Source organism: Ralstonia sp. UNC404CL21Col (genome assembly GCF_000620465.1).
Taxonomy (GTDB): Bacteria; Pseudomonadota; Gammaproteobacteria; order Burkholderiales; family Burkholderiaceae; genus Ralstonia; species Ralstonia flatus.
Genome location: NZ_JIBE01000003.1, coordinates 341869 through 454684, shown reverse-complemented (window position 1 = coordinate 454684; position 112816 = coordinate 341869). Strand labels below are relative to the sequence as shown.

Here is a 112816-nt window from a genome sequence, read left to right as displayed (position 1 = left end):
TTGGGTGGCTCAGGCTTAGGCGACCGCCTTGATGCGCGGTGTGCTTTCTTCGTAGCGGCGGATGAAATCGCGCAACTGCGGATACACCTGCTCGCGCCAGCGGCGGCCGGAGAAGATGCCGTAGTGGCCGCACTTCGGTGCCGTCAGGTGCTGCTTGCGCGCATTGGGAATGCCGGTGCAGAGGCCATGTGCGGCTTCGGTCTGGCCGCTGCCCGAGATGTCGTCCAATTCGCCTTCGATGGTGAAGAGCGCGGTGCTCTTGATGTCCTGCGGGCGCACCGGCTTGCCTTCCACCACCCACGTACCGTTGGCCAGGTGGAATTCCTGGAACACGTCGCGGATGGTCTCGAGGTAATACTCGGCGGCCATGTCCAGGACGGCGTTGTACTCGTCGTAGAAACGCACGTGGGCTTCGGCGTCTTCCGTGTCGCCTTCGACCAGGTTCAGGTAGTAATCGTAGTGCGATGACAGGTGGCGGTCCGGGTTCATCGCCACAAAGCCGGCGTGTTGCAGGAAGCCCGGATAGACCTTGCGGCCGTGGCCCGGATAGTTGGCCGGCACCGTGTAGATCACGTTGTTCTCGAACCAGCTGTGCGACTTGTTCGTCGCCAGGGAGTTGACGGCGGTCGGGCTCTTGCGGGCGTCGATGGGGCCGCCCATCATGGTCATCGTGCGCGGCGTCTTCTCGCCGTCCGAGGCCATCAACGAGATGGCGGCCAGCACCGGCACCGTCGGCTGGCACACCGAAATCACGTGCAGCTTGTCGGCGCCAATGTAGTTGATGAACTCGCGGATGTAGTTGATGTAGTCCGACAGGTGGAACGCACCTTCTTCGACCGGCACCATGCGGGCGTCGATCCAGTCGGTCACGTAGACCTTGTGATCCTGCAACAGCGTGCGCACGGTGTCGCGCAGCAGCGTGGAGTGGTGGCCCGACAGCGGTGCGCACACCAGCACGACCGGCTCATCCTTGAGCAGCTTGATGGTCTCGGCGTCGTCAGCGTAGCGCTTGAAGCGGATCAGGCGGCAGAACGGCTTCTCGATGATGGTCTGCTCGACGATCGGAATGTCGCGGCCATTGGACTTGACGGAGCGGATGCCGAATTCCGGCTTCTCGTACTCCTTGCCCAGGCGATACAGCAGCTCGTAGCCCGCAGCGTAGCGTTGCGCGCCGGGCATCAGGGACAGCGGACTCAGGGGGTTGGTGAAGGTCTTGGCAGTTGCCTGCGCCCAAGCCGTCATGGGGCTGAGCAGGGCGCGCTGGAATTCGTGAAGCTGGTAAAGCATGGCTGGAGCGGTCTCTGGTGGCGAAGGCGACGCAAACGATTATGCACCTGGGTGCAGGTTACTGCGATGCAGCATAAACCCTGATAACGGAGTGTTGCGCTGCTTCTATGATGCGCCCGTGTCAGTCTAGTCCGATGCAGCAAAAAAGCGGCCGAAGCCGCTTTTCTTTTTGCAATTGCCGGTGGGGCGTGACGCCTACAGCACCTTACAGAACATCAGCAATGGCATTCACCACGGCGTCGATGTTGTGCGTATTCAGCGCGGCCACGCAAATGCGGCCGGTCGACACGGCGTAGATGCCGTGCTCGGTACGCAGGCGATCCACTTGCGCCGAGGTCAGGCCCGAGTACGAGAACATGCCGCGCTGGGCCTTCACGAACGAGAAGTCGGTCTTCACGCCCTTGGCGGCCAGCTTGTCGACCAGCGCGTTGCGCATCGACTTGATGCGATCGCGCATTTCGCCCAGTTCCTGTTCCCACATCGCGCGCAGCTCGGGGCTCGTCAGCACGCTGGCGACGATGGTGCCGCCGTGCGTCGGCGGGTTCGAGTAGTTCGTGCGGATCACGCGCTTGACTTGCGACAGCACGCGCGTGGCTTCGTCCTTGCTGGTCGTCACGATCGACAGCGCGCCGACGCGCTCGCCGTACAGCGAGAACGACTTCGAGAACGAGCTGGAGACGAAGAACGGCAGGCCCGATTCAGCAAACAGACGCACGGCCAGGCCGTCTTGCTGGATGCCGTCGGCAAAGCCCTGGTAGGCCATGTCGAGGAACGGGATCAGGTTCTTGGCCTTGATGACTTCCACGACCTGCTTCCACTGCTCGGTGGTCATGTCCACGCCGGTCGGGTTGTGGCAGCAGGCGTGCAGCACCACGATCGTGTTCGGCGCGTAGCTGTTCAGCGAATCCATCATGCCGGCGAAGTTCAGGCCGTGCGACGGGGCATCGTAGTAGGCATAGTTGACGACTTCGAAACCGGCCGACTCGAACAGGGCGCGGTGGTTTTCCCAGCTCGGGTCGGAAATCGCGACCTTGGCGTTCGGGTACAGACGCTTGAGGAAGTCGGCGCCGATCTTCAGCGCGCCGGTGCCGCCCAAGGCTTGCGCGGTGACCACGCGGCCTTCGGCGATCAGCGGCGATTCTGCGCCGAACAGCAGCTTCTGCACGGCCTGGTCATAAGCGGCGATGCCTTCGATCGGCAGGTAGCCGCGCGGGGCAGCGGCGGCCAGGCGGGCCTTTTCGGCTTCCTGCACGGCGCGCAGCACCGGAATTTTCCCTTCGTCGGTGAAGTACACGCCCACGCCCAGATTCACTTTGGTGCTGCGGGTATCGGCGTTGAAAGCTTCATTCAGGCCCAGGATGGGGTCGCGCGGGGCCAGTTCGACGGCAGAGAAAAGCGACATGAGATGTCTCGATCGGTTGGTTCGGAATTCGGTGGGATCTTGCAGGCGGTGCGGCGCAGACTCCGGGGCGGCTCGCCCGGCGCCGGATGTACAACGAGGCGCGCACGAAGATGGATTGTACCGAATACACGCTCTAATCGCCCGAAAAATCCTTGCAGAACAGGTGCCTAAAGCGTTTTGACGGGCGGTACAGATGCGTCCCGCCGCGGTGTCCAAACGATTGCCCGGGCCGCACGCTACACTAGACGATTGGTTGCAATTGCCGCTGCCGCCCTCATTTGCTGAGGACGTGCAAGTCACTTTGTCGACTTCCTGCGCTGCCATCCCACCCGCCGCCATGACCGATCTGAGCCAAGTCCCCAGCCCGCACGACGAGTCGAAGTTCGTGACTTTCGAGGGTTCGCCGTTCCAGTTGTACCAGCCGTATCCGCCGGCCGGCGACCAGCCGGAGGCGATCCGCCAGCTCGTCGAGAACATCGAAGACGGCCTGTCGTACCAGACACTGCTGGGCGTGACGGGCTCGGGCAAGACCTTCACCATGGCCAATGTGATCGCGCAGGTGGGGCGTCCGGCGATTGTCTTTGCGCCGAACAAGACCCTGGCCGCGCAGCTGTATTCGGAATTCCGCGAGTTCTTCCCGCGCAATGCTGTCGAATACTTCGTCTCGTACTACGACTACTACCAGCCTGAGGCCTATGTGCCGCAGCGCGACCTGTTCATCGAGAAGGATTCGTCGATCAACGAGCACATCGAGCAGATGCGGCTCTCCGCGACGAAGAGCCTGCTGGAGCGCCGCGATGTGGTGATCGTGGCGACCGTCTCGGCCATCTACGGTATCGGCAACCCGAGCGAATACCACCAGATGATCCTGACGCTGCGCGCGGGCGACAAGGTCAGCCAGCGCGACGTGATCGCACGCCTGATCGCCATGCAGTACACGCGCAACGAGACGGATTTCCAGCGCGGGACCTTCCGCGTGCGCGGCGACACGGTCGACATCTTCCCTGCCGAGCATGCAGAAATGGCGGTGCGCCTCGAGCTGTTCGACGACGAAGTCGAATCGCTGCAACTGTTCGATCCGCTGACGGGCCGTGTGCGGCAAAAGATTCCGCGCTTCACGGTGTACCCGTCGAGCCACTACGTGACGCCGCGCGAGACCGTGCTGCGCGCCATCGAGACCATCAAGGCCGAACTGCGCGAGCGGCTCGATTTCTTCTACAAGGAAAACAAGCTGGTGGAAGCGCAGCGGCTGGAGCAGCGCACGCGCTTCGATCTGGAGATGCTGCAGGAGCTGGGCTTCTGCAAGGGCATCGAAAACTATTCGCGGCACCTGTCCGGCTCTGCGCCGGGTGAACCGCCGCCGACGCTGGTCGATTACCTGCCGCCGGATGCGCTGATGTTCCTGGATGAATCACACGTGCTGATCGGCCAGCTCAACGGCATGTACAACGGTGACCGCGCGCGCAAGGAAACGCTGGCCGAATACGGTTTCCGCTTGCCTTCTGCGCTCGACAACCGGCCGCTCAAGTTCGCCGAATTCGAAACCAAGATGCGGCAGGTGACGTTCGTGTCCGCCACGCCGGGGGATTACGAAAAGAAGACGGCGGGCACGGAAGTCGTCGAGCAGGTCGTGCGCCCCACGGGCCTCGTCGACCCGATCATCGAGGTGCGTCCGGCGACAACGCAGGTCGACGATCTGCTGTCTGAAATTCATGTGCGCGTCGAGGCTGGCGAGCGCGTGCTGGTAACGACGCTCACCAAGCGCATGGCCGAGCAGTTGACCGAGTTTCTGTCGGAGAACGGCATCAAGGTCCGCTACCTGCATTCGGACATCGACACCGTCGAGCGCGTGGAGATCATCCGTGACCTACGACTGGGCACCTTCGACGTGCTGGTCGGCATCAACCTGCTGCGCGAGGGCCTGGACATTCCCGAGGTATCGCTCGTGGCGATCCTGGATGCGGACAAGGAAGGTTTCCTGCGCGCCGAGCGCTCGCTCATCCAGACCATCGGCCGCGCGGCGCGGAACGTGAACGGTACCGCCATCCTGTATGCGGATCGCATGACCGATTCAATGAAGAAGGCGATCGACGAAACCGAGCGCCGCCGTGCCAAGCAGATCGCCCACAACGAGGCGCACGGCATCACACCGCGCGGCGTGGTCAAACGCATCAAGGACATCATCGACGGCGTGTACAACGTCGACGATGCGCGCGCGGAGCTGAAGGCCGCGCAAGAGGCTGCCAAGTACGAAGACATGAGCGAGAAGCAGGCGTCCAAGGAAATCAAGCGCCTGGAAAAACAGATGCTCGACCACGCCAAGAATCTCGAATTCGAAAAGGCGGCGGCGGTGCGCGATCAGCTTGCCAAGCTCAAGTCGCAGCTCTTTGGGGCGAGCGGCGAAGACCACATCGTTCCGGCCGCCTGAATCGCGCGGTCGCCGCTTGAAACCTCGCCACCTCGTTGCAGGTGGCAGGGGTTGCTGTTGACATCATTTCAGATCAAATTCGGGCCGTGCGCGTCGCCTGACTGGGGAGCCGGCACCTGCTGCAGCGCCTGCTGCACGCGTTGCCATCAAGGGAGTTCGATGTTCAATTTTTTGCTTAACCCGTGGCGCAAGTGGCGCGCGTCCCGGCACGCCAGCCATCAACTCGATGCCATCCTGGCGCAGTTCGAGCCCACGCGCAGTCTGGCCGAGCGCAACGAATGGCTGATCGAGCTGGCCTATTGGTTGCGTCGGGCGGATCGGCCAGCGGGGGCCGCGTCGGAGTCCTGGCGCTATGCCCGCCTGCGTTATCTGCTGCAGGTACTGGAGAACAATCCGGCCCTGGCAGAACGCGTCGGGCGGACACTGCGCAGCATCGTGCAGGACAACGATCCGGTGTCGCTGCTGTGCGATACGGGGTTGTCGTCACGCTCGGGGTTCTGGAGCGAGTTGCTCGACCGCTGGCAGGCGCGCCTGCTGCCGCCCGCACCCAATCAGCCGCAGCTGGCGACGTTGTTTGCGCTGATGTTTGTGGGGCCCACCGACGCGCAGTGGGTGGATGGCCTGGACGACGAACTGGTGACGCGCCTCTACGCGCTGTTCCGTGCCGGGATGACGGAAGACGAGCACGCGGCGGGCCAGACACGGCTGGAGCGCAGCCTTGGCATCGGTATCCAGATCCTGATCAGCCAGGTGCGCGCGGCGGGGCTGTCGCGCGGCATCCGCAGCCGCATGGACCACGCGGAACTGACGGACTCTCCGTTCTATCTGCTGGCCGACGCAGCCAATGCGATCTTCCTTGAGCGGCCCAACGCCGAGCTGGCGAGCCCCGAGCGGTTTCTGCAGGAACTGAACTATTTCCGCGCCGTGCTGGACCGCTGCCGAACGGCGACGGCCAGCGTGTATCAGCATCTGGACGAGAACGGCGTCTCCGTGGAAGTCGTGTTCCAGGTCGAGCGCATGAAGGCGTGGCTGGGCCGCATCGATTTGCTGCTGACGGCGTGGGCGGACACGCAGGGCTCACGCCGCTTCGTGCATATGACGGCCGAGCTGGTGTCGGCCAGCCAGCACCGCCGCAGCGTGGGGTATCTGATCCGCTCCACGTTTGCCGATCTGGCGCGCAAGGTGGTCGAGCGGTCTGCTGAGAGCGGCGAGCACTACATTACGCGCGACGGCAAGGAATACGGCGCGATGGTCAAGGCTGCGGCCGGCGGTGGCGTCATTACGGCGGCCACCGTGTACATCAAGTTCTTCATCACCGGCGCGCATCTGTCGCGCTTTACCGAAGGGCTGTTCGCGTCGATCAACTATGCGGTCAGCTTTCTCGGCATCCATTTCGCGCATTTCACGCTGGCCACCAAACAACCTGCCATGACGGCCCCTGCGCTGGCGCACCGGCTCGATCAGGTGGGGCGCCAGGAAGGGTTGGACCGCTTTGTCGACGACACGGTCGCCATGATCCGCTCCAACGCGGCGGCGATTGCGGGCAATCTTGTGGCCGTGGCACCGGTAGCCTTCCTGGTGCAGTGGCTGGCCGGGCGCTTCTTCCATACCGATCTGATTTCGGCAGCGAAGGCGATGGCGACCATCGATTCCTTTTCGATCCTTGGGCCGACGCCGTTGTACGCGATCTTCACGGGCGTGTTGCTGTGGGCGTCAAGCCTGGCGGCGGGCTGGGCAGACAACTGGTTCGCGCTACACCGTGTGCATGACGTGATCGCCTACCACCGGCGCCTTCGGTTCATGGTCGGCACGCAGGGCGCGCAGCGCATTGCCAGCTTCTGGAAGCGCAATCTGTCGGGCATTGTCGCCAACGTGTCGCTGGGCTTCATGCTGGGGCTCGGGCCCGAGATCCTGTCGTTCTTCGGCCCGCATATGGAAGTGCGTCACGTCACGCTGTCGACCGGTGCGGTGGCAACCGCCGTGGGCGTGCTGGGCCCAAGCGTGATGCATACCGCACCATTCTGGCTGGCTGTGGCCGGCATTGCGCTGATGGGTGTGCTGAACGTGCTGGTGTCGTTCGCGCTGGCCTTCAACATGGCGATGCGCTCACGCAACCTGCGCGGGGTCGATCGTAAGCGCGTGACGGGCGCCGTGTGGCGTCGCATCTTGCGGGATCCGCTGTGCCTGCTGGTGCCGCGCGCCCCGACTGTGAGCACGCCGCCCAGCACCAGCACGCCGGTCTAGGTCTAGTGGGTTGCGGGAGCGGCAGGCGCGCCCAACTCGCTGCGGAACGGAATGGATGGCTGCGCGCCGAGCCGCGTGACTGACACTGCCGCCGCGGCTTGCCCGAATTCGATGGCCGTATCGGGCGACACGCCTTCTGCCAGTGCCACAGCCAGCGCGCCGACAAACGTATCGCCGGCAGCGGTGGTGTCGATGGCGTGCGCGATCGGTGCCGGCATCAACAGGCGCGACTGCGCATCTACGTAAGCCACGCCGCGCGCCCCCAGCGTGACGATCACGTGCCGCGCACCTTGTGCATGCAGATCAGCGGCGGCATCCAGTGCGGCTTCGGGCGAATCGACAGGGCGGGCTGTCAGTAGCGCCGCTTCGGTTTCGTTCGGGATGAGGTAATCACAGGCCGCAATCCATGGGGTAGGCAGTGGGCCGATGGCAGGCGCCGGGTTCAGGATGACCGTTTTGCCAAGCCGCTGCCCGAGCTTGAGCGCGCATTCCACCGCATCCGGCGGAGATTCCAACTGACAAACGATTACGCGCGCGCGTTCGAACGCTGCCTGTTGCGCTTCGATCATCGCTGGCGTTAGCAATTCGTTGGCGCCAGCCACGATGACGATGGTGTTCTGGCCGCTGTTGGCCACGGTCACGCAGGCGATGCCGGTGGCTGCCCCGGCGTGCACCGACACCATCGATGTGTCCACGCCCTCGCGGCGCAGGCCTTCGCGCAGTGCGGTGCCGTATGCATCGTCACCCACGCAGCCGAGCATGGCGACACGGGCCCCCAGGCGCGCAGTCGCCACGGCCTGGTTGGCACCCTTGCCGCCTGGGATGGTTTCCAGCGCAGGCGCAGCAACCGTTTGCCCGGGACGCGGCAAGCGCGGCGTGCGGATCACGAGATCCATATTCAGGCTGCCGACGATCAGCACGTCGGCAGCGGGGTGCGCGGAAGAGGCGGAAGGGCGCTTGGCCACCATGGCGGGACTACGTTGAAGGCGTGAAAGGAATGCGGGATCAGGCGGCGCGGGCGGGGCGCTCGGGCTCGGCGGTCGACTCGCGCAAAGACAGGCGCGGCGGCAGCACGATGCGGCGCGCACGGTGCTCTTCCACGGGATGTCGCAAGGCGTTGTCGCCGAGGTGTTCGAGCAGCGTCTGCGCGGTGGTCTCGCCTAGCTGGCGGATCGATTGGCCAACGGTGGACAGCGCCGGATAGACGTAGCGGCTCAGTTCGATGTCGTCAAAGCCCATCACGGACAGCGCCTTCGGCACAGGAATGCCCAGTTCCGCCGCAGCGCGCAGCGCGCCGATACCCATCAGGTCATTACCGGCAAAGATGGCCGTGGGCATCTCGCCTTCGGTCAGCAGTTGGCGCGCGGCACGGTAGCCGCCGGGGCTGGTGAAATCGCCTTCGGCAATGCGGGCCGAGGCTTCCGGCACGCCGGCTTCGCGCAGCGCGCGGTGGAAACCGGCAAGGCGCTCTGCCGTCACGCTCAGTGCCGACGGCCCGCTGATGCAGGCGATGCGGCGGTGGCCGAGTTCCAGCAGATGCTTGGTCGCCATGTACGCGCCTTCTTCGTGATCGACTTGCACTTGGTCGGCCTGGATGCCTTCGGTCGGGCGGTCGACCATCACGATGGGCAGGGCGGATTCACCGAGCGCTTCGACCAACGCCGTGTCTGGCCCGGCGCTGCTGACGATGATGCCGTCGACGCGTTTTTCCATCAGCACACGCAGGTAGTCGCGCTGCTTGCGGGGGTCGTCGTCGGAGTTGCAGAGGATGACGCTGTAGCCAGCGGCAGCGCACACATCTTCAATACCCCGCGCCAGCTCCGCAAAGTACGGGTTGGTGGCGGTGGGCACGAGCACGCCAATGGTGCGCGTGGTGCGGTGTTTAAGCGAACGCGCCACGGCGCTGGGCACATAGCGCGTAGCCCGGATGGCTTCTTCCACGCGCTTGCGTGTCTCGGCGTTGACTGGCCTTGTGTTGTTGATGACGTGCGAGACGGTGGTGAACGAAACCCCGGCCAGTGCGGCCACGTCCTTGATGGTTGCCATGACGATCTCCTCTGTCTCTTAATGTTGCTTGCTGCGGTTGCGCTTGCTGCGATAGGTGTCCATGACCACGGCCGCGACGATGACCGCGCCCGTGATGATTCGTTTGGTGGGCTCCGATGCGCCGATCTGTGCAAGGCCTGATTCGAGCACCGAGATGATCAGCACGCCGAACAGCGTGCGCACGACCGACCCGCGTCCGCCCATCAGGCTCGTGCCGCCGATCACCACGGCCGCGATCACCTGCAGTTCCATGCCTACGCCCGCGTTCGGATCGGCCGCTTCCAGACGCGACACCTGGAACAGCGCCGCCAGCCCCGACAACAATCCCATCAGCGCAAACACGGCAACCTTGTATGGCCGCGGATTCACGCCCGCTAGCCGCACGGCTTCTTCATTGGTGCCGATGGCCACCAGGTAGCGGCCGAACACCGTGCGCACTAGCACGATCTGGCCAACGATCGTGATGACAATCGCAATCAGGAACGACGGCGCAATGCCCAACGTGATGGGGTTGGCCAGCCAGTCGACCGCGCTGCCGATGTACACCGTGCGCGAATCGGTGAGGCTGTAGGCGAGGCCGCGCGCCATTTCCAACACGCCCAGTGACACGATGAACGACGGAATACCCCAGTGCACCGTGACCGTGCCGGTCAGCATGCCGGCCGCCGTGGCTAGCGCCACGCCCGCCAGCGCTGCTGGCAGCAACCCCCAGCCGAACTGGGTCATGGCAACAGACAGCACCGAAGCCGCCAGCGCCAGCACTGAGCCGACCGACAAATCAATGCCGCCGATCATCAGAATGAAGGTCATGCCGACCGCCATCACCAGCAGGTCGGGAATCTCGTTGGCGATGGTGGTGAACGTGGGCAGCGAGAAGAACGTCGGCGACAACGTGCCGAACAGCGCCAGCATGGCGATCAGCGCAGCGAGCAACCCGCCGATGGTGCCAAGCGACATGCCCAGCGCAGCGCGCGTGCCGGCGGTCGCAGGGGGCGGCGTCGGGGGCAGGGTGGAATCAGAGCGCATCTGCGGTCTCCGAGGGCGATTGGGGTGCACGTGAATCGGATTCGCCCGATTCACCGAAAGCGGCGGCGAGCAGCGTGTCCTGGCTCCAGCTGTCGCGTTGGAAGATGTGCGTGAGCCGCCCGGCGCGCATGACACCAATGCGATCACACAGTTGCATGAGTTCGCGCAGATCACTCGAGACCACGACCAGCGCCTTGCCTCGCGCCGCCAGCGCCTCGAGCAGCGTGTAGATGTCGAACTTGGCGCCGACATCGACGCCTCGCGTGGGCTCATCGAACAGCAGCACGGGCGTGTCGCGCTCCAGCCAGCGGGCGATGGCCACCTTCTGTTGATTGCCGCCGGACAGTTCACCCACCGGCTGCTCCGGACCCGCGCACCGGACCCGCAGGGCACCGATGTGCCGCTGCGCCAGCGCACGCTCTTGCGCGGGTTGCAGCCAGCCGCGCTTCGTGACGCCCGGCATGTTGCCCAGCGTGATGTTGGTCGCGATGGGCAGGCTCAGCATCAGGCCTTCGTCCTTGCGGTCTTCGGTGAGCAGGCTGATGCCGTGGCGTACCGCATCGCCGGGCGAGCGGATGCGCACAGGCGCCAGCGGCGACCCCATTTCGACGGTGCCCGCATCCGCGCGGTCCGCACCGAAGATCAATCGCAGCAGTTCCGTGCGCCCCGCGCCGACCAGCCCCGCGATGCCGAAGATTTCCCCCGGCGCCACGTCAAAGCTCACATCGCGCACGGCCGGCGCACGCGTAAGGCCGGTCACCCGCAGCGCCGGGGAGCCGTCACCGGGCCATGGCGCGCGCGTGGTGCGTTGTGTTTCGGATGCGGCGGCGACGTCGCGACCGACCATCGCCTGGATCAGCGCATCCTGCGTGACCGTCGCGGCCGGCGCATCGGTAACCAGCTTGCCGTCACGCAGCACGACGATGCGATCGGCAATGCGCGCGAGTTCGTCCAGGCGGTGGGAGATGTAGATGATCGCCACGCCTTCGCGGCGCAACGCGTCGATGCGCTCGAACAGCGTGGCGCTCTCGTGCGCGCTCAGCATCGCCGTCGGCTCGTCGAGGATCAGCACACGGCATGCGCTGGCCAGCGCTCGGGCAATCTCGATCATCTGCCGGTGGCCGATGCCGAGCGTCTGGACGGGCGTCCACGGGTCGAGGTCCAGGCCGACGCGCGCGAGCGCTTGTTCAGCCCGCTCGCGCAACGCGGGGCGATCCACGAAACCGAGCCGCTGGGGCAGGTCGCCCAGGAACAGGTTTTCGGCCACCGTCAGCGTGGGCACCATGCTCAGTTCCTGCAGCACCATGCGCACGCCCAGCGCTTCGGCTGCGCTGCGCGAATCGGGGGCGTACAGCGTGCCGGCCAGCGTCATCGACCCGGAAGTCGCCGTCTCCAGCCCGCAGAGGATCTTGGAGAGCGTGCTCTTGCCGGCGCCGTTCTCTCCCGTGAGCGCAAGCACCTCGCCCGGGTGCACGTCGAGATCGATATCTCGCAGCACGGGGGCGGCGTAGTGCTTGCTGAGCGCGGAGACGCGCAGCAGCGGCGCGCGCGGTTCGTAAGCGGCAGACATGGCTGGCGGCGGCTGGCCGGTCTGTCGGGTCAGGAACGCGTGACGAGGTTGACCGGTGTCTCGACGACACCTGACAGCTTCGCCTGCGGCGTCTTGGAGGCCAGCGCCTTCAGGGCGGTCTCGATGCCGTAGACGGCTTGCTGATCGGCGTGCTGATCGGCCGTCGCAACGACACGCCCATCAGCCAGCATGGCCTTGATGGCGTCGATGTTGTCATAACCGCCAATCAGCACCTTGCCCAGCTTGCCGGCCGCGCGCACCGCCGATACGGCGCCGATCGCCATGTTGTCGTTGCCGCACAGCAGCGCCTTCAGATTGGGCTCGGAACGCAGCATGGCGGCCGCCACTTTGTTGCCCTTGTCGATTTCCCACTCGCCCGATTGCACGCCTGCGATCTTCAGCTTGGCGGCTTCGGCCGCGTCCTTGAAGCCGGCGGTGCGCTGCTGGGCATTGGTGGTGGTCGGAATGCCCTCGATGATGCCCACGGCATCGCCCGGCTTGAGCGACTTGGCAACAAAGTCGCCCACCAGTCGCGCACCCTTGCGGTTGTCCGGCCCCACGAAAGGCACGTTAAGGCCCTTTTCCCTGAGCGCCGCCGGGTCGAGCCGGTTGTCGATATTGATGACGAGAATGCCCGCGTCCACGGCCTTCTTGACGACCGGCACCAACGCCTTAGAGTCGGCCGGCGCCAGCACCAGCGCGTCCACACGCGCGACGAGCATTTGCTCGACCAAGCGGATCTGCCCGGCGGTGTCGGTTTCGTCGCGAATGCCGTTCGTCAGCAGCGTGTACTCCGACGCGTGGTCCTTCTGATGCTTGCGCGCGCCGTTCTCCATGGTGAGGAAGAACTCGTTGGCGAGCGATTTCATGACCAGCGCAACCTTGGGCGGCTGGTTGGCGGCGTGCGCCAGCGAAAACGGGAACGGCAGAGCAGCAGCGACGGCAGAGCCCACGCCAAGGTGCAGGGCGCGGCGACGGCGGATATCCATGGTGTCTCCTCCAGGAAGAGGCCTGTCTGGGGCGGGTGGGTGCGGGCGTCGCTGCCGTGTCACGCCGTAAGGCATTCCTAAGGGCAATCGCGCCTCGCTCTTCGCAAACGTTTGCGTATCTGACAGTCTCGGCTACCGAGTAACAGAAGTCAATGAAATTGCGCTTTTCACCGCATAAGGAAAAACCCGCAGTGACGCGCCATTCGAGACGGGTATGCAAGTTGCGCTGCGGAAGTGGCCGGATAGCCCTATCGGACGTGGTTGATTGTTTTAGTCCACAATACGGCCTGCCGCGTGGCCACCCCGTTTTTCGGGCTCTGCAAATCCCCTTGCTGCGACGCGGAATCCCCCGACACCTTAGTTGACCGATTTTGTCGGGTTCCTTTATACTTGAGCAAAACGATCAGGTATTTCCCCGACGCCATGAGATTGACCACCAAAGGCCGCTTCGCGGTCACCGCCATGATTGACTTGGCGCTACGCCAGGAGCAGGGCCCGGTCACGCTGGCTGGCATCAGCCAGCGTCAGAAAATTTCGCTGTCGTATCTGGAGCAGCTGTTCGGCAAACTGCGCCGCCACGAAATCGTGGAAAGCGTGCGCGGTCCGGGCGGCGGCTACAGCCTCGCGCGCCGTGCCGACGACGTGACCGTTGCCGACATCATCATTGCCGTGGATGAGCCGCTCGATGCGACCCAATGCGGCGGCAAGGGCAACTGCGGCGGCGAAGAGCATGTCGGCGGCCATACGGGCCGCTGCATGACGCACGACCTGTGGGCGACCCTCAATCAGAAGATGGTCGAGTATCTCGATTCGGTGTCGCTGCAGAACCTGGTCGATCAGCAACGCGAGCGTCAGCCCGAAGTGATCCAGGACATGCGTGAAGCGCGTCCGGCTCGCCGCGAACGTGCCCCGGCACGCGCGCGCACCGTCGACGCGCCGGCCGCCACCTCGGTCGCCGCCGAACCGGTCAAGCGCGCCCCGCTGGTCAACTCCGTTTTCAGTCTGGCGCAGTCGTAATTGCGCCAGCGTGAGGCTGGCCACGATGCCGGCGCCACACAAGAACATCGCCCCCCACATAAGGCAGACAAGATATGAGCACCCTGCAGCTTCCCATCTACATGGACTATTCCGCGACGACGCCGGTGGATCCGCGCGTGGTCGACAAGATGATCCCGTATCTGCGCGAGAGTTTCGGCAATCCGGCTTCGCGCAGCCACCCGTTTGGTTGGGAAGCCGAAAAGGCGGTCGAGACCGCGCGCGAGCAGGTTGCCGCGCTGGTGAATGCCGACCCGCGTGAAATCGTCTGGACGTCCGGCGCCACCGAATCCGACAACCTGGCGATCAAGGGCGCTGCCAACTTCTACAGCAGCAAGGGCAAGCACATCATCACCGTCAAGACCGAGCACAAGGCTGTGCTGGACACGACGCGTGAGCTGGAGCGCCAGGGCTTCGAAGTGACGTACCTGGACGTGAAGGACAACGGCCTGATCGACATCGAAGTCTTCAAGCAAGCGATCCGCCCCGACACCATCCTCGCCTCGGTGATGATGGTGAACAACGAGATCGGCGTCATTCAAGACATCGAAACGCTGGGCGAAATCTGCCGCGAGAAGGGCGTGATCTTCCACGTCGATGCCGCGCAGGCGACGGGCAAGGTGGAAATCGACCTGCAGAAGCTGAAGGTTGACCTGATGTCGTTCTCGGCACACAAGACGTATGGCCCGAAGGGTATCGGCGCGCTGTACGTGCGACGCAAGCCGCGTATCCGCATCGAAGCGCAGATGCACGGCGGCGGCCACGAGCGCGGCATGCGTTCGGGCACGCTGGCCACGCACCAGATCGTCGGCATGGGTGAGGCTTTCCGCATCGCCAAGGAAGAAATGGCGACCGAGAACGAGCGCATTCGCATGCTGCGCGATCGCCTGTACCGCGGCCTGAACACGATGGAAGAGGTGTACGTGAACGGCGACATGGAAGCCCGTGTGCCGCACAACCTGAACATCAGCTTCAACTTTGTGGAAGGCGAGTCGCTGATCATGGCGATCAAGGACGTCGCCGTGTCGTCGGGCTCGGCTTGCACGTCGGCCTCGCTGGAGCCGTCGTACGTGCTGCGCGCCCTGGGGCGCAACGACGAACTGGCACACAGCTCGATCCGCTTCACGGTGGGCCGCTTCACGACCGAAGAAGAAGTCGATTACGTGGTTGAGCTGCTCAAGAGCAAGATCGGCAAGCTGCGCGACCTGTCTCCGCTGTGGGAGATGTACAAGGACGGCGTGGATCTGAACAGCATTCAATGGGCGGCGCACTGAGCGCGGCGCGTTTTCACCGATAGCGAATAACAGGCGCCCCCGCGCCAGCCAACGATTGAAAGAGGTGTGAAATGTCTTACAGCAACCAAGTTCTGGATCATTACGAAAACCCGCGCAACGTCGGTTCGTTCGAGAAGGGCGACGACACGGTCGGTACCGGCATGGTCGGCGCGCCGGCTTGCGGCGACGTGATGAAGCTGCAGATCAAGGTCAACGAGCAGGGCGTGATCGAAGACGCAAAGTTCAAGACCTACGGCTGCGGTTCGGCCATCGCTTCGTCGTCGCTGGTGACGGAATGGGTGAAGGGCAAGACGCTGGACCAAGCGCTGGAGATCCGCAACACGGCGATCGCTGAAGAACTGGCGCTGCCGCCGGTGAAGATCCACTGCTCGATCCTGGCTGAAGACGCAATCAAGGCGGCCGTGGCCGACTACAAGGAAAAGCACGGTTCGGCCGAGCAGAAGGCTGCTTGAGCCCGTTTGGATAGAAAGGACGCAGCATGATCACCCTGACCGACAAGGCCGCGCAGCACGTTTCCCGCTACCTGACCCGCCGTGGCAAAGGCGTGGGCCTGCGCGTGGGCGTGAAGACCACGGGCTGTTCGGGCCTCGCCTACAAGCTCGAATACGCAGATGAGATTGCCGCCGAAGACCAAGTCTTCGAATCCAACGGCGTCAAGGTGATCGTCGATCCGAAGAGTCTGCCGTACATCGACGGCACCGAGCTGGACTACGCACGTGAAGGGCTGAACGAAGGTTTCCGCTTCAACAACCCGAACGTGAAGGACGAATGCGGTTGCGGCGAGTCGTTCCGCGTGTGAGCGGGGCACGTTGAAGCAAGCGATTATCGGTTTCGAGCGGGACGAGGAGGGCCACTGGGTCGCCCGTCTCGCTTGCGGACATGGGCAGCACATGCGTCACGATCCGCCCTGGCAACTGCGGCCCTGGACGGAAACGGAAGCCGGGCGGGCCAGCAAGATCGGCGCGGTGGTGGAGTGCCTGAAGTGCGATCGGGGTGAGCCGGTCGAATAAGGAACACGAGGCGGCGCGGCCGCTTTTTTTATTCATGAATTCCGGTTTGTCCGCAAACACGACGCATTTTTCCCTCTTCGGCCTGCCCGAGCACTTCGAGGTCGACGACGACGCGCTGAACGCTGCCTACCGCACCGTGCAGTCGCAGGCGCATCCCGATCGTTACGCTCATGCGGGCGACGCCGAACGCCGCGTCGCCATGCAATGGGCCACGCGCGCCAACGAGGCCTATCAGACGCTGCGTGATCCGCTCAAGCGGGCGACGTATCTGCTGCACCTGCGCGGTATCGACGTGCAGGCCGAAAACAACACGGCCATGCCGCCTGCGTTTCTGATGCAGCAAATGGAATGGCGCGAAACGCTCGGCGACGCCAAGGCCGAGCGCAACGTGGATGCGCTGGACGATTTGCTGACCATGCTGCGCAAGGAAAAACGTACGCGTTATCAGGCGCTGTCCGGCCTGCTCGGTGGCGATGGCAACACCGCGGCGGCAGCCGATGCCGTGCGCCAACTGATGTTCATCGAAAAGATCGAACGCGACACCGCCGAGGCCATCGACCGGCTGGACGACTAGAACCCAGAATTTGCGACAATGTTGGGTTTGCCCCGGCAGGCAGCCCATCCGCGCAATCGAGACATCCCCATGGCTTTACTGCAGATTTCCGAACCCGGCGAATCGCCCGCACCGCACCAGCGCCGTCTGGCGGTCGGTATCGACCTGGGCACGACCAACTCGCTGGTGGCCTCCGTGCGCAGCAGCGTGCCGGAAGTGTTGCCCGACGATCAGGGGCGCCCGCTGTTGCCCTCCGTGGTGCGCTATCTGCCCTCGGGCGGCGCCCACATCGGCTACAAGGCGCAGGCCGAAGCCGTGCGCGACCCGAAAAACACCATCATCTCGGTCAAGCGTTTCATGGGGCGCGGCCTGAAGGATGTTGCCCACATCGAGAACACGCCGTACGACTTCGTCGACGCGCCCGGCATGGTGCAGTTGAAGACCGTGGCCGGCGTGAAAAGCCCGGTGGAGGTGTCGGCCGAGATTCTCGCCACGCTGCGGCAGCGCGCGGAAGATACGCTCGGCGATGAGCTTGTCGGCGCCGTCATCACCGTGCCGGCGTACTTTGACGATGCGCAGCGCCAGGCCACCAAGGACGCCGCCAAGCTGGCCGGCCTGAACGTGCTGCGTCTGCTGAATGAGCCGACCGCGGCTGCCATCGCCTACGGCCTGGACAACGCCGCCGAAGGCATTTACGCCGTCTATGACCTGGGGGGCGGGACGTTCGACATCTCGGTGCTCAAGCTCACCAAGGGCGTGTTCGAGGTGATGTCGACGGGCGGCGACTCCGCGCTCGGCGGTGACGATTTCGACCAGCGCGTTGTGTGCTGGATCGTCGAGCAAGCCGGTCTGCAACCGCTCTCGGCCGAAGACACGCGCCTGCTGCTGAACAAGGCGCGCGCCGCCAAGGAATGGCTCTCCACCGCTGACAGCACCGAGATTGACGCGATGCTCTCCACCGGCGAGACCGTCCACCTCGTGCTGACCGCCGAGACCTTCGCCGAACTGACCGCCAACCTCGTGCAAAAGACGCTGTCGCCGGTGCGCCGCGCGTTGCGCGATGCGGGCGTGACAGTGGAAGACGTGAAGGGTGTCGTGCTGGTGGGCGGCGCCACGCGTATGCCGATCATCCGTCGCGCCGTCGGGCAGCTGTTTGGTCGCACGCCGCTCACGAACCTCGATCCGGACCAGGTGGTCGCCATTGGTGCTGCCATGCAGGCCAACCTGCTGGCCGGCAACCGCGCGCCGGGCGAAGACTGGCTGTTGCTCGACGTGATCCCGCTGTCGCTGGGTGTCGAGACGATGGGCGGCCTGGTCGAGAAGATCATCCCGCGCAACAGCACGATTCCCGTCGCGCGCGCGCAGGAATTCACCACGTTCAAGGACGGCCAGACGGCCATGGCGATCCACGTGCTGCAAGGCGAGCGTGAACTCGCGAGCGATTGCCGTTCGCTGGCGCGCTTCGAGTTGCGCGGCATCCCGCCGATGGTGGCCGGCGCCGCTCGCATCCGGGTGACGTACCAGGTCGACGCCGATGGGTTGTTGTCGGTGTCCGCACGCGAAACGGTGTCGGGCGTGGAAGCGTCGATCACTGTCAAGCCGTCGTACGGTCTGGCCGATGACGATGTCGCTCGCATGCTGCAGGAAGGTTTCCAGTCCGCCGAAGAGGACATGCGCCGTCGAGCGCTGGCGGAGGAGCGTGTTGAGGCCGAGCGCCTGCTGGAGGCGCTGTCGCAGGCGCTGGCCGCCGATGGCGATCTGCTGTCGCCCGAGGAGCGCGCCACCATCGACGCGGAGATCGCCGCGCTGCGCACCACCATGCAGGGCGAAGACCACCGCGCCATCAAGGACGCCGTGGATGCCCTCTCGCATGGCACCGACGAATTCGCCGCACGCCGCATGGACCGCGGCATTCGCAAGGCGCTCGCCGGCAAACGTATCGAGGAGCTCGGCTGATCGCCGATCGCATCCCCCCCAAACACACATCACATATCGAACGAGTTTCTTCATGCCACACATCGTCGTCCTTCCTCACGTCGAATACTGCCCGGAAGGGGCCGTGATCGAAGCCAAGCCCGGCACGACCATCTGCGATGCGCTGTTGGGCGCTGACATCGAGATCGAGCATGCATGCGAGAAGTCGTGTGCCTGCACGACCTGCCACGTGATCGTGCGCGAGGGCTTCAATTCGCTGGATGAGGCGACCGAGAAGGAAGATGATCTGCTCGACAAGGCGTGGGGCCTAGAGCCGAACTCGCGCCTGTCCTGCCAGGCCAAGGTGGCGGAGACGGACCTGACCGTCGAGATTCCGAAGTACACGATCAACCACGCCAAGGAAAACCACTGAGCCGACCGGCTAGCGGAGGAGGGAAGCCATCATGAAATGGAACGACATCCAGCAGATCGCGGAAGCGCTGTACGACAAATACCCTGACGTCGATCCGACGCGCCTGAACTTTGTCGACCTGCACAACAAGGTCGTCACCCTGGAAGGCTTTGATGATGACCACAAGCGTGGCGGCGAGAAGTTCCTCGAAGCCATCCAGCAAGCCTGGATCGACGAAGCGGAATAAGCGCGTAGCCTCAATCAAATGCGTGCGCATGAAAAAACCGGCCCGAAGGCCGGTTTTTCTTTTGGGCGAAGGCGACGCCGGATTAACCGGCCACCAGCGTCCCGTTCTCGACATGCACGCGTTCGCCTGCCTGGAAGCCCGGGGCAGCCTTGTACATGAAGCTGCGGGTCGTACCGTTGTCCATGCGAACGTTCACGCGGTATTGGGTGTCGCGGCTGTAGTAGTTTTCCGCCACATGGCCACCGTAGCCGCCTGCTACCGCGCCGCCGACTGTCGCCAGCGTACGGCCATTGCCGCGGCCAATCTGGTTACCCAGCAGCCCGCCCACCACAGCGCCACCGATCATGCCGAGGCCGGTTTCCTTGCCTTGCGTGGTGATCGGGGTGACCGACGTCACGTGACCGGCATAGGGGCTGGCCGACTGGCGCGGCTGGGTTTGCGCATAGCTCGGGTTGGCCGACGGCGCGCGCTCAGCGTACGACGGCTCACGGGCGCGCGCCGGAGCGGGCGCGACGTTTTGTGCCGGATACGGAGCAGCCTGGTTCGGTTGCGTCGTCTGGCCCGGTGCAGCCAGCGCCATCGGTGCCGAAGCGCCCGGCATGGCCACTGCCGACTGGGCTGCCACATTCGGGTCCGTGCTGCCCTGCGTCGCCTTCGAGGTGGGCAGCACGCCGGTAATGGCGGCCACCGCCGTCAGGCTGGCGATGATCACGGCGACAGCAGCCGTCGTCATCAGCGGATGCATGCGTCGCGACGACGACGGGACTTGACCCGGCGACGTGCCACCGTATTGCTGACCTTGATTCGGTTGGATGTTGTTGTCCATCTTCGTTCTCCTGCGGCCCGTGATTGGTTCATGTTGCGGCCTTTCGATGATCACAGTGTGGTTCATCGCCCAAACGGATGCCGTTTTAATTTGTAAGCATCTGTACCGAGGTTTTTCCTTTAAAAATCAAGTACTTGGCGCGGTTTGATACATATTGTGGAAACGAGGCGATGTTACAAATAGCGGGGTGGGCGCGGGTTTTGCGCATCCGCAGGCAACAAAAAACGCCCCCGAGGGAGCGTCTTTCGAAGGCGATCGACCGAACCGATCAGTCTTCCCGGCGCAGGTGCGGGAAAAGGATCACGTCGCGGATGTTCGGGCTGTCGGTGAGCAACATCACCAGACGGTCGATGCCGATGCCGCAGCCGCCGGTCGGGGGCATGCCGTATTCCAAAGCGCGGATGTAATCGGCGTCATAGAACATGGCTTCTTCGTCGCCGGCGTCCTTCTGTTCGACCTGCTTGCGGAAGCGCTCGGCTTGGTCTTCCGGATCGTTCAGCTCCGAGAAGCCGTTGGCGATTTCGCGGCCGGTGATGAACAACTCGAAGCGCTCGGTGATGCCGGGCAGCGTGTCGGAGCCGCGTGCCAGCGGCGACACTTCGACCGGGTAGTCGATGATGAACGTCGGCTCCCACAGTTGCGACTCGGCGGTTTCTTCAAACAGCACAAGCTGCAGGGTACCCACGCCGGCGTTCAGGAATTGCGGCGCGTTGGTGTCGATCTTGAACTTCTTCAGCTCGGCGCGCAGGAACTCGACATCTGCCAGTTGCGCGTCGGTGTATTGCGGCGCGTACTTCTGGATTGCCTGGCAGATGGTCAGGCGATGGAACGGCTTGGCCAGATCCAGCTCGCGGCCCTGGTAAGTGAGCGTGGCGGTGCCCGAGGCGTCGATGGCCGCCTGGCGAATCAGCTGCTCGGTGAAGTCCATCAGCCAGCGGTAGTCCGTGTAGGCCGCGTAGAACTCCATCATCGTGAACTCGGGGTTGTGTCGCGGCGACACGCCCTCGTTACGGAAGTTGCGGTTGATCTCGTAGACGCGCTCGAAGCCGCCGACGATCAGGCGCTTGAGATACAGCTCCGGCGCGATGCGCAGGAACATCTGCATGTCCAGCGCGTTGTGATGCGTGATGAACGGCTTGGCTGCAGCGCCGCCCGGAATCGGGTGCAGCATCGGCGTCTCGACCTCCATGAAACCGTTGCCGGCCATGAAGTTGCGCAGCGAGGCCATGGCCTTGGTGCGGGCGCGGAACGTGTCGCGCGTTTCCTTCGAGACGATCAGGTCGACGTAGCGCTGGCGGTACTTCTGTTCCTGGTCGGCCAGGCCGTAGTAGTCGCCCGGCAGCGGACGTAGGCTCTTCGAGAGCAGGCGCAGTTCCGTCACCGCCACCGACAGTTCGCCGGTCTTCGTCTTCATCAGCGTGCCGCGTGCGGCCACGATATCGCCCAAGTCCCACTTCTTGAAGCTGGCGTAGACGTCTTCGCCCACGGCGTCGCGGCTGATGTAGAACTGGATGCGGTCGGTGCTGTCCTGCACGGTGGCAAAGCTCGCCTTGCCCATCACGCGCTTGAGCATCATGCGGCCGGCAATGGCCACCTGCACCGGTTCGGCTTCCAGGGCGGCCTGTTCCAGCTCGCGGTACTTGGCTTGCAGATCACCGGCATGGTGCGTCGGGCGAAAATCGTTCGGGAACGCGACGCCTTGCTGGCGGATCTCCGCGAGCTTCTCGCGGCGTTCGGCGATGATCTTGTTGTCGTCCTGCGCCGGCACGGCGGCCGCGGTATTCGATTCGGCCGGGTTGTTCTGTTCGGTCATGATGGTGATGAGAGGAATGTCGGTTCAGGCGATGTTGCGCAGGTCGTCCAGCTCGGTCGCGCCAAAGTCGGGGCGGACGAGGTAGGCAGCGATGCGCGCGGCGGCGTCTTGCGGCGAGACCAGCTCGCCATGCGCGTGCAGATCGCGGAAGCGCTGCACGCCGGCAAAGTCGGCGCCACGGATGGTGCGTTGCATGTCGGTGTCGATCACGCCGGGGGCCAGCGCCACGGCGCGCACGCTGGCGTCGCCATCGGCGTTGATGGCGCGTACGAACATGTCGAGCCCCGCCTTGCCGGTGCAATACGCCGCCCAGCCGGCGATCGGCCGGCGTGCTGCGCCCGACGAGATCGCCAGCACACGGCGCTGCGCGTTCCACGCGGCGGTGCCGCGCAGCAGGGCAGCAGTCAACGCCATCGGGCCGGCCAGGTTCAACTGCAGGTGCGGCAGCAGCGTATCGGCACGCAGCGTATCGATGGTGCCGATCGGCTCGACCGCGCCGGCGTTGAGCACCAGCGTCACGTTGGCAAAAGCGGGCAGGGCGGCAAGCGTCTTGGTCATCCAGGCCTCGGCGGCATGCGCGTCGGACAGGTCGACCTGATGCCAGTCGAGCATCACGCCGGCGGCTGTCGCCTGCGCGCGCAATTCGGCGTTATCGCCGCGTGCGACGCAGATGAGGCGGTGGCCAGGTTGCATCAGCGCCTGGGCCAGCGCGGCGCCCAGGCCGCGCGAGGCACCGGTCAGGATGAACAGGGACGTGTCAGACATGGCAGTCGCTCAGGTTGGGCGCGGATCAGACGCCCTGTTTCAGGCTCGCCTGGATAAACGGGTCGAGGTCGCCGTCCAGCACCTTCTGCGTGTTGGAGATTTCCACGTTGGTGCGCAGGTCCTTGATGCGGCTTTGGTCCAGCACGTACGAGCGGATCTGATGGCCCCAGCCCACGTCCGTCTTTGCGGCTTCCTGCGCGTCGGCAGCAGCCTGGCGCTTGCGCAGTTCGTGCTCATACAGACGCGACTTCAGCATGGTCATCGCTTCGGCGCGGTTGCGGTGCTGCGAGCGGTCGTTCTGGCATTGCACGACGATGCCGGTCGGGATGTGCGTGATCCGCACGGCCGAATCGGTCTTGTTGATGTGCTGACCGCCCGCGCCCGAAGCGCGATACGTATCGACGCGCAGATCGGCGGGGTTGACCTCGATCTCGATCGAATCATCGACTTCCGGATACACGAAGATCGACGAGAACGACGTGTGACGCCCGCCCGCCGAGTCGAACGGCGACTTGCGCACCAGGCGGTGCACGCCGGTCTCGGTGCGCAGGAAACCAAACGCGTATTCGCCTTCGACCTTGATCGACGCGCTCTTGATGCCGGCCACGTCGCCTTCGGACTCTTCCAGCACTTCGGTCTTGAAGCCCTTGCGCTCGCAGTACTTCAGGTACTGGCGCAGCAGCATCGACGCCCAGTCGCACGCTTCGGTGCCGCCTGCGCCGGCCTGGATGTCGATGAAGCAGTTGGCGGCGTCCATCGGGCCAGAGAACATGCGGCGGAATTCCATGTCTTCGACAATGGCGCGCATGCCTGCGGTATCAGCCTCGATGGCTTCGATGGTGTCGTCGTCGCCTTCTTCGCGGGCCAGCTCGAACAGCTCAGCGCCGCCGGTGAGGTCTTCGTCGAGCTTGGTCAGTGCCAGCACGACGGTTTCAAGCGACTTTTTCTCGCGGCCCAGTTCCTGGGCGCGTTTGGGATCGTTCCAGACCTCGGGGTTTTCGAGTTCTTTATCGACTTCAACTAGACGTTCAGATTTGACGTCGTAGTCAAAGATACCTCCGAAGGTCGTCGGCGCGCGACTTCAGGTCGGCCAACGTGTTCTGGATGGCATTGAGGCGTTCTGCTTCCATGGTGCAAAAATCCGGTCGGAAACCGGAAATTATAGCGGAATCAAGGGGTTTTCCGTCCGCGTAGACCGTCAAAACCGCCATTTTCCGGACGGGCGCGCCGGGATTTCTGTAGCGGCCACAGGCGTCCCGCCTCGCTTCGGTTAGCATGACGACCAGTCCACATGGCTCTTGGCGCTGTCCGATGATCATCCGCTCGCTGCTCGATACCGATCTGTACAAATTCACCATGATGCAGGTGGTGCTGCATCACTTTCCCGGTGCAAACGTCGAATACCGCTTCAAGTGCCGCAACGCGGGCGTCGATCTGGTGCCGTTCATTGAAGAGATCCGCGCCGAGATCCGCCACCTTTGCACCCTGCGCTTTACCGATCCGGAGCTGGATTACCTGCGCGGCATGCGCTTCATCAAGAGCGATTTCGTCGATTTTCTCGGCCTGTTCCATCTCAACGAGAAGTACATCGACGTGCGCCCCGCACCGAGCAACGACGGGCAGATCGAGATCGTCATCGCGGGGCCGTGGCTGCACACGATCATGTTCGAGGTGCCGGTTCTGGCCATCGTCAACGAGGTGTTCTTCAGCCGCACGCAGACGCACCCGCAGTGGGAGGAGGGCAAACGCCGCCTGACCGACAAGCTGGCGTCGCTCAAGCGCCCCGGCCTGGAAGACTGCCGCATTGCCGACTACGGCACGCGCCGCCGCTTTTCGCACACCTGGCACGAGCATGTGCTGCTGGAGACGCGTGCGCAGCTGGGCGCCCAGTACGCCGGCACCAGCAACGTCCACTTCGCCATGAAGCACGGCATGACGCCGCTCGGCACGATGGCGCATGAATACCTGCAGGCGTGCCAAGCGCTGGGCCCGCGCCTGCGCGATTCCCAGATCTTTGCGCTGGAAACCTGGGCCAAGGAATATCGTGGCGACCTCGGCATCGCGCTGTCGGATACCTACGGCTTCGACGCCTTCCTGCGCGATTTCGACATGTTCTTCTGCAAACTGTTCGACGGCGTTCGCCATGATTCCGGCGACCCGTTCGAGTGGGGCGAGCGCATGCTCAAGCATTACGACGACATGCGCGCCGAGCCGAAGTCCAAGGCGCTGATCTTCTCCGACAGCCTCGACATGCCGAAGGTCATCGGCCTGTATGAGCGCTTCCATGGTCGCTGCAAGCTGGCGTTCGGCGTGGGAACCAACCTGACCAATGACCTGGGCTACACGCCGCTGCAGATCGTCATCAAGATGGTCCGCTGCAACGGCCAGCCGGTGGCCAAACTGTCGGACGCGCCCGAGAAGACGATGTGCGACGATCCGGCCTACCTCACGTATCTGAAGCAGGTCTTTGGCGTGCAATAAGGCTCACGCCGGCGCCGAATAAGTTTCACCGGCGTTGGCGGCTCGCGCGGAAAGCGGCTCGTATAATCGATCGATCTTTCGGAGCCGCCATGGAATCACAACCGGACACCCCCGTCGATCCGCTCGACACGAGCCGCGCACGCGACGCCATTTTTGCCCGCATCCGCAATGCGCAGCATCGTCCCGCGAAACCGACGCAGGGTGAGCGCGACGCCGTGGCGGATTACCTCGCGCGCCATCCCGCCGGCCCCCGCCCGCCGCTGCCGGAAAACCTGGCCTCGCATTTTGCCGAGCAGGCGCTGAAGATGGCCTCCACGTTGGAGTCGGTGGAGGCGCTGTCCGACGTGCCGGGCGCGGTGGCCCGCTACTTGTCTGGGCTGAACCTCCAGCCGCAAGCCGTGGCCTGGACGACATTGCAATCGCTGGACTGGGCGGCGGCCGGCATCGGCATCGAATTCCGTCCGCCCGTGCGTGAGGCGCAAGCCGATCGGGAACACGGCGATCTCGTCGGCATTACGGGTTGCTTCTGCGCAATTGCCGAGACGGGCTCGCTGATGCTGCTGTCGGGGCCGGAGAACGTCGCCTCCACGGCGCTGCTGCCCGAGACGCATATCGCCGTGGTTCCGCAGTCGCGCATCGTCGCCACGCTGGAAGACGCCTATGCGCTGATGCGCGCAGAGCGGGGCGAGCTGCCGCGCGCCACCAACGTCATCAGCGGGCCGTCGCGCACGGGCGATATCGAGCAGACCATCGTGCTCGGTGCACATGGCCCGTATCGCGTGCACGTGATTGTTGTGACGACCGCCTGACGCGGCGTCCTGGGCGCGTTGGCCCATCAAACATCCGTGGACGTTTAGGAGGCAACAGACTTCGGGCGTTTACACTGGCGTCTTTGTTTGTGGCGCGGCGGCGTTTGCTGCGCCCGCGCTTAGGAGAACGCCGACGTGAAACGCCTCTGGCCCCTTGTCTTTCTGTTTGTCTGTGGCCTGGCGCGCGCCGCTGATGTGAACGGCGCGGAATTGTCCCTGCTCTGGGGTGTGCCATTCGCGGGCATCCTGCTCTCGATTGCGATCGCACCGCTCCTCGTGCCCAAGCTGTGGCACGACCATTACGGCAAGATCGCAGCGGCCTGGGCGTTGGCGCTTTTGGTGCCGTTCGGGATCGCGTTTGGCACGGAGGCGGCCATCGCTTCCGTCAATCACGCGGCTCTTGCCGAGTACATTCCCTTCATCGCGTTGATCGCCGCTCTGTATGTTGTTGCGGGCGGTATCTGCATTCGCGGCAATCTGCATGGCACGCCAAAGCTCAATACGGGGTTGATCGCGCTTGGCACGGCGCTGGCGAGCATCATGGGGACGACCGGCGCCGCGATGCTGCTGATCCGGCCTTTGCTGCGCGCCAACGAGGCACGCCGGCATCGGGCGCACGTCGTCGTGTTCTTCATCTTCCTGGTGGCCAATGCCGGTGGGGCGCTCACGCCGCTGGGCGATCCACCGCTGTTCCTCGGCTTCCTGCAAGGTGTCGATTTCTTTTGGACCACGCAGCATCTGTGGCGCCAGACGCTGACGATGTGGGTGTTGCTGCTGGCGATCTTCTTCGTCATCGACAGCTATTTCCACCGCACGGGCAAGGAAGAACTGCCCAACATCACCGACGCCACACCGGACGATGCGGGCCCGCTGCGCTTCGAGGGCAACGTCAACTTTGTACTGCTGGCAGGCATTCTGGGCCTCGTGCTGATGAGTGGGCTGTGGAAGCCCGGCATCGTCTTCTACGTGATGGGCACGGAGGTGCTGCTGCAGAACGTGGTGCGCGACATCGGGCTGGTCACCATCGCGCTGCTTTCGTTGTGGCTCACCCCGGCAAGCGCACGCGCGGGCAACGAGTTCAACTGGGAACCCATCCTGGAAGTCGCCAAGCTGTTCGCCGGCATCTTCATCACCATCGGGCCGGTCATTGCCATGCTCAAGGCCGGCGTCGACGGCCCGTTCGCGGGCATCGTCCATCTCGTCAACGACAGCGCAGGCCAGCCGAACAACGCGATGTACTTCTGGGCGACGGGGTTGCTGTCGTCGTTCCTCGACAATGCGCCGACGTATCTGGTGTTCTTCAACACCGCCGGCGGTGACGCCTCCATGCTGATGAGCGAGGGCGCGTCCACGCTGGCCGCGATTTCCGCCGCGGCCGTGTTCATGGGCGCCAACACCTACATCGGCAACGCGCCCAACCTGATGGTCAAGGCCATCGCCGAAAGCCGCGGTCTGCAGATGCCGAGCTTCTTTGGCTACATGCTGTGGTCCGTGTGCATTCTTTTGCCGATTTTCGTTCTGATGACCTTCGTCTTCTTCCGCTAACCGAACGTGTGCTCAACGTATGAAACCCGGAATCCTTGTCACCCGCGCGCTGTTTCCCGAAGTGCTTGAGCGCTTGCGCGAGACCTTCGACGTGATCGACAACCAGGCGGACATCGAGTATCCGCCCGAAGCGCTGGCCGAGCGGCTGCAAGGCCGCGTGGGCCTGCTGTCCAACGCCGCCGACACCATCAACGCCGAGTTGATCAGCCGCGTGCCGACGCTGCGCGCCGTATGCAACATGGCCGTCGGCTACAACAACTTCGATCTCGCCGCGATGACGCGTGCTGGCATCCTGGCGACCAACACGCCGGACATCCTGACCGAGACCACCGCCGATTTCGGCTGGGCCCTCCTGATGGCCGCCGCACGCCGCGTCTCCGAGTCAGAGCGCTGGCTGCGTTCGGGACAATGGAAGCGCTGGACTTACGACATGTTCCTCGGCGCCGAGGTGTATGGCAGCACGCTGGGCATTCTCGGCATGGGCCGCATCGGCCAGGCGCTGGCGCGGCGCGCGAGCGGCTTCTCGATGCGCGTGATCTATCACAACCGCAGCCGGCTTTCGCCCGAAGTCGAGCAGGACACGCGCGCCACCTATGTCAGCAAGGACGATTTGCTGAAGCAGGCTGATCACCTCGTGCTCGTGCTGCCGTACTCCAAGGAAAGCCACCACGCCATCGGTGCGGCCGAGTTGGCACAGATGAAGCCGACCGCCACGCTGGTCAACCTCGCGCGCGGCGGCATCGTGGATGACGCCGCATTGGCGCAGGCGTTGGCGGACAAGCGCATCTTTGCGGCCGGCCTGGACGTCTACGAAGGTGAGCCGAAGGTGCATCCGGCATTGCTGGACGCCGAGCACGTCGCGCTCACGCCGCACATTGCCAGTGCCACCTTGGGCACGCGCCTCGGCATGGCCAACCTGGCGGCCGACAACCTCATCGCAGCGCTGGGCTTCGGCCCGCGCGCGGGGCAGCCGCCCAACTTGTTGAACCCGGATGCGCTGGCGCAGCGCGCATCCTCCTGACCGAACGCTGATATGGACTGGTTGGCTTTATTGACGTTGCTGGGCGTGGCCGTGGTGGTCGCGCTGTGCGTGCTGATCTGGCGCGGCGTGTCTCGTCCGGCCCAGAGCGATGTATCGCCGATGCTCGCGGCGCTGCAAGACGAGCTCATGCGGGAACTCACGCGCGGCAACGAACGCATCGAACGCGAACTGCGCGGCGAAATCGCCGAGACGGCGCGCATCGGCCGCAGCGACGTCACGCAACAACTGGGGCAATTCCAGCAGGTGCTGGCCACGCAGCTCACCAGCGTCGCCACGCTGCAGAACAACCAGATCGACACGTTCGCGCAGCAGCTCACCAAGCTGACCGAGACGAACACACAGCAGCTCGAGGCCGTGCGTCAGAACCTGCAGCAGCAAGCCCAGCAGGCACGCGAAGAGCAGGGCAACGCGCTGCGTCGATTTGGCGAGACGATGCAGCAGCAGCTCGCCCAACTGGGCGAGGGCAACGAGCGCCGTCTGGCCGAGGTACGCGCCACGCTGGAGCAGAAGCTCAAGGACATCGAGGCGAACAACGCGACCAAGCTCGACGAGATGCGCCGCACCGTCGACGAAAAGCTGCACGCCACGCTGGAGCAGCGCCTGGGCGAATCGTTCAAGCTGGTGTCGGATCGGCTTGAACAGGTGCATCGCGGCCTGGGCGAAATGCAGGCGCTGGCCCAAGGCGTGGGCGACCTGAAGAAGGTGCTGACCAACGTGAAGACGCGCGGCACCTGGGGCGAAGTCCAGCTCGAGATGCTGCTGGAGCAGATGCTGACGCCCGAGCAGTACGACAAGAACGTCGAGACCGTGCACGGTACGGGTGCGCGCGTGGAATTTGCCATCCGCCTGCCCGGCAAGACCGATGCCGATCACGATGCCGCCGTCTGGCTGCCGATCGATGCCAAGTTCCCGAAAGAGCAGTACGAGCGCCTACTCGACGCGCAGGAACGTGCCGATGCCGAAGCCGCTGCCAGCGCGAGCCGCGAGCTGGAAGTCGCGGTGCGCAAGGAGGCGCAGACCATCCACGAGAAGTACATCGCGCCGCCGGCTACGACCGACTTCGCCATCCTGTTTCTGCCGACGGAAGGTCTTTACGCTGAAGTGCTGCGCCGCCCGGGCCTGACGGATGAACTGCAGCGCAAGTTCCGCGTGACGGTGGCGGGCCCGACCACGCTCACCGCGATCCTCAACAGTCTGCAGATGGGCTTCCGAACGCTGGCGCTGGAAAAGCGCTCCAGCGAAGTCTGGCAAGTGCTCGGTGCCGTGAAGAGCGAGTTCGGGAAGTTTGGCGACGTGCTGGCCGCGACGAAGAAAACGCTGGAGCGCGCCGTCAGCAACATCGAGCAGGCCGAAGTGCGTACGCGACAGATGAATCGCAAGCTCAAGGCCGTGGAGGCGTTGCCGAGCGATTCTGCGCAGAGCGTGCTGGGGCTGGAGACCGCCGTGCCGCCGGACGAGGAAATCGAGGCCGATTAAGACCGGTCTGACCGGGCCATCAGCAAAAGAAAAGGGGCGGATATTCCGCCCCTTCTTTGTGGACCTCGGAAGCGATCAGGCTTCTTCCGGCACGTCGCGCAGCAGAATCTCGATGCCGCCAAAGCGCTCGGCGACCCAGTTGTAGGCATGGCAGGCGAGCCACAGCGCGCCAAAACCGACCAAAGCATTGAGAATCAGGCCGCTGAGCACGACGATCGTCGGCAGTTCACCGTAGCGGACAAAGCCGACGAAGAAGAACAGCCCCACGACCGGCAGCGAGAAACAGAGATACACCAGTACCAGCGCGCGGGCGGTATGGGCCGGGTGAAGATACGCAATCTCCTTGGTCATCATGGCAGTGCTCAGGCTCAAATCCGAAACAATCAAACTGGCGCAGAGTGTAGCGAATCGACCGGTGCGCCGATACCCGCAGCCCGGAGGTGACGCAAAAAACCGACAGCATGCGGTGTTGCTGTCGGCACAAAAGCCGCTGTCGCCACGCCGCCTAGACGAGACCGTCAAATAGCAGGACCTGCACGCTGTCGCCGGCGTTGACCTGGCCCTGTTCGTGGGCGAGCACGACGAAGCAATTTGCTTCGCTCATGGAACGCAGCACGCCGGAGCCCTGCTGGCCGGTCAGGCGGACTTCGAGCTGGCCGCGATCGTTCAGGGCCGCGATTGCACGCTGATATTCCGTGCGCCCGGGCCGCTTGCGGATGGGGGCGGCGCTCACGGCCGGCACCAGCGGGGCGCCGGCGTCGGCGTCGGCGGCGCCCATCATGCGCAGCAGCGCGCCACGCACGAAGTGATAGAACGTCACCATCACCGCTACCGGGTTCCCGGGCAAGCCAAAGAGGAACGCGCTGTGGCCATTTGACGCGATGCGTCCGAACGCCATCGGGCGGCCCGGGCGCATGGCGATCTTCCAGAACGTCACGTCGCCGAGCTTGGCCATCATCTGTTTGGTGAAGTCCGCTTCGCCGACGGAGACCCCGCCCGAAGTGATGATCGCATCGGCGTTTTCGGCGGCGGTGCGGAAGGCGGCTTCGAGGGCGGTCGGGTCGTCGCGCACGACGCCCATGTCGAGCAGTTCCACACCCAGGCGCGAAAGCATGCCGTGCAGCGTGTAGCGGTTGGAGTCGTACACGCAACCGGCGTCGAGCGGTTCACCAATGGAGCGAAGCTCGTCGCCGGTGGAGAAGAATGCCACGCGCAGCTTGCGGCGCACCGACACCTCGGCGATGCCGAGCGAGGCCAGCAGACCGATATCGGCCGGGCGCAGTGTTCGGCCGGCGGACAGTGCGGCGCTGCCACGCGCGAGGTCTTCGCCGCGCAGACGGCGGTTGTCGCCGGCGCGCACGGCATCGCGGGCAAAGCGGACGGTGTTGGCATCGCCTTGCGTGAATTCTTGCGGGATGACCGTATCGCAGCCCGCCGGCATGACGGCGCCGGTCATGACGCGCACGGCTTCGCCCGCGCCGGGCGCGCCGTCAAAGGCGACACCCGCGTATGCCGTGCCGATCACGCGCAAGGAGACTTCGCTTGCGTCGCCGGCCAGTTCCGCGCTGGCAAAGGCGAAGCCGTCCATCGCCGAGTTGTCGTGCGAAGGCACGTCGATGGACGACAGCACGTCTTCAGCGAGCACGCGGTCCAGCGCGCTGCGAATGGGCACGCGGGCAACGCCCGTCACGGGCTGCACGAAGTCGCGCATGATGGCTTGCGCTTGCGCAACGGGCAGGGCATTCGGATCGTAATCGGACAGACACGAAACGACGGAGGCGAGGGTGGTCATGACGTCGATGAGGGATCGGTGGCGTTGGCGCTCTAGCGGCGCTCGGCCAGCTGGTGCAGTTCTTCCAGCGTGTTGATGTTGGCGAAGGCGGCGCTGTCGTCGAACACGACGTCGATCGTCGGATGGCGCGCCGTCCAGCTTTCGATCTTGCGGCCCCCGCCTTGCAGATAGACGATCAGGTCATCGGCCAGCAGCGCATCGATCAGACAGAAGACCGGCTGCACCTGCCGGCGCGGTACCCCTTGCGCATCCGGCTCCATCGTCACCGGCATGGCGATGCGCGCATTGCCTTCTTCCATTGCCTGCGAGAGCTTGGCGGCCAGGTCGGTCGGCACGAAAGGCGAATCGCACGGCGCGGTCAGCAGGTAACGCGTCTGGCATTGCTCCAGCCCGGCCAGGATGCCCGCCAAGGGGCCGGCAAAGTCCGGCACCGAATCCGCCACCACCGGCACGCCAAACGATTCGTACGCAGCGAGGTTGCGATTGGCGTTGATCAGCATGTGGCCCACCTGCGGCGACAGGCGCATCAGCGTGTGCATCGCCATCGGCGCGCCGCGAAACGTCTGCAGGCCCTTGTCGACGCCGCCCATGCGGCTGCCCCGGCCGCCGGCCAGGATCAGGCCGGTGATGTCGGATGTCGGAATCATGTCGTTGAACGCTGGCGGATTCACCCGCCGATGTAGGACATTTCGATGCGCCGGCCGGCCGGTTGGGCCTTGCCGCTCGCACGCAATTCGGAATAGCGGTCGGCGCGGCCCTGCCAGACAGAGCGGATCGCGTTGGAGAGTTCCAGATCGGTCGCGCCGCCGCGCAATAGCGCGCGCAGGTCGAAGCCTTCTGTGGCGAACAGGCAGAGGTACAGCTTGCCTTCGGTCGACAATCGCGCGCGGGTGCAATCGTGGCAGAACGCCTGGGTCACGCTGGAGATCACCCCCACCTCGCCGGCGCCGTCGACATAGCGCCAGCGCTCGGCCGTTTCGCCGCTGTAATTTGCCGACGCCGGCTCGAGCACAAACTCGGACGAAAGACGCTTGATCACTTCGGCCGACGGCACGACGGAACGCATGTCCCAATGGTTGGTCGTGCCCACATCCATGTATTCGATAAAGCGCACGATGATGCCGCTGCCGCGGAAGTGGCGCGCCATCGGCACGATCTGGTCTTCGTTGTCGCCTTTCTTGACGACCATGTTGACCTTTAGCGGCGCCAGGCCCACGTTCTGCGCGACTTCGATGCCGTGCAGCACCTCGCTCACGGCGAAGTCGACATCGTTCATGCGGCGGAAGGTCGCATCATCGATGCCATCGAGGCTCACCGTCACGCGGCTCAGGCCCGCGTCTTTGAGCGATTGCGCCTTGCGGGCGAGCAGGGCGCCGTTGGTCGTCAGCGTGAGGTCCAGCGGCTTGCCTTCCGCGGTGGTGAGGCGCGCGAGCATTTCGACCAGACGCTCGATGTCTTTGCGCAGCAGCGGCTCGCCGCCGGTCAGGCGAATCTTCTCGACGCCGTGCTCGATGAACAGCCGCGCCATGCGCTCGATCTCTTCGAACGACAGCAACTCGGAATGCCGCAGGAAGCGGTAATCCTTGTCGAACACGTCCTTCGGCATGCAGTAGACGCAGCGGAAGTTGCAGCGGTCCGTCACGGAGATACGCAGATCGTGCAGCCGGCGGCCGCGCGTATCCGTCAGCCTGCCCTCTGCAGGGACGAGCACATTGGGCACGGTGGGCACCGTGGCGCGATGGTGCTGGCCATCACGCAGATCGTAGAGGGGGATGACGGTTTCAGTCATGGTGTGGTGCGGCGCGTCAATCCACAGGACAGGGCGATCGCGCTCGATACAAGGACGAGTGTAGCGCAGCCCCTGTTTGATGCGGGGAGCACAGTTCAGCCCCTGCGTGTCCCGCACAGGAAAAAGGGCGGCCGAAGCCGCCCCTCAGGCAAGGCATCGGGGCGGGTGTGGGTTACCCGCCGCCGATGTGATGCTTATTGCTGGTCTGCGCCACCCGCCGGGCGATTGGTTTCGACCAGGATCATCGGGCCGTGCTGGATCGGCGGCAGCGGCTTGCGCTCGCGTGGCACGCGCGGGGCTGCGACAGTCCGTGCAGCTTCTTCCTGCGATGCACGCAGCTTCTGGCTGTCAGTGTGGACCCACGTCATGCCGGCGTTGTCGAGCACGCTCTGCAGCGTCTCGATCGGCAGCGGCGAAGCCTGGGCAATCGTGCTGACCGGGGCCGGCACTTCGGCAAAGGCCGTCACGATGGCTTCTTGAGGCGCCGCCACTGCCACTGTCGCTTCCGGCGCGGGCGCTGCGGTAGCCGTTGCCAGCGCGGGCTCCGTCGGCTGTACTTGCGGTAGGGCCGACACAGGCGCCACGGCTTCTGCGGCATGCACGGGCTCGTGTACCACCGGAGCCGGGTTCTCAACCGGGGCAAACGACGTCGTCTGCACAGGTTCCGTCACGGTTGCCGGCAGCACCGGCTCGGCATGCATTTCGGCGACGGCTTCGTCTGCGGTTTCAGCGCTTTCGTTTTCGCCTTCACCTTCGGCACGGACGCCTTCCGCGCCCTCGCGGTCACGGCGATAGCGGTTACGGCCACGACGACCACGGCGACGGCGCTCTTCACCTTCACCGTTGCCTTCCGCGCCGGGCGTCACGCCTTCGCCCGCGATGCCTTCTGCCGGAGCAGCGGTGTCGAGCAGCGGTTGCGACACTTGCGACGCAGCGGTCTGATCGATCAGCGCTTCGGCTGCCACGGCTGCGGCTTCCTTGGCCTGTTGATCGCGTTCGCCACGGTTTTCGCGCGGCTCACGGCTTTCACGTGGTTCACGCGGCTCGCGACCCTCGCGGGCTTCACGGCCCTCACGCGGTTGGCGCTCGCGACGTTCCTGATTGCGCTCGCGGCGACCTTGGCCCTGATTCTGGCCCTCGGCGCGCACATCCTGACCCTGTTGCGGCTGACGGGCTTCAGCCGTCTCGCGAACAGCACCCTCGACCTGCGCCGGCTGGCGGTTGCGATCACGGTTGCCGCGCTGACCGTCACGTTGACCTTCGCGCTGGCCCTGTTGCTGACCTTCGCGGGCCTCGTTGCGCTCACGGCCCTGGCGGTTGCCATCACGGCCGTTCTGGCCCTGGCCTTGACCTTGGCGCTCGCCACGTTCGCCGCGCTGGCCACGGCCACCACGGTCCTGACGATTGCCGCGGCCTTGGCGGTTGCCTTCTTCAGCACGTTGCTTCGGTGTTTCCACCGGCGCAGCCACCACCGGTTCGGCCGGTTTGGCGCCAAACAGCGATTTCAGCCACGAAACAAAACCACCCTGGGCAGGCACCGGAGCCGGCGCCTGCGGTGCGGGAGCGGCTTCGGCACGCGCCGGACGCTCGGCGCGCGGCACCGACACGGGCGCCGGTTGGTCCGGCGTGATGCCCTTGACGGCGGCTTCCTGGCGCGGCTTGGCGGCTTCCTTGCGCGTGCTGTACGCGGTGTCGGCTTCCAGTTCCTTGGCGGCCTCTTCGGCCATCTTGTAGCTGGCCTTGTCGTCGTCCAGACGCGGATCGTCGTGGCGCAGGCGCTCCAGCTTGTAGTGCGGCGTCTCCAGATGCTTGTTCGGGATCAACAGCACATTGACCTTGAAGCGCGTCTCGATCAGGTTGATGTCCGGGCGCTTCTCGTTGAGCAGGAACGCGGCCACTTCCACCGGCACCTGGCAGTGGATCGCGGCGGTGTTTTCCTTCATCGCCTCTTCCTGGATGATGCGCAGCACCTGCAGGGCGGACGATTCGGTATCGCGGATGTGACCCGTGCCGTTACAGCGCGGGCAAGTGACGTGCGAGCCTTCCGACAGCGACGGGCGCAGGCGCTGGCGCGACAGTTCCATCAGGCCGAAGCGGCTGATCTTGCCCATCTGAACGCGGGCGCGGTCGTGGCGCAGTGCGTCTTTCAGGCGGGTTTCGACGTCTTTCTGGGCCTTGCTCGACTCCATGTCGATGAAGTCGATCACGATCAGGCCGCCCAGGTCGCGCAGGCGGAGCTGGCGGGCGATTTCATCGGCGGCTTCGAGGTTGGTGCGGGCAGCGGTTTCCTCGATATCTGCGCCCTTGGTGGCGCGCGCCGAGTTCACGTCAATGGCGACGAGCGCCTCGGTGTGGTCGATCACGATGGCGCCGCCCGAGGGCAGCATCACCATGCGCGAATACGCCGATTCAATCTGGTGTTCGATCTGGAAGCGCGAGAACAGGGGAACGTCGTCGCGGTACTTCTTCACCCGATTCATGTTGTCGGGCATCACCACGCTCATGAAAGCGCGGGCCTGATCGTAGATATCGTCCGTATCGATCAGGATTTCGCCGATATCCGGCTGGAAGTAATCGCGAATCGCCCGGATCACCAGGCTGGATTCGAGATAGATCAGCAGCGGGGCCTTGTTGTCGACGGCGGCGCCGTCAACGGCCTTCCACAGCTGCATCAGGTAGTTCAAGTCCCACTGCAGCTCTTCAGCCGAGCGGCCGATGCCGGCGGTGCGGGCGATGATGCTCATGCCGTCCGGCACTTCCAGCTGCGCCATGGTTTCGCGCAGTTCCTGACGGTCTTCGCCCTCGATGCGGCGCGACACGCCGCCGCCACGCGGGTTGTTCGGCATCAGGACCAGGTAACGGCCAGCCAGCGAGATGAAGGTGGTCAGGGCCGCGCCCTTGTTGCCGCGCTCTTCCTTCTCGACCTGGACGATCAGCTCCTGGCCCTCGCGCAACGCATCCTGGATGCGCGCATTGCGCACGTCCACACCGTCCTTGAAATAGGCGCGGGCGACTTCCTTGAACGGGAGAAAACCGTGCCGCTCTTCGCCGTAATTGACGAAGCACGCTTCCAGCGACGGTTCGATGCGGGTGATGACACCCTTGTAGATATTGCCTTTGCGCTGTTCGCGCCCGGCGGTTTCGATGTCGATGTCGATCAGTTTCTGACCATCGACAATGGCGACGCGCAATTCTTCTTGCTGCGTCGCATTGAACAACATGCGTTTCATTGCAACCTCACTCCAATGCCGTGCAAGCACGGCGCTTCATGGAGCACGCAAAGGCGGAGCGGGTGGTCAACGAATTGCCGAAGTGTCGGCCAACAAAAAGGCGCGACGGGGCACGAGCGAAAGAAATGAGGGCATTCCACGCGTCATCATGGATGGCAGGGCGGAGTCCGCGGACGCGGTTGGCGTCCAGTTGCGCGTCCTGTCACTCGTGCCGCGGGCCCGTTGCATCTGCAGGCGGGCCGGCGGCGGCGAGTCGCGTGAAGCGACCACAAAGAGCGAATTGACGGACGGCCTGTCCGGACGAAACCCGCGGCGGGGCGAATCGGGCGGCGTGCTGCTTTTTAGAGTTTTGCCGCCGGACCGCCATGGCAACGCGGTAACCGGATATTCAGCCGGCCGGCACCAGTCTGGTGCGGCAAGGGCTTCTTTCACCAAGCGGGCGCCGTATGGATGAACCATGTGGCGCCCGCCTTTGAATTCTGTTCTACCAGCTGCTCGTTCCACGCTGGCCGACGTTGCCGACGTGATCTTTGGTTCACGTCTTGCGCGATGGGACAGCGGTGCGTGCTGCTTTCGTGCCGATGCATCCGGCCACGTGATTAGCTTTGTAACACAAGTGGGCGATTGATCGGCACGTTCCGGACCGAAACGGTGGCTGTGTACAATACCTGTTGTTTCGTTCCGACCGGCTGTTGCTGGCGCCTAAACGACTGTCCAGCGAGAAAATTATATTGAAAATGAATGAGTTACGCCATCCATTTGATGGCCGCATTCAACAGGCCGGACGTGGCACACTCGCCGATGCGCTCGACGGCAAGTCAGTCGCCTATGTTGAAATCGGTGAAGACGCCGAAGGGCAGCGCATCGACAATTTCCTGATGCGCGTGGCCAAGGGCGTGCCCAAAAGCCATATTTATCGCATCGTGCGTTCCGGCGAGGTGCGGGTCAACAAGGGCCGCATCGACGCGGAATACCGTCTGAAACTCGGTGATCTGGTGCGCATTCCGCCGCTGCGGATTGCCCAGCAGGCCGAAGCGCCGCGCGCGGTTCCGGCGGCAGAATTCACGATCCTTCACGAAGATACGCACCTTTTGGTGATCGATAAGCCCGCCGGGGTGGCCGTGCACGGCGGCTCGGGGGTGGCGTTCGGGGTGATTGAACAACTGCGCCAGTCGCGCCCGGAGGCCAAGTTCCTTGAACTGGTGCACCGCCTCGATCGCGAAACGTCGGGCGTGCTGCTGCTTGCCAAAAAGCGCTCTGCCCTGGTGGCGTTACACGAGCAGATTCGCGAAGGCCAATTGGACAAGCGGTACTTTGCGGCGGTAAAGGGCGTCTGGCCCCACAAGCGTCAACATATCAAGTCACCGCTGCACAAATACACCACACCGGAAGGCGAGCGCCGCGTACGCGTCCAGGCCGATGGGCAAGCGTCGCACACGATCTTCAATAAGGTCGGCGTGTTTGGCCCCTACACATTGCTGGAGGCCGAACTGAAGACGGGGCGCACGCACCAGATTCGGGTGCATTTGGCTCACGCCGGTTGTCCGATCCTGGGCGACGACAAATACGGCGATTTCGCCCTGAACAAAGCGCTGTCGCGCGCGAATGCTTCGCCGCGACTGGCGCGGATGTTCCTGCACGCCCATCGCCTGCAGCTGACGCATCCGCAAAGCGGCGAAATCGTCACGTTCACTGCGCCGTTGCCCGCAGAGTGCGCCGACTTCCTTAACGCTTTCCAGGGTCCCGATTCCGATGCCGCAGCAGCGCTTTGATCTGATCGTCTTCGATTGGGATGGCACGTTGATGGATTCGACGTCCGCCATCACCCGATCGATCCAACTTGCGTGCCGGGATCTCAATCTGCCAGTGCCTGACGACGCACGTGCCAGCCACGTGATCGGGCTCGGTTTGCGGGACGCGCTCGAATATGCCGTCCCGACGCTCGATCCGGCCGACTACGGCAAGCTTGCTGACCGGTACCGCTTCCATTACCTGAGCCGCGACGCGCATCTCGTGCTGTTTCCGGGGGTACGTGAAATGCTGGAAGCGCTGCGCCGCCAGAATTATCTGCTGGCTGTGGCAACGGGCAAGTCCCGCGTGGGCCTGCAACGTGCGATGGAAGCCACGAATCTGACGGGCGTGTTCGATAACACCCGCTGCGCCGATGAGACGTTCTCCAAGCCGCACCCTGCGATGCTGCTCGAACTAACGCGCGACCTCGGCATGGAAGTCGAGCGCACGCTGATGATCGGCGACACGACGCACGATCTGCAGATGGCAGCCAATGCTGGTGCCGCTGGCGTGGCCGTCACGTACGGTGCGCACCCGGCCGATGTGTTGGACTCGCTTGCGCCGCTGTATTCCGCCAAGTCCGTCCCCGATTTGCACGATTGGCTGACGCAGCATGCCTGACATGGTCGAACCCGTTCGTGTATGTGAAAGCTCGGCATTGGAAGACGGCGGCTTGGGTGTCCGGTTTCAGGTGGAGGTGCGGGGCCGCCTCGTCAGCGCGTTCGTCGTTCGCTACGCGGGCGAGGTCCATGGTTATCTGAACCAGTGCGCGCATGTGCCGATGGAAATGGACTGGCAAGAAGGCCAGTTTTTTGAAAGCTCGGGTCTGTATTTGATGTGCGCTACGCATGGCGCCATTTACGAGCCGGATACTGGCCGGTGCGTCGGCGGGCCGTGCCGAGGTTCGCATTTATCCAAGCTGGAGATTGCCGAGCGAGACGGGGCAGTCTGGTGGCAACCGGATGCGTTATTCCGGGCACCGGCTCCCGCGCCAGCGCCAACGCCGTGTGCCTAGTCGCGCAGTTCTTCATCTCGATCGTTTTTCTTGTCTATGACCGACTCGATTCCGCCGAAAGGCCCCGAAGACGCGCCCAACGAGGGTGCAGGCAAACCAGAAGCGCTAGAGGTTACCCAGCACGCGGATCATCCGCTCGAAGCTGAATTGCGCAACCCGGCAGCAGGCAAGCCCGCGTCAGCATCTGCACCAGCAGCATCTGCGCAGGCTGGCGGCTGGGAGCGTGAGGTACTCGAAAAGGTATTGATGGCGACCATCCGCGAGCAACGGGCAGCGCGCCGCTGGCGCATCTTTTTCCGCTTCGTGACGCTCGGCCTGATCGGGATCCTTATCTACGCGTTCGCCAGCCTGGAAGGCGAAACCGTCAGCACGGGCCGTCACACGGCCGTTGTCACGCTCGACGGCGAAATTGCGGCCAACACAAATGCCAGCGCGGAAAACATCAATGCGTCGTTGCAAGCCGCGTTTGCGGACGACAACACGGTCGGCGTGATCCTGAAGATCAATTCGCCGGGCGGCTCGCCGGTGCAGGCGGGCATGATCAATGATGAAATCCGCCGTCTGCGTGCCAAGTACAAGAAGATTCCGTTGTACGTGGTGGTGGAGGAGATGTGCGCGTCGGGCGGCTACTACGTGGCCGCGGCTGCAGACAAAATCTATGTCGACAAGGCCAGCATCGTGGGGTCGATCGGTGTGCTGATGGACGGTTTCGGCTTTACCGGTCTGATGGACAAGGTGGGTGTGGAGCGCCGCCTGCTCACAGCCGGTTCGAACAAGGGAATGCTCGATCCGTTTTCCCCCGTGTCGCCGCAGCAGAAGCAATACGCGCAGGAGATGCTGGACCAAGTGCACCAGCAGTTCATCGACGTGGTGAAGCAGGGGCGCGGCAACCGTCTGAAGGATGATCCGACGCTGTTCACCGGCCTGTTCTGGACGGGCGCCAAGGCTGTCGATCTTGGGCTGGCTGACGCGATTGGAAGTGCAGACTTTGTCGCGCGCAGCGTCATCAAGGCGCCGGACGTGGTCGACTACACCGTCAAGGAAAACTTCGCCTCGCGCGTGGCACGCAAGCTCGGCACGGCAATGGGCGCTGGCGCGGTGAAAGCGCTGGCCGCGACGGGCCAGCTCAAGCTCTTGATGAAGGAATAAGCGCGCTATCGCGCCAGCAGCGAGAAGATCGCCGGCCGCTTGTGCAGGTTCATGCGGTCGGCGCGCCAGTCGCTCACGGGCAGCGTAACAACCTGCTCGCTAGGCAGTGTCAGATCCACAGCAATCGACAGCAGCGTACTCGGCGCACAACCGGCCTGAATGGCCTCGAGCAACGCGCCATTGCGGTAGGGCGTTTCGATGAAGACCTGTGTTTGGGCCGCTGAGCGCGAAAGCTGTTCCAGTGCGCGCAGCTTGGTCTTGCGCTCTGCAGCATCGACCGGCAGATAGCCGTTGAACGCAAAGCTCTGGCCGTTCAGACCGGACGCCATCACCGCCAGCAGAATCGAACTCGGTCCCACCAGCGGTTTTACGCGCACGCCGCGTCGGTGCGCGAGACGCACGAGATTCGCGCCCGGATCGGCAACCGCCGGCACACCGGCTTCCGACATCAGCCCCGCGTCTTGCCCGGCAACCACGGGCGCCAGCAGCGCTTCCAGCTCCGATTCCGGCGTTTTGACGTTCAGTTCGCGAATGGTGATTTCCTGCAGCGGGCGTGCCAGCGGCGTCGTCTCGGCCAGCTTCTTGAGTAGCGCACGCGCCGTCTTGGCATGTTCGGCGACGAAATAGTCGAGCTGCGCGGTGATCTGTTGCACGCCGGCCGGAATCACGTCGGGCAGCGGGTCGGCCGCATCGCGCGAGCCTAGCGTATTGGGAATGAGGTAAAGCGTACCGGCCATGGTTCAGGCGAAGAGCGGGTAGTGGACGTTGCGCAGCATGCTGGTCAGGGCGATCAGCGGCAGACCCACCAGCGCGGTCGGGTCCGACGATTCCACGCGTTCGAGCAGGGCGATGCCGAGGCCTTCCGATTTGGCGCTTCCCGCAACGTCGTACGGGTGTTCCAGGTGCAGATAAGCGTCCAATTCCTCATCGGAAAGGTCGCGGAAGGTGGCCAGGGTGCGGATGTCTTCGCTCTGATGTTGCCCCGTCCGGCCGTCGTACAGACACAACGCAGAGTGAAATGTGACGGTGCGTCCACGCATCCAGTGCAGTTGCGCCAGTGCGCGGGCGTGGTCGCCCGGCTTGCCGACCTGCTTGCCATCAAGCGTCGCGACTTGATCGGAGCCGATGACGAGCGCGTCGGGGTAGTCTGCAGCCACCTTCTCCGCCTTCTGCCGGGCCAGGCGCAACGCGGTCTGGTCGGGTGACTCGTCTGGGGCGGGCGTCTCGTCAATGTTGGGTACCACGATCTCAAACGGCAGGCGCAGGCGTTCGAGCAATTCCCGCCGATATGGCGAGCTGGAGGCCAGAATGAGCGGCGGACGCGATGCAGAAGTCATAAGTGCTTGAAGATGCAGTGGATTTTGAGCAAAACCTTTTGACGCCAGAGGTTTAAGCCCGCTATAATCCCGCGTTTCGCGGTTTGGCCGCGCAGTGTCGCAAACCGGGCGCCCCGGCGCAAGGTGTGATGGCTGCAGGCGGTCGATCCGGTTCGCGCACCAACAGCAACGCGTTCAATAGGTTCGATTCGTGGATTTTCGTACATTCGATCTTTTCGCGTTCATTCGCGCGGGTGAGCCGGCAAGCGGTGCAGTCCTTCTGACCGACATGCCGCGCCTGCTGGCCGAGCAGGCCGCCGATGCCCCGGCTGACGCCGATACGCAGTTCCATTGGCGATTGCAGGGTCTGGTGCGCGAGGAGGCCTCCGTCGGTCAGTTGCCGCGTCAGCGTCTCTTCGTGGATCTGGAAGTGGATGGTGCGGTTTGGCTGCAATGCCAGCGATGCCTGAAGGCGTACGAGCAACCGCTGCCGGTGCGCACGCGCCTGGAAGTCATGCGTTCGGAAGCCGAGGCAGATGCCGCTCCGCTGGATGACGACGAGGCTGACGTCATCGTCGGCTCGCGCCACTTTGATCTGATCACGCAGATCGAAGACGAGCTGTTGCTGGCGCTGCCGGTGTCGCCGCGTCACGCCGTCTGCCCGGATGAGGTGTTGCCGGAAGAGGCTGAGGCTGAAAAGAAGCCATCACCGTTCGCGGTGCTGGCCAACCTGAAGACCAAACATTAGGCGTGCGCGAGTATTGCGCGCGCTGATGGCAGTACGTTTCACACGCCTACCGGAATGGCTACGCTCCGGCTCCGTGTGATGTGATAAAATCGATCAAATTGCTTAGGAGTCAGTCATGGCTGTTCAACAAAACAAGAAGTCGCCGTCCAAGCGCGGCATGCATCGTTCGCACGATTTCCTGACGACGGCCCCGATCGCCGTCGAGCCGACCACCGGCGAAGTGCACCTGCGTCACCACGTGAGCCCGAACGGCTACTATCGTGGCCGCAAGGTTGTGAAGACCAAGAACGACTGATGCGATTTGCCAGTTTTCTGGCAAGCGTGTTGGGTTGGTCTGAACGCACAGGTTCATGATGCAAGCGAAAAAGCGGCAAGCCAATTTGCCGCTTTTTTGTTGAGCGAAATTCGGCAATGCGTGTACGGGTTTGTGTACCATACGCGCGCCAACGGCCGGAGCCGCACGTGAAACCGCAACTCAGACTCGCATGACCATCAAGCTTGCCATCGACTGCATGGGTGGCGATCACGGCGTTGGCGTGACAATCCCTGCAGCGATCCATTTTCTCGCCGCACACGAAGACGTCGAAATGCTGCTCGTCGGGCAGCCCGATGCTATCGCGGCGCAGCTCAAGCGACTTCACGCCACCGCGAACCCGCGCGTCCACGTCGTCCCCGCCTCCGAGGTCGTGTCGATGGACGATCCGGTCGAGGTCGCGCTGCGCAAGAAGAAAGATTCTTCAATGCGCGTGGCCATCAATCAACTCAAGGAAGGCGCCGCTCAGGCGTGCGTTTCCGCCGGCAACACCGGCGCGTTGATGGCCGTGTCGCGTTACGTTCTCAAGACGCTGGACGGCATTGATCGCCCGGCGATTGCCACCGCCATCCCGAACGAGAAAGGTGCCGGCACGACCGTGCTGGATCTCGGGGCCAACGCCGACTGCGAGCCCGAGCATCTGCTGCAATTTGCGCAGATGGCCTCGGCGATGGTGTCGGTGGTCGAGCAGAAGCCGCGTCCGACGGTCGGCCTGCTCAACATCGGCGAAGAAGTCATCAAGGGCAACGAGGTCGTCAAGCAGGCCGGTGAGCTGCTGCGCGCCTCCGATCTCAATTTCTTCGGCAACGTTGAAGGCAACGACATCTTCAAGGGTACGACGGACATCGTTGTCTGCGATGGTTTTGTCGGTAACGTGGCGCTCAAGAGCACCGAAGGCCTGGCTAAGATGATCGGCGAGATGCTGCGCCAGGAATTCAGCCGCTCGTGGTTCACCAAGCTGCTCGCCGTTGTGGCGCTGCCGGTGTTGACGCGTTTCAAACGGCGTGTCGATCATCGGCGCTACAATGGCGCCGCGCTGCTCGGTCTGCGCGGTCTGGTCATCAAGAGCCACGGCTCGGCCGATGCCTACGCGTTCGAATGGGCTATCAAGCGGGCCTACGACGCTGCGGCCAACGGCGTGATCGCCCGCATTGCGCAGGCGTTCGAATCGCACCATGACGCAGCGGGCGCTGCGCCGGTCTCCACTTCCGCTCCGGCCGCCGACGCTGCTTGAACGCGTCGCCCCCGAGTCAGATTTCACCCCACCGCACATGACACGTTTCGCAAGGATCATCGGTACGGGCAGCTACCTGCCGCCCAAGCGGGTCACCAATGACGAACTGGCGGCCCAGCTGGCCGAAAAGGGTATCGAGACGAGCGACGATTGGATCGTCTCGCGCAGCGGTATCCGAGCACGTCATTTTGCCGAGCCGGACGTTACGTGCAGCGATCTCGCAGTGAAGGCTGCCGAGCGCGCGATCGAAGCTGCCGGCATTGATCGTTCCGAACTCGACCTGATCCTGGTGGCAACGTCCACGCCGGATTTCGTGTTCCCGAGCACTGCGTGCCTGGTGCAGCAAAAGCTCGGCATCACCAACGGGTGTGCTGCGTTCGACGTACAGGCCGTGTGTTCTGGCTTTGTCTACGCGCTCGCGACTGCCGACAAATTCATCCGCTCGGGTGCCTACCGCAACGTGCTGGTGATTGGCTCGGAAGTCTTCTCGCGCATCATCGATTTCAGCGATCGCACCACGTGTGTGCTGTTTGGCGACGGCGCAGGTGCTGTGGTGCTGCAAGCCTCTGACGAGCCCGGCATCCTGTCGACCGCGCTGCATGCTGACGGCAGCCACGCCAACATCCTGTGTGTGCCGGGCAACGTGGCCGCGGGCGCGATCCAGGGTAGCGCCTTCCTGTACATGGATGGTCAGGCCGTCTTCAAGCTGGCTGTGACGGTGCTCGACAAGGTCGCCCGTGAAGCCCTGGCAGCAGCGGAACTCGATGCCTCACAAGTCGACTGGTTGATCCCGCACCAGGCGAACATCCGCATCATGCAGGGCACGACCAAGAAGCTGGGCCTCTCGAACGAGCGCCTGATCGTGACCGTCGATGAGCATGGCAACACGTCTGCAGCCTCGATTCCGCTGGCGCTCGACGTTGCTGTGCGTGATGGCCGCATCCAGCGCGGCCAGCACGTGATGCTCGAAGGCGTGGGCGGCGGCTTCACTTGGGGCGCTGCGCTGCTGCGCTTCTGATCGACGAATTTCCAGAACGAACAATACGAGCCATGACATTCGCTTTCGTCTTCCCCGGCCAGGGTTCGCAATCGGTCGGCATGCTCAACGCGTTTGCCGATCATCCGGCTGTGGCGGCAACGCTGGCCGAGGCATCCGATGCGCTGGGCCAGGACATCGGCAAGCTGATTGCCGAAGGCCCGGCTGAAGAGCTGAACCTGACCACCAACACGCAACCCGTCATGCTGACGGCCGCTGTTGCTGTCTATCGCGCATGGCAAGCTGCTGGCGGCCCGACGCCGACCGTCGTGGCTGGTCATAGCCTGGGCGAGTATTCGGCGCTGGTTGCCGCGGGCGCCATCGCGTTTAAAGACGCTGTGCCGCTGGTGCGTTTCCGCGCCAAGGCGATGCAGGAAGCCGTGCCGGTGGGCGAGGGCGGCATGGCTGCGATCCTCGGCCTGTCGGACGACGACGTGCGGGCCGCATGCGCCGAAGCTTCGGTGGCAGGCGTGGTCGAAGCGGTCAACTTCAACGCGCCGGCCCAGGTGGTGATCGCGGGTGCCAAGGCGGCTGTCGAGAAGGCTTGCGAAATCGCCAAGGCTAAGGGTGCCAAGCGTGCGCTGCCGCTGCCGGTCTCGGCACCGTTTCACTCGTCGCTGCTCAAGCCGGCATCGGACCGTCTGCGCGAGTATCTCGCCAACGTGACGGTCGCCGCCCCGGTGATCCCCGTCATCAATAACGTGGACGTTGCTGTCGTGAGCGACCCGGCGGCCATCAAGGACGCCCTGGTGCGCCAGGCAGCATCGCCGGTGCGCTGGGTCGAGACCGTCCAGAAGATGAAGGGTGACGGCATCACGCGCGTGGTCGAATGCGGCCCGGGCAAGGTGCTGGCTGGCCTGGTCAAGCGTATCGATGGTGAGATCGTCGGTGACGCGATCTTCGATCCGGCGTCGCTGGAAGCCGTGCTGGGCCAACTCAAATAATCAACGGAATTCGTATGACCCAAGCATTGAACAATCAGGTTGCGCTCGTCACGGGTGCCTCGCGCGGCATCGGTCGTGCCATCGCGCTGGAACTGGCGCGCCAGGGTGCGACGGTGGTCGGTACGGCCACGTCGGAATCCGGAGCGCAAGCCATCACGGCGTACTTTGCCGAAGCCGGCGTCAAGGGCGCTGGCGTGGTGCTCAACGTGAATGACGCCGCGCGCTGCGAGGCCGTCATCGACGAAACCATCAAGACGCACGGCGGCCTGAACATCCTCGTCAACAATGCCGGCATCACACAGGACAACCTGGCGATGCGCATGAAGGACGACGAGTGGGTGTCCGTCATCGATACGAACCTCTCCGCCGTGTTCCGCCTGTCGCGCGCCGTGCTGCGCCCGATGATGAAGGCACGCGGTGGCCGTATCATCAACATCACTTCGGTGGTGGGCTCGGCCGGCAACCCGGGGCAAGCCAATTACGCCGCGGCCAAGGCGGGCGTAGAGGGCATGGCCCGCGCGCTGGCACGTGAGATCGGCAGTCGCAACATCACGGTCAACTGCATCGCACCGGGCTTTATCGACACCGACATGACGAAGGTCCTGTCCGAAGAGCAGCATACCGCGCTGAAGGCGCAGATTCCGCTGGGCCGCCTAGGCGCTCCGGAAGACATCGCCAGCGCAGTTGCCTTCCTGGCGTCACCGGCGGCGGGCTACATTACCGGCTCGACGCTGCACGTCAACGGCGGCATGTACATGGGATAAGGAAGCCGTCCCGGCGGCGGGTGTGCGGAGCTTTGCGCATAAGCAAATCCTGCGCGATCGCCGATTTAACTGGCTTTTAGCTTCATGTTTGGCGCATTTTTTGCATGGTTTCCGGCGCGGTTTTTCGTCGCGCAAACCTGCTAGAATGCGCGCACTTTTTGTCGAATACTTCCCTGGAGGGTTAAATGGACAACATCGACGCACGCGTTAAGAAGATCGTTGCTGAGCAACTCGGCGTGGCCGAAGCAGACATCAAGAACGAATCGTCGTTCGTGAACGATCTGGGCGCGGATTCGCTCGATACGGTTGAGCTGGTGATGGCTCTGGAAGACGAGTTCGGTATGGAAATCCCGGACGAAGAAGCCGAGAAGATCACCACGGTGCAGCAAGCCATCGATTACGCGACCGCCCACGTCAAGGCGTAAGCGTCAATCGATCTCTTGACATCGCGGGCCACAGAAAGGGCGGTTGTCCGGTTTGACCGGGTGGCGCGTTTTCTGTGGCCTTTGTCGCTGATACAGAGTTGCAGGAAAGCATAGTGAGCCGTCGTCGCGTAGTCGTAACCGGCCTGGGGCTGGTCTCTCCGGTAGGGAACTCGGTCGCCGAGGGGTGGGCCAATCTGGTCGCCGGCAAGTCCGGGATCGCCACCATCACCAAATTCGATCCGTCGAACCTGGCCGTGCATTTCGCCGGTGAGGTGAAGGGTTTCAACGCCGAGGAATACATCCCGGCGAAGGAAGCCCGCAACATGGATACGTTCATCCATTACGGCATTGCTGCCGGCGTGCAGGCGCTCAAGGACAGCGGGCTGGAAGTGACCGAAGCCAATGCGGAGCGCATCGGCGTGCTGGTCGGTTCCGGTATCGGCGGCCTGCCGATGATCGAAGATACGCACCAGACCTACGTCGATCGCGGTCCTCGCCGTATTTCGCCGTTCTTCGTGCCGGGTTCGATCATCAACATGATTTCCGGCCATCTGAGCATCATGTTTGGCCTGAAGGGGCCGAATCTGGCAGCCGTCACGGCTTGCACGACCGGTCTGCATAGCATTGGTCTGGCCGCGCGCCTCATCCAGGCGGGCGATGCCGACGCAATGGTGGCCGGCGGTGCCGAGTCGACCGTTTCACCGTTGGGCATCGGCGGTTTTGCTGCCGCCCGTGCGCTGTCCACGCGCAACGATGATCCGGCTACGGCATCCCGTCCCTGGGACAAGGACCGCGACGGCTTCGTCCTGGGCGAAGGTGCGGGTGTGATGGTGCTGGAAGAATACGAGTCGGCGAAGGCTCGCGGCGCCACGATTTACGCTGAAGTCGCCGGCTTCGGCATGAGCGGCGACGCGTTCCACATGACCGCACCGAACATGGATGGCCCCCGCCGCTGCATGCTGAACGCGCTGCGCGATGCCGGCATGAATGCAGATCAGGTTCATTACCTGAATGCACACGGCACCTCCACGCCGCTGGGCGACAAGAACGAGTCCGAGGCCATCAAGGCGGCGTTCGGCGATCATGCAGGCAAGATCGTCGTGAACTCCACGAAATCCATGACGGGCCACTTGCTTGGCGGCGCGGGCGGGTTGGAGTCGGTGTTCACGGTGCTGGCGCTGCACAACCAGGTGTCGCCCCCGACCATCAACATCTTCAATCAGGACCCCGAGTGCGATCTCGATTACTGCGCCAACACCGCGCGTGACATGAAGATCGACGTGGCCGTGAAGAACAACTTCGGCTTCGGCGGGACCAACGGCACGCTGGTTTTCAAGCGCCCGTAAGGTAAAGGCGGCACGTAGCAGACGCGCGTGCCGCTTCGTTTTTGTCTTGGTTGTTCAGCAGATCGTTTTCCCCGAGCCGTATCGGCGGCTGTGCGCGATTGGTCGGATCAGCATGGCCGGTCTTGTTTGTGCGGTGGCCTTATGGGTGATCAGCGCGTGGGGCATTGCATTGCCGCTGATCACCTGGGCCGTCATCAGCGGCTTGGCGGTGGCGGCCTGTATTCCACTGCTGGTGAATCGCTCGCCGCATGCAATGGAACTCATGTGGCGCGCTCGTCTCAAAGGAGACGGAGAACCCGGTCAAGCGGTGTGGCAGGTCCGACTGATCGCGCCAGAAGCGCTCCAAAATGTGCCTCTGTTATGGTCATGGCCACTCGGTGAGCGCGTCTTGGTCCTTGGGGTTGCGCGTCACGGGTGGTGTCCACAGATCTTTGTGCTGATGCCACCGTGGTTTTCCGCCGGGACGTTACGTCGTATGCGCAGTTTGTTGCGCCTGGGGCCGCCGCAGATGGCTTCCCGGGTGTCCGGTGTGTCGTAGGTAAAATACAACGTTTCCAAGTCACAAAAATTCAAGGCGATACACTGCAGGTGAAGACTCCGTGAGTGAACGCGAAGCCGACCAGATCCTTGTCGAGCGCGTCCAGCAAGGCGATAAACGAGCGTTTGAGCTGCTGGTGGTCAAGTACCACCGCAAGATCATCCGGCTCGTCTCGCGTTTGATCCGTGACCCGGCCGAAGTCGAGGATGTGGCACAGGATGCCTTTATCAAGGCCTACCGTGCATTACCCCAGTTTCGGGGAGAGTCCGCGTTCTATACGTGGCTGTATCGCATTGCCGTGAATACGGCCAAGAATTACCTGGCGACCCAGGGTCGGCGCCCCGAATCGTCCAGCGACATCGACACCGAAGAGGCTGAAACTTTTGCCGACGGTGAGCTACTAAGGGATATCAATACGCCAGACTCCATGCTGCACACCAAGCAGGTGGCCGAAACGGTCAACCGTGCCATGGAAGCGCTGCCCGAAGAATTGCGTACCGCAATCACACTCCGGGAGATCGAGGGTCTGAGCTATGAGGAAATCGCTGAAGCGATGGAATGCCCGATCGGCACGGTCCGGTCCCGCATTTTCCGGGCGCGCGAGGCGATTGCCGAGAAATTGCGCCCCCTGCTGGGAACAGTGGAGGGCAAACGGTGGTAGCCAGCCGATATGACAAGCCGGCGGCCGCATGCGGCTGCAAACGGTGAAACCTCTGGAAGTCTTCTCTCGGATCGTTGATTGGACGTTGGAGTTTTTGGGGTCGGGAAATGGGTCAGGCTCAATTGCAAACGGCAGAGGCGGAGTTCGCACAACGCATCTCTGCCTTGATGGACGGTGAAGTTGCCGCGCACGAAGTGGCGACTGCAGTCGACCTCGCCAAGGATGGCGAGGGCGCGGCGCATTGGCGCGAATATCAACTGATCGGCGACGTGCTTCGGTCGGAAGATTTGCTCAATACACGTTCCTCCGAAGATTTTCTCAGCCGGTTCTCGGTCAAGCTCGAGGCTGAGCCTCATCTGCTGGTGCCGGCTGTGGCTCAGCGTGCGAAAACTCAAGAGAGGCATCGCTTCCTGGTCAGCCCCGCTTGGGTCCGCCGGATCATGCCCACGACTGCTGTGGCGGCGGCGGTGGCGGCCGTTAGCTGGGTCGTCGTGCCGCAACTGCGCGGTCCTGCCGATGGCGCAGACGGCTCTCCTGCGCTGGTCGCCAAGGCGACGCAAGGTGCCGGTGCGCAGGCGCTGACCGTGGCGGCAACTGACAGCACGCCGATGATTCGCGACGCCCGCTTGGACGAATACCTGAGCGCCCATCGCCAGTCGGCGACCAACGGTATGGTGGTTCCGTATCTGCGTGCAGTGGCCAATGGGGTGGCAAACACCCAGGACTCCAATCAGGAATAATGCGGGCATCCATGTCGAAGGTGTGGCACCCCGTTGCCGGGGCAGGCGCCCGCAAGTTGCAGGCCGTTCGTCGGTCGGTTTTTCTTCTTCTGTGTGTTTCGGCGCTGGCGACAGCTGCTCAGCCCCAGCCCGATCCCATGCCGCGCAAGGAGGCCGCCTCGTGGCTGGCCAAAATCCATCGCGCGGCACTCAAGCAGAACTATGTCGGCACGCTCACATACCAGCGTGGCACCGGCATGCACTCCACCCGCATCCAGCACTACGCCGATCTCTTCAACAACGAGTACGAGCGCGTCGAAGCGCTCGACGGCAAGCAGCGCGAAATGCTGCGTCAGAACGACCTCGTCCGGAATCTGATTTACGACGTCAAACTCGTTGTGACGGAAAAGCAGGAGCACAAGGACAGCTTCCCGGCGCTACTCGCTACGACCAATGGCGATGTGCTCGATCAATACGACATGCGTCATCTGCCCTCCGAGCGCGTCGCGGGCATGGATTGCGAAGTCTTCCAGCTCGATCCGAAGGACGGCTACCGCTATGCCTACCGTATCTGGGCAGAGCGTAACAGTGGTTTGCTGATGCGCGCCCAGACCATTGGTGAAGACGGCAAGGTGCTTGAGCAGGTCGCCTTCTCGCAAGTCGAGCTGGGTGTGCCGTCGGAAAAGCAGAAGATCGTCGCTGCGTTCAAGAACCTGAACGGCTGGAATCAGTACGAGATCGTGACGCAGCCGACCAATCTGGCTGAGCAAGGTTGGACGATCGGCAATCCCATCAAGGGTTTCCAGAAGATCCGCGAGGTGCGTCGTCCGCTGGGCGACATTGCGCCGGCCGGCAAGAACAGTTCTGGTTTCGAGGTCCAGCAGGTCGTGTTCAGCGACGGGTTGGCGGGGCTGTCGCTCTTCATCGAGCCCGTGTCGGAAAAACGCACGCGTCGTGAGGGCTTCATCTCGCAAGGCGCCACGCATGTGATGGTGCGACGCGTTGCCGATTTCTGGCTGACGGTCGTAGGCGAAGTCCCGTTTGCTACCATCAAGCAGTTTGGCGCCGCAGTCGACTACAAGCCGGCGTCCGCCAACGCGACCAATAAGCCGGCCAGCGCGCCGCAGTAGCCAGAGAGCCGGCACCCGCCTGGGGTGCGCGGCGTGGTTGCACTCAGTACCATTTCTCTATCTGTTCTTGTTCCGGGGAGCTTTCATGCGTACCGCTCGATCCGTTCATGCCTTGCGTCTGCTGTGCGTTGCCGCCGCTGTGGCGGCGGGAAGCGCGCTGGTGCCGGCCCACGCGCAGAACGCCACGGGTAGCGTGGCCACGGGCACGTATGGCTTGCCCGATTTTGCCGATCTGGTCGAAAAGGTCAGCCCCGCCGTCGTCAACATCCGCACGACCGAAAAGGTTCGTATGCAGCAGGGTGGTCCGAGTGATGACGACATGGCCGAGTTTTTCCGCCGCTTCTTCGGTGTGCCGATGCCTGGCATGCCCGGGCAGGGCCAGAAGCGCCGCAATGCGCCGCCGCAACAGGAAGAAGAACAAAGCCGCGGTGTCGGTTCCGGCTTCATCATCTCGGGTGATGGCTACATCCTGACCAACGCGCATGTGGTGGAAGGCGCGGAAACCATCTACGTCACGCTGATCGACAAGCGCGAATACAGAGCCAAGCTGATCGGCCTAGACAAGCGCACCGATGTGGCGCTCGTCAAGGTGGAGGCGACGGCGTTGCCCAGCCTGAAGCTCGGCGACTCCGATAAGGTGCGCGTGGGCGAGTGGGTGCTGGCGATCGGGTCTCCGTTTGGTCTCGACAATACGGTGACGGCGGGCATTGTGTCGGCCAAGGGGCGCGATACGGGCGACTACCTGCCGTTCATCCAGTCCGACGTGGCGGTCAACCCAGGCAACTCGGGCGGCCCGCTGATCAACCTGCGCGGCGAAGTGATCGGCATCAACAACCAGATCTACAGCCAGAGCGGCGGCTACATGGGCATCTCGTTTTCGATCCCCATCGACGAGGCGATGCGCGTGGCCGAGCAGTTGAAGGCAACGGGCCGCGTGACGCGGGGCCGCATCGGCGTGGCAATCGACAACGTGCCGAAGGACGCAGCGGAGTCGCTGGGTCTGGGCCGCGCGCGGGGCGCCTATGTAGGCAATGTCGAATCGGGCGGCCCGGCGGACAAGGCCGGCATCGAGGCTGGTGACATCGTCTTGAAGTACAACGGCCGCGATATCGAGAAGGCGGGAGATCTGCAGCGCCAGGTCGGCGAGACCAAGCCGGGCACGCGCGCGACCGTGCAGGTCTGGCGCAAGGGCGCAACGCGCGATCTGACCGTGACGGTCGCCGAGTTGCAGGCCGATACGAAGGTGGCGCAGCGCTCCAAGGGCGCGCAGCCTGATAACAGCCAGCAGGGCCCGGGCAAGCCGAATGCCCTCGGGCTGGTGGTGTCGGACTTGTCCGACGGCGCACGTCGCGAGTTCAAGACCAAGAGTGGCGTTGAGGTGCAGGTGTCGGAAGGGCCGGCGGCGCGTGTCGGCATTCGCCCGGGCGATCTGATCCTGCGCGTGGGCGATACCGACGTCACCAACGCCAAGCAGTTCAACGAGGTGGTCGCCAAGCTCGACAAGAACCGCATGGTTGCCGTGTTTGTACGCCGCGGTGACGCCACGCAGGTCGTGACGCTGCGCCCGAGCGCGGCGCGCTCGGGTAGCGGCCAGTGATCGAACTTACGCTCTACGGCCGCACGTACTGCCATTTGTGCGAGGACATGAAAAACGCGCTGGAACCTCTCCGGCGCGGTTTTTCTTTTGTGCTGCACGAAGTGGACGTCGACAGCGACCCTGCGCTGGAGGCCCGGTTTGATGAATTAGTGCCCGTGCTGATGACCGGCGCGCCGGAAACCCCGCCCGAAGACGCGCGTGAGCTGTGTCACTACTTTCTCGATGTACAAGCTGTGCAAGCGTGGCTCGCAGCACAAAGCGCGCACAACTGAGGCCACGCCGCTGCCGCAAAAAGAGGCGCGGGAAGCCCACTGAAATCCGGTAAAATCGCCTGTTAGCGCCGATTTTTGCAGTGCACGATTCTTGTGCCGCGACCTCGGCTTGGAACCCAATACCTCCCGCCGGCGCAGCCAACGCGCGCCGGCCTTGCCGGAACCGCTCGCGCTCCCGGCAGACGCGCCCGGGATGGGCGCTTTTCGACGCATTCGATGGACAATATCCGTAATTTCTCGATCATCGCCCACATCGACCACGGCAAATCGACGCTGGCCGACCGCATCATTCAGTTGTGTGGCGGGCTCTCCGACCGTGAGATGGAGGCCCAGGTGCTGGACTCGATGGACATCGAGAAGGAGCGCGGCATCACCATCAAGGCGCAGACTGCCGCGCTGTCTTATAAGGCTCAAGACGGCAAGGTCTACAACCTCAACCTGATCGATACCCCGGGACACGTCGACTTCAGCTACGAGGTCAGCCGCTCGCTGTCCGCGTGCGAGGGCGCGCTCCTGGTGGTCGATGCTTCGCAAGGTGTGGAAGCGCAGACCGTCGCCAACTGCTACACCGCCATCGAGCTGGGCGTGGAAGTGGTGCCGGTGCTCAACAAGATCGACTTGCCTGCAGCCGATCCGGAAAACGCGATCCAGGAAATCGAAGACGTCATCGGCATCGACGCCACCGACGCCACGCGCTGCTCTGCCAAGACCGGCGTGGGCGTGGCGGACGTGCTTGAAGCGCTGATCGCCAAAGTGCCGGCGCCGAAGGGCGACCCGGCTGCGCCGCTGCAAGCGCTGATCATCGACTCGTGGTTCGACAACTACGTCGGCGTGGTGATGCTCGTGCGCGTGGTGAACGGCACGCTGCGCGCCAAGGACAAAGTCCTGCTGATGGCAACCGGTGCGCAGCATTTGGTGGAGCAGGTGGGCGTGTTTTCGCCGAAGTCGGTGCCGCGCGAATCGTTGTCGGCGGGGCAGGTGGGCTTCGTCATCGCGGGCATCAAGGAACTCAAGGCGGCCAAGGTGGGTGACACCATCACGCACGTGGCGCCGCGCAAGGCGGAAGCGCCCCTGCCGGGCTTCAAGGAAGTCAAGCCGCAGGTGTTTGCCGGTCTGTATCCGGTGGAAGCCAATCAATACGAAGCGCTGCGTGAATCGCTCGAAAAGCTCAAGCTCAACGACGCGTCGTTGCAGTACGAGCCGGAAGTGTCGCAGGCGCTCGGCTTCGGCTTCCGCTGCGGCTTCCTGGGCTTGCTGCACATGGAGATCGTGCAGGAGCGCCTGGAGCGCGAATTCGACATGGACCTGATTACCACTGCGCCGACGGTGGTCTATCAGGTGCAGTTGCGCGACGGCACGATGGTGCAGGTGGAGAACCCCGCCAAGATGCCGGCCGACCCGAGCAAGATCGAGGCGATTCTCGAACCGATCGTCACGGTCAATCTGTACATGCCGCAGGATTACGTGGGCGCCGTGATCACGCTGTGCGAGCAGAAGCGTGGCTCGCAGATCAACATGAGCTACCACGGCCGCCAGGTCCAGCTGACGTACGAAATCCCGATGGGCGAGATCGTGCTGGACTTCTTCGATCGGCTGAAATCCGTTTCGCGCGGTTATGCGTCGATGGATTACGAGTTCAAGGAATACCGCGTGTCGGACGTGGTCAAGGTCGACATCCTGATCAACGGCGACAAGGTCGATGCGCTGTCCATCATCGTCCACCGTTCGAACAGCACGTACCGTGGTCGCGAAGTGGCCGCCAAGATGCGCGAGATCATTCCGCGCCAGATGTACGACGTGGCGATCCAGGCTGCCATTGGCGCGAACGTGATCGCGCGTGAGAACGTCAAGGCGCTGCGCAAGAACGTGCTGGCCAAGTGCTACGGCGGTGATATCTCGCGCAAGAAGAAGCTCCTCGAAAAGCAGAAAGAGGGCAAGAAGCGCATGAAGCAGGTTGGCACCGTTGAAATTCCGCAAGAGGCTTTCCTGGCCATCCTGCGCGTCGAAGAAAAATAATCCAGACATCGCTCGGACGATCTCTCCTCCATGAACTTCGCCCTGATTCTGTTTGTTCTCGTCGTGCTCACTGGCATCGCGTGGGTGGCCGACAAGCTCGTGTTCCAGCGTCAACGTCAGGCGGCCGCGGCCGCGGCGCTCGCTGAATTTGATGCGCGCGCGCAGGTGCAGGCGCAGTACGGCGGCGGTGGCGACATCGGTGCAGCGCGTTTGCAACTGGCCGAAGACAAGCTGCGCCAGCCCTGGTGGCTGGAATACACGGCCAGCTTCTTCCCGGTGATTGCCGCGGTGTTCCTGCTGCGCTCGTTCGTGATTGAGCCGTTCAAGATTCCGTCGGGCTCGATGATTCCGACGCTGCAGATCGGCGATTTCATCCTCGTCAACAAGTACACGTATGGCATTCGTTTGCCGATCGTGAACAAGAAGATCGTGGAGCTGAACCAGCCGCAGCGTGGCGACGTGATGGTCTTCCGCTACCCGAAAGACGAGTCGATGGATTACATCAAGCGCGTGATCGGCGTGCCCGGTGACGTGGTGAAGTACGACAACAAGCGTCTGACGGTGAACGGCCAGCCGGCCACCTACGCGCCGCAGTCCGACTACCTTGATGGCGAGCGTCTGACCTACTCGAAGCAGTACCAGGAGACGCTGGGCAACGTGACGCACAACATCCTGAACGACGCGGACCGCCCCGCCTATGTCTCCGGCCCGGATGATTTTCCGTTCCGCGAGAACTGCACATACAATCAGACCGGCTTCACTTGCAAGGTACCTGCAGGTCACTATTTCATGATGGGCGATAATCGCGACAACAGCGCGGATTCCCGTTACTGGGGCTTCGTGCCGGACAAGAACATCGTCGGGAAGGCGTTCTTCATCTGGATGAATCTGGGTGACCTGAAACGGATCGGTGCTTTTCACTGATCCTATAAGTGACGCAAAGATATCTTAATAAAACTCGGCAATTGCAAAACGGGGGAAATGCAATGCGGATTCGTCAGACCGGTCTCAAACGCCCGTCGCGCGGGATTACGATGTTTGGCATCCTGATTGGGATCATCGTGCTGATCACGTTTGTGCTGCCCGCCATTCGGTCTGTGCCGAGCCTGATGGAATACCAGGCCATCACGCGAGCTGTGAAGCAGGCGCGCGAACGTGCCAGCACGCGCGAAGAGATTGCCAATGCCTTCGACAAGCAGGCCGCGATTGATGACATCACGTCGATCAAGGGCGAAGATCTCGAAGTGCTGGACGGCGGTGGCTCCATTCAGGCGGTGCGTTTCTCGTACAAGCGTGAAGTGCCGCTGTACGGCCCCATCGGTCTGGTGATCACCTATTCGGGGACCCAGCGTTGACATGAGTCTGGATGCACTACAGCAACGTCTTGGCTACCGCTTCAGCAAACCGGAGTTGCTGCAGCAGGCGCTCACGCATCGCAGCCACAGCGCGATGCACAACGAGCGCCTGGAATTTCTTGGCGATTCGATCCTGAACTGCGCCGTCGCCGACATGCTCTACGGCATGTTCGGCAAGCTGGATGAAGGCGATCTCTCGCGCGTGCGGGCCAATCTGGTCAAGCAACAGGCGCTGTACGAGATCGCGCAGATGTTGCAGTTGCCCGATGCCTTGCGTTTGGGCGAAGGCGAGTTGAAGAGCGGCGGTTTCCGCCGTCCGTCTATCCTGGCCGATGCGCTGGAAGCGATTTTCGGGGCAGTGTTCCTCGACGGCGGCTTCGATGCCGCCCGCACGCTGATCCGCAAGCTCTATATCCCGATCCTTGAACAGGTCGACCCGCGCACGCTCGGCAAGGACGCCAAGACGCTGTTGCAGGAGTACCTCCAAGGTCACAAGATTGCGTTGCCGCTGTACACGGTGGTGGCCACCCACGGCGCGGCGCATAATCAGCAATTCGAGGTCGAGTGCTCGATCCCCAAGCTGGAGATTCGCGTCTCCGGCAACGGGGCGTCGCGGCGCGCGGCCGAACAATCGGCGGCCAAGCTGGCCTTGGAAGAAGCGCATCGCCTGGTGCCGCAGCTCGTCAAGCGCAGCCGCGCCGAGCGCACCGGCAAGACGCGCAAGCAGGCCACGCCGCCCGATCCGCAGTTGTCTCTCAGGTTGAAGGAATAATCAGTAAATGAGCGACACCCCATTGCAGCCTCCGCAGCCAGAATCTGGCGTGCCGGAGGGGTTCCGCTGCGGCATGGTCGCCATTGTCGGGCGGCCGAACGTCGGCAAATCTACGCTGATGAACGCCCTCGTGGGCCAGAAAGTCAGCATCACATCGCGCAAGGCGCAGACCACGCGCCACCGCATCACGGGCATTCAGACGACGGATGACGCCCAGTTCGTCTTCGTCGATACGCCAGGCTTTCAGACACGTCACGCCACCGCGCTGAACCGTTCGCTGAACCGCGCGGTCACGTCCACGCTTACGTCGGTGGATGCGGTGTTGTTCGTGGTCGAAGCCGGTCGCTACGGCCCGGACGACGAAAAGGTGCTTTCGCTGCTGCCGCGCGAGACGCCCGTGATCCTGATCGTCAACAAGGTCGATCGGCTCGATGCGTACACGCGCGCCGAGATGGTCGCGGTGTTCCTGCAGGACATGGCGCAGGTGTTTCCGTTTGCCGAAATCGTGCCGATGTCGGCCAAGAACCGCGACGACATCGATCGACTGCTCGGCATCGTGCGCCCCTATCTGCCGGAAGGTGAGCCGATGTACGACCCGGAAGCGTTGACCGATCGCAGCGAGCGCTTCCTGGCCGCCGAAATCGTTCGCGAGAAGGTCTTCCGCTGGACGGGCGACGAGTTGCCGTATTCCAGCACCGTCATCGTCGACAAATTCGAAACCGAAGGCCGCCTGCGCCGCGTGTTCGTGACCATTCTGGTCGATCGCGACGCGCACAAGGCGATGATCATCGGTGCGAAGGGCGCGAAGCTCAAGCAGATCTCCACCGAAGCCCGTATGGACATGGAAAAACTGTTCGACGGCAAGGTGTATCTGGAGGTCTGGATCAAGGTCAAGAGCGGTTGGGCCGACAACGAAGCCGGCCTGCGCGCCTACGGCTACGAATAACCACTTAGCCGCGCCACTTCTACACACGCTCGATGGCCGGACGATCCGATCCGATTCCGGACGAAGCCGCGGAATGGCTGGCCGAGGAAGGCGTTGCCGGCGCCGCGCCGCGCAAGAGTTTTCCTGCCGGGCGTTCCGAGACGCGTGTTGCTGCGCAGCCGGCCTTCGTGTTGCACAGTTATCCGTATCGGGAAACCAGCCTCATCATCGACGTCTTCACGCCGGACTACGGGCGTATGGCGCTGGTCGCCAAAGGGGCCAAGCGGCCGCATTCGGCGCTGCGTGCGGTGTTGCAGACGTTCCAGCCGCTTTCGTTGTCCTGGAGCGGGCGCGGTGATGTGCGCACGCTCACGCGCGCCGAGTGGGTCGGCGGCATGCTGCCGCTGGGCGGCGAGGGGCTGCTGTCCGGCTTCTATCTGAACGAACTGCTCGTCAAGTTTGTCGCTCGCGAAGACGGCCACCCGGTCCTGTTCGCGCATTACGTCGAAACCCTCAATAAGCTTGCCCATGGCGAACCCGCGGCCTTCACGCTGCGGGCGTTCGAACGTGTGCTGCTGCGTGAGACGGGTTTTGCCGCGCAGCTTGACCGCTGCATCGACGGCGAACCCGTGCAGGCCGATGCCGAATACGTCTATCACCCCGAGCGCGGCATCCGGCGCACGCTGCCCAGCGATCCGTCGTCCTGGCCTGTATTGCGCGGCCAGACGCTGATCGACATGGAACACGACGACTACGCCTCACGCCCCACGACCGCGCAGCAAAGCCGCAGCCTGATGCGTTTCCTGCTGCATTATCATTTGCATGGCACGCCGCTTTCGACGCGCCAGATCCTGATCGACTTGCAGAAACTATGATCTTTCATGCCTCGCCCGGAATCATCGACCTGGGCATCAACATCGACCACGTCGCCACACTGCGCAACGCGCGCGGCACCACATACCCGGACCCGATCGCCGCGGCGCTGTTGGCTGAAGAAGCCGGCGCCGATCTCATCACGCTGCACCTGCGCGAAGATCGCCGCCACATCAAGGATGCCGATGTGCGCGCGTTGCGGCCGCAATTGCGCACACGCATGAACCTGGAGTGCGCGGTCACGCAGGAGATGCTCGACATCGCATGCGACGTCGGCCCGCAGGATGTCTGCCTCGTGCCCGAGCGCCGTCAGGAAGTGACCACCGAAGGCGGGCTGGACGTGGTCGGCGGCTTTGCCAAGGTGCAAGCTGCTTGCAAGCAACTGGCCGATGCGGGCATCCGCGTGTCGCTGTTCATTGATCCAGATGCGGCGCAGATCGAAGCCGCTGCAGCTGCTGGCGCGCCTGTCATCGAACTGCACACCGGCCGCTATGCCGAAGCGACCGACGATGCCGAGCTGCGGGCAGAACTTGTTCGCATCGAGACCGCTGTGGAAGAGGGCATCCGCTGGGGCGTGCGTGTAAACGCAGGCCACGGCCTCCACTACACGAACGTGCAGCCGATCGCTGCCATCGCCGGTATTCACGAACTCAACATCGGCCATGCCGTCGTTGCGCATGCGGTGTTTGCCGGCTGGCAGAACGCGGTGCGCGAGATGAAGGCGATCATGGTTGCGGCACGGTTGTCATCCACGACGCCGGCCGCCGCACACCCGGGCGTGCCTGTATGAGCGAACGGGCCGCAGCCGCCTCGGTGTCCGGTGCCATTTATGGCATCGGCACCGACATCATCCAGATCGAGCGCGTTGAAGGCGTGATGCAGCGGACCAACGGCCGCTTCGCCGAAAAGGTGCTCGGCCCCGAGGAGCTGCGCGTCTACCATGCCCGCAAGGCGCGCTCCGAGCGGCGCGGTCTTGCCTTTCTTGCCACGCGCTTTGCCGCCAAGGAGGCTGTGTCCAAGGCCATCGGCCTGGGCATGCGCTGGCCGATGACGTGGCGCGCGGTACAGACGCTCAACTTGCCCTCCGGCCAACCGGTGGTGCGCTACAGCGGCGAACTGGCCGACTGGATTGCGCAGCACGGCCTTCATATCCAGATCAGTGTGACGGACGAGCGCGACTACGCAGTCGCCTTCGCCGTTGCCGAGTTGCAAACGAAATCCTCCGCATGACTCAAACCAAGAAGCAGAAGCACCCCGGCCCGATCGTTCTGGATGTTGCCGGTCTGGAACTCGGCCCCGACGACGTCCGCCGCATTGCCCACCCGTTGACGGGCGGCGTGATCCTGTTTGCGCGCAACTTCGAATCGCGCGCGCAACTCATCGCGCTCACGCAGGCCATTCGCGCGATTCGGAGCGACGTGCTGATTTGCATCGACCACGAAGGCGGTCGCGTGCAACGCGCCAAGACCGACGGTTTTACGCACCTGCCCGCCATGGGCGCGCTGGGCAAGTTGTGGGACACCGATGTGCTGGCCGCGACGCGCGCCGCCACGGCTTGCGGCTATGTCCTGGCCGCAGAACTGCGCGCTTGCGACATCGACCTCAGCTTCACGCCCGTGCTCGATCTGGACTACGGCAGCAGCAGCGTGATCGGCGATCGGGCGTTCCATCGCGACCCGCGCGTGGTCACGATGCTCGCCAACCATCTCACGCTGGGCCTGCGCCTGGCCGGCATGTCCAATTGCGGCAAGCATTTCCCCGGTCACGGCTACGTCCAGGCGGATTCGCACATTGCTGTGCCTGTGGACGAGCGCCCGCTGGAGGCTATCCTCGCTGACGACGCGCAGCCCTACGGCTGGATGGGAATCGGCCTGCAGTCGGTGATGCCGGCACACGTGATTTACTCGGCCGTCGACCCGAATCCGGCAGGCTTCTCTCGCTTCTGGCTGCAGGACATGCTGCGCGCGCATTTCAACTTCGACGGCGTGATCTTCAGCGATGACCTTAGCATGGAAGGCGCGAGCGTTGCCGGCACGGTGGTCGACGGCGCGCGCGCGGCGCTCACGGCCGGCTGCGACATGGTGCTGATCTGCAACGCGCCGGAGAAGGCCGATCAACTGCTCGACGAGCTGGACGTGCCCATGGGCAAGGCATCGCAGCGGCGCGTGCGCCGGCTGTTTGGCGGCCGGGCTGTGAAGGACTGGGCGAAGCTGCAGCAGCAATCGGCCTACAGGCAGGCGCTGCGCACGTTGCGCGAGGCGAAGCTCATCGCTTAGCCTCAGAACGCACAAAGCGTGGTGGCAAAAGAAAAGGCTCCCGAGGGAGCCTTTCTTCTTGCTGCGGCGCCAGCTTACTTGGCGCGGCTGCGGTACTCGTCGGTACGCGTGTCGATTTCGATCTTCTCGCCGATGTTGCAGAACAGCGGCACCATGATTACGAATTCTTCGTTGTCGTTGATGCGAGCTGCCTTCAGCACCTTGCCCGACGACGTGTCGCCCTTGACTGCCGGCTCGGTGTAGACGATTTCGCGGACAACCGTGGTCGGCAGTTCCACCGAGATGGCGTTCTCGTTGTAGAACGTCACTTCGACCTTCATGCCGTCTTGCAGGTAGTTCAGCGCGCTACCCATGGCGGCGGGCTCAACGTTGTACTGTTCGTACGTGACCGGGTCCATGAACACGTACATCGAGCCGTCGAAGTAGGAGTACTCGGCTTCCTTCTTCTCCAGGATGACCTGGTCCATCTTGTCATCGGCGTTGAACACCGACTCGCCACCTGCGCCCGTCAGCAGGTTCTTGTACTTCATCTTGACGACGGCGCCCGAACGGCCCGAACGGCTGTACTCGGTCTTGAGCACGACCATTGCGTCGTTGCCGATCATGAACACGTTGCCAGCGCGGAGTTCTTGCGCGATTTTCAAAGCCATTTCACAGTTCCTGAGAGTAAGAGGGTTCGATGCGCGCCAAGCAACGAAGCACCGCGCGATACCCTCCGGGCCGCGCGAACCAGGTCAGAGCCGGGGGTCGCATACAGATCAGCCCGCTATTTTACCTGTTTTTCGCAAAATGCCACCAAATTCGCGGCGAGATCGCCCAGTTGCATCAAGCTTTGCTCCCAGGTGACGGCCCGTACGCGCAGGCGAGGCGTGACGGCGACAAACTCGTTCCAGTCGAGTGACGCCGGCGCACCATTCCACGCGTGCCAGAACGAGATCAGCGCTTTGGCATCGGCCTCTGTCAGGGCTGGCGTATAGCGCGCCAGAAATGCGTCGAGCTTGACGAGGTGTACGTCGTCGCTTTGGGGGTAGATGTGCCAGACAAACGGCTTCAGCGCCCACTGGGCGCGCACGAAGGAGTCTTCCCCGCGTACGAAATTGATGTCGCATGCCCACAGCAGCGGGTCATAGTGCTCCTGCGGGACGAACGGCACGACTGCCACGCTGAGGTTGCCGCGCGTCCAGCGCGCGCCCGTCTTGGCGGCGCCGGCATCGCCCATTAGCTCGGCGATCTGCTGGGCGGCCAAACCTTCGGGCACCAGGCAGATTACCGGTTGGGGCGAGGCTTCCCATTGGGAGACCAGCGTCGCCAGGGCCGGGTTGGCATAAGCGAACAGGCTCACGCGCAGGGCGTCGGGGTTGTGGCGCACGAGGTCGTCGACGCCGAGGCGGTGCCACAACGCCTGGTGTGCGGCGGGGCTCGCCTCGAACGTTTCGCGTTGCGCGCCAAGGTGCGATTCTCGCAGGACGCCGCCGGTGTTGCGTGCAAAGCCGGGGAAGAAGAAGTGTTTGACGAGCGGCAGCCGCAGATGTGGCGATTGCATCGCGTGATGCTCGGCCACCCAGTTCTCGGCGCTCAGGTATTCCAGATTGAGCCAAACCGGCGCCACGCCTTCCGATGCCCGCTCCGCCATGAGCGTCAGCACGGGCTCCGGAACGGCGCATGCGAACGCGCCAATCACCACGTCGTGCAAACCTGGGTGCGCATCGGCGGCGAGGAGATTGGCGACCTGCGCATCGTCAGCCCATTGGCGGATATCGACGCCCGAGACTCGCTGCGCGTCGGCTTGAGCGTCGACTGCGGGGCAGATCTTCTCGAACGAGCGGAGATCGTCGACCCACAAGCGGACGGTATGGCCGTGCTCTTGTACAAGCTGGCGGGCCAGGCGCCAGCAGACGCCGATGTCGCCGTAATTGTCGACGACGCGGCAGAAGAGATCCCAGGATGTGATGGTGCGCATGCAGGAAGGCGAGTCGGGCAGCGAAGAAGGGCGGGCCGACATTGTAGTCGGCAGCTTGTTCTACACTGACGGCCTCTGATCCAGCGAACGCCATGTCGTCCGACCCCACGCAACCCCAGCCCCCCGAGACGCCCGACAGCGTCGAGCCCAGCGCGCCCGCCAACGTGCCCGAATTCGACGCGAAAGCGCACATCGCGCGCCTGCCGAATCTGCCGGGCGTGTATCGCTACTTCGATGCGCAGGGCAACGTGCTCTACGTGGGCAAGGCACGCGACCTCAAGAAGCGCGTGTCGAGCTATTTCAACAAGACACTGCTTTCGCCGCGCATTGCGATGATGGTGGCGAAGATCGCACGCATCGACACCACCGTCGTGCGCAGCGAGGCCGAAGCGCTGCTGCTCGAGAACAACCTCATCAAGGCGCTGGCGCCGCGCTACAACATCCTGTTTCGCGACGACAAGTCGTATCCGTATCTGAAGCTCACGCATCACGCCTATCCGCGCATGGCGTATTACCGCGGCGCGACCGATCGCAAGCACCAATACTTCGGCCCGTTTCCGAGCGCGCATGCGGTGCGTGAAAGCATGCAGATCCTGCAGAAGGTGTTCCAGCTTCGCACGTGCGAAGACACCGTCTTCAACAACCGCACGCGGCCGTGCCTCCTGCATCAGATCCATCGCTGCAGCGGCCCCTGCGTCCAGGCGATCAGCCCGGAGGATTACGCGCGCGACGTCGCCAACGCGGCCGGTTTCCTGCAGGGTCGACAGGACGAGGTCATGCAGACGCTGCAGGACAAGATGCAGCGCTATTCCGAATCGCTGGCATTCGAGCAGGCCGCCATCGTGCGCGACCAGATCGGCGCATTGTCGACGGTGCTCAAGCAGCAGTCGGTGGAAGAGGTCGGCCACGCCAGCGACATCGACATCCTGGCCGTTGCCATCAAGGGCGGCCACGCCTGCGTGAACCTCGCGATGGTGCGCGGCGGCCGGCATCTGGGCGACAAGGCTTACTTCCCCACGCACGTGGAAGAGGGCGCGGCCATCGTCGGCGTGGATGTCGAGGCCGGCGGCGACCCTGCAGCAGAAACATCACGCGATGCCGAGCGCATGGCCAGTGACATCCTGGAGGCGTTTGTTGCGCAGCACTATCTTGATCAGTTCGTGCCGCCGGTGCTGGTGGTCAGCCATCAGATTCATGCAACCGAGTTGATCGATGCGCTGGCCGAGCAGGCGGGGCGTCGCATTTCGGTTGTGCGCCAGCCTCAGGGCGGGCGACGCGCTTGGCTTGAAATGGCGGAGAAGGGCGCCGAGCTGTCGCTGATGCGCCGGCTTTCCGAGCAAGGCAGTCAACAGGCTCGTACGCGCGCACTGGCCGAGACCATCGGCATCGACCTGGAAGACCTTGCCGCGCTGCGCGTCGAATGCTTCGACATCAGCCACACCGCCGGCGAGGCCACGCAAGCGTCGTGCGTGGTCTTCCACAGCCACGCCATGCAAAACAGCGAATACCGCCGCTACAACATCCAGGACATCACACCCGGTGACGACTACGCGGCCATGCGGCAGGTCCTCACGCGGCGCTACCAGAAGATCGTCGAGCAGGCTGGCGAAGACACGCCGAACATGCCGAGCATCGTGCTGATCGACGGCGGCAAGGGGCAGGTGGAAGTCGCCCGCCAGGTGTTTGAAGAGCTGGGGCTGGATATCGGATTGCTCGTCGGCGTGGCAAAGGGGGAGGGGCGCAAGGTCGGCCTGGAAACGCTGATCTTTGCCGATGGCCGTCCGTCACTGGAGCTGGGCCAAGGCAGCGCCGCGCTGATGCTCGTCGCGCAGATTCGCGATGAAGCGCACCGCTTTGCCATCACCGGCATGCGCGCCAAGCGAGCCAAGGCGCGCAACACGTCGCGGCTGGAAGAAATCGAAGGCATTGGTGCCAAGCGCCGGCAGCGGTTGCTGGCGCGCTTCGGCGGCTTGCGTGGCGTGATGGCCGCGAGCGTCGACGAACTCGCCACGGTCGAAGGCATCTCGCAGACCCTGGCGGAAGAAATCTACCGTCAGCTGCATTGATCGGCGACAATGCCCCATCTTGCCGCGTAGGTTGAAGCTTGCGCGGCGGTTGTCCTCTCGATTTGCCATGCCTTTCAACTTCCCGATCCTCCTGACCTGGCTGCGTGTGGCCATGATTCCGCTGGTGGTGGGCGTGTTCTACGTGCCGGACACCTGGATGGCGCTGCCCGCCAAGAACCTGACGGCCGCGGTGTTTTTCATCGTTGCGAGCCTCACGGATTGGTTCGACGGCTTTCTTGCCCGCCGCTGGAACCAGACCTCCGCCTTCGGCGCTTTTCTCGATCCGGTCGCCGACAAACTGATGGTGGCCGCCGCGCTGCTGGTGCTGCTGTCGTTGGGCCGCGTGTCCGACGTCATCGCGCTCGTCATCATCGGCCGCGAGATCACCATCTCTGCCCTGCGTGAATGGATGGCGCAGATTGGCGCGTCGAAGAGCGTGGCCGTCAACTTCCTCGGCAAGCTGAAGACGACCTTCCAGATGATCGCCATTCCGTTGCTGCTGTTCGAGGGCCGCCTGTTCGACGTGATCGACGCGCAGGTGTGGGGCACGTGGCTCATTTACGTGGCGGCGGTGCTCACGCTGTGGTCGATGGCGTACTACATGAAGCTCGCGTGGCCGCAGATCCGCGAGCGCGCGAAATGAGCCTGTAAAAACTCTTGCGCAAAAGTGTTGACGAGGACGATTCTTCTTTGCCATAATCTCGTTCTCGCGTTGCAGTGATGTGACGCAAACGGTCTGGCAGCACAAAGGTTGTACGGCAGTGCTGGTAGCCAAAAATGCGGGAATAGCTCAGTTGGTAGAGCGCAACCTTGCCAAGGTTGAGGTCGCGAGTTCGAGCCTCGTTTCCCGCTCCAGTTTTAAATATGTGGCCGTGTTGATGTGATGGCGCGGCGGCATAACCGGTTACGCGGGAATAGCTCAGTTGGTAGAGCGCAACCTTGCCAAGGTTGAGGTCGCGAGTTCGAGCCTCGTTTCCCGCTCCAATCCCGAAGGGAAGCCTTGCTTCCCTTTTTCTTTATCGGCACGGCAAACACGCGGTTCTTCATGAATTGCTACAATGCGGTGCTGAGCCCTTGGCGGGGTAGCAAAGTGGTTATGCAGCGGCCTGCAAAGCCGTGTACGCCGGTTCGATTCCGGCCTCCGCCTCCAGAATGAAAAAAAGCCCCGACTGGTTCGGGGCTTTTTGTTTTTCCACGTATGCGGCTGCCGTATCGCTACGGCGTTGGCGCGATACCGGCACACAGCAAGCGACAGTGGTGGATATCTGGGCAAAAAAAAGAGCAGCCCGGCAAGGCTGCTCTGTTTGGTGCGGTGTGGCTTACTCCTTCGGCTGGATCACCACCCATGCATTTGTCCCCGGCGGCACGGTGATGGTGTCGGCGTACGTACGCGTCACGGAGCCCCGCGGCGACACGAACGCGGCATACGGCGCCAGCGTAGCGGGCGATGTCGGCAGGCTCTGAACCGCATGGAAGGGTTGGAGATTGACGGCCGGTACCTGGAAGCCACCTTCTGCACGCGCTGGGAAGCTGTAGCGAGAAGCTCCACCGCTAGAAGGCATCAGCGACGCCATCGTCACAGCGAAGCGCTCTGCTTCTGCACTGAAACTCGAATCTGCGCGTGCCGCCTTGATCGCATTGTCCAGCACGGTTTTGGAGTCTGTGCTGTCCATACGCGTAAGCAGATCTTTATAGAAGCCCAGGCCGAGCTGGCGATTCAGGAATCCGCCAAAAGACCCATTCACTGCATAGCTGTCGCACGGGGCGTCGCCACCGCTGGTAAACGTCGTCAACGGACATGTGTAGCCAGTCGTCGCTACGAAGTCCGGAATGCGAATGTCGCGCACGTTGTTGAAGGTGGCATCCACGTTGAAGCTGGCCCAATCCTCCATCATCATTGCCGACTGCTCTTCCAGCCAGGTGTCGAATGCAAATTCCGATCCCTTCAGGACAGCGCGGCGGTAGAAGTTCTGCATATGCATGCCTTCGTGCGCCAGGGTCATGAGCGATGCCTGCAAGCCAAAGCCTCCACCCAAATACATGGTCTCCGTATCGAGGTAGAGCGACACCGATTCGTTGCTCTTCGGGGCGCTGCTCTGGAGGAAACTGTTCAGCCCATGGAAGTAGCCGACCATGCCGAACGGTTTGGCGTTTTGGTCGAAGTTGAGCAGGACGAGGTCGATCGGCTGGTTCGGGCCCAACAGGTTGCTGTAAGGTTGATCGCCCCACAGCGGTCCGCCCACGGCTGTCAGCATGTCGTAGACGCCCCCGGCGCGCGCATACGTGTCCAGCATCCGATCGACGATGGCTTGGGTGATTCGGTCCGGCGCAAGCTCGGTGTGTTCGACCCACAGGTTGATCATCTTCCCGTCTGCGGCGGCCTGCTGCTTGACCAGCGTGGCGGTGCGGGCCACACCGTTCATATCGTTCCACTGACGTTGATCGTTGACCGCATAGACGGTCGATGCTTGCGTCCGGACGCCGGCAATACCCATTTGCGATTCGCTCGCACGTGGGCCGAGGAGCTTGGCAAAGCCAGAGCGGTTGAATTCTTGGATGCGCGCCCGGATCTCGCCGTCCGTCGCTTTGGGCGGTTGCACGCTCCGCACAGACGCGCCGTTGAAGGTGGATGCCTTGACGAACATGGAGAATGGCGCAGGCGTGTCGGTCGGGTTGGTGTAGACGACACGGACATCCTCGCCTGAGAGGCCGCCTGCCATGGTGATATTGACTTGTGCTGCCTTGGCTGTGGCGCCCGTATTTCCTACAGACCAGATGCCTACGCCCGAGCCCGAGTACGTTGCATCGTCTGCTGCGGCACAGTCGGTGCAGGCCCTTTGGAAGTCGTTCTGTGGTTTGGCCGGCGTTGTGGTGCCGGTGGCGCCCTCAGGCATGGTTGAATTCGCCGGGCTGTCGCCGCCACCACCACAAGCTGCCAAACAGGCGGCCATGATGATGGCTAATCCCAGGGCAACCGCTGGTTGCCGATTCTTGAAACGCATAATCCGCCCCTAAAAATGGTGCCACGGTTGGCACCTTGAAAAAAATGAGGATGCTGGCCTTGAATGCCTATTGTTGATAAGGCGAGGGCGGATTTTATCGAGCCTATAGGAAATAACGCCTCGATATTTTTGAAAATAATTGCAAATCAGAGGGTTTGAAATCTATTTAATCGTTGTGATTGTCATTATTTCTTTAAATTAACAAAAATTGTTGTGATCCGGGGTGTGCGGTTCGTTAGCGCGGTGGGCCTGCGGCTTCCGTGCCCGGTCAATCATGTCAGTCGCAAATTTCTTGCAGTAGGGACGCTGCCGCGTCCGGGCAGGGGCGCGATGGGCGGTCACCTTAGCGCTTCACTGGCTTGATGCTGCGAACGTGGAGTGTGTGCTTTGCCAGCGCTGAAAACGTTGTGTCGCTGCCCGGTGTGCCCGACACAATCACGCGTTGGTTGACCAGTGGGAGGAGCGCATTTTCGTCCGGCACATCAAGCTTCCACAGCGCGCCGTCCTCTGTGCGCACGGCGAGGGAGTTAAATGGAAAATTTCCAACTTGGCTGAGTGTGCCTTGCAGCGTGAGGTCTGAAGCCGGCGAGGGAAAGCTGCATGCGGTCAATAACATAGAGATCAATAAGTGCGAGAAAAAACGAGAACAGTGCATGGCGATAACGATTTATTGATTTGACTGGGGATGATTTTGTCTGATGTAAGCCCATTAATGCGCCCGGCGGATTTTGGCGGAAGGAATATGACATGCAGCGGTGTCGCACCAGTCTGGATATTCGGAGGCCCGCTAACGCATCGTTCCAGCCGACTGGCCCAGGTGGAGTAAGCTTGAGCCGCTTTGCCCCGGGGAGGGGCGTCCTGGGATACTTCGCTCGATCACAGCAGGCGCGGGCATGTACCTACTACCCCCGGCGCCGGGCACACCCTGTTCTGTCGCAACAAAAAATGATAGAACGGCACAAACCGCCGCCAAGGCGCGGGGCTTTTCACAATTGTTTGCAATGTCGCGGGGGTAGCCTTCTAGGATGGCCTGGGCTCAAGTCGGTGTGGAAGCTGTGCCGGCGGCTCTGAATATGAGCCTGGGCGCGGGTCCGGACCGTACCGGCCGCGGCTGATGGTGCAACTACGATGTTCCGGCTGGGACCCGATCACAACGAGAACGGGGCCGAACCGGCATTCCATGAAGCGACGGCCGGCGGTAACAATGGGGCCGGACCCGTCACGGGGAAAGGGCAGTCCAGATGGCGATACGAATTGCCTCGGTAGAAGACAACCAGGCGCAATCGGATTTGATCCGCGAAATCCTGGTTTCGTCGGGATACGAATGCGAGAGTTTCAGTAACGGGGATGCCTTCGTCAAGGCGCTGCGGGATCGAACGTTCGACCTGCTGCTGCTTGACTGGCAGTTGCCCGATATCAGCGGCATCCAGCTCGTGAGCTGGGTGCGGCAGACGGTCGGCCCGGCGCTGCCGGTGCTGTTTCTGACCAACCGTTCGCTCGAAGACGACGTGGTGCGCGGGCTGGCCGCTGGCGCCGACGACTACGTCGTCAAGCCGGTGCGCCGCGCCGAGCTGGTGGCGCGCGTCGGTGCGCTGCTGCGTCGTGCCGCGCCGCGCACCAGTGAATCGCTCGAACGCATTCGCGTCGGTCCGTACGCGGTGGACCCAGTCGGTCGCGTGCTGACACTGAATGGCTCGCAGGTCGAGCTGTCCCCGCGCGAGTTCGATCTGGGGCTGTACCTGTTCCGCAATGTCGGCAAGCTGGTGCCGCGCGAGCTGATCGAGCAGGCAGTGTGGGGTCGCAGCATCGGTCCGGATTCGCGTACGCTGGCCACGCATATCTCCAAGCTGCGGCTCAAACTCGATCTCAATCAGAAGAATGGCGTGCGGCTGGTCTCGGTGTATTCGCATGGCTATCGGCTGGAAACCACGCAGGAAGATGGCGAAGCAAGCTGAAGCAATTTGGGGTGGTTTGATTGGGCGCGCCGCGTTTGTCGGCGCGTTCGTTCTTTTTGGCGGCGTTTGGCAGCTGGCGATGGCCCAGCCTTCCGGCGCGGACGGTTCCGATTTCGTCTATCGGGTGCAGCCGGGCGACACGTTGATCAGCCTCGCTGAACGTTACATGGACAGTGCCGAAGGCTGGCGCCTCCTGCAGCGGCGCAACCATGTCGCCGATCCGTATCGGCTTCAGCCCGGCGCGCTCCTCCGGATTCCGTTCGATCGCATTCCGGTCGTGCCAGCGACGGCGCAGGTCGTGTTCGCACGCGATGCAACCGCCGGTGGCAAGCTCCTGCAGACTGGTACGAAGCTTGCCGAAGACGCACAGATCGACACCGGCGACAAAGGCGCCGTGACGCTGGCCTTTGACGACGGCACACGCGTGACGGTGCCACCGGGCAGCCACGTTGCGCTGTCGCGTGTGCGGGCGTTTGCGCGTGCCGGGCTGATCGATGTGCGCGTGCACGTGAAGAAGGGCGAAGCGGAATCCAACGTCTCGCCCAAGAAGAGCGGCGTGGGCCGCTACGAGATTTCCACGCCGGCGCTGGTGACGGGCGTGCGCGGTACGCGTTTCCGCGTGCAGGCCAGCGAAGCGGGTTCGACGAGTTCCGTGCTGGAAGGTGAGGTCGCCACAAGCGCCGGTCGTCAGAAGCAAGCGGTCAAGGGTGGCTTTGGCGTGGTGGCATCGGCGGGACACCTCAAGCGGGCCGCGCTGCCGACGGCGCCCAGCCTCGACGCCATTCCGCAACTTGTGCAGACGCCGTGCCTGCGCGCGACGTGGCAGCCGGTCAAGGGCGCGGTCGGGTATCGCGCCGCCGTGGCGCGGGACGCCGCGTTGACCGAACTCACCGCCTATCAATCCAGCAAGGCCCCGTCGGCAACGCTGTGCGGCGACGAGGACGGCGACTACATACTCGTCGTGCAGAGCATCGACGCCCTTGGACTGACGAGTGAATCGGCCACGCGGCCGTTCACGGTGCGGCTCCATCCGGAAGCGCCGTACACGATCCAGCCCGCCAGCGACCGGACCTACCGCAGCGGCGACGTGGCATTCGCGTGGGCGATGGTGTCCGACGCGGGCAGCTACGACCTGGAAGTGAGCGATGCCGAGACCTTCGCCTCGCCCGTCATTCAGCAGCATGGCAAAGACGTGCGTTGGGTCAGGCCGCTGACGGCAGGCACATGGTGGTGGCGTGTGCGCTCGGTCGCCGCGGACGGCAAAACCGGCCCGTGGAGCGATGCCCTGCGTTTCCGCGTGCTCGACATTCCTCTCGATGCCGTGCCGACTGCCGCAGTGGATGCCGGCGATGACGGCAAGCTGCATGCCCATTGGTCTGCGCTGTCGCCCGAGCTTGTCGCATCGGGCGCACGCACGCGTGTGCAACTGGCGGGCGACACAAGCTTCGCCAAGCCCATCGTCGACATCGTCAGCGAAGGCAACGAGGCGGCCATTCCGCGGCCGCCCTCCGGCGTGTATTACCTCCGCACCGGCGTAGACCTGGGCGATGCCGCGTCGGTGGTCTACGCCAAGCCGCAGCGCATTGACGTCGGCACCTTCGTTGGCGACTCCGCGCGCAGCCCGGTGCAGAGCGGCGACGGCAATCTCCTTCTCAATGACTGAATCCGCACCTACCAAATCCGCGGTGCGCAGCCTCGGGGTGCGCGCGCTGGTGGAGTGGGGTGTGCTGGTGGCGCTGGCTGCGCTGCTGACGTTGGGCGCTGTGCGCTGGAGCGTGGTCGCACGGCTTGACGCGGCGCTGTACGACGCGGTCGTCACGTTGCATGGGCACGCGCCGCGCGACGACATCGTCATCGTTGCCATCGATGACCAGAGCCTTGACGCGGTGGGACGCTGGCCGTGGCCGCGTAGCCGCCTGGCGGATCTGATCGCGCGCGTGGGGCAGGCCCGGCCGCGTGCCATCGGCGTCGATATTCTGCTGATCGAACCCGATCTCGCGCACCCTGAAGGCGATCGCGCATTGATCGAGGCCATCCGGCAAGCCGGGCATGTCATCCTGCCTGCGCTGCCCGAGCGCACGGAGCAGGGGCGCGTGTATCACTATCCGTTTCTGGGTATCAATGCCGCCGTGGCGCATATCAATGCGGCGCCCGATGCAGACAGCGTGGTGCGCGGCATGTATCTGGCGGAGGGGCCGAGCGCGCATCTGCTGGACCATCTGGCCGTGCAGCTTGCGCGGCAGGCGTTGCGCTCGCCAGCCTCCGTGCCGGCGCTGCCCGATGTGGAAACCGATGCGGGCGGCTGGACGCGGCGTGGGCATATCCGCCTGAATTTTGCGGGGCAGGCCGGTACGTATCGGCACGTGCCCGCGCTGGACGTGCTCAACGGCCACGTGGCGCCCGATGCGCTGGCCGGCAAGCTCGTGCTGATCGGGGCCACGGCCTCCGGGGTGTCCGATATTTTTGCGACACCGCCGTCGCGCACGATGAGCGGCGTGGAAGTGCTGGCCAATGCCACGCAAACTGTGTTGGACAGCAGCGCCATCCTGCCGGTGTCGCCCAGTGTGTTTTGGGCGATGACGCTGCTTCCTTTGTTGATGACCGCGTTTGCCGTGCGTTGGCTGACGCCGCGTATGGCGCTTGCCGTGGCGCTGGCGGGAGCGGCTGTCTTGTTGCTGAGCGCGATCGGGGCGCTGGTGTTCGGCAACCGTTGGTTGCCGCCCTTTGCCGCGTTGGTTGGCCCGCTGGTGTTGTATCCGCTGTGGAGCTGGCGCCAGCAAGAAGCCGCGCTGCGTTTTCTGCGCGACGAGATGCAGCGCCTGGCGCGCGAGCCCGGCCTGCTGGCGGAGACCGCGCCGCTGGCGCGCCCCGGCCGCACATTGGGCGCGCACATGGATGCCGTGGCCTCTCTTACGGACAAGCTGCGCGGGCTGCGTCGCTTCCTGGCCGATGCGCTGGAGAGCCTGCCCGATGCCACCGTCGTCTGCACGCACGATGGCACGATCCGCCTCGCCAACGGCCGCAGCGCCGACTTGGCCGGTCAGTCGCAGACGCCCGGCCAGAACCGCGCGGCCGCGTTGCGCGACCTACCGACGCTGCTGGCGCGGGCGTTTCCCGACCCTTCCGCTGGCGAACACTACTGGGCGCGCTGGCTCACCGATCCCACCGGGCTCGAACCCGTCGAGCTGCAGACGCACGACGGCCGCTCGATGTTGATGCACGCCGCCGCATTGCGGGACGAAGCGGGGCGCCCCGTCGACATCATCGTCAGCTTTGCCGACATCACCCCGGTGCGCCAGGCCGAGCGCCATCGCGAAGAAGCGCTGCGGTTCATCTCGCACGACATGCGTTCGCCGCAGAGCGCCATCCTCGCCCTGATTGAGCTGCAGCGCGATGCGTCACGCGCGTTGGACCGCGAGGTGCTGCTGTCTCGCATCGAGCAGCTGTCGTCGCGCACGCTGGAGCTGGCCGATGCCTTCATCGACCTGGCGCGCGCCGAATCGCAAACGCTCAAGCTGGTGGACGTGGATCTCGTGGGCCTCGTGCTCGATGCCGCCGATGAGGTCTGGCCGCTGGCGAATCGTCATCAGGTGGAAGTGCGCGTGATGGCCGACATTGAAGCGGCCGTGCGGGGCGAACCGCGCTTGCTGGTGCGCGCGCTGGTGAATCTGCTCAACAACGCGATCAAATTCAGCGCGGCCGGTTCCGTAGTGACGGTGACGGTGGAGCAGGACGAAGCCATGTTCTCGGTGGCCGTGGCGGACCAGGGGGCCGGCATCGCCCTTGCCGATCAGCCGCGGCTGTTTCAGCCGTTTCATCGATTGCATGAAGGCGCGGCCAATGCGCCGGCCGGCAGCGGGTTGGGTCTCGTATTCGTGAAGACGGTGGTCGACCGGCATGGCGGCCGCATTGCCGTGCAGAGCGCACCCGGCCTGGGGTCGACCTTCACGCTGTGGCTGCCGCGCGTCGCGCATCGCCACGACGCCTGAGGCCACGATGGTCTCGTGTGGCCTCTGCCACATTTCCTTTTCAATCATTTGCATTTCGGCACGGCGGCGGCCCTACAGTTCATTGGCCGACCCGCACAGCATGCACCGGTGACACACCGGTCGAGAGACGACGGCACCTTGGAAAAAACCGAGCATAGACACGCCCGAGGCGCCACGTATGTTGAGCCAGATTGCAACCGATGTTTTGACCGAGTGCGATTACGAATGCATTCGCGCGCAACTGCATCACGCCCTGCGCGGTAACGGGAACCCGCCGCAGTTCGAAGGCTTCTGGCTGGCTGGTCGGCATGTATCCATGTGGCGCGGCGGCAGTGGCGACGACAGCAATGCACAGCATCATCGTCACGCCGCCGCTTGACCGCGCCGCACGCAGTCCACTACGACACCGAGCCATGAAAATCGGCCTGATCGACACGCACCTCGCTCGCCAGCAGGCGATCCACACGGCGCTGCGGCCCACGCGCTTTGAATGTGTGCCGCTGTTTCTCTCTCGGCAGGTTTTTGAAGCCATCGACCTGCACGGCATCAACCTGCTGATGGTTGGTGCGCATGCGCACGACATGCCCGGCCTGTCGCTGGTGCGCACGGTTCGCGAACGCGTGGGGCCCGGCATGGCCATCGTCTATCTCGCCGATGGGCAGGCCGATACCGAAACCGCAGACGCGCTCAACCACGGCGCTGACCTTTGCTTTCAAGGCGACATCCGTCCGCCAGAATTGCTGGCGCGGCTCGATGCGTTGATTCGCCGCTTTGCCGTGAGCCGCGCCGTGCGGGCGTCGGAGATTCGTCTGGGGCCCTACACGCTCGATCGGCAGAACCGCTCCATCCGGCTGCGCGATGCTTCGGTGTCGGTGCATGCGCGTGAGTTCGAGCTGGCGCTGTTGCTGTTCGCGAATGCGGGACGGATTCTCTCGCGCGCCGACATCGAACTCGCTCTTTGGGGCCGGGAGCTGAGCCCGTATTCGCGCACGCTCGATACGCATGTCTCGCGCCTGCGCAAGAAGTTGCTGCTGGGCCCCGAAAACGGCCTGCGCCTGCGCGCCATCTACGGGCAGGGCTTCTGCCTGGAGCGCGTGATCGACGCCGAAGCAACGCACTGACCGCCTCGACCCGCGGAGCCACTGCCATGCAATTGCTCTGTATCACCATCCTCATCGGCTTTCTGGCCGGGCTTGTGGCGCGGTGGGTGACGCCACGCTGCGGCGCAAGCGGCTTCGTCCTCACCATCATGGTCGGCATTGCCGGCGCACTGGCAGCGGCTTTTCTCGGTCAGTTGATGCGTTGGTATGAGCCGGGGCAATTGGCTGGGTTTGTCAGCGCGATGGTGGGTGCGATCATCCTGCTGGCCGGCTATCACGTGCTGGCACGCGAACGCTGAGTCGGTCGTTTCAGAGTAAGGCCCCGCAAGTCGGGGCTTTTTTTGTTGGTGAAGCAGGGGAGGAGACCCAAACGCCCGCCACCAAAAGAAACGCCCTGACACTCGGGACAGCAGCATCAGGGCCAAGAAGGCCGCGGCTCTCTCTTCCGCGGCCGGAGCGCACCCACGAGGGGTCGGTGCAAGCTCAGGTTACGTGGCTGAGAGCGGGCGAATGCAAATCTTTATCAACAGCGCGGAGATCGGCGGATAGGCGATGGCTGCTGCGCAACTAGTAAGACGTCGTACAACTGAAGGCCGTGTTGCTCGGCTCAGCTACCTGCCACGGACGTTTGAGTGCCCGCCGCTTCATGCGCACGGCGCAGACGTTCGCGGCTGTTTGACAGGTGCATGCGCATTGCAGCGCGAGCGGCTTCGGGATCTTTCCGCGCAATGGCCTCGAAGACGCTGTGGTGCTCGCGGTTGACCGTGGCGCGCAGTTCGGGCGCGTTCAGGTAGCCGACCTGCGCAAGCCCCATCCGTGTACGGGGAATGAGCGTCTTGCCGAGCTGGGCGAGGGCGCCCACGAAATGTTCGTTGCCGGTAGCGCGAGCAATGCTCAGATGAAACTGGAGGTCGGACGTGGCGCTGTCGTTGCCCTCCGCCTGGTCCTGCTCAATGGCTTCGAGCGCCAGACGTAGCGCCTCGATCTCGGCCGCGGAGATGCGCTGTGCGGCCAGGCCGGCGCATTCCGTCTCAATGGCGACGCGCAATTCCAGCATGCTCAAGATGTCATGCATCGTCGACGCATCGCCCAGCGGGATGCTGTTGTCGACCCGCGGCGGCAGGACAAAGCTGCCGATGCCGTGACGCGTCTCGATCAGCCCCTTGGCTTGTAAGCGCGAAATCGCCTCACGTACCACCGTGCGGCTCACCCCCAGCGCTTCCATCAATGCGGATTCCGTGGGCAGCTTGTCGCCAATCCGCAGGGATTCGCTGGCAATGCGCCCCTTGACGTGGTCCACCACCACGTCCGCCAAGCTTTGGGTGCGGCGCACGAGCGTTGCGGGCGAGCTGACGGTGGGCATGCGATCTCCGGGAGGGCGGGTTTACCAGGGGTGGTTCGGCGGGAATGTGTCAATTATAGTCGCATCCGTGTTGTACGACGACTGATGACATACGTGATGACAATCAATCACCCTGCTACCGAATCCGCAGTTCGCACGCCGCGCGTGACCCGCCTTCAGGTCATTCCCGTGGCAGGCCGCGACAGCATGTTGCTGAATCTCAGTGGCGCGCACGGCCCGTTCTTCACCCGCAATATCGTCCTCCTGGAGGACTCCGAAGGTCATATCGGCGTGGGCGAAGTGCCGGGCGGCGAGTCCATCCGCAAGACCATCGAGGATGCGACGCCGCTGGTTGTCGGACAACCGATCGGTGCGTACAACAACGTCCTGAACAGCGTGCGACGCCAATTTGCCGATCGCGACGCTGCCGGCCGCGGGTTGCAGACCTTCGACCTGCGCACCACCGTGCATGCGGTGACGGCGCTGGAAAGCGCGCTGCTCGACTTGCTCGGCCAGCACCTCGGCGTGCCTGTGGCGGCGCTGCTGGGGCAGGGGCAACAGCGCGACAAGGTGCCGGTGCTGGGCTACCTGTTCTTCGTGGGCGACCGCAAACGCACCGACCTAGACTACGCCGACGGCAGCGATGCGACGGACGACTGGACCCGTGTGCGCCACGAAGAAGCGCTCACGCCGGAGGCGGTCGTGCGCCTCGCCAAGGCGGCCCATGCGCGCTATGGCTTCAAGGATTTCAAGCTCAAGGGCGGCGTGCTGAGCGGCGATGACGAAATGGTCGTCACGACCGCATTGGCCGAAGCCTTTCCCGAGGCACGCGTCACGCTGGACCCGAACGGCGCGTGGTCGCTGGCGGAGGCCATTCGCTTGTGCCGCGACAAGCGCGACGTGCTGGCCTACGCAGAAGACCCGTGCGGCGCCGAGGGCGGTTACTCGGGCCGCGAGGTGATGGCCGAATTCCGCCGTGCCACGGGCCTGCCGACGGCCACCAACATGATCGCCACGGACTGGCGCCAGATGGGTCACGCCATTCAGCTGCACTCGGTCGACATTCCGCTGGCCGATCCGCATTTCTGGACGATGCAGGGCTCGGTGCGCGTGGCGCAGATGTGCGACGACTGGGGCCTGACCTGGGGTTCGCACTCCAACAATCACTTCGACATTTCGCTGGCGATGTTCACGCACGTGGCCGCGGCCGCGCCGGGCAACATCACCGCCATCGATACGCACTGGATCTGGCAAGACGGACAGCGCCTGACGCGCGAACCGTTCCAGATCGTCGGCGGCGAGATTGCCGTGCCGACCGCCCCGGGCCTGGGCGTCACGGTCGACATGGAGCAACTGGAGAAGGCTCACACGCTGTACAAGCAGCACGGCCTGGGCGCACGCGACGACGCGATCGCCATGCGCCAACTCATTCCCAACTGGCAGTTCGACAACAAGCGCCCCTGCATGGTGCGTTGACTGTTGGCTGTTGACCGCTACGGCGGAACCCGAGGCGGCGCACGTCGTGGCACGCCGCCTCGTAGATCGGTAACCAATAAAAAAATATCGGAGACAACACCGTGAAGACCATCAAGGGCTTGCGCTGGTGGATCATCGTGCTGGTGTGCCTGGGCACGATCGTCAACTATCTGGCGCGTAACTCGCTGGGCGTGCTGGCGCCCACACTCAAGAGCGAGCTGGGGATGAGCACCCAGCAATATTCCTACGTGGTGGCGGCCTTCCAGGTCGGCTACACGATCATGCAGCCGGTCTGCGGCTTTATCGTCGATCTGGTCGGTTTGCGTATCGGCTTTGCGCTGTTTGGTGTGTTGTGGTCGTTTGCCGGCGTGCTGCACGCGGGCGCTACCGGCTGGCTGTCGCTGGCGGGTTTTCGCGCCTTGATGGGGTTGACCGAAGCCGCTGCCATTCCGTCCGGCATGAAGGCCGTGGCCGAATGGTTCCCGGACAAGGAAAAATCCGTCGCCGTCGGCTGGTTCAATTCGGGCACCTCGCTGGGTGCGATGTTGGCACCGCCGCTGGTGGTCTTCCTGCATCTGCGTTACGGCTGGCAGTCGGCGTTTGTGGTGACCGGCGCCATCGGCTTCCTGTGGGCCGCGCTGTGGTTCGCGTTCTACCGTTCGCCGAAAGACCACGCCGCGCTGTCCGACGCCGAGCGCGAAAAGATCATCGGCGGGCAGCTCCGCCCGGTGAGCGCCGAGCGCGGCAAGCGCCCGGTCAAGGACGTCGTGACGTCGCGCCGTTTCTGGGCGATTGCGCTGGCGCGCTTCTTTGCCGAGCCGGCCTGGCAGACGTTCAGCTTCTGGATTCCGCTGTACTTCGTGAACGAGCGCCACCTCGATCTGAAAGCGATCGCCATGTTCGCGTGGCTGCCGTTCCTGGCGGCGGACCTGGGCGGCCTGGTGGGCGGTTACCTGTCGCCGTTCCTGATCAAGCGTTTCCGCATTCCGCTGGTGTGGTCGCGTGTGTGCGGCGTTGTGCTCGGTGCATTCATGATGATCGGTCCGGCGTGCGTCGGGCTCGTGGCGTCTCCTTACACGGCGATTGCGTTGTTCTGCGTGGGCGGCTTTGCGCACCAGATGATCTCCGGCTTGGTCAACACGCTGTCTGCGGATGTCTTCGATCCGGAAGAGGTCGGCACCGCCAGCGGCTTTGCCGGCATGGCGGCGTGGATCGGCGGCCTGGGCTTCTCGCTGTTGGTGGGCGCGCTGGCTGACAAGGTCGGTTATGGTCCGCTGTTCGGCCTGCTCGGCGCGTTCGATCTGATTGGCGCGGCGTTGCTGATTGTGCTGATTCGCGGTCAGTCGCATGAAGAACGTGCCGCGCGTCAGATGCGTCTGTCTGCTTCAAACTGAGTTGAAACCGATGTCCATGTTGAATCCCCCCCGATTCGAAGTCCAGGCGCATGAAGGCAACCGGCTGCGGCTGGCCAGCAGCGCCGGCGCTGCAATTGAACTCTTCGTGCTGGAAGAAGACATCATCCGCGTGCTCGTGCTGCCGCAGGGCGACCTGCGCGGCCCGGCCACGTGGTCGATCGCCCCCGGCGGTGACGACACGCCCCTCGAAGGGCGTGACCGCCGCGACCTGAGCGGCTTCGCGCTGCCCCCATTTGCGCTGCACAGCGATGCCGACACGCTGCGCGTGGAAACCAGCAAGATTCGCCTGAGCGTCGCCCTGGCAGGCGGCTTTTGCACATGGCAGATCCGCGGCGCCGGCGGGTGGCAGACCGTGCTGAACGATCGCCCCACGCAGGCGTACAACTTCGGCTATTGGGACGAGCAGGTCTACCACTACGTGCGCCGCGAACCCGGCGAGATGTACTTCGGCCTGGGCGAGCGCGCCGGCGACATGAACCGTGCGCACCAGCGTTATGAGATGCGCAACATCGACGCGATGGGCTACAGCGCGCGCACGACCGATCCGCTGTACAAGCACATCCCGTTCTACGTCACGTGGCAGCCGGAAAACCGCACCGGCTTCGGGCTGTTCTACGACACGCTGTCCGATTGCAGCTTCGACATGGGCCGCGAGCTGGATAACTATCACGGCCTCTATCGCTACTTTGTCGCGCCGCATGGCGATCTCGACTACTACTTCATCGCCTCGCCCGACACGCCGCTCGACGCCACGCGCCGCTTTACGTGGATGACTGGCCGCCCCGCGTGGATGCCGAAATGGGGCCTCGGTTATTCCGGCTCGACGATGACGTACACCGACGCGCCCAACGCGCAGGAACAGATGGCCGAGTTCATCAAGGGATGTCGTGAGCACGACATCCTCTGCGATTCGTTCCATCTGTCGTCGGGCTATACGTCGATCGGGCCGAAGCGCTACGTCTTCAACTGGAACACCGACAAATTCCCGGATGCGCGCGGCTTCGTCCAGAGCTATCTGGACGCGGGCATTCGCCTGTGCCCGAACATCAAGCCGTGCCTGCTGCGCGATCACCCGAAGTTTGAAGAAGCGAGAGAAGCCGGCCTGCTGATTTGCGACGCAAACGGCGAGCCGGCCTGGGTGCAATTCTGGGATGAAGTTGGCGCGTATCTCGACTTCACCAACCCGAAAACGCTCGACTGGTGGAAGGCCAACGTCAAGAGCGCGCTGCTCGAATACGGCATGGCGTCCACCTGGAACGACAACAACGAGTTCGAAGTCTGGACGCCCGATGCTTTCGCTCACGGGTTCGGCAAGAAAGCGCCCATCCGCGAAGCCAAGGTGCTGCACACCATGCTGATGATGCGCGCCTCGCGCGAAGCGCAGCTCGAATTCGCACCGCAGCATCGGCCGTTCCTGGTGTCGCGCTCGGGCGGTGTCGGCATGCAGCGCTACGTGCAGACCTGGTCCGGCGACAACTACACCTCATGGGAAACGCTGCGCTACAACCTGAAGATGGGCTTGGGGCTGGCGCTGTCGGGCGTCTCGAACATCGGGCACGACATCGGCGGGTTTGCAGGCCCAGCGCCGTCGCCCGAGCTGCTCGTGCGCTGGGTGGCCTTTGGCGTGTTCCTGCCGCGCTTCTCCATCCACTCGTGGAACGACGACAAGACCGTCAACGAGCCGTGGATGTATCCGCAGGTCACCTCGCAGATTGCCTCGCTGATCAAGCTTCGCTATCGGCTGATTCCGTATCTGTACGAACTGCTGTGGCAATCCACGCAGGCCTACGAGCCGGTGCTGCGCCCGACGTTTGCCGAGTTCCCGCACGACCGCCGGTGCTACGCCGAGTGCGACGACATGATGATCGGCTCGTCGCTGCTGGTGGCGCCGACGGTGGACGAAGGGCAGACCGAGCGCACCGTCTATCTGCCGGCCGGCGCGCGATGGGTTTCGTACTGGAGCGGCGAGGCGTTCGAGGGCGGACAGACCGTCACGCTGCCTTCGCCGTGGGACCAACCCGTCATGCTGATTCGCGAAGGCGGGGTGATCGCGCTGAACGTGGCGGAGCAGCATTTCGACCGGCGCGCCGATCAACGCGGCTTCCTTGTCGTGCCCATGCAGGGTGTTGGCGAGACCGCTGGCGGCAGTGTTGAAGACGATGGCGAAACCGAAGCGTGGCGCAACGGCGAGCAGGGCCGCTGGAGCGTGCGTGCGGTGTCAGACGCGCAATCCATCACGCTGCACGTATCGCGCGAAGGCAAGATGCCGACGCCGGCTGACACGGTGGAGATTCACCTGCCCGCCGGTGATGCGCGGCCGGTGCAGACGCCGCATGCCCGCGTGCTGGAAACCGTTGTTGTGGGTGGCTGGCGCCGCCTGACGTTGCAATTGCCGGCCTAGTGCCGCATTCTCGCTGCGCATCACGATCGGGTCCGCAGAGGCACGGTGATGCGCAGTGTTCCCTTGGTGCAGGAGATTTCCGAGATAACAACGATGAAAACCACACGAGCCAAACGTTCCCTTTCGATCCGCCCGGTCTACGCATCGGCAGCGCTGCTCTGCGCGGGCGTGTCGATGCATGCTGCAGCGCAAACGTCGGTCACGCTGTATGGCGTGGTCGATAACGCCTTTGCCTATTCGAGCAACCAGGGCGGGCATTCCAACGTCTACATCAACTCGGGTGCCTTGCTGGCCAGCAAGTTCGGCCTGTACGGCACGGAAGATCTGGGTGGTGGCAACACGGCGCTGTTCCGGCTGGAGAGCGGCTTCAACGCCGACACGGGGCAGCAAGCCCAAGCCGGGGTCATCTTCAACCGTCAGGCCTACGTCGGCCTGAGCAACACGAACTATGGCCAGGTCACGCTGGGCCGTGCGTACACGCCTTACTTCCAGTACGTCGCATCACTGGGGCCGACCAATGTGCTGACGGGGGCCACCGGCGCACACCCAGGCGACGTGGATGCGTTGGACACCACGCTGCGCTTCAACAATTCCATCACCTACAGCACGCCGGTGTGGGGCGGTCTGCAGGCGGGCGTGCAATACGGCTTTGGCGAGCAGGCTGGCAGCATTTCGAACGGCAGCAGCGTGAGCACCGCGCTGCGCTATGACTACCAGGCCTTCTCGTGGGGCGTCGGCTATACGCGCCTGAAGAACGTGTCGAGCGGTACGACGGCCGGCAACTTCAGCAACGTCGGGACGTTCGCCAACAACTCGCCGGTCAATTCCGGCTATGCCACGGCAGACTCCGCGCAGCTCATTGCCACGGCAGCGCGCTATACGTTCGGCAAGCTGATGGTTGGCCTGAACTACTCGAATGTTCAGTACAAGCCGGGCGCGCTGTCGCTGTTCACGCAATCGGCCATGTTCAATACGGTGGGCGCGATTGCGACCTACGATCTGACGCCGGCATTGCGGCTCGCCTTCGGCTACAGCTACACGGCCGAGAAGGCGCGCAACGGCATCAGCTCGCCGGCCAAGTACAACCAGTTCTCGATGGAGCAGCTGTATTCGCTGTCCAAGCGCACAGCGTTCTACGCGATCCAGGCGTATCAGCGCGCCAATGGCCAGACGCTGCGCGCTTCCGGGACGAGCACCTCCATCGTCGATGCGGTGGCGTCGGTAGGCGATTCGCAGAACGGTACGCCGTCGAATGGACGCAGCCAGTTTGTGGGCATGGTCGGCATTCGGCACTCGTTCTGATGCATAGCCGGACCTGGCTTGCGCCCGGGCCAGTGCACACGCTGCAGGCCGGCGCGTTGACGATGGTCGTCGCGCCGGCGGCAGGTGGCCGCATTGCCTCGCTGGCGTCGGCCGGCGAGGGCGGCCAGCGTGTCGACTGGTTGGCGCCGATGTCCGCCGAGTCCCTGCGCGACGGCTTCGAGGGGCTGGCATGGCCCAAGGCCGGGTGCTATCCGCTGCTGCCGTTCTCCAACCGCATCCGCGATGGGCGCTTTGAATGGGGCGGCCGCGCGATCCGTCTCGCGCCGCATCCCGGCCAGGCCCACGCCATGCACGGACTGGCGCATGCGCGTGCCTGGACGGTGGAGCAGGTGACAACGTCGTCGATCGAACTCGGCTTGCGCTATGTGCCGGAGGCAGACAACTGGCCCTGGCCGTTCACCGCGACGCAAACGCTGGTGCTGACTGAATCCGGCCTGGATGCCGTCATGACGCTGCGTAACGATGGCGACAGCAGCATGCCGGCCGGTGGCGGCTTCCATCCATATTTCGTGCGCACGGCCGATACGCACGTGCAGTTCGATGCTGCGACGATGTGGCCGACCGATGCCGCTGAAGTTGCCGTCCGCCGCGAGCCGATCACGCCGCGGGAAGATTTTCGTCACGCCGGCGCATTGCCGGACGCACCGCTCAGCGTCTACTACAGCGAATGGCAGCGACGTGCCGTGGTGTCCCGCGCGGGCGGCGTGCTCACCCTGAGCGCCGATGACCCGCTCGACCACTTCATCCTCCACGCGCCGCACGGGCAGCCGTATTTCTGCCTGGAGCCGATTTCGCACGTGGCCGATGCGATCAATCTGGCGGCGCAGGGGTGGAAAGGCACCGGCCTGCGCGCTTTGGCACCTGGCGAGACGTTGCACATGCGCATGCAACTGCGCATCGAAGCAATGGCCTGAAATGCCTCGCCGCGCTACCGGGCTGCGTCCGCCCACGCGGCTTCCTTGCCGAACCAGTCCGTCAGGAAATCGATAAACGCGGTGACCTTGGCCGACAGGTTGGCGCGTTCCGGGTACACCGCAAAGATGTCCGCCACGGGCAGCGCCCAGTCCGCCAGCACCGGCACGAGCCGGCCGGCGCGCACGTGCTCGTGGATGTCCCATTCCGATCGCATCAGGATGCCGTAACCGGCCAGCGCCCACAGCACGCCGGTTTCGCCGTCGTTCGAGCTGAGCACGCCGCGCACCTTGATGGTTTCCTGTCGAGTGCCGCGCGTGAGGTACCACGTGCCGTAAGCCGCGTCGCTCTCGCGCAGCACGATGCACTGATGCGACTGCAGATCGCGCGGCACCTGCGGCATGCCGGCACGCTTCAGGTAATCGGGTGAGGCGCACAGCACGCGTTTGTTGCTCACGATCTTGCGCGCGACCATGCGTGAATCCGGCACCGTGCCGAACCAGATGCCGATGTCGAAGGCCTTGTCGGTCAGGTTGACGGAGCGGTCGGTCAGTTCAAGCTGCACCTCCACCTCCGGATACCGCCGCGCGAATTCCACAATGGCGGGCGCCACGTGCCGCCGCCCAAAGCCGAACGTGGCGTTGATGCGCAGCAGACCCTTGGGCGTGCCCCGGCTGCTGGAGACCACCTGCTCCAGCTCCTGCAGCTCTTCGAGCAGGCGTGCGCCGGTCGCCAGATAGATTTCGCCTTCGTGGGTGACGCTCAGCCGCCGCGTGGTGCGGTTCAGCAGCCGCACGCCAAGCCGCTTTTCCAGCTGCGCCAGGCGCGCGGTGATGGCCGGCGGCGTCACGCCAAGCTCGCGCGCCAGCGCGGCCAGCGAACCCTGCTTGACGAGCTGGGTGAAAAACTCCAGATCCGATACGCGATCCATTATTCAATTCAGATGAAGAATAGATAAATTTTCGCGCCAATTATAAAACCGTTCTGCGTGTCTACACTTCGTCTCGCCAGTGGCCCGGGTCGCCTTCAGTCAGGCGGGTGGGCCGGCCACGCGAATGGGAGGAAGCATGGCGAAGACGCTGTATCAGAAGCTGGTCGAATCGCACACCGTTGCCCAGCTCGATGCGCAGAACGTGCTGCTCTACGCAGACCTGCACATCATGAACGAGTACACCAGCCCGCAGGCCTTCGCCGGCTTGGCGGAAGCGGGCCGCACGGTGGCCGTGCCGGGCCAGCACATGGCCGTGGTGGACCACATCATCCCCACGCACCCGGTGCGCGTGCGGGTCATCCAGGACCCGGCGTCGGCACTGCAGGCGTCCAACTTGGCAAAGAACTGCCGCGAACACGGCATCGTCCTGTTCGACACCAACGATGCGCTGCAGGGCATCGAGCATGTGATTGCGCCCGAGTTGGGGATGATCCGCCCGGGCATGGTGGTGCTTTGCGGAGACAGCCACACAACGACCTACGGCGCGTTCGGTGCGCTCGGCTTTGGCATCGGCACGTCGGAGGTCGAGCACGTGCTGGCCACACAGACGCTGGTCTACCGGCTGGCGCAGGACATGCGCATCCGTGTAGAAGGCGAACTGCCCATCGGCACCACGGCAAAAGACCTGATCCTGCACATCATCAGCCGCATCGGCGCGCAGGGCGCACGCGGCTACGTGGTCGAGTTCACGGGCAGTGCCATTGCCGGGCTTTCGATGGAGGCGCGCATGACTCTGTGCAACATGGCTGTCGAGGCCGGCGCGCGTGGCGCACTGATCGCGCCCGACGCCAAGGCCACGCGCTACGTGCTCGAACATGCGCGCGACGTGGCGCATACCCATGTAAGCGCCGCGCTGGCGGATTGGCGCCAGTTGTTCAGCGATGCGGATGCGCATTTTGACGTCGAGCACGCCTTTGACGCGCGCGATGTTGCCCCGTACGTGACATGGGGCACCAGCCCCGATCAGGCGATTCCCATCACCGGCAGGATTCCGCACCCCGAGGCCGTTGAGGACGCTTCGGCCCGGGCATTGCGCTATACGGGCCTGCAGGCTGGTGCCGCCATCGAGGGCGTGCCCGTGCAGCGCGTGTTCATCGGCTCGTGCACGAACGCGCGTATCGAAGACCTGCGCGCCGTGGCCGGCATCGTCAAGGGCCGCAAGGTGGCGCAGGGCGTGCGCGCCATGGTCGTGCCGGGTTCCGGCGCCGTGCGTGTGCAGGCCGAGCAAGAGGGGATTGCCGACATCCTGATCGCCAGCGGCTTTGAATGGCGCCAGCCGGGCTGCTCAATGTGCCTTGCCATGAACGACGACGTTCTCGCTCCTGGCGAGCGCTGCGCCTCGACCACGAATCGGAACTTTGAAGGGCGTCAGGGGCGGGGCGGCATCACGCATCTGATGAGCCCGGCCATGGCGGCGGCCGCTGCCATTACCGGTCGCATCACCGACGTCCGTCAACTGCAATCGCAACCGGCGCAAGCGGAGGCTGCCCATGTCTGACACCAAACGCATCGAAGGCACGGCCGCACCGCTGCCCACGCCCAACCTCGACACCGATCAGATCATGCCCAAGCAGTTCCTGCGCGGCATCGACAAATCGGGGCTCGACAAGGGCCTGCTCTACGACCTGCGCTACGACGCCGATCACCAGTTGCGCAGCGATTGCGTGCTCAATCAGCCGGCGTATCAGGGCACGTCGATCCTCGTGGGCGGCAGCAACTTCGGTTGCGGTTCCAGCCGCGAGCACGCGGTGTGGGGGCTGCAGCAATTCGGCATCCGCGCCGTGATTGCGCCCAGCTTTGGCGAGATCTTCTACAGCAACGCCATGAACAACCGCCTGCTGCTTGTGATGCTCGACGAGGCGACGGTGGAACGCATCCTGGCCGACGTGTCGGACGCGGCTACGAACCGCATCGCCATCGACGTGGAATCGATGACCGTGCGCAGCCATAGCGTGGAGGCGTCGTTCACGCTGTCCGAACGCCACCGCCACATGTTCCTGCACGGGCTCGACATGATCGGCGCGACGCTCGCACGCTGGAGCGACATCGACGCCTTCCAGCAGGCGCATTGGAAGACGCGCCCGTGGCTGCGCGACATCGCGGCTACCACTCGCGCACGTCTGGCTGCCATGGCGCCGAGCGGCAGCCTCTGAATTTTCCCAACACGATTTCGAAACCCCACACAGCGACGCCGGCGCCAGTCCACCTCGCGTGAAGACGAGGCGCGCCGCGCGGCTGATCAGGAGACATCATGGAAGCATCCATTCGGGCGCAGGAGAACACGCGCGCGGGCCTTTGGCGCACGCTCAGCGGCTACAGGATCGGGCCGTTGCCTCTTCCCGTGTACGCCGCGATTGCAGTCATCACGCTGCTCGCGGCGCTCAACAAGAAGTTGCCCGACGACATGATCGGCGGTTTGGCCGTGCTGATGCTGCTCGGTTTCCTGCTGGGCGAAATCGGTGCGCGGCTGCCGGTGTTCAAGCACATTGGCGGGGCGGCCATTCTTTGTCTGTTCGTGCCGTCCGCGCTGGTCGGCTACAAGGTGATCGACCCCGAGATGTTGAAGGCGCTCACGACGACGATGAAGACGGCCAACCTGCAATATCTGTACATCGCCTGCCTGGTGGCGGGCAGCATCCTGGGGATGAGCCATCGCGTGCTGGTGCAGGGCTTCATGCGGATGTTCGTTCCGTTGCTGATCGGCACGCTGGCGGCCATCGTGGCGGGCGTGACGGTCGGGCTGTTCTTCGGCTACGACCCCAAGCACACGTTCTTCTTCATCGTCATCCCGATCGTCGGGGGCGGCATTGGCGAAGGCATCTTGCCGCTGTCGATCGGGTATTCCGAGATTCTCGGCCGGCCGCAGGCAGAGCTGATTGCGATGCTGGTGCCGGCGGCGCTCCTCGGTAACGTTGTCGCCATCCTGTCGAGCGGCGTGCTTAAGTCGCTGGGTGAGAAGCGGCCGCACCTGACCGGCCATGGTGATCTCGTCAAATCCGGCAATGATGCCGATCTGCTGGCCAACGATCGCACCGACGCGCCGCTCAACCTGGGCCTGATGGGCGCCGGCCTGTTGATCAGCTGTGCGTTCTTCATCTTCGGCGCGCTGCTGTCGCGCTTCACCGGCATTCCCGGCCCGATTCTCATGATCGTCAGTGCGGCGCTGCTGAAGGTGTCGAAGGTGCTCCCGCAGAACATGGAGCTGGGCGCTTACCAGATGTACAAGTTCGTTTCGACCAATCTGACGTTCGCGATCCTCGTCGGTCTTGGCGCGTTGTTCGTCTCGTGGAAAGAGCTGATGGCTGCCTTCACGCCAGGCTATTTCGCGATCTGCGCGGCGACGGTGCTGGCGCTGGTGGCGTCAGGCTTCTTCGTCGGCAAATGGCTGGGGATGTATCCGGTGGAGTCGGGCATCGTGACGGCGTGCCACAGCGGGTTGGGCGGCACGGGCGATGTGGCGATTCTGTCGGCGTCGAATCGCATGGGGCTGATGCCGTTCGCGCAGATCTCGACGCGCATCGGCGGGGCTGCGATGGTGGTGGCTGCGACGATTCTGCTCAAGGTGCTGCACTGAGCAAAAAAGGCGAGGGTAAGTCTGAAGAATGAGCGACCGGCGCGCAGAGTGTCGGCCGTTTTTGTTGTCTGCGCACCGAGGCGAGAGCGCATCGCAAATCGCGCAAATGAAAAAGGCCCGACAGTTGCCTGTCGGGCCTTTTAAATACTGGTGGGGCGTGAGTGACTCGAACACTCGACCTACGGATTAAGAGTCCGCTGCTCTACCAACTGAGCTAACGCCCCGCGAAGAAACGAGACTATATCAACCTTTTTTGGATCGCGCTAGTCCTTTGCGCGAATTTTTTTCGAATCGGCGCTGTGACTGCGCAGCACGTCGATGAATTGGGTGAGCCCGTGCGTCGGATGCTTGTCCCGATGGCGCACGATCAGCAGCGGCCGGGCGATGCGCGGCAGGCCGCTGTTCACCTCGACGAGGCGGCCGTCACGCAATGCGTCGGCCACCACGTGGCGCGACAGACAGCTGATCCCATAGCCCGCCGCCACCGTGCGCTGAATGGCTTCGGAGTGCCCCAGTTCGAGCGCCACATGCAGCGGCCCGACCACCGAAGCGATGCGGCTATCGACCAGTTCGCGCGTGCCGGAGCCCGGTTCGCGCATCAGCCAGCCCGCTTCGCGCAGCGCCGCGTGTGAGACAGGCTCCGTCCCTTGAGCGAGCGGGTGCCCCGGCGCGGCCACGATCACCATCTCATCGTCGATCCACGTTTCGATCTCTAATGCCTCGCCGCGGCACGTGCCTTCGATCAGGCCGATGTCGACCTCGAAACGCTGCACGGCATCGACCACGTCCTGCGTATTGCCGATCAGCACGTCGAGCTGGCTATTGGGTGCGATCTCATGCCGGAAGCCAGCGAGCAGGGCGGGCAGCACATAGTTGCCGATCGTGCTGCTGGCGGCCAGCTTCAGGCGCACGTTCGGCTGGGCGGTCGCGTGTTCCAGCGCATCGGCGTGGTCGAGCAGCGCCTGTGCTTGCGGCAGAAGCTGCCGGCCCAGCGCATTCAGGTGCAGGCGCCGCGCATGCCGGTCAAACAGCGGATGCCCGAGCGTGGATTCCAACTCGGCCAGCGCCGCACTGACAGCGGATTGCGACAGGCCAAGGACTTCGCCGGCAGCGGTGGTCGTCTCACTTTGCGCGATGGCGGCGAAGACGGCCCACTGCCGCAATGTGACGCGAGGCGCTTTGTTATCCATAAAAGTGGTTGGAATTACGAAAATTACCTGTTTTACATGTTATCACGGTCCGCATATCGTTATGCGCATATCGAATAAGCAAGGCGGATGTGATGACGATTGCGCAGAAACAGCTGGCACCCTCGAGCATGGCGGCGGGGTTCGATGGGCGGACGCTTGCCAGCGTGACGGTGTTGTTCGCCTGTGCAGGCGTGGCCGTAGCGCTTGGGGCCATGCCGTGGGCGGCGCATCTGGGGCTGAGCGCATTGACGCTTGCCATCCTGCTCGGCATGGCCGTGGGCCATGTGCCGGGGCATCAACGTTGGCTGACCCCGGCGGCGATCCAGTTTGCACGCCATACGCTGCTGCGCGCCGGTGTGATTCTCTACGGCGCCCGGCTGACGCTTGCGCAGATCCAGGATCTGGGTACGTCGGGCGTGGTGATTCCCCTGGTGGTATTGGCCGCGACGATGCTCGCCGGTACGTGGATCGGCACGCGCTGGTTTCGCCTCACGCGTTCGCAAGCCGTGCTGGTGGCGGCGGGTAGTGCGGTGTGCGGGGCTGCGGCCGTGCTGGCCGTTGCGCCAGCGGTGAAGGCGTCGCCGCGTGAGACAGCCGTAGCGATCGCCAGCGTCGTCCTGTTCGGCACGGTCGGCATCTTTCTGTATCCGTGGCTGTACGCGCTGGTTGCGCATGCTGGTGCGGCCGTCACGCCTGAGCACTTTGGTGTCTACATCGGTTCGACGGTGCACGAGGTCGCGCAGGTGATTGCCGCTGCGCGTCCGTTGGGCGACGACGCCACCAACGCGGCCGTGGTCAGCAAGATGGTGCGCGTGCTGGCGCTGGCTCCGCTGCTGGTGGTGCTGGCGTGCACGACGCCCGCCGAAGGGCCGGCTTCCGCTTCGGCGCCTTCCGAGGGTGCGCTTCGCAAGGCCGCCGGCCATGCCTGGAAGGCGATGCCCTGGTTTGCGGTGGGCCTGCTGATCGTGACGCTGCTGAATTCCGCTGGTGCGATTCCCGATGCATGGCACGCCCCCATCGACGCCGTCGACACCGCCATGCTGGCCTGCGCGATGTTTGCCATCGGTACGCAAACGCATGTGCCGATGCTGCTGAAGTCCGGTGTGCGTCCGCTGCTGTCCGCTGCGGTGTTGTGGATCGGTCTGGTGGGCGGTGGCGCGCTCATCAATGTGGGCGTGCGTTGGCTGGTAGGTTGATCAGGCCTCCGAAGCGGTGAGCCGGGGGGGGGGGGGCGGCAAGTTCGCCTCCATGGCGTGCAAGTCGCATCCGATTGCCGACTTGTGCGCCGCGACTTTTCATTCGTGCGCGGCCGCCTAGTATGAAGTCCTGTGTCTTCGACAAAGGGGCGACCATGCAAGCGCATCCCGTAGTCTCAAGAGATGAATGGCTCATCCAACGCCGGGCGCTGCTGGCCCGCGAGAAAGAGGCCATCCATTTGCGCGACGCTATCAATGCCGAGCGTCAGGCGCTGCCGTGGGTCAAGGTCGATACGGAATACGTGTTCGCGTCGCCGGAAGGCAGGAAGACGCTTGGCGAGCTGTTCGACGGCCGCAGTCAGTTGATGGTCTATCACTTCATGCTTGGTCCCGATTGGGATGCGGGCTGCCCTGGGTGCTCTTTCCTGTCCGATCATGTTGGCGGAATGCTTACGCATCTGAACCACCACGACGTGACGTTCGTTGCGGTCTCGCGTGCGCCGATGGACAAAATCGCGGCGTACAAGAAACGCATGGGCTGGCAATTCCCGTGGGTGTCATCGTCCGGCTCGACGTTCAATCACGACTATCGCGTGAGTTTCTCGCAGGACGAACTCGCAAGCGGCTCGGTCGACTACAACTACACGGCCACGCCACGCGAAGAGGCTCACGACGAACTGCCTGGGATGAGCGCGTTCTACAAGGATGAGGCCGGCAACGTCTTCCACACGTATTCGACGTATGCGCGCGGCTTGGAAGACATGGTCGGCACACTGCTGCTGCTTGATCGCGCGCCGCTCGGCCGCAACGAGAGCGGCCCGATGTCATGGGTGCGCCGTCACGACGAATATGAAGACGCACCGAAGACGCACGGGTGCTGCGCGACGTAAGGCACTCAAGCGAAAGAGGGAAAGAAGCGAAGAGAGGATTTGGTGCCCGAGGCCGGGATCGAACCGGCACGCGCCGATTAGGGCGCAGCGGATTTTAAGTCCGCGGTGTCTACCAATTTCACCACTCGGGCTTGGGGCGGGTGCAAAACAATACACGACACCGATGCCACAAATGAAAACGCCTCGCACGAAGCGAGGCGTTTTGTTATTTTGGCTCCCCGACCTGGGCTCGAACCAGGGACCTACGGATTAACAGTCCGGCGCTCTACCGACTGAGCTATCGGGGAATCGCTGTAGCAGCGAAGAAATGAATTCTAGCTAGTTTCCGATCTGCCCGTCAACACCTTTTTTGCGATGCACGACAAAAAGTGTGTCGGGCAAGTTCGCTCAACGCGTTCAGCCGCGGTCGAGGTACTGCTCCTTGTCCTTCACGTCCTTCCAGTCGTCGGCGTCGGGCAAGGGCTGCTTGGTCTTGGTGATCGACGGCCAGCCGGCTTGCGCCAGCTCTGCATTGATGGCGATCCATTTCTGCTGATCGGCAGGCACGTCTTCTTCGGCGTAGATGGCGTTGACCGGGCACTCGGCCACGCAGACGGCGCAGTCGATGCATTCATCCGGATCAATGGTCAGGAAGTTCGGGCCTTCGCGGAAGCAGTCGACGGGGCAGACGTCCACGCAGTCGGTGTACTTGCAGCGGACACAGCTTTCGGTAACGACGTGAGTCATTTCGCTTGGAAGTTGATGCTAGGAATTCGTGGGGCGCGCGGTCACGGATGCTTGTGCGTCTCCATGCCGGCAATCCCGCATTGTAACGCACCGGCTGTCGCTGACCGCTGTGTCATCCGTGCGCGGTCAGACAGTTTTGGCATGTGTTTATGCGCAGGCGCAAGGTTTGGCCAATCCGCTATTGCGCATGCTCGATCACCATCTGCACGCGCGTGATGCCGTTGAAGGTGTTGTTGTCGAGCCGGTAGGCCACATAGGCCGAGGCGCCCAGCGGCTCGGCGTGGTTGAACCAAATGGCGTCGAAATGCTGCTTGCCCCGGCCCAGCTTGAGCTTGAGGTGTTTTTCCTTCAGCACGGCCTGCGACAGCACATCGAACTCGCCGCAGAAGCTCGGCGCCGGAAAACCCTGACCCCAGACCTGGGTTTCGAGCAGCTCGACGAACTGCGGCGTGAAGCATTCCGGGTCGGCTTCGCCGTCGGTTTCGAGCACGCGTGAGAGCAGGGCCTCGGTCAGCCATTCGCGGCCGACCGCCTCGAAGGTGGCGACGAATGTCTCGAAGCCGTCTTCGCGCAGCGTGAGCCCCGCCGCCATGGCGTGGCCGCCAAACTTGACGATCAGCCCCGGGCTGCGCTTGTGAACGGCGTCCAGCGCATCGCGCAGGTGGAAGCCGGGAATCGAGCGGCCCGAGCCTTTGATGACGCCATCGTCGCCGGGCGCGAAGGTGAAGACCGGGCGGTGGAATTTGTCCTTGATACGCGACGCGACGATGCCGATCACGCCCTGGTGCCACGTCTCGTTGTAGACCGCGATGGTGTGGCGGCCCGCGCCGTCGAAGGCGTTCATGCTGTCGAGGATGGCTAGCGCTTCCTGCTGCATGCCGGCTTCGATCTCCCGGCGTTCGCGGTTCATGCCGTCGAGTTCGGCGGCGATGGACATGGCGCGGTCGTAGTCGTCGGTGAGCAGGCATTCGATGCCGAGCGACATGTCCGCCAGGCGCCCTGCAGCATTCAGGCGCGGGCCAAGGCCGAAGCCCAGATCGAACGTCGACGCGCGACGCGCCTCGCGGCCGGCCACGCGGAATAACGCGGCGATGCCCGGGCACATCCGCCCGGCGCGCATGCGCTTGAGGCCCTGCGCGACCAGCAGGCGGTTGTTGGCGTCGAGCTTGACCACGTCGGCCACGGTGCCGAGCGCCACCAGGTCGAGCAGCGCATCAAGGCGCGGCTGATCCTGCGGCGTGAACACACCGCGCTTGCGCAATTCCGCCCGCAGGGCCAGCAGGACGTAGAACATCACGCCGACACCCGCCAGATTCTTGCTCGGGAAGCCGCAGCCCGGCTGGTTCGGGTTGACGATCACGCGCGCCGCGGGCAATTGCGCGCCGGGCATGTGGTGGTCCGTCACGACCACGTCGATACTCAGCGCGTTGGCGGCCGCCACGCCAGCCACGTCGGCGATGCCGTTGTCGACGGTGACCAGCACGTCGGGCTTCTCGCGCGCGGCGAGTGCCACGATTTCGGGCGACAGGCCGTAGCCGTACTCGAAGCGGTTGGGGACGATGTAGCTGACCTGCGCGCCCAGCATGCGCAAGCCGCGTACGCCTACGGCGCAGGCCGTCGCGCCGTCGCAGTCGTAGTCGGCAATGATCAGCATGCGCTTGTTGGCGGCGATGGCGTCGGCCAGGTAGCGCGCCGCGTCGTCAATGCCCTTGAGTTGCGTGGGCGGCAGCAGGTCGGTCAGCTCGGTCGACAGTTCGTCGGGCCGCGCGACACCGCGGGCGGCGAGGATGCGCGCGAGGACGGGATGGATGCCGTGGCCGGCCAACGTGGTGGCGGCGTCAGGGGAATGCGAGCGGACAGCGATGCGGGTCATGCGGAATCGGGCTCAGGCAGGCTCAAGCGGCCATGGAAAGCGGGGACAGCGCGTCGCGCAAGGTGCGAGGGCGACTCAGTGGATGGCTCAAGCGGCGCAGCCACCCGAGCGGACCATTGGCCAGTTCGCGGCGGGTGACGCGGTAGTGGGCGTAATGCGAGTCGCCGGTCAGCACGAGCGAAACGGCGCCGATGCGGCCGTCGGCCAGCGCATCGGCGGCGGGGGAAAACCAGTCGCGATCGTAGGCGCGCAGGGTTTCGATCCAGTCGTACCAGTCGGCGGAAAGATAGGGCTTGCCGGCGTCGCCCAGCAGCGCGGCGGCGCTTGTGTCGTCGAACGGCACCGCGGCCAAGGTTTCGGCGCACAGCTCGGTGGCGTTGCCGGCGTGGCATAAGCCTGCGAAGAACGGATCAGCGCCGATCATGCGTTCGGCAATGGGGCGGGCGTCAACCAGCGCGCCCTGGCCGAATAGCCAGACCGAGTTGACCGGCAGCAGGCCGCGCGCCTCGCGTGCCTGATTGACGGTGTGGTCGTACCACGTCATCTGGATCTCGTTCTGGAACTTGCGCCAGGCGCGCTCCTGCTCCCCCTTGTGCATCCAGATGTCGATGTTGTGGCCGGAGGCGCGCTGCGGCGCGGCGGCAATGAGGTCGCCAAAGGGCGAATCGGCGACGTACCAGCGGGCGGCGTGCGTGGCATCGAGCGTGATCCCCATCTCGTCGACGAGGGGGGCGATGGCGGCGTGCAGGGCGTCGGCGTCGGCGGCTTCCAGGCGGAGCTGGGATGGGTCGAGCATCACCAGATGGTCCCGGGCGGCGTGGATGTGGACCGGCTGCAGGCAGGCCCACGTGCGCGTGTCGGCGGTGCCGCCGTCTGCCAGGCGCATGTAGGGCGCGGACGGCAGCGGAGAAATGGGCAGCCCGGCGTGCTTGGCCAGCCAGCGCTCGTGCGGCAGCGTGGGCAGGTAGGCGTCGTCGTGGCGCTCGCGCTCGGCCTCGCGCGCACGTGCGAGCAACCTTTCCAGGCCCGGCAAGGTCAATTGACGGTAAGCGTCGTCGGCCACCTCGGCAGCAGGCGCGCAAAACGGGACAATCAGGGTGAGTTCAGGAATCATGGCTCCGAGATTGTAAACTTCCGGCTCGTTGGCCAGTGAGCCGGACAAATCACACCCACGGGGAACCCCCTTTGAAACTTCCATACGAATGGCAGATCGGCTGGCGGTATACACGCGCAAGCAAGCGCGCCAGCCGCAACAGCTTCATCTCTTTCATTTCGCTCATCTCCATGCTCGGCATTGCGCTGGGGGTGGCGGCGCTGATCATCGTGCTTTCGGTCATGAACGGCTTCCAGAAGGAAGTGCGGGACCGCATGCTCTCGGTGCTGGCGCATATCGAAGTGATGGCGCCGAACAGTCTGCCGGACTGGCAGCGTACCGCCAATGAGGCGATGCAGAACAAGGAAGTCATCGGCGCGGCGCCCTACGTGGGCGCGCAGGCCATGATCACGCGGGACGAGGCGGTGCGCGGCGTGCTGCTGCGCGGGGTGTCGCCGGCGGACGAGCCGAAGGTGTCGGACATCGCCAAGGACTTCAAATCGGGCACGATCGACGATCTGAAACCCGGCGAATTCGGCATCGCCCTCGGCAGCCAGCTGGCCAACGGCCTGGGCGTGCATCAAGGAGACAAGGTCACGCTGGTGGCGCCGCAGGGCACCATCACGCCGGCGGGCGTGTTGCCGCGGCTGAAGCAGTTCACCGTGACGGGCATCTTCGAATCGGGTCACTACGAGTTCGACAGCTCGCTGGCACTCGTCAACATGGAAGACGCCGAACGCCTGTTCCGCCTCGATGGCCCGACCGGCGTGCGTCTGAAGCTGGTCGACATGGACCGCGCCCCGCAGGTTGCCGAAGCCCTGTCGCGCACGCTGTCCGGCGAGCTGTATATCCGCGACTGGTCGCGCCAGAACCGCAACTGGTTTGCCGCCGTGAAGACCGAAAAGAAGATGATGTTCATCATCCTCACGTTGATCATCGCCGTGGCGGCGTTCAACCTGGTGTCGACGCTGGTGATGACGGTGACGGACAAGCAGGCCGACATCGCCATCCTGCGCACCATGGGCGCACAGCCGGCGTCGATCATGAAGATCTTCATCGTGCAGGGCGTGGCGATCGGGTTTATCGGCACGTTGCTGGGCGTCGGCTTCGGCACGCTCATCGCTTACAACATCGACGTGATCGTGCCGTTCATCGAGCGTCTCTTCCACGTGCAATTCCTGCCGCGTGACATCTATTTCATTAGCGAACTGCCCTCGGACCCCCGCGTGAACGACATTGCGACCATTGGCGTCATTTCCTTCATCCTCGCGTCGGTGGCGACGCTGTATCCAAGCTGGCACGCCTCGCGCGTGAACCCGGCGGAGGCACTGCGCTATGAGTGAGGCCGTCATGACTTCCATGGAAGCGCCGGCCGCGGCGCCGCAGGGTGTGGTGGTGCAGGCCGAAGGGCTGTCCAAGTCGTTCCGCCAGGGCGGCCTGAACGTCGATGTGCTCAAGGGTGTGGACATCCGCATCGGCGTAGGCGAGAAAGTCGCCATCGTCGGCGCGTCGGGCTCGGGCAAAAGCACGCTGCTGCATGTGCTGGGCGGGCTGGATGAGCCGACGTCGGGTCGCGTTTCGCTGCTCGGCAAGCCGTTCACGGCCATGAAGGAGCGCGAGCGCAATATGCTGCGCAACCAGGCGCTCGGCTTCGTCTATCAGTTCCACCATCTGCTGCCCGAATTCACAGCGCTGGACAACGTCGCGATGCCGCTGCGTATCCGCGGCGTGGAAGAAGCGCAAGCGCGTCACACCGCACAGGCGATGCTCGAACGCGTGGGGTTGGGCCCGCGCACGGCACACCGTCCGGGCGAGCTGTCCGGCGGCGAGCGCCAGCGCGTGGCGATTGCGCGCGCGCTGGTCGGGTCTCCGGCTTGCGTGCTGGCTGACGAGCCCACCGGCAACCTTGACGATCACACCGCCGGTGAAGTGTTTGACCTGATGCTGGAACTCACGCGCACGCTGGGCACCAGCTTCGTCATCGTCACGCACGATATCGAGCTGGCCGGCCGTTGCGACCGCATCTTCCGCCTGCGCGACGGCCATCTGCACCAGGAGCGCTGATGGCCGCGCGACGCTGCGTTTCAGCGCACCCGATTGCCGTAGCGGATGGATTGCAACCGGCCTTCGACAAAGCGCAGCGTCGTCATGAACTGGCCTGGACCGGGGTTGTACGTCCATTCTTCGACGTTGCCGCAGGAACTGTCGTTGCGCGACGCGCTGCAGAACGTGTCGCGCATGACCGGTTCCCCGCAGTTCTGCAGGACGTCGGCCTTGTTGTCGCCGGCTTTGACGATATAGCCGGTGCCACAGCGCAGGGTTTCCGCGTGGGCGGACAGGGTCGCCAGCGCCAGGGCAAGCGCTGCGCAGGTCAAGGAGGCTGTTTTCATCGGGTTGTGCGCGCACGGGCGCCAATATCAGAAATCGCGGATTCTAGGATCACCACCTTTCGGGTACGTTGCGTGCTTTTTCCAACGCAGAACTGACCATGTGGATCGACACCCATTGCCACCTCGACGCCAGCGACTTTGATGCCGACCGTGATGCGGTCGTTGCGCAGGCGCGTGCGACGGGCGTCAACCACATCGTCGTGCCGGCGGTGGCACGCTGGAATTTCGACACGGTGCGGGCGCTGGCGCATCGGCATGCCGGTTGCAGTTATGCGCTGGGTATCCATCCGATCTACGCCGCGCAGGCCAGTGACGACGATCTGCTCGAACTGCGCCGCCAGGTTGCTGCGTCAATGGACGACCCGCGTTTCGTGGCCGTTGGCGAGATCGGTCTCGATTTTTTCATTCCCAATTACGACGTTGAACGGCAGAGCGCCGTGTTCCGCGCGCAATTGCGTATCGCACGCGAATTCGACCTGCCTGTGCTGATGCACGTGCGCAAGTCGCAGGATCAGGTGTGCAGCGCCGCCGCCAAAGCGGGCGTGCGCGGCATTGCGCATGCATTCAACGGCAGCCCGGAACAGGCGCGTCGCTTTGTCGATTCCGGCTTCAAGCTCGGGTTTGGCGGCGTCTTTACGTTTTCGCGGGCCAATCGCGTGCGTCGGTTGGCGCAGGAAATGCCGATCGAGTCGATCGTGCTGGAAACCGACGCGCCCGACCTGGCCCCCGCGTGGCTTGCCGACGACCAGTTCGGCGAGCAGAGCGCCGTGCGCAATGCGCCCACGGAAGTCGCCCGCATTGCCGACGCGATGGCGCAACTGCGCGGTATCTCCATTGAGGCGCTGGCCGACCAGGCGCGCCGCAACAGCATCGACGCCATTCCCCGCCTGGCAGCGCTCCTGCAAGCCTGACGCCCGCACATGCGTCTCGGGTTGATCGGCTTTGTTGCCGGCTGCGTGGCATTGCAGATGCAGGCGACGCTGCCGCCGGTATGGCTGCCGCTTGGCGTGCTGGTGCTCTGTCTGTCGCTGGCCGCTGTCACGCGGCGTCGGCCGATGTTGTTTCCTGTGTTGTTCGTCGCCAGCACCATCGCCGTGGGCTTTGGCTGGAGCGATTGGCGCGCGCAGCAACGCTTGGCCGTCGCGCTCAGTCCTGCGTGGGAAGGCAAGGACATCATCGCGACCGGCGTGGTGGCCGAGCTGCCGCAGACCGGTGATGACGCCACGCGTTTTCTCTTCCACATCGAATCCAGCAATGCGGGTGATGCCGTGCCGCCCCGCGTGCGCCTGTCCTGGTATGGCGCACGGACGTGGAGCAACGCGGGCGAGGAAGATGCGAAGCCAGACCGACGTGCCGGCATCCCCGATCTGCAGCCCGGCCAACGCTGGCAACTGACGCTGCGCCTGAAGCGTCCGCACAGCCTGACCAACCCGGGCGGCTTCGACGGCGAATACGCGATGCTCGCCGACAACATCCGCGCCGTCGGCTATGTGCGCACAGGCAAGCGCGCACAGAACATCGCGCTGGATGGGGCAGGCACCGGTTTCAGCATCGGCGTGGAGCGCTGGCGGGCCAGCGTGCGGCGCCACATCGTTCACGCCTTGCCCGATGCGCGCTACGCGGCGGTCATCGTCGCCCTGGTGGTGGGCGACCAGAGCGGCATCGCCCGCGACGACTGGGACCTGTTTCGTCGCACCGGCATCAGTCACCTCGTCAGCATTTCCGGGCTGCACATCACGATGATCGCCGGGCTGTTTGCAGCGTTGTGGATGGCGCTGTGGCGTCGCTCGTTCGGGCTGACGCGCCGGCTGCGCGTGCCATTGCCGCTACGCATGCCGGCTCCACGCGCAGGCGCCATCGCGGCGATGCTGGCGGCGTTCGTCTACTGCCTGCTCGCCGGGATGGGCGTGCCGGCGCAGCGCACGCTGCTGATGTTGTCCACCGTCGCCATCGCCCGGCTGACCGACCGCAATGTGCCGGCCAGCCTCTCGCTGTGCTGGGCGGCGGCCGTGGTGGCGGTGGTAGACCCGTGGGCCGTCATGTCGGCGGGCTTCTGGCTGTCGTTCGGCGCGGTGGCGATCATCTTCATCGCCGCACAGATGGCGCTCGATGGTCATCGCAACGACAACGCAGACGGCTGGGTCGAACGCACGCGCCGCACGCTGGCTGGCGGCACGCGGATTCAGTTCGCGGTCACATTCGGGCTGTTGCCCTTGACGTTGCTGCTGTTCCAGCAAACCTCGATCGTTTCCGCAGCGGCGAATGGGCTGGCGATTCCCGCGGTCAGTTTTGTGACGACGCCGTTGGCGCTGATCGGCGCGGCGCTTCCGGACCCGCTGGCGCAGCCGGTTCTGATGTTGGCCGAAGCGAGCTTCCGGTGGCTGGTCGTCTGGCTTGAATGGCTGGCGGCGCCGCGCTGGTCTGTGTGGGTTGCGCCGGTTGCGCCCATGTGGGCAGTGTTGCTGTCGATGGTTGCGGTGGCGTTATTGCTGGTGCCGGGTGGTCTGCGCGCATGGGCGTGGCGTGCGCAGGGTGCCTTGCTCCTCTTGCCGTTGGTGCTGGCGCGCGTGCCATTGCCATCGCCCGGCGAATTCCGGCTCGTCGCCTTCGACATCGGCCAGGGTGCGGCGGCCTTGGTCGAAACGGCCAACCACCGCCTGCTGTTCGACACCGGCCCCCGCTACGGCGACCATGCGGATGCCGCCGCCCGCGTCATCGCTCCCTACCTGCGAGCACGCGGCGTGGAAGCGCTCGACACGCTTGTCGTCAGTCACGAAGACAGCGACCACGCCGGTGGCACCGAAACGGTGATCGGCGCGGTGCCGGTGCGCACCATGTTGGCGTCTTTGCCTCCCGGGCATGCCCTGCGCGGCACGGCCGAGGCCAAAGACATCGGTTTTGCCGATTGTTTGGCTGGGCAAGCATGGACGTGGGACGGCGTTGAATTTGAGGTGCTGCACCCGCGCCGCGTGCCGGCTGAAAGCGAGCGCGTGTCCAGCAACGCCCGCAGTTGTGTGCTTCGTATCGCCAACGGCCGCCACGCTGCCTTGCTGACCGGCGATATCGAAGCCGCCCAGGAAAGCGCACTCATCGCTGCGGAAACGCCTGAGCGACTGATGGCAGACATCTTGCTTGTGCCTCATCACGGCAGCAAGACAAGCTCCAGCGGCGCGTTCTTGGACGCGGTTTCTCCGCAGGTGGCGGTTTTCCAGGTCGGCTACCGCAATCGGTACGGACATCCGCATCCGCAGGTTTGGCAGCGCTACGTGGCGCGCGACATCGACGGTTTGCGCACGGACAAGACCGGTGCCGTCGTCATTCAGACCGACGGCGATGTGCTGGACATCCAGACTGCCCGCGCCATGCGGCCGCGGTACTGGTCTTCCGCACAGGAAGTGGAACCCCTGGCAACGGCCACCGGCGCCTTCGACGCCCAGCCGTGAAAACTTGGTGGCACAACGGGTTGGCCCCATTGTGGGGGTTAAAACCGCTGTGCTATAAAAACCACGTGCCGCGTACATCGCGCGGCGCCGTCAGGGGAGAAAAGCATGGCAGTCCGGTTCTACGATGAAATGCTCAACTGGCATGACGGGGACCGCAGTCCCCATGCCGCCGAACCGGCCCCGGCAGCGCTCGTCCAGCAGGGCGAGGTTCGCAGCCACTACGGACGTTTCGCCGAATGGCTGGGCGCGCAATCCGCCACAACGCTGCAGAACAAGCGCGCCGAGGCGGACCTGATCTTCCGCCGGGTCGGCATCACCTTTGCGGTGTACGGCGACAAGGACGAATCGAACAGCGGCACCGAGCGCACGATCCCGTTCGACATCATTCCGCGCATCTTCCCCGCAAGCGAGTGGGCCACGCTCGAGCGCGGTCTGCGACAACGCGTTGATGCGCTGAACCGCTTCCTCCACGACATCTACCACGAGCAGAACATCCTGCGCGCGGGCGTCATCCCGCCCGACCAGATCTACAACAACGCCCAATATCGCCCGGACATGCTTGGCGTCAACGTGCCGCGCGACATCTACGCGCACGTGGCGGGCATCGACATCGTGCGCGCCGGCGAGGGCGAGTTCTACGTGCTGGAAGACAACCTGCGCGTGCCCTCCGGTGTGTCGTACATGCTGGAAAACCGCAAGATGATGATGCGGCTGTTTCCGGAGTTGTTCGCACGCAATCGTGTGGCGCCGGTCGCGCATTACCCCGACATGCTGCTCGACATGCTGCGCAGCGTCTCGCCGCAGAACATTGCCGACCCGACGGTGGTGGTGCTCACGCCCGGCATGTACAACTCCGCGTATTTCGAACATGCGTTCCTGGCGCAGCAGATGGGTGTCGAGCTGGTGGAGGGGCACGACCTGTTCGTGCAGGACGACCATCTCTACATGCGCACGACGCAGGGCCCGCAGCGCATCGATGTCATCTACCGCCGTGTGGACGACGACTTCCTCGATCCGCTCGTCTTCCGGCCCGATTCTTCGCTGGGCGCAGCCGGCCTGTTGTCGGTCTATCGCGCGGGCAACGTCACCATTTGCAATGCCATCGGCACCGGCGTGGCAGACGACAAGTCGATCTATCCGTATGTGCCGGACATGATCCGCTTCTACCTGGGCGAGGAGCCGATTCTGAACAACGTGCCGACGTACATGTGCCGCCGGCCGGATGACCTGCAATACGTCCTGGACCACATGGGCGAACTGGTCGTCAAAGAGACGCACGGCGCGGGCGGTTACGGCATGCTGGTCGGCCCGGCAGCCACGCAGGAGGAGATCGCGGCTTTCCGCGAGGTGGTGAAGGCCCGCCCCGATCAATACATCGCGCAGCCTACCCTGGCGCTGTCGACTTGCCCAACGTATGTGGAAGCCGGTATCGCGCCGCGCCACATCGATCTTCGGCCGTTCGTGCTGTCCGGCAAGGACGTGCGCATGGTGCCCGGCGGCCTCACGCGCGTGGCGTTGCGGGCCGGCTCGCTGGTGGTCAACTCATCGCAGGGCGGCGGAACGAAGGACACGTGGGTGCTGGAGCGCTGAACGTTCGCGCAGCGACGCAACCTGGCCATCGATCAATCGATCAGTCGATCCACCGCATATCGAATACGTAGAAGGGAACGCCATGCTCAGCCGCACCGCAGACCACCTTTTCTGGATGGCGCGCTACACCGAACGCGCCGAGAACACCGCCCGCATGCTCGACGTGAACTACCAGACCTCGCTGATGCCGCAATCGGCCGAAGTGGCGGAGCAGGGCTGGTGGGCAATGCTCGATATTTCCGAACTCACCCGGGTTTTTGCCGACCGCTACGGCCTGCTTTCGCGCGACGACGTGATCGACTTCATGGTGCGCGACATGACCAACCCGTCTTCGATCATGAGCTGCCTGCGCGGCGCGCGCGAGAACGCCCGAGCCGTGCGCGGCTCCCTCACCACGGAGGTGTGGGAAACCATCAACACCACCTGGCTGGATGTGCAGCGCCTGATTGGCGAAGGCATGCTGCGCGACGATCCATCGCAATTCTTTGAATGGGTGAAGTTCCGCTCGCACCTGTCGCGCGGTGTGCAGGTCGGCACCATGCTGACGGATGACGCGTTCCAGTTCATGCGGCTGGGGACCTTCCTGGAGCGTGCGGACAACACGGCCCGGCTGCTCGACGTGAAGTTCCAGTCGACGCCAACGCGCGATGAATCGGCCGCCGAGCAGGGCGACTTCTATCACTGGGCCGCCACGCTGCGCTCCGTATCGGGTTTCGAGGTGTATCGCAAGATCTATCGCAACGTCATTACGCCGACGCGCGTGGCGGAGCTGCTGATCCTGCGCAGCGATATGCCGCGCTCCCTCCTGGCCAGCATGGACGAGGTGGTCAGCATTCTTTCCACCGTGCGCAACAGTCAATCGGCGGAGACGGAGCGGCGCGCTGGTAAACTGCACGCCGACCTGCGGTACGCCCGCATTGAAGATATCTTTTCGGTCGGCCTGCATGCCTGGCTGACCAACTTCCTGGAGCGGATCGGCGACCTGGGCAACGGCATCAGTCAGGATTTCCTGGTGCCGCTCGAAGTCGCATGACGCTGCAGGGCATTGTGCATACATCGGGGCGCCGCTTTCGGGCCGCGCCCGTGTCATCGTGAAATACCAAATTCGACATACGACGGTCTACCGTTATGCCGAGCCGCTACGCCATAGCGTGCATGAGCTGCGGCTGACGCCTCGCAGCGGCGAGCTGCAGCAGGTGGATAGCTGGCAGATCCACGCGCCCGGCAACCTCACGCGCGCCACCGACGGTTTCGGCAACGTCGTCCATCACTTCACCCTCGGCACGCGTACGGAAGACGTCACCATCGAGGCGCGCGGCGTTGTCGAGGCGTTTCCTACGGGCGCGCCCGGCAGCCAACGCTTTGTCGATGCACCGGGCCAAGGGCGCTATCGCGTTTCGCCGCTGTATTTTCTGACCGCCACGCCGCTGACTTCCGCGCCGCCGGAGATGGTCAACTTTGCGCGCGAGCACGCGCTGGTGCCGGGCGATGCTGAATCGGCGATGCGGCTGGCGCAGGCCATCGCCAAGCGCGTGCGCTACAAGCCGAACACCACGCATGTCGGTACGGCCGCTGCGGAGGCATTTGGTCTGGGCGCCGGCGTATGCCAGGACCAGGCACAGGTGATGGTCGCCTGCTGCCGCGCGCTGGGCGTGCCGGCGCGCTACGTCAGCGGCTATTTCCATGCCGTCGGGGAAGAAGATCTGGCCAGCCACGCCTGGGCCGACGTGTGCCTCGACGCCGAATCGCACACCTGGTGCAGCATCGACGTCACTCACCAGTGCTTTACCGATACGCGGCACATCCGCCTGGCAGTCGGGCGCGATTATCAATCGGCCGCGCCGGTGCGTGGCGTGCGGCAGGGCGGAGGTGCGGAGACGCTCGACGTCCGTATTTCCATCGAGCCGCTGCCCGTCGAGGCTGTCGGCGTGAATTGAGCACCTCTTCCAAGCGCGCGGATGGGTTCCGACCGGCGCGCTAGAATGCCCCCAACCCACCGTTTCCGTTTGTCGTTTCGCCCATGACCTATTGCGTCGCCATGCGCCTGGACGCAGGCCTTGTGTTCCTGTCCGACTCCCGCACGAATGCGGGTGTGGACGCCATTTCCACATTCCGCAAGATGACCGTCTTCGAGCGCGAAGGCGATCGCGTCATGGTGCTGCTGACGGCTGGGAATCTGGCGATCAGCCAGGCCGTGCGCCAAGTGTTGACCGAAGCACGCGGCAAGCCGCGCTCGCTGTGGACGGCGCGGGACATGTTCGAGGCCGCCACGATCGTCGGCGAAGCCGTACGCGATGTCTATGACCGCGACGCCGCGGCGCTGGCCAAGGCCAAGATCGACTTCAATGTCAGCATCATCTTTGGCGGGCAGATCGGCGCAGAGCGGCCGCGCCTGTTCAACGTCTACGCGGCGGGCAACTTCATTGAGGCCACGCCCGAGAACTGCTACTTCCAGATCGGCGAGGCCAAGTATGGCAAGCCGATCATTGACCGCGTGGTCAGCCCGGGGCTGCCGCTGGACGAAGCCGCGAAGTGCGCGCTCATCTCGATGGATTCGACGCTGAAGTCGAATATTTCGGTAGGGTTGCCGCTGGATCTGCTGGTCTACGAAACCGACTCCCTGCGGGTGACGCGCTTTGTGGCCATCGACGAAGAGAATCCGTATTTCGCGATGATTCGCGGCACGTGGGGCAAGCGCCTGCGCCAAGTGTTTGCTGAAATCGAGGATCCGGATTGGGAAACCGGCACTTCACCGTCGCACCCCTTGCGCCGGGAGGGGCATCCCTCTGCAGAGGTGGGGCCCGTGCGCATTGCGCCGCCCGCTGCCGAGGCGCCCGCCACGCCGGACCGCGCGCCCGGCCCCGCGTTGGAGCAGGTGTCGACGATCCAGCGCGTGGCCGGCGGATCCCAGAAGTCACGCTGAACGGCACGGGACCTGCAATGCGCGACGTGATGCTGTTTTCGCATGCCAACGGCTTTCCGGTCGGCACCTATCGCAAGATGCTCGGTGTGCTCGGGGATGAATTCGACATCCGCGCGGTGGAGCGCTTTGGGCACGATCCGCGTTTTCCGGTCACTCGCTCCTGGCCCGGCCTGGTGAAAGAACTGCTGGCAGAAATCGACGCGCAGGCCGAGCCGGTCTGGCTGGTCGGCCATTCCTTGGGCGGCTTCCTGAGCCTGATGGCGGCGTTGCGCCGGCCCGAACGCGTGCGCGGCGTCGTGATGCTCGATTCGCCGATCATCGCGGGATGGCGCGCCAAGCTGCTGCGCGTGGCGCAATGGCTGGACATCGACGAGAGCCAGTCGCCCGCCGCGGCGACGAAGAACCGGCGCCATCTGTGGCCCGACCTCGACGCCGTCTGGAGCCACTTCAAGGCCAAACGCAAGTTCGATCGTTGGGACGAAGACGTGCTGCGCGACTATGTCGAACATGGCACCGAGCCCACCGGCCGTGATCGCGAGCGCACACTGCGCTTCTCGCGCGAAATCGAATACCAGATTTACCGCACCTTGCCGACCAACATGGGGCGAAAGGTCGCGGGCGGCACGGCATTCCCGGTCAGCTTTGTGGCCGGCACCCGTTCGCGCGAGATTCGTCAGGTCGGACTGGGTGCGACGCGGCGCATCGTCGGCAGCAGGCTGCGCTGGATCGAGGGCAGCCATCTCTATCCGATGGAAAAACCGCTGGAAACGGCCGAGTTGATCCGCGAATTGATCGGCGAAATGCGCGCCAACGCAGGCGCCATGCGGCACGCCGCGTAGGCGAGACTGCTCTCGGGCAAATTCCACCGTTCTGTCACGGAGCGGAGGGGGGACCTTTGCTATAATCCGGCTTTCCCCGGCAAGCTAGGTCATGACCAAGTTCGTATTCGTTACCGGTGGCGTAGTGTCCTCACTCGGCAAGGGCATCGCCGCCGCCTCGCTCGCGGCCATTCTTGAGTCGCGGGGCCTCAAAGTCACCCTCCTCAAACTCGATCCTTACATCAACGTCGACCCGGGCACCATGAGCCCGTTCCAGCACGGCGAAGTGTTTGTGACCGAGGACGGCGCAGAAACCGACCTCGATCTTGGCCACTACGAGCGTTTCGTCTCGGCCAAGATGCGCAAGGCGAACAACTTCACCACCGGCCAGATTTACGAATCCGTGATCCGCAAGGAGCGTCGCGGCGAGTATCTCGGCAAGACGGTGCAGGTCATTCCGCATATCACCAACGAAATCCAGGCGTTCATCGAGCGCGGCGCCGCGGCATCGCACGACGGCAAGGCCGATGTGGCGATCGTGGAAATCGGCGGTACGGTGGGCGATATCGAATCGCTGCCGTTCCTGGAGGCCGCCCGCCAGATGAGCCTGCGCCTGGGCCGCAACCAAGTGGCCTTTGCGCACCTGACGCTGGTGCCTTTCATTGCCAGCGCCGGCGAGCTGAAGACCAAGCCGACCCAGCACTCGGTGCAGAAGCTGCGCGAAATTGGCGTGCAGCCGACCGCGCTGCTCTGCCGCGCCGACCGTCCGATTCCCGACGATGAACGCGCGAAGATTTCGCTCTTCGCCAACATGCCGCAGGACGCGGTCATCTCGGTGTGGGATGTCGACACCATCTACAAGATCCCGCAGATGCTCAACGAGCAGGGGCTGGATCGCATCATCTGCGAAGAACTGCGTATCGAAGCGCCGCCGGCGGATCTGTCCGTGTGGGCACGCATGGTCCACACGCTGGAAAACCCGCAGCACGAGATCACCATCGGCATGGTCGGCAAGTATGTTGACCTGACCGAGTCGTACAAGTCGCTGATCGAGGCACTGCGCCACGCCGGCCTGCACACCTCCACGCGCGTCAATATCGAGTACATCGATTCTGAAGAGCTGGAATCGGGCCACACGCAGGTGCTGGACACGCTCGACGCGGTGCTGGTGCCGGGCGGCTTCGGCAAGCGCGGTACGGAAGGCAAGATCCGCGCAATTCAATACGCCCGCGAAAAGGGCGTGCCTTACCTGGGCATCTGCCTGGGTATGCAGTTGGCCGTGATTGAATTTGCGCGCCATCTGGCTGGCATGAAGGACGCCAACAGCACCGAATTCAACGACGAGACCGAACACCCGGTGGTCGCGCTCATCACCGAGTGGCTGGATCGCGATGGCCGCGTCGAAAAGCGCTCGGCCGACTCCGACATGGGCGGCACCATGCGCCTGGGCTCGCAGCGCGTGCCGGTTCAGCCGGGCACCAAGGCGGCGGCGATCTACGGTGCGGAAGTCAACGAGCGCCATCGCCATCGCTACGAGGTGAACAACCACTACGTGCCGCAGCTGGAAAAGGCCGGGATGATCATCTCCGCGCGTACGCCGTCGGAAAACCTGCCGGAAATGATGGAACTGCCGGCGTCGATGCACCCGTGGTTCGTCGGCGTGCAGTTCCACCCGGAATTCACCTCGACACCGCGTGACGGCCACCCGCTGTTCAAGGCCTACGTGGAAGCCGCGCTGGCGCATCACAACCAGACCGCGCAACGCGCTGTCGCCTAACGCGCTGGCGCACGGGAAATACGATGAAACTCTGCGATTTCGAAGTCGGCCTCGACAAACCGTTCTTCCTGATTGCCGGCACTTGCGTGATCGAATCCGAGCAGATGGCGATCGACACCGCCGGCACGCTCAAGGAAATCACCGGCGCGCTGGGCATTCCGTTCATCTACAAGTCGTCGTTCGATAAGGCGAACCGCTCGTCGGACGCTTCGTTCCGCGGCTTGGGCATGGAAGAAGGCCTGCGCATCCTGGCGGAAGTGCGTCGCCAGGTGGGCGTGCCCGTGCTGACCGACATCCACGAGATCGATGAGATCAAGCCGGTAGCGGAGGTCGTGGACGTCCTGCAGACGCCGGCGTTCCTGTGCCGCCAGACCGATTTCATCCGTGCCTGCGCGCAGAGCGGCAAGCCCGTCAACATCAAGAAGGGCCAGTTCCTCGCGCCGCACGACATGAAGAATGTCATCGACAAGGCGCGTCACGCGGCTCGCGATGCCGGCCTGCCGGAAGACAACTTCATGGCCTGCGAGCGTGGCGCTTCGTTCGGCTACAACAATCTCGTGTCGGACATGCGCTCGCTGGCGATCATGCGCGAGACGGGCGCACCGGTCGTGTTCGACGCGACGCATTCGGTGCAATTGCCGGGCGGCCAGGGCACCAGCTCCGGCGGTCAGCGCGAGTTCGTGCCGGTGCTGGCCCGGGCAGCTATCGCGACGGGCGTTGCGGGTGTCTTCATGGAAACGCACCCTGATCCCGCATGCGCGAAATCAGATGGCCCGAATGCCGTGCCGCTGCGCCGCATGAAAGACTTGCTGTCAGTACTGAAAGAACTGGACGCGCTCACCAAGCGCAGCGGTTTCCTGGAAAATCAGTTCGACTGATTTTTCTGACCATCGGCGGCCACACCAGCCGCCGCTGTCGTTTTCGGTTCCGCTCAGTTCAGCTTTCGTTTTGGCTTCCGGAGAGAGACACATGGCCGCTGGCTACATCCTCGCGTACGTGGACGTGACAGACCCCGTGCAATACGAGCAATACAAGACGCTGTCGACCAAGGCCATGCAAGCGCATGGCGCCGAGCCGCTGGTGCGCGGCGGCAAGACCGAGCAACTGGAAGGCGAGTGGAACCCCACTCGCATCGTCGTGCTCAAGTTCCCGAGCTACGACGCTGCCAAGGCGTTCTACGACAGCGAGGAATATCTCGCTGCCCGCAATGCGCGCGCCAAGGCTGCCCACATGAACATGATCGTGGTCGAAGGCGTTTAAGCCGCCCCTCGACCTCGTAGCATTACCTGCTTTAAGACACCAAGAGGGATTTTCATGAGTGCCATCGTAGATATCATCGGTCGCGAAGTGCTGGACTCGCGCGGCAACCCCACCGTCGAATGCGACGTGCTGCTGGAATCGGGCGTGATGGGCCGTGCAGCGGTGCCGTCGGGTGCATCCACCGGCTCGCGCGAAGCCATCGAACTGCGTGACGGTGACAAGTCGCGCTATCTGGGCAAGGGCGTGCTCAAGGCCGTCGAGCACATCAACACCGAGATCTCCGAGGCCATCATGGGCCTGGACGCATCGGAACAGGCGTTCCTGGACCGCACCCTGATCGACCTGGACGGCACCGAGAACAAGAGCCGCCTGGGCGCAAACGCCATGCTGGCCGTGTCGATGGCCGTCGCCAAGGCCGCTGCTGAAGAAGCCGGCCTGCCGCTGTATCGCTACTTCGGCGGTTCGGGCGCGATGCAGATGCCGGTGCCGATGATGAACATCGTCAACGGTGGCGCGCACGCCAACAACAGCCTGGACATCCAGGAATTCATGGTGATGCCGGTCGGCCAGTCGAGCTTCCGTGAAGCCCTGCGCTGCGGCGCCGAGATCTTCCACGCGCTGAAGAAGATCCTGGCTGACAAGGGCATGAGCACGGCCGTGGGCGACGAAGGCGGCTTCGCACCGAACTTCGCCAGCAACGAAGAGTGCCTGAACACCATCCTGTCGGCCATCGAGCAGGCTGGCTACAAGGCCGGCGAAGACGTGCTGCTGGCGTTGGACTGCGCCGCGTCCGAGTTCTATAAGGATGGCAAATACCACCTCGAAGGCGAGGGCCTGCAGCTGTCGTCGGAGGACTTCGCCAACTATTTGGCGAATCTGGCTGACAAGTTCCCGATCGTGTCGATCGAAGACGGCATGCACGAGAGCGACTGGGCGGGCTGGAAGGCCCTGACCGAGAAGCTCGGCAAGAAGGTGCAGCTGGTGGGCGACGACCTCTTCGTCACCAACACCAAGATCCTGAAGGAAGGTATCGAGAAGGGCATCGCCAACTCGATCCTCATCAAGATCAACCAGATCGGCACGCTGACCGAGACGTTTGCCGCCATCGAGATGGCCAAGCGCGCCGGCTACACCGCCGTGATCTCGCACCGCTCGGGCGAAACCGAAGACAGCACGATTGCCGACATCGCTGTTGGCACGAACGCCGGCCAGATCAAGACGGGCTCGCTGTCGCGTTCGGACCGCATGGCCAAGTACAACCAGCTGCTGCGCATCGAAGAAGACCTCGGTGATATCGCCAGCTATCCGGGCAAGTCGGCGTTCTATAACCTGCGATAATCCCTCGCAGTTTTGCTCCGCATGACTGTGCGACCGCCGCTCTGGCGGTCGCATGGTATTTGGAGCCCGAGTACCGCCAACGCTTGTCCCTATGCGCCTCATTACGCTGTTCCTGCTGTTGTTGCTGCTTGCCATCCAGTACCCGCTTTGGCTGGGCAAAGGTGGCTGGCTGCGCGTGTGGGACATGCAGAAGCAGGTGACGGCCCAGAATCAGCGCAACGCTGAACTGAAGCTGCGCAACACCAAGCTTGAAGGCGAAGTGAAGGACCTGAAGGAAGGCACGGGCGCCATTGAAGAGCGCGCGCGCTACGAGCTTGGGATGGTCAAGGACGACGAAGGCTTCGTGCAGTTTGTCGCACCGGCCCCGAGAACCAGCGAAACCCCGCCGCCACCGCCTCCTCCGGCGGGCCAGCAGGCGCATCACTGACGCTGTCGTGCGAACGCGTCCCGCAGACGCGCTCGTGTTGAAGGCAACTCCCCGGATTTACCAGTAGTACGGATAGCCCCAGACGGGTGCACCGTAGCTGACGCCCCAGCCCCCACGGTGGCGCCATCCGCTGCC

At 63.9% G+C, this 112816-nt stretch carries 105 protein-coding genes and 6 tRNA genes (1 of these 111 cut by a window edge); 77 read left to right on the top strand and 34 right to left on the bottom strand.

Features of this window, described 5'->3' with window-relative positions:
- Nucleotides 1-15: 15 nt before the first annotated feature.
- Nucleotides 16-1287, bottom strand: coding sequence for a polyhydroxyalkanoate depolymerase (locus N511_RS0102180; RefSeq protein WP_027677796.1), 1272 nt, complete (start codon nt 1285-1287; stop codon nt 16-18).
- Between the two features lie 205 nt (nt 1288-1492).
- Nucleotides 1493-2689, bottom strand: coding sequence for an amino acid aminotransferase (locus N511_RS0102175; protein WP_027677795.1), 1197 nt, complete (start codon nt 2687-2689; stop codon nt 1493-1495).
- A 337-nt stretch (nt 2690-3026) separates the two neighbouring features.
- On the opposite strand from N511_RS0102175, the gene uvrB reads away from it, so the two are divergent.
- Complete coding sequence (gene uvrB, locus N511_RS0102170) at nt 3027-5117, top strand: excinuclease ABC subunit UvrB (RefSeq protein ID WP_027677794.1); 2091 nt, start codon at nt 3027-3029, stop codon at nt 5115-5117.
- A gap of 159 nt (nt 5118-5276) precedes the next feature.
- Nucleotides 5277-7361, top strand: coding sequence for a site-specific recombinase (locus N511_RS0102165; protein WP_027677793.1), 2085 nt, complete (start codon nt 5277-5279; stop codon nt 7359-7361).
- Between the two features lie 2 nt (nt 7362-7363).
- Here the strand turns inward: N511_RS0102165 and rbsK are convergent, their stop codons facing one another.
- The 5 genes from rbsK to N511_RS0102140 are packed head-to-tail and all read right to left on the bottom strand — an operon-like array spanning nt 7364 to nt 12992.
- Nucleotides 7364-8329, bottom strand: a complete 966-nt coding sequence (gene rbsK, locus N511_RS0102160) for a ribokinase (protein ID WP_027677792.1) — start codon at nt 8327-8329, stop codon at nt 7364-7366.
- 37 nt (nt 8330-8366) lie between these two features.
- Nucleotides 8367-9407 carry a LacI family DNA-binding transcriptional regulator gene (locus N511_RS0102155; RefSeq protein WP_027677791.1) on the bottom strand — a complete coding sequence of 347 codons (1041 nt, stop codon included), beginning with the start codon at nt 9405-9407 and terminating at the stop codon, nt 8367-8369.
- A gap of 18 nt (nt 9408-9425) precedes the next feature.
- Nucleotides 9426-10433 carry an ABC transporter permease gene (locus N511_RS0102150; RefSeq protein WP_027677790.1) on the bottom strand — a complete coding sequence of 336 codons (1008 nt, stop codon included), beginning with the start codon at nt 10431-10433 and terminating at the stop codon, nt 9426-9428.
- The gene (locus N511_RS0102145) at nt 10423-12003 is read right to left on the bottom strand and encodes a sugar ABC transporter ATP-binding protein (RefSeq protein ID WP_027677789.1); all 1581 of its coding nucleotides are present in this window, start codon (nt 12001-12003) and stop codon (nt 10423-10425) included. Before N511_RS0102145 ends, N511_RS0102150 begins: the two co-directional genes overlap by 11 nt.
- Nucleotides 12004-12032: 29 nt before the next feature.
- On the bottom strand, nt 12033-12992 hold the full coding sequence (locus tag N511_RS0102140; protein WP_027677788.1) for a sugar ABC transporter substrate-binding protein: 960 nt from the start codon (nt 12990-12992) through the stop codon (nt 12033-12035).
- 423 nt (nt 12993-13415) lie between these two features.
- Here N511_RS0102140 and iscR point away from each other — a divergent pair, with 423 nt between their 5' ends.
- The 9 genes from iscR to iscX all read left to right on the top strand — a co-directional run bounded on the left by iscR (nt 13416) and on the right by iscX (nt 19458).
- A complete protein-coding gene (gene iscR / locus N511_RS0102135; protein WP_027677787.1) occupies nt 13416-14009 on the top strand; it encodes a Fe-S cluster assembly transcriptional regulator IscR in 594 nt (197 codons plus the stop codon).
- Nucleotides 14010-14083: 74 nt separating this feature from the next.
- Nucleotides 14084-15301: an IscS subfamily cysteine desulfurase gene (locus N511_RS0102130; RefSeq protein ID WP_027677786.1), complete on the top strand. Its 1218-nt coding sequence runs from the start codon at nt 14084-14086 to the stop codon at nt 15299-15301.
- A gap of 71 nt (nt 15302-15372) precedes the next feature.
- The gene (gene iscU, locus N511_RS0102125) at nt 15373-15774 is read left to right on the top strand and encodes a Fe-S cluster assembly scaffold IscU (protein WP_004635709.1); all 402 of its coding nucleotides are present in this window, start codon (nt 15373-15375) and stop codon (nt 15772-15774) included.
- 26 nt (nt 15775-15800) lie between these two features.
- Complete coding sequence (gene iscA / locus N511_RS0102120; RefSeq protein WP_027677785.1) at nt 15801-16121, top strand: iron-sulfur cluster assembly protein IscA; 321 nt, start codon at nt 15801-15803, stop codon at nt 16119-16121.
- Between the two features lie 10 nt (nt 16122-16131).
- Complete coding sequence (locus N511_RS0102115; RefSeq protein WP_027677784.1) at nt 16132-16332, top strand: DUF3565 domain-containing protein; 201 nt, start codon at nt 16132-16134, stop codon at nt 16330-16332.
- A 34-nt stretch (nt 16333-16366) separates the two neighbouring features.
- A complete protein-coding gene (hscB, locus tag N511_RS0102110) occupies nt 16367-16906 on the top strand; it encodes a Fe-S protein assembly co-chaperone HscB (protein ID WP_027677783.1) in 540 nt (179 codons plus the stop codon).
- 69 nt (nt 16907-16975) lie between these two features.
- Nucleotides 16976-18841, top strand: coding sequence for a Fe-S protein assembly chaperone HscA (gene hscA, locus N511_RS0102105; RefSeq protein WP_027677782.1), 1866 nt, complete (start codon nt 16976-16978; stop codon nt 18839-18841).
- Nucleotides 18842-18893: 52 nt separating this feature from the next.
- On the top strand, nt 18894-19232 hold the full coding sequence (gene fdx, locus N511_RS0102100) for an ISC system 2Fe-2S type ferredoxin (RefSeq protein WP_027677781.1): 339 nt from the start codon (nt 18894-18896) through the stop codon (nt 19230-19232).
- Nucleotides 19233-19263: 31 nt separating this feature from the next.
- Nucleotides 19264-19458 carry a Fe-S cluster assembly protein IscX gene (gene iscX / locus N511_RS0102095; protein ID WP_009238557.1) on the top strand — a complete coding sequence of 65 codons (195 nt, stop codon included), beginning with the start codon at nt 19264-19266 and terminating at the stop codon, nt 19456-19458.
- 82 nt (nt 19459-19540) lie between these two features.
- On the opposite strand, the gene N511_RS0102090 is transcribed toward iscX, so the two are convergent.
- The 4 genes from N511_RS0102090 to prfB all read right to left on the bottom strand — a co-directional run bounded on the left by N511_RS0102090 (nt 19541) and on the right by prfB (nt 23992).
- Nucleotides 19541-20284, bottom strand: coding sequence for a glycine zipper 2TM domain-containing protein (locus N511_RS0102090; RefSeq protein WP_027677780.1), 744 nt, complete (start codon nt 20282-20284; stop codon nt 19541-19543).
- 268 nt (nt 20285-20552) lie between these two features.
- Nucleotides 20553-22097 (bottom strand): lysine--tRNA ligase, encoded by a 1545-nt coding sequence (gene lysS, locus N511_RS0102085; RefSeq protein WP_027677779.1) that lies wholly within the window; start codon nt 22095-22097, stop codon nt 20553-20555.
- Nucleotides 22098-22121: 24 nt separating this feature from the next.
- The gene (locus N511_RS0102080; RefSeq protein WP_027677778.1) at nt 22122-22862 is read right to left on the bottom strand and encodes an SDR family oxidoreductase; all 741 of its coding nucleotides are present in this window, start codon (nt 22860-22862) and stop codon (nt 22122-22124) included.
- A 25-nt stretch (nt 22863-22887) separates the two neighbouring features.
- A protein-coding gene (gene prfB / locus N511_RS0102075; protein ID WP_102064856.1) for a peptide chain release factor 2 occupies nt 22888-23992 on the bottom strand; the annotation gives its coding sequence in 2 pieces (ribosomal slippage) (nt 22888-23910 and nt 23912-23992; 1104 coding nt in all).
- Nucleotides 23993-24173: 181 nt separating this feature from the next.
- Here prfB and pncB point away from each other — a divergent pair.
- From pncB to N511_RS0102045, 5 genes are all read left to right on the top strand, one after another.
- Entirely contained in the window at nt 24174-25343 is a 1170-nt protein-coding gene (pncB, locus tag N511_RS0102065) for a nicotinate phosphoribosyltransferase (protein ID WP_027677777.1), read from the top strand.
- A gap of 89 nt (nt 25344-25432) precedes the next feature.
- Nucleotides 25433-26152, top strand: a complete 720-nt coding sequence (locus N511_RS0102060) for a LutC/YkgG family protein (RefSeq protein WP_027677776.1) — start codon at nt 25433-25435, stop codon at nt 26150-26152.
- Nucleotides 26153-26287: 135 nt separating this feature from the next.
- On the top strand, nt 26288-27697 hold the full coding sequence (locus tag N511_RS0102055; protein ID WP_027677775.1) for a sodium:proton antiporter: 1410 nt from the start codon (nt 26288-26290) through the stop codon (nt 27695-27697).
- Between the two features lie 19 nt (nt 27698-27716).
- Complete coding sequence (locus tag N511_RS0102050; RefSeq protein WP_027677774.1) at nt 27717-28718, top strand: 2-hydroxyacid dehydrogenase; 1002 nt, start codon at nt 27717-27719, stop codon at nt 28716-28718.
- Between the two features lie 12 nt (nt 28719-28730).
- Nucleotides 28731-30215, top strand: a complete 1485-nt coding sequence (locus N511_RS0102045) for a DNA recombination protein RmuC (protein ID WP_027677773.1) — start codon at nt 28731-28733, stop codon at nt 30213-30215.
- 75 nt (nt 30216-30290) lie between these two features.
- Here the strand turns inward: N511_RS0102045 and N511_RS0102040 are convergent, their stop codons facing one another.
- The 5 genes from N511_RS0102040 to N511_RS0102020 all read right to left on the bottom strand — a co-directional run bounded on the left by N511_RS0102040 (nt 30291) and on the right by N511_RS0102020 (nt 37026).
- Nucleotides 30291-30569: a hypothetical protein gene (locus N511_RS0102040; RefSeq protein WP_004635681.1), complete on the bottom strand. Its 279-nt coding sequence runs from the start codon at nt 30567-30569 to the stop codon at nt 30291-30293.
- Between the two features lie 151 nt (nt 30570-30720).
- Nucleotides 30721-32007, bottom strand: a complete 1287-nt coding sequence (gene moeA, locus N511_RS0102035) for a molybdopterin molybdotransferase MoeA (RefSeq protein WP_027677772.1) — start codon at nt 32005-32007, stop codon at nt 30721-30723.
- 32 nt (nt 32008-32039) lie between these two features.
- Nucleotides 32040-32654: a molybdenum cofactor guanylyltransferase MobA gene (mobA, locus tag N511_RS0102030; RefSeq protein ID WP_027677771.1), complete on the bottom strand. Its 615-nt coding sequence runs from the start codon at nt 32652-32654 to the stop codon at nt 32040-32042.
- Between the two features lie 20 nt (nt 32655-32674).
- Entirely contained in the window at nt 32675-33796 is a 1122-nt protein-coding gene (gene moaA / locus N511_RS0102025; protein ID WP_027677770.1) for a GTP 3',8-cyclase MoaA, read from the bottom strand.
- A gap of 194 nt (nt 33797-33990) precedes the next feature.
- A complete protein-coding gene (locus N511_RS0102020) occupies nt 33991-37026 on the bottom strand; it encodes an Rne/Rng family ribonuclease (RefSeq protein WP_027677769.1) in 3036 nt (1011 codons plus the stop codon).
- Nucleotides 37027-37763: 737 nt separating this feature from the next.
- Between N511_RS0102020 and N511_RS0102015 the strand changes: the two genes are divergently transcribed.
- The 4 genes from N511_RS0102015 to N511_RS0102000 are packed head-to-tail and all read left to right on the top strand — an operon-like array spanning nt 37764 to nt 40981.
- Nucleotides 37764-38798 carry an RluA family pseudouridine synthase gene (locus tag N511_RS0102015; protein WP_027677768.1) on the top strand — a complete coding sequence of 345 codons (1035 nt, stop codon included), beginning with the start codon at nt 37764-37766 and terminating at the stop codon, nt 38796-38798.
- Nucleotides 38779-39438: an HAD-IA family hydrolase gene (locus N511_RS0102010; protein WP_027677767.1), complete on the top strand. Its 660-nt coding sequence runs from the start codon at nt 38779-38781 to the stop codon at nt 39436-39438. The genes N511_RS0102015 and N511_RS0102010 overlap by 20 nt, the downstream gene beginning before the upstream one ends.
- Nucleotides 39431-39832: a Rieske (2Fe-2S) protein gene (locus N511_RS0102005; RefSeq protein WP_027677766.1), complete on the top strand. Its 402-nt coding sequence runs from the start codon at nt 39431-39433 to the stop codon at nt 39830-39832. Before N511_RS0102010 ends, N511_RS0102005 begins: the two co-directional genes overlap by 8 nt.
- A 36-nt stretch (nt 39833-39868) precedes the next feature.
- Nucleotides 39869-40981, top strand: a complete 1113-nt coding sequence (locus N511_RS0102000) for a S49 family peptidase (RefSeq protein WP_027677765.1) — start codon at nt 39869-39871, stop codon at nt 40979-40981.
- A 5-nt stretch (nt 40982-40986) separates the two neighbouring features.
- On the opposite strand, the gene N511_RS0101995 is transcribed toward N511_RS0102000, so the two are convergent.
- On the bottom strand, nt 40987-41718 hold the full coding sequence (locus N511_RS0101995; protein WP_027677764.1) for an SAM-dependent methyltransferase: 732 nt from the start codon (nt 41716-41718) through the stop codon (nt 40987-40989).
- 3 nt (nt 41719-41721) lie between these two features.
- The gene (locus N511_RS0101990; RefSeq protein ID WP_027677763.1) at nt 41722-42318 is read right to left on the bottom strand and encodes a Maf-like protein; all 597 of its coding nucleotides are present in this window, start codon (nt 42316-42318) and stop codon (nt 41722-41724) included.
- A gap of 190 nt (nt 42319-42508) precedes the next feature.
- On the opposite strand from N511_RS0101990, the gene N511_RS0101985 reads away from it, so the two are divergent.
- The 8 genes from N511_RS0101985 (at nt 42509) to fabF (ending at nt 49107) form a co-directional block, all read left to right on the top strand.
- Entirely contained in the window at nt 42509-43045 is a 537-nt protein-coding gene (locus N511_RS0101985) for a YceD family protein (protein WP_027677762.1), read from the top strand.
- A gap of 115 nt (nt 43046-43160) precedes the next feature.
- Nucleotides 43161-43340: a 50S ribosomal protein L32 gene (gene rpmF / locus N511_RS0101980; protein WP_003268823.1), complete on the top strand. Its 180-nt coding sequence runs from the start codon at nt 43161-43163 to the stop codon at nt 43338-43340.
- 190 nt (nt 43341-43530) lie between these two features.
- Nucleotides 43531-44592: a phosphate acyltransferase PlsX gene (gene plsX, locus N511_RS0101975; protein ID WP_027677761.1), complete on the top strand. Its 1062-nt coding sequence runs from the start codon at nt 43531-43533 to the stop codon at nt 44590-44592.
- Between the two features lie 37 nt (nt 44593-44629).
- The gene (locus N511_RS0101970) at nt 44630-45610 is read left to right on the top strand and encodes a beta-ketoacyl-ACP synthase III (RefSeq protein WP_027677760.1); all 981 of its coding nucleotides are present in this window, start codon (nt 44630-44632) and stop codon (nt 45608-45610) included.
- Nucleotides 45611-45642: 32 nt separating this feature from the next.
- Complete coding sequence (gene fabD / locus N511_RS0101965) at nt 45643-46572, top strand: ACP S-malonyltransferase (RefSeq protein WP_027677759.1); 930 nt, start codon at nt 45643-45645, stop codon at nt 46570-46572.
- 14 nt (nt 46573-46586) lie between these two features.
- Nucleotides 46587-47336, top strand: a complete 750-nt coding sequence (fabG, locus tag N511_RS0101960) for a 3-oxoacyl-ACP reductase FabG (protein ID WP_027677758.1) — start codon at nt 46587-46589, stop codon at nt 47334-47336.
- A gap of 185 nt (nt 47337-47521) precedes the next feature.
- Nucleotides 47522-47761 carry an acyl carrier protein gene (gene acpP, locus N511_RS0101955; protein ID WP_004635650.1) on the top strand — a complete coding sequence of 80 codons (240 nt, stop codon included), beginning with the start codon at nt 47522-47524 and terminating at the stop codon, nt 47759-47761.
- 113 nt (nt 47762-47874) lie between these two features.
- Nucleotides 47875-49107, top strand: coding sequence for a beta-ketoacyl-ACP synthase II (gene fabF, locus N511_RS0101950; RefSeq protein ID WP_027677757.1), 1233 nt, complete (start codon nt 47875-47877; stop codon nt 49105-49107).
- 54 nt (nt 49108-49161) lie between these two features.
- On the opposite strand, the gene N511_RS25165 is transcribed toward fabF, so the two are convergent.
- On the bottom strand, nt 49162-49371 hold the full coding sequence (locus N511_RS25165) for a hypothetical protein (RefSeq protein WP_027677756.1): 210 nt from the start codon (nt 49369-49371) through the stop codon (nt 49162-49164).
- A gap of 335 nt (nt 49372-49706) precedes the next feature.
- On the opposite strand from N511_RS25165, the gene rpoE reads away from it, so the two are divergent.
- The 14 genes from rpoE to nagZ all read left to right on the top strand — a co-directional run bounded on the left by rpoE (nt 49707) and on the right by nagZ (nt 62241).
- Entirely contained in the window at nt 49707-50306 is a 600-nt protein-coding gene (gene rpoE / locus N511_RS0101940) for an RNA polymerase sigma factor RpoE (protein WP_004635646.1), read from the top strand.
- 107 nt (nt 50307-50413) lie between these two features.
- Complete coding sequence (locus N511_RS0101935) at nt 50414-51046, top strand: sigma-E factor negative regulatory protein (RefSeq protein ID WP_027677755.1); 633 nt, start codon at nt 50414-50416, stop codon at nt 51044-51046.
- An 11-nt stretch (nt 51047-51057) separates the two neighbouring features.
- Entirely contained in the window at nt 51058-52155 is a 1098-nt protein-coding gene (locus N511_RS0101930; protein ID WP_027677754.1) for a MucB/RseB C-terminal domain-containing protein, read from the top strand.
- Nucleotides 52156-52240: 85 nt separating this feature from the next.
- The gene (locus tag N511_RS0101925; protein ID WP_027677753.1) at nt 52241-53752 is read left to right on the top strand and encodes a DegQ family serine endoprotease; all 1512 of its coding nucleotides are present in this window, start codon (nt 52241-52243) and stop codon (nt 53750-53752) included.
- Entirely contained in the window at nt 53749-54024 is a 276-nt protein-coding gene (locus tag N511_RS0101920; RefSeq protein WP_027677752.1) for a glutaredoxin family protein, read from the top strand. The genes N511_RS0101925 and N511_RS0101920 overlap by 4 nt, the downstream gene beginning before the upstream one ends.
- Before the next feature lie 216 nt (nt 54025-54240).
- On the top strand, nt 54241-56040 hold the full coding sequence (gene lepA, locus N511_RS0101915; protein WP_027677751.1) for a translation elongation factor 4: 1800 nt from the start codon (nt 54241-54243) through the stop codon (nt 56038-56040).
- Nucleotides 56041-56070: 30 nt separating this feature from the next.
- Complete coding sequence (gene lepB, locus N511_RS0101910) at nt 56071-56964, top strand: signal peptidase I (protein WP_027677750.1); 894 nt, start codon at nt 56071-56073, stop codon at nt 56962-56964.
- Between the two features lie 62 nt (nt 56965-57026).
- Complete coding sequence (locus N511_RS0101905) at nt 57027-57395, top strand: DUF4845 domain-containing protein (protein WP_027677749.1); 369 nt, start codon at nt 57027-57029, stop codon at nt 57393-57395.
- A 1-nt stretch (nt 57396) separates the two neighbouring features.
- A complete protein-coding gene (gene rnc, locus N511_RS0101900) occupies nt 57397-58167 on the top strand; it encodes a ribonuclease III (RefSeq protein ID WP_027677748.1) in 771 nt (256 codons plus the stop codon).
- 7 nt (nt 58168-58174) lie between these two features.
- Complete coding sequence (gene era / locus N511_RS0101895) at nt 58175-59113, top strand: GTPase Era (protein ID WP_004635627.1); 939 nt, start codon at nt 58175-58177, stop codon at nt 59111-59113.
- 32 nt (nt 59114-59145) lie between these two features.
- Nucleotides 59146-59967: a DNA repair protein RecO gene (gene recO / locus N511_RS0101890; protein WP_027677747.1), complete on the top strand. Its 822-nt coding sequence runs from the start codon at nt 59146-59148 to the stop codon at nt 59965-59967.
- Nucleotides 59964-60755 (top strand): pyridoxine 5'-phosphate synthase, encoded by a 792-nt coding sequence (pdxJ, locus tag N511_RS0101885; RefSeq protein WP_027677746.1) that lies wholly within the window; start codon nt 59964-59966, stop codon nt 60753-60755. The genes recO and pdxJ overlap by 4 nt, the downstream gene beginning before the upstream one ends.
- Nucleotides 60752-61195 (top strand): holo-ACP synthase, encoded by a 444-nt coding sequence (acpS, locus tag N511_RS0101880; protein ID WP_027677745.1) that lies wholly within the window; start codon nt 60752-60754, stop codon nt 61193-61195. The genes pdxJ and acpS overlap by 4 nt, the downstream gene beginning before the upstream one ends.
- Complete coding sequence (nagZ, locus tag N511_RS0101875; RefSeq protein ID WP_027677744.1) at nt 61192-62241, top strand: beta-N-acetylhexosaminidase; 1050 nt, start codon at nt 61192-61194, stop codon at nt 62239-62241. The genes acpS and nagZ overlap by 4 nt, the downstream gene beginning before the upstream one ends.
- A gap of 74 nt (nt 62242-62315) precedes the next feature.
- On the opposite strand, the gene efp is transcribed toward nagZ, so the two are convergent.
- Together efp and earP are read right to left on the bottom strand one after the other, a co-directional pair.
- The gene (efp, locus tag N511_RS0101870) at nt 62316-62885 is read right to left on the bottom strand and encodes an elongation factor P (protein ID WP_027677743.1); all 570 of its coding nucleotides are present in this window, start codon (nt 62883-62885) and stop codon (nt 62316-62318) included.
- A 122-nt stretch (nt 62886-63007) separates the two neighbouring features.
- The gene (gene earP, locus N511_RS0101865; RefSeq protein WP_027677742.1) at nt 63008-64201 is read right to left on the bottom strand and encodes an elongation factor P maturation arginine rhamnosyltransferase EarP; all 1194 of its coding nucleotides are present in this window, start codon (nt 64199-64201) and stop codon (nt 63008-63010) included.
- Nucleotides 64202-64293: 92 nt separating this feature from the next.
- Between earP and uvrC the strand changes: the two genes are divergently transcribed.
- The 5 genes from uvrC to N511_RS0101840 all read left to right on the top strand — a co-directional run bounded on the left by uvrC (nt 64294) and on the right by N511_RS0101840 (nt 67417).
- The gene (gene uvrC, locus N511_RS0101860; protein ID WP_027677741.1) at nt 64294-66267 is read left to right on the top strand and encodes an excinuclease ABC subunit UvrC; all 1974 of its coding nucleotides are present in this window, start codon (nt 64294-64296) and stop codon (nt 66265-66267) included.
- 67 nt (nt 66268-66334) lie between these two features.
- Nucleotides 66335-66910, top strand: a complete 576-nt coding sequence (gene pgsA, locus N511_RS0101855) for a CDP-diacylglycerol--glycerol-3-phosphate 3-phosphatidyltransferase (RefSeq protein WP_027677740.1) — start codon at nt 66335-66337, stop codon at nt 66908-66910.
- Between the two features lie 136 nt (nt 66911-67046).
- Nucleotides 67047-67122, top strand: a tRNA-Gly gene (locus tag N511_RS0101850).
- Between the two features lie 53 nt (nt 67123-67175).
- Nucleotides 67176-67251: transfer RNA gene (locus N511_RS0101845), tRNA-Gly, on the top strand.
- 92 nt (nt 67252-67343) lie between these two features.
- Nucleotides 67344-67417: transfer RNA gene (locus N511_RS0101840), tRNA-Cys, on the top strand.
- 169 nt (nt 67418-67586) lie between these two features.
- Here the strand turns inward: N511_RS0101840 and N511_RS0101835 are convergent.
- Both N511_RS0101835 and N511_RS25160 read right to left on the bottom strand, forming a co-directional pair.
- Nucleotides 67587-69269, bottom strand: a complete 1683-nt coding sequence (locus N511_RS0101835; RefSeq protein WP_027677739.1) for a M30 family zinc metallopeptidase — start codon at nt 69267-69269, stop codon at nt 67587-67589.
- Between the two features lie 343 nt (nt 69270-69612).
- Nucleotides 69613-69924: a DUF5818 domain-containing protein gene (locus tag N511_RS25160; RefSeq protein WP_155954011.1), complete on the bottom strand. Its 312-nt coding sequence runs from the start codon at nt 69922-69924 to the stop codon at nt 69613-69615.
- 586 nt (nt 69925-70510) lie between these two features.
- Between N511_RS25160 and N511_RS0101825 the strand changes: the two genes are divergently transcribed.
- From N511_RS0101825 to N511_RS0101800, 6 genes are all read left to right on the top strand, one after another.
- Nucleotides 70511-71224, top strand: a complete 714-nt coding sequence (locus N511_RS0101825; protein WP_027677738.1) for a response regulator transcription factor — start codon at nt 70511-70513, stop codon at nt 71222-71224.
- Nucleotides 71208-72887: a FecR domain-containing protein gene (locus tag N511_RS0101820; RefSeq protein ID WP_027677737.1), complete on the top strand. Its 1680-nt coding sequence runs from the start codon at nt 71208-71210 to the stop codon at nt 72885-72887. Before N511_RS0101825 ends, N511_RS0101820 begins: the two co-directional genes overlap by 17 nt.
- Nucleotides 72880-75213: a CHASE2 domain-containing protein gene (locus tag N511_RS0101815; RefSeq protein WP_027677736.1), complete on the top strand. Its 2334-nt coding sequence runs from the start codon at nt 72880-72882 to the stop codon at nt 75211-75213. Before N511_RS0101820 ends, N511_RS0101815 begins: the two co-directional genes overlap by 8 nt.
- 178 nt (nt 75214-75391) lie before the next feature.
- Complete coding sequence (locus N511_RS25155) at nt 75392-75592, top strand: hypothetical protein (protein WP_027677735.1); 201 nt, start codon at nt 75392-75394, stop codon at nt 75590-75592.
- Between the two features lie 34 nt (nt 75593-75626).
- Nucleotides 75627-76334 carry a response regulator transcription factor gene (locus N511_RS0101805; protein ID WP_027677734.1) on the top strand — a complete coding sequence of 236 codons (708 nt, stop codon included), beginning with the start codon at nt 75627-75629 and terminating at the stop codon, nt 76332-76334.
- Between the two features lie 26 nt (nt 76335-76360).
- The gene (locus N511_RS0101800) at nt 76361-76612 is read left to right on the top strand and encodes a GlsB/YeaQ/YmgE family stress response membrane protein (protein ID WP_027677733.1); all 252 of its coding nucleotides are present in this window, start codon (nt 76361-76363) and stop codon (nt 76610-76612) included.
- A 308-nt stretch (nt 76613-76920) separates the two neighbouring features.
- On the opposite strand, the gene N511_RS0101795 is transcribed toward N511_RS0101800, so the two are convergent.
- Nucleotides 76921-77676: a FadR/GntR family transcriptional regulator gene (locus N511_RS0101795; RefSeq protein WP_027677732.1), complete on the bottom strand. Its 756-nt coding sequence runs from the start codon at nt 77674-77676 to the stop codon at nt 76921-76923.
- Between the two features lie 84 nt (nt 77677-77760).
- On the opposite strand from N511_RS0101795, the gene gudD reads away from it, so the two are divergent.
- The 5 genes from gudD (at nt 77761) to N511_RS0101770 (ending at nt 85184) form a co-directional block, all read left to right on the top strand.
- The gene (gene gudD / locus N511_RS0101790) at nt 77761-79131 is read left to right on the top strand and encodes a glucarate dehydratase (protein WP_027677731.1); all 1371 of its coding nucleotides are present in this window, start codon (nt 77761-77763) and stop codon (nt 79129-79131) included.
- A gap of 101 nt (nt 79132-79232) precedes the next feature.
- The gene (locus tag N511_RS0101785) at nt 79233-80525 is read left to right on the top strand and encodes an MFS transporter (protein ID WP_027677730.1); all 1293 of its coding nucleotides are present in this window, start codon (nt 79233-79235) and stop codon (nt 80523-80525) included.
- Nucleotides 80526-80535: 10 nt separating this feature from the next.
- Nucleotides 80536-82947 (top strand): glycoside hydrolase family 31 protein, encoded by a 2412-nt coding sequence (locus N511_RS0101780; protein WP_027677729.1) that lies wholly within the window; start codon nt 80536-80538, stop codon nt 82945-82947.
- 93 nt (nt 82948-83040) lie between these two features.
- Nucleotides 83041-84249: a porin gene (locus N511_RS0101775; RefSeq protein WP_027677728.1), complete on the top strand. Its 1209-nt coding sequence runs from the start codon at nt 83041-83043 to the stop codon at nt 84247-84249.
- On the top strand, nt 84249-85184 hold the full coding sequence (locus tag N511_RS0101770; RefSeq protein ID WP_027677727.1) for an aldose 1-epimerase: 936 nt from the start codon (nt 84249-84251) through the stop codon (nt 85182-85184). The genes N511_RS0101775 and N511_RS0101770 overlap by 1 nt, the downstream gene beginning before the upstream one ends.
- Before the next feature lie 14 nt (nt 85185-85198).
- Here N511_RS0101770 and N511_RS0101765 read toward each other — a convergent pair whose 3' ends face one another.
- On the bottom strand, nt 85199-86113 hold the full coding sequence (locus N511_RS0101765) for a LysR family transcriptional regulator (RefSeq protein WP_027677726.1): 915 nt from the start codon (nt 86111-86113) through the stop codon (nt 85199-85201).
- Nucleotides 86114-86249: 136 nt separating this feature from the next.
- Between N511_RS0101765 and leuC the strand changes: the two genes are divergently transcribed.
- From leuC to N511_RS0101750, 3 genes are all read left to right on the top strand, one after another.
- On the top strand, nt 86250-87671 hold the full coding sequence (leuC, locus tag N511_RS0101760) for a 3-isopropylmalate dehydratase large subunit (protein ID WP_037026188.1): 1422 nt from the start codon (nt 86250-86252) through the stop codon (nt 87669-87671).
- Entirely contained in the window at nt 87664-88326 is a 663-nt protein-coding gene (leuD, locus tag N511_RS0101755; protein ID WP_027677724.1) for a 3-isopropylmalate dehydratase small subunit, read from the top strand. Before leuC ends, leuD begins: the two co-directional genes overlap by 8 nt.
- 98 nt (nt 88327-88424) lie before the next feature.
- Entirely contained in the window at nt 88425-89747 is a 1323-nt protein-coding gene (locus N511_RS0101750; RefSeq protein ID WP_027677723.1) for a 2-hydroxycarboxylate transporter family protein, read from the top strand.
- Between the two features lie 148 nt (nt 89748-89895).
- Here the strand turns inward: N511_RS0101750 and N511_RS0101745 are convergent.
- Nucleotides 89896-89971, bottom strand: a tRNA-Lys gene (locus N511_RS0101745).
- 39 nt (nt 89972-90010) lie between these two features.
- On the bottom strand, nt 90011-90937 hold the full coding sequence (locus N511_RS0101740; protein ID WP_027677722.1) for a LysR family transcriptional regulator: 927 nt from the start codon (nt 90935-90937) through the stop codon (nt 90011-90013).
- 92 nt (nt 90938-91029) lie between these two features.
- Here N511_RS0101740 and N511_RS0101735 point away from each other — a divergent pair, with 92 nt between their 5' ends.
- Nucleotides 91030-92133, top strand: a complete 1104-nt coding sequence (locus N511_RS0101735; RefSeq protein ID WP_027677721.1) for a YeiH family protein — start codon at nt 91030-91032, stop codon at nt 92131-92133.
- 155 nt (nt 92134-92288) lie between these two features.
- Complete coding sequence (locus N511_RS0101730; protein WP_027677720.1) at nt 92289-93023, top strand: DUF899 domain-containing protein; 735 nt, start codon at nt 92289-92291, stop codon at nt 93021-93023.
- 40 nt (nt 93024-93063) lie between these two features.
- On the opposite strand, the gene N511_RS0101725 is transcribed toward N511_RS0101730, so the two are convergent.
- The 5 genes from N511_RS0101725 to N511_RS0101705 form a co-directional block, all read right to left on the bottom strand.
- Nucleotides 93064-93154, bottom strand: a tRNA-Leu gene (locus tag N511_RS0101725).
- Nucleotides 93155-93234: 80 nt separating this feature from the next.
- Nucleotides 93235-93310, bottom strand: a tRNA-Asn gene (locus tag N511_RS0101720).
- 109 nt (nt 93311-93419) lie between these two features.
- Nucleotides 93420-93749: a ferredoxin FdxA gene (gene fdxA, locus N511_RS0101715; protein WP_009238498.1), complete on the bottom strand. Its 330-nt coding sequence runs from the start codon at nt 93747-93749 to the stop codon at nt 93420-93422.
- Nucleotides 93750-93927: 178 nt separating this feature from the next.
- Complete coding sequence (gene recJ / locus N511_RS0101710; protein ID WP_027677719.1) at nt 93928-95622, bottom strand: single-stranded-DNA-specific exonuclease RecJ; 1695 nt, start codon at nt 95620-95622, stop codon at nt 93928-93930.
- 22 nt (nt 95623-95644) lie between these two features.
- Complete coding sequence (locus N511_RS0101705) at nt 95645-96736, bottom strand: hypothetical protein (protein ID WP_027677718.1); 1092 nt, start codon at nt 96734-96736, stop codon at nt 95645-95647.
- A 71-nt stretch (nt 96737-96807) separates the two neighbouring features.
- Between N511_RS0101705 and N511_RS0101700 the strand changes: the two genes are divergently transcribed.
- On the top strand, nt 96808-98058 hold the full coding sequence (locus N511_RS0101700) for a lipoprotein-releasing ABC transporter permease subunit (protein ID WP_027677717.1): 1251 nt from the start codon (nt 96808-96810) through the stop codon (nt 98056-98058).
- Nucleotides 98051-98779, top strand: coding sequence for a lipoprotein-releasing ABC transporter ATP-binding protein LolD (lolD, locus tag N511_RS0101695; RefSeq protein ID WP_027677716.1), 729 nt, complete (start codon nt 98051-98053; stop codon nt 98777-98779). The genes N511_RS0101700 and lolD overlap by 8 nt, the downstream gene beginning before the upstream one ends.
- Before the next feature lie 20 nt (nt 98780-98799).
- Here lolD and N511_RS0101690 read toward each other — a convergent pair whose 3' ends face one another.
- Complete coding sequence (locus tag N511_RS0101690) at nt 98800-99105, bottom strand: DUF2845 domain-containing protein (protein WP_027677715.1); 306 nt, start codon at nt 99103-99105, stop codon at nt 98800-98802.
- A 98-nt stretch (nt 99106-99203) separates the two neighbouring features.
- On the opposite strand from N511_RS0101690, the gene N511_RS0101685 reads away from it, so the two are divergent.
- The 12 genes from N511_RS0101685 to ftsB all read left to right on the top strand — a co-directional run bounded on the left by N511_RS0101685 (nt 99204) and on the right by ftsB (nt 112681).
- On the top strand, nt 99204-100016 hold the full coding sequence (locus N511_RS0101685; RefSeq protein ID WP_027677714.1) for a TatD family hydrolase: 813 nt from the start codon (nt 99204-99206) through the stop codon (nt 100014-100016).
- A gap of 9 nt (nt 100017-100025) precedes the next feature.
- The gene (locus N511_RS0101680) at nt 100026-102548 is read left to right on the top strand and encodes a DNA internalization-related competence protein ComEC/Rec2 (protein ID WP_027677713.1); all 2523 of its coding nucleotides are present in this window, start codon (nt 100026-100028) and stop codon (nt 102546-102548) included.
- A 105-nt stretch (nt 102549-102653) separates the two neighbouring features.
- Nucleotides 102654-104138: a circularly permuted type 2 ATP-grasp protein gene (locus N511_RS0101675; RefSeq protein WP_027677712.1), complete on the top strand. Its 1485-nt coding sequence runs from the start codon at nt 102654-102656 to the stop codon at nt 104136-104138.
- An 82-nt stretch (nt 104139-104220) separates the two neighbouring features.
- Nucleotides 104221-105171 (top strand): alpha-E domain-containing protein, encoded by a 951-nt coding sequence (locus N511_RS0101670; RefSeq protein ID WP_027677711.1) that lies wholly within the window; start codon nt 104221-104223, stop codon nt 105169-105171.
- Between the two features lie 58 nt (nt 105172-105229).
- Nucleotides 105230-106075, top strand: coding sequence for a transglutaminase family protein (locus N511_RS0101665; protein ID WP_027677710.1), 846 nt, complete (start codon nt 105230-105232; stop codon nt 106073-106075).
- Nucleotides 106076-106158: 83 nt separating this feature from the next.
- On the top strand, nt 106159-107061 hold the full coding sequence (locus N511_RS0101660; RefSeq protein ID WP_027677709.1) for a peptidase: 903 nt from the start codon (nt 106159-106161) through the stop codon (nt 107059-107061).
- A 17-nt stretch (nt 107062-107078) separates the two neighbouring features.
- On the top strand, nt 107079-107900 hold the full coding sequence (locus N511_RS0101655) for an alpha/beta fold hydrolase (RefSeq protein WP_027677708.1): 822 nt from the start codon (nt 107079-107081) through the stop codon (nt 107898-107900).
- Nucleotides 107901-107991: 91 nt separating this feature from the next.
- The gene (locus N511_RS0101650; protein WP_027677707.1) at nt 107992-109656 is read left to right on the top strand and encodes a CTP synthase; all 1665 of its coding nucleotides are present in this window, start codon (nt 107992-107994) and stop codon (nt 109654-109656) included.
- Between the two features lie 23 nt (nt 109657-109679).
- Nucleotides 109680-110534 (top strand): 3-deoxy-8-phosphooctulonate synthase, encoded by an 855-nt coding sequence (gene kdsA, locus N511_RS0101645; protein ID WP_021194077.1) that lies wholly within the window; start codon nt 109680-109682, stop codon nt 110532-110534.
- Nucleotides 110535-110625: 91 nt separating this feature from the next.
- Complete coding sequence (locus N511_RS0101640; protein ID WP_027677706.1) at nt 110626-110916, top strand: DUF1330 domain-containing protein; 291 nt, start codon at nt 110626-110628, stop codon at nt 110914-110916.
- Nucleotides 110917-110970: 54 nt separating this feature from the next.
- Nucleotides 110971-112254 (top strand): phosphopyruvate hydratase, encoded by a 1284-nt coding sequence (gene eno / locus N511_RS0101635; RefSeq protein WP_009238483.1) that lies wholly within the window; start codon nt 110971-110973, stop codon nt 112252-112254.
- Nucleotides 112255-112345: 91 nt separating this feature from the next.
- A complete protein-coding gene (gene ftsB / locus N511_RS0101630) occupies nt 112346-112681 on the top strand; it encodes a cell division protein FtsB (RefSeq protein WP_027677705.1) in 336 nt (111 codons plus the stop codon).
- A gap of 57 nt (nt 112682-112738) precedes the next feature.
- On the opposite strand, the gene N511_RS0101625 is transcribed toward ftsB, so the two are convergent.
- Nucleotides 112739-112816: the final stretch of a hypothetical protein gene (locus N511_RS0101625; RefSeq protein ID WP_027677704.1), read on the bottom strand. The gene runs 336 nt beyond the window's last position; 78 of the gene's 414 nt are visible here — the last part of the coding sequence; its start codon lies beyond the right edge, outside the window — the gene reads right to left on this strand; its stop codon occupies nt 112739-112741.

What these genes read in the sequence shown, in the direction of transcription:
- N511_RS0101820 (WP_027677737.1), top strand. Translation starts at nt 71,208, where the DNA reads ATGGCGAAGCAAGCTGAAGCAATTTGGGGTGGTTTGATTGGGCGCGCC.
- N511_RS0102155 (WP_027677791.1), bottom strand. Translation starts at nt 9,407, where the DNA reads ATGGCAACCATCAAGGACGTGGCCGCACTGGCCGGGGTTTCGTTCACC.
- N511_RS0101780 (WP_027677729.1), top strand. Translation starts at nt 80,536, where the DNA reads ATGTCCATGTTGAATCCCCCCCGATTCGAAGTCCAGGCGCATGAAGGC.
- N511_RS0102020 (WP_027677769.1), bottom strand. Translation starts at nt 37,026, where the DNA reads ATGAAACGCATGTTGTTCAATGCGACGCAGCAAGAAGAATTGCGCGTC.
- fabD (WP_027677759.1), top strand. Translation starts at nt 45,643, where the DNA reads ATGACATTCGCTTTCGTCTTCCCCGGCCAGGGTTCGCAATCGGTCGGC.
- N511_RS0102040 (WP_004635681.1), bottom strand. Translation starts at nt 30,569, where the DNA reads ATGATGACCAAGGAGATTGCGTATCTTCACCCGGCCCATACCGCCCGC.
- N511_RS0102140 (WP_027677788.1), bottom strand. Translation starts at nt 12,992, where the DNA reads ATGGATATCCGCCGTCGCCGCGCCCTGCACCTTGGCGTGGGCTCTGCC.
- N511_RS0101690 (WP_027677715.1), bottom strand. Translation starts at nt 99,105, where the DNA reads ATGAAAACAGCCTCCTTGACCTGCGCAGCGCTTGCCCTGGCGCTGGCG.
- acpP (WP_004635650.1), top strand. Translation starts at nt 47,522, where the DNA reads ATGGACAACATCGACGCACGCGTTAAGAAGATCGTTGCTGAGCAACTC.
- N511_RS0101640 (WP_027677706.1), top strand. Translation starts at nt 110,626, where the DNA reads ATGGCCGCTGGCTACATCCTCGCGTACGTGGACGTGACAGACCCCGTG.
- N511_RS0101815 (WP_027677736.1), top strand. Translation starts at nt 72,880, where the DNA reads ATGACTGAATCCGCACCTACCAAATCCGCGGTGCGCAGCCTCGGGGTG.
- fabG (WP_027677758.1), top strand. Translation starts at nt 46,587, where the DNA reads ATGACCCAAGCATTGAACAATCAGGTTGCGCTCGTCACGGGTGCCTCG.
- N511_RS0101835 (WP_027677739.1), bottom strand. Translation starts at nt 69,269, where the DNA reads ATGCGTTTCAAGAATCGGCAACCAGCGGTTGCCCTGGGATTAGCCATC.
- hscA (WP_027677782.1), top strand. Translation starts at nt 16,976, where the DNA reads ATGGCTTTACTGCAGATTTCCGAACCCGGCGAATCGCCCGCACCGCAC.
- N511_RS0102180 (WP_027677796.1), bottom strand. Translation starts at nt 1,287, where the DNA reads ATGCTTTACCAGCTTCACGAATTCCAGCGCGCCCTGCTCAGCCCCATG.
- iscU (WP_004635709.1), top strand. Translation starts at nt 15,373, where the DNA reads ATGTCTTACAGCAACCAAGTTCTGGATCATTACGAAAACCCGCGCAAC.
- rpmF (WP_003268823.1), top strand. Translation starts at nt 43,161, where the DNA reads ATGGCTGTTCAACAAAACAAGAAGTCGCCGTCCAAGCGCGGCATGCAT.
- N511_RS0102010 (WP_027677767.1), top strand. Translation starts at nt 38,779, where the DNA reads ATGCCGCAGCAGCGCTTTGATCTGATCGTCTTCGATTGGGATGGCACG.
- kdsA (WP_021194077.1), top strand. Translation starts at nt 109,680, where the DNA reads ATGAAACTCTGCGATTTCGAAGTCGGCCTCGACAAACCGTTCTTCCTG.
- recJ (WP_027677719.1), bottom strand. Translation starts at nt 95,622, where the DNA reads ATGACCCGCATCGCTGTCCGCTCGCATTCCCCTGACGCCGCCACCACG.
- rbsK (WP_027677792.1), bottom strand. Translation starts at nt 8,329, where the DNA reads ATGGTGGCCAAGCGCCCTTCCGCCTCTTCCGCGCACCCCGCTGCCGAC.
- N511_RS0101970 (WP_027677760.1), top strand. Translation starts at nt 44,630, where the DNA reads ATGACACGTTTCGCAAGGATCATCGGTACGGGCAGCTACCTGCCGCCC.
- N511_RS0101770 (WP_027677727.1), top strand. Translation starts at nt 84,249, where the DNA reads ATGCATAGCCGGACCTGGCTTGCGCCCGGGCCAGTGCACACGCTGCAG.
- N511_RS0101990 (WP_027677763.1), bottom strand. Translation starts at nt 42,318, where the DNA reads ATGACTTCTGCATCGCGTCCGCCGCTCATTCTGGCCTCCAGCTCGCCA.
- N511_RS0101765 (WP_027677726.1), bottom strand. Translation starts at nt 86,113, where the DNA reads ATGGATCGCGTATCGGATCTGGAGTTTTTCACCCAGCTCGTCAAGCAG.
- N511_RS0102050 (WP_027677774.1), top strand. Translation starts at nt 27,717, where the DNA reads ATGAAACCCGGAATCCTTGTCACCCGCGCGCTGTTTCCCGAAGTGCTT.
- rnc (WP_027677748.1), top strand. Translation starts at nt 57,397, where the DNA reads ATGAGTCTGGATGCACTACAGCAACGTCTTGGCTACCGCTTCAGCAAA.
- lysS (WP_027677779.1), bottom strand. Translation starts at nt 22,097, where the DNA reads ATGACCGAACAGAACAACCCGGCCGAATCGAATACCGCGGCCGCCGTG.
- N511_RS0101825 (WP_027677738.1), top strand. Translation starts at nt 70,511, where the DNA reads ATGGCGATACGAATTGCCTCGGTAGAAGACAACCAGGCGCAATCGGAT.
- N511_RS0101935 (WP_027677755.1), top strand. Translation starts at nt 50,414, where the DNA reads ATGGGTCAGGCTCAATTGCAAACGGCAGAGGCGGAGTTCGCACAACGC.
- uvrC (WP_027677741.1), top strand. Translation starts at nt 64,294, where the DNA reads ATGTCGTCCGACCCCACGCAACCCCAGCCCCCCGAGACGCCCGACAGC.
- N511_RS0101685 (WP_027677714.1), top strand. Translation starts at nt 99,204, where the DNA reads ATGTGGATCGACACCCATTGCCACCTCGACGCCAGCGACTTTGATGCC.
- pdxJ (WP_027677746.1), top strand. Translation starts at nt 59,964, where the DNA reads ATGATCTTTCATGCCTCGCCCGGAATCATCGACCTGGGCATCAACATC.
- N511_RS0102130 (WP_027677786.1), top strand. Translation starts at nt 14,084, where the DNA reads ATGAGCACCCTGCAGCTTCCCATCTACATGGACTATTCCGCGACGACG.
- N511_RS0102175 (WP_027677795.1), bottom strand. Translation starts at nt 2,689, where the DNA reads ATGTCGCTTTTCTCTGCCGTCGAACTGGCCCCGCGCGACCCCATCCTG.
- lolD (WP_027677716.1), top strand. Translation starts at nt 98,051, where the DNA reads ATGAGTGAGGCCGTCATGACTTCCATGGAAGCGCCGGCCGCGGCGCCG.
- N511_RS0101750 (WP_027677723.1), top strand. Translation starts at nt 88,425, where the DNA reads ATGGAAGCATCCATTCGGGCGCAGGAGAACACGCGCGCGGGCCTTTGG.
- plsX (WP_027677761.1), top strand. Translation starts at nt 43,531, where the DNA reads ATGACCATCAAGCTTGCCATCGACTGCATGGGTGGCGATCACGGCGTT.
- N511_RS0101730 (WP_027677720.1), top strand. Translation starts at nt 92,289, where the DNA reads ATGCAAGCGCATCCCGTAGTCTCAAGAGATGAATGGCTCATCCAACGC.
- recO (WP_027677747.1), top strand. Translation starts at nt 59,146, where the DNA reads ATGGCCGGACGATCCGATCCGATTCCGGACGAAGCCGCGGAATGGCTG.
- N511_RS25155 (WP_027677735.1), top strand. Translation starts at nt 75,392, where the DNA reads ATGTTGAGCCAGATTGCAACCGATGTTTTGACCGAGTGCGATTACGAA.
- N511_RS0102045 (WP_027677773.1), top strand. Translation starts at nt 28,731, where the DNA reads ATGGACTGGTTGGCTTTATTGACGTTGCTGGGCGTGGCCGTGGTGGTC.
- N511_RS0101925 (WP_027677753.1), top strand. Translation starts at nt 52,241, where the DNA reads ATGCGTACCGCTCGATCCGTTCATGCCTTGCGTCTGCTGTGCGTTGCC.
- era (WP_004635627.1), top strand. Translation starts at nt 58,175, where the DNA reads ATGAGCGACACCCCATTGCAGCCTCCGCAGCCAGAATCTGGCGTGCCG.
- N511_RS0101650 (WP_027677707.1), top strand. Translation starts at nt 107,992, where the DNA reads ATGACCAAGTTCGTATTCGTTACCGGTGGCGTAGTGTCCTCACTCGGC.
- iscA (WP_027677785.1), top strand. Translation starts at nt 15,801, where the DNA reads ATGATCACCCTGACCGACAAGGCCGCGCAGCACGTTTCCCGCTACCTG.
- hscB (WP_027677783.1), top strand. Translation starts at nt 16,367, where the DNA reads ATGAATTCCGGTTTGTCCGCAAACACGACGCATTTTTCCCTCTTCGGC.
- fdxA (WP_009238498.1), bottom strand. Translation starts at nt 93,749, where the DNA reads ATGACTCACGTCGTTACCGAAAGCTGTGTCCGCTGCAAGTACACCGAC.
- N511_RS0101660 (WP_027677709.1), top strand. Translation starts at nt 106,159, where the DNA reads ATGACCTATTGCGTCGCCATGCGCCTGGACGCAGGCCTTGTGTTCCTG.
- iscR (WP_027677787.1), top strand. Translation starts at nt 13,416, where the DNA reads ATGAGATTGACCACCAAAGGCCGCTTCGCGGTCACCGCCATGATTGAC.
- mobA (WP_027677771.1), bottom strand. Translation starts at nt 32,654, where the DNA reads ATGATTCCGACATCCGACATCACCGGCCTGATCCTGGCCGGCGGCCGG.
- N511_RS0102015 (WP_027677768.1), top strand. Translation starts at nt 37,764, where the DNA reads ATGAATGAGTTACGCCATCCATTTGATGGCCGCATTCAACAGGCCGGA.
- N511_RS0101995 (WP_027677764.1), bottom strand. Translation starts at nt 41,718, where the DNA reads ATGGCCGGTACGCTTTACCTCATTCCCAATACGCTAGGCTCGCGCGAT.
- earP (WP_027677742.1), bottom strand. Translation starts at nt 64,201, where the DNA reads ATGCGCACCATCACATCCTGGGATCTCTTCTGCCGCGTCGTCGACAAT.
- N511_RS0101655 (WP_027677708.1), top strand. Translation starts at nt 107,079, where the DNA reads ATGCGCGACGTGATGCTGTTTTCGCATGCCAACGGCTTTCCGGTCGGC.
- N511_RS0102145 (WP_027677789.1), bottom strand. Translation starts at nt 12,003, where the DNA reads ATGTCTGCCGCTTACGAACCGCGCGCGCCGCTGCTGCGCGTCTCCGCG.
- N511_RS0101930 (WP_027677754.1), top strand. Translation starts at nt 51,058, where the DNA reads ATGTCGAAGGTGTGGCACCCCGTTGCCGGGGCAGGCGCCCGCAAGTTG.
- moaA (WP_027677770.1), bottom strand. Translation starts at nt 33,796, where the DNA reads ATGACTGAAACCGTCATCCCCCTCTACGATCTGCGTGATGGCCAGCAC.
- N511_RS0102005 (WP_027677766.1), top strand. Translation starts at nt 39,431, where the DNA reads ATGCCTGACATGGTCGAACCCGTTCGTGTATGTGAAAGCTCGGCATTG.
- ftsB (WP_027677705.1), top strand. Translation starts at nt 112,346, where the DNA reads ATGCGCCTCATTACGCTGTTCCTGCTGTTGTTGCTGCTTGCCATCCAG.
- leuD (WP_027677724.1), top strand. Translation starts at nt 87,664, where the DNA reads ATGTCTGACACCAAACGCATCGAAGGCACGGCCGCACCGCTGCCCACG.
- N511_RS0101675 (WP_027677712.1), top strand. Translation starts at nt 102,654, where the DNA reads ATGGCAGTCCGGTTCTACGATGAAATGCTCAACTGGCATGACGGGGAC.
- N511_RS25160 (WP_155954011.1), bottom strand. Translation starts at nt 69,924, where the DNA reads ATGCACTGTTCTCGTTTTTTCTCGCACTTATTGATCTCTATGTTATTG.
- acpS (WP_027677745.1), top strand. Translation starts at nt 60,752, where the DNA reads ATGAGCGAACGGGCCGCAGCCGCCTCGGTGTCCGGTGCCATTTATGGC.
- N511_RS0101680 (WP_027677713.1), top strand. Translation starts at nt 100,026, where the DNA reads ATGCGTCTCGGGTTGATCGGCTTTGTTGCCGGCTGCGTGGCATTGCAG.
- N511_RS0101805 (WP_027677734.1), top strand. Translation starts at nt 75,627, where the DNA reads ATGAAAATCGGCCTGATCGACACGCACCTCGCTCGCCAGCAGGCGATC.
- N511_RS25165 (WP_027677756.1), bottom strand. Translation starts at nt 49,371, where the DNA reads ATGAGTTCCATTGCATGCGGCGAGCGATTCACCAGCAGTGGAATACAG.
- moeA (WP_027677772.1), bottom strand. Translation starts at nt 32,007, where the DNA reads ATGACCACCCTCGCCTCCGTCGTTTCGTGTCTGTCCGATTACGATCCG.
- N511_RS0101735 (WP_027677721.1), top strand. Translation starts at nt 91,030, where the DNA reads ATGACGATTGCGCAGAAACAGCTGGCACCCTCGAGCATGGCGGCGGGG.
- N511_RS0102150 (WP_027677790.1), bottom strand. Translation starts at nt 10,433, where the DNA reads ATGCGCTCTGATTCCACCCTGCCCCCGACGCCGCCCCCTGCGACCGCC.
- nagZ (WP_027677744.1), top strand. Translation starts at nt 61,192, where the DNA reads ATGACTCAAACCAAGAAGCAGAAGCACCCCGGCCCGATCGTTCTGGAT.
- N511_RS0102090 (WP_027677780.1), bottom strand. Translation starts at nt 20,284, where the DNA reads ATGGACAACAACATCCAACCGAATCAAGGTCAGCAATACGGTGGCACG.
- N511_RS0101670 (WP_027677711.1), top strand. Translation starts at nt 104,221, where the DNA reads ATGCTCAGCCGCACCGCAGACCACCTTTTCTGGATGGCGCGCTACACC.
- N511_RS0101740 (WP_027677722.1), bottom strand. Translation starts at nt 90,937, where the DNA reads ATGGATAACAAAGCGCCTCGCGTCACATTGCGGCAGTGGGCCGTCTTC.
- gudD (WP_027677731.1), top strand. Translation starts at nt 77,761, where the DNA reads ATGACATACGTGATGACAATCAATCACCCTGCTACCGAATCCGCAGTT.
- leuC (WP_037026188.1), top strand. Translation starts at nt 86,250, where the DNA reads ATGGCGAAGACGCTGTATCAGAAGCTGGTCGAATCGCACACCGTTGCC.
- lepB (WP_027677750.1), top strand. Translation starts at nt 56,071, where the DNA reads ATGAACTTCGCCCTGATTCTGTTTGTTCTCGTCGTGCTCACTGGCATC.
- N511_RS0102165 (WP_027677793.1), top strand. Translation starts at nt 5,277, where the DNA reads ATGTTCAATTTTTTGCTTAACCCGTGGCGCAAGTGGCGCGCGTCCCGG.
- N511_RS0101795 (WP_027677732.1), bottom strand. Translation starts at nt 77,676, where the DNA reads ATGCCCACCGTCAGCTCGCCCGCAACGCTCGTGCGCCGCACCCAAAGC.
- uvrB (WP_027677794.1), top strand. Translation starts at nt 3,027, where the DNA reads ATGACCGATCTGAGCCAAGTCCCCAGCCCGCACGACGAGTCGAAGTTC.
- N511_RS0102060 (WP_027677776.1), top strand. Translation starts at nt 25,433, where the DNA reads ATGGAATCACAACCGGACACCCCCGTCGATCCGCTCGACACGAGCCGC.
- N511_RS0101905 (WP_027677749.1), top strand. Translation starts at nt 57,027, where the DNA reads ATGCGGATTCGTCAGACCGGTCTCAAACGCCCGTCGCGCGGGATTACG.
- N511_RS0101800 (WP_027677733.1), top strand. Translation starts at nt 76,361, where the DNA reads ATGCAATTGCTCTGTATCACCATCCTCATCGGCTTTCTGGCCGGGCTT.
- fdx (WP_027677781.1), top strand. Translation starts at nt 18,894, where the DNA reads ATGCCACACATCGTCGTCCTTCCTCACGTCGAATACTGCCCGGAAGGG.
- N511_RS0101705 (WP_027677718.1), bottom strand. Translation starts at nt 96,736, where the DNA reads ATGATTCCTGAACTCACCCTGATTGTCCCGTTTTGCGCGCCTGCTGCC.
- eno (WP_009238483.1), top strand. Translation starts at nt 110,971, where the DNA reads ATGAGTGCCATCGTAGATATCATCGGTCGCGAAGTGCTGGACTCGCGC.
- N511_RS0101775 (WP_027677728.1), top strand. Translation starts at nt 83,041, where the DNA reads ATGAAAACCACACGAGCCAAACGTTCCCTTTCGATCCGCCCGGTCTAC.
- N511_RS0102080 (WP_027677778.1), bottom strand. Translation starts at nt 22,862, where the DNA reads ATGTCTGACACGTCCCTGTTCATCCTGACCGGTGCCTCGCGCGGCCTG.
- lepA (WP_027677751.1), top strand. Translation starts at nt 54,241, where the DNA reads ATGGACAATATCCGTAATTTCTCGATCATCGCCCACATCGACCACGGC.
- N511_RS0102000 (WP_027677765.1), top strand. Translation starts at nt 39,869, where the DNA reads ATGACCGACTCGATTCCGCCGAAAGGCCCCGAAGACGCGCCCAACGAG.
- iscX (WP_009238557.1), top strand. Translation starts at nt 19,264, where the DNA reads ATGAAATGGAACGACATCCAGCAGATCGCGGAAGCGCTGTACGACAAA.
- pncB (WP_027677777.1), top strand. Translation starts at nt 24,174, where the DNA reads ATGATCATCCGCTCGCTGCTCGATACCGATCTGTACAAATTCACCATG.
- pgsA (WP_027677740.1), top strand. Translation starts at nt 66,335, where the DNA reads ATGCCTTTCAACTTCCCGATCCTCCTGACCTGGCTGCGTGTGGCCATG.